The sequence below is a fragment of the Sphingopyxis sp. MWB1 genome (assembly GCF_000763945.1).
Taxonomy (GTDB): Bacteria; Pseudomonadota; Alphaproteobacteria; order Sphingomonadales; family Sphingomonadaceae; genus Sphingopyxis.
Map to the genome: position 1 here is coordinate 1,248,713 of NZ_JQFJ01000002.1, position 115,343 is coordinate 1,364,055.

Consider the following 115,343-nt stretch of genomic DNA (forward strand, 5'->3'; position numbering starts at 1 on the left):
GCTGGAAAACTTCGGCGCGTCCCTGAAATATTCGGCGAGCTTCGGATCGATGCCGCGCCCACGCAACATCTCGGCGTCGAAATCCACCTGGGCGTGAGCGTCGCCCTCCGCCGCACCGGCCTGCGCGGACACCGATATGCCACTGGTCAGCAGCATACCCGAGATTACATGGGCCGCAGCTATGCGACTGCCGGATGTAAGATGCAGACGCGCACGGCAAGGGCGGCGCTTGCGCGCGGGGACAGAGGATTGGTTCATGGCGGATCTATCTCTGTGAGGGTCCGGGAAAGCGCTGCTCGCGGTCAGCGGGCGGCGATTTCGAGCGGCGCGTCGTACGTGTCGACCGAGTAGCCATAGACGGTGGCGGGGCTGATCGTTATCGAAGTTGCTCCGCTCTCAGCGCTGCCCTCCGCGGTCAGCGTCTCGCCAGGCAATACATAGGTCCGCCCCAGATCAATTATCTTGTCGACAGGTCGAAGCGTCACTTCTTGCGCAAGGCGGACGACATAGGGGCTGTCGTTCGTCACGGAGAGCCGACCTCCTTCCACCTTCCACTGGAGCAGTTTCCAAGGCTCACGATTGCGCTCAAGACCCTTCGGATGAATGATTAGCGGCAGATTCTGGCGAACCGTTACGCCGATTTTGGCGCTGCCCTCACTCTTACGTTGGGGGATGCCTTCGAAAATTACGCGTTTCAGACGCTGTGTCTTGAGCGGCTCCTTGCTATTGAGCAGGAAGCGCACCAGTTGGGTCTCTCCCGGCTCCACGCGCGTGACCGGCGGCGTCAGCATAACCAGGGCATCCTGGTCCTCGGGGATGTCCACAACCTGCGTGTAGAGAAGCGACGGCTTTTCATCGGTATTCTTCACATTGAGGCTGGTCTCACCGTCCGCTTCGTTAAGAATCACGACCGAAGTTTCCGGCTGCATGCCGTCGGCATGCGCCAGCGGAGCTGCACCCGCCGTGACGGTCGCGCTGATCGCGAATGCGACTATTTTAGTCTTGAACGAGATATTCATAACTCATCTCCTTACGCATATTACACGAGATGGTGCGTGTTTCAGATGAGCGATTTATGGAGAAAGTCCGACAGGCGGTATCGGACTAGGACTAATTTTCAAACTTCTTGTTGTCGAAATCTTACCGAATATCGAAAATTAGAAATTTTCCAGATAATAGCTGGCCTATCCGCCAGAAACTCTCCAAATCAGTTTCAGGGCAGACAGAATATTTGAGATGCTACTGTTTTCGTTTGCCCAAAATATGTTTGACGCAATTGAGCATCCACCAACGGCGAGGCGGGACTCTGAGCCCCCCTGTCCAAACGCGCGCGTTATTTGCAGGGTCGCGCTTGTGGAGATGCTCCCTGCATTATTCTCATGTGAGCTTTGGCGCGTTCCAAAAGCGAAATGGCCTGCACCGAGGTGCAGGCCATCAGCCAAGGGAAGCTGACGTTCTCTTCGACGTTTAACTTCCTTTATTTCTCAGATGTAGAGCAGTTCGATCGTGGCGAGACCATCGAGCGGCACTTCGTCAGTGAGGGGCAAGGCGTCGCCCTTATTGAGCACCGCCTCGACCGAGAAGGTGCCAGCAAGGTTTGTGAACGCCGTCGGCGGAGAATCCTGGGTACGTGACCAAGAATTGCGGTGAGTCGATGCGTGGTACACCACACCTTCCCCGGACCCCTCCCAACTTGCGCCAACATCCTTACTTAGGACGGTAAAGCCAGGCGCTCCGTCCATGGTGAAAGTGCCCTGCTTCATCCGCATGACATAGCCCCCAACATCGGCACCGGATACCGTCCCGAGACCGAAGTTGCCGTCATTGGTGATGGCGGGGTTAATAACGTCGGTGATATTCGCGACACGACTGGCCGCCCGGTTATCGACCGCGCGAACCGCAACCTTCGTGGGCGCATCGCAGGTGATCGAAATTGGCACCTCCTGCTCGGGAAGCACGGTGAACGACGTCGGGCTAAGCGTCGCTGCCGGGATATTGCCATAGTCGATCACGCCGCCGCCGCTGATGTTGGGCGTGCAGGCTGCGGGAGTGATGGTGCCGATCACGCGCACGTCGATCGACTGAGCGCTTGCAGCCACACCCGTAAGGGAAGTAGCGACTGCAATCGCCGCAGCGGCCATTTTTGAAGTCAAAGCCATTGATGTCTCCTGTATAAAATAACGCATACTCTGGATTCCCAAGCATGGGCAGGCACTGGGCCTGTGCAAAGGCAATGGAGAAATCCGGGCACAAGCAACATAGGACTGGGACTAAAATTGCCTCATCGCCTCCGTTTCGGCGAAGAAAAGATCATGGCCGAGTGTGGCGAAACCGAAATGGGCGCCCCCCCTGACCCTTGCGGCATAGTAAGTGGCCCGCACCCTGGGGGAAGGAGTGCGGGCCACCCGGGCTGAAGCTCAGCTCGCCTCCGGTCTTACAGATAGACCACTTCGAGCGTCGCCAGACCGTCGAGCGGAACTTCGTCGGTGAGATCCAGATTCTCAGCCTTGTCAATTGCCGCCTGAACGCGGAGTTCACCCGCGAGCGTTGAGTAAGAACCGGGTGTGGTGGTGCCCGGCGCAGCCCAGCTCACCAGCCGGTCCCTGCGGAACGTCCCCGAGCTGTTGCCGTTCCAGCTAGCGCCGTCGTCATTGCTGTGAAGGCTGTCAACAGCATTGCCATCGCCCGTAAATGAGCCGCCGCGAAGCGCCACAACATAGATGCCGACGTTCTGGCCGCTCGAAGCACCAAGACCGAAATCATATCCGTATCCAGCTGCCATACCGCCACCAAGGATACCGGATTCGATTATGCCAGGAACGATCGTCGACGCACGATTATCGACCGCTCGCACTGCTACTTTGGTCGGCGCGTCGCAAGTGAGCGAGAATGGCACAAGACGCTCCGGAAGCGCGGTATAATCGGTCTGATTGAGAGAGCTTGCCGCAATATTGCCATAGTCGATCACGCCGCCGCCGCTCATGTTGGGCGCGCAGGCCGCGGGAGTGATGGTGCCGATCACGCGCACGTCGATCGACTGGGCGTGAGCGGCACCAGACGCCGCGACCGCCGCAACGGCAAGCGCAAGGCCCGAAATCTTTGAGTTAAAACGCATTGATGGTCTCCAAGAACAAATAGTCATGAGGCACATGGGACCAGATTGTCCGCACGCGCTCCACGGACGCGAAGTCCGCCGACACGCTTTGGAGATAATGGCAGGCGCCCGATATAGGACTGGGCCCAAAATTTGGTGGCCGACTGGAATCGAGATGGTTGTTTCTTGCCTTCCTACCTCCGTTTCCTCAACCTCGCCGACGCAAGGCTGTGACTAAAATATTTTGCCAACGCGCCCAGAACTAAAATTGCCCCATTCCCTATGAGAGACCAGCGACAAATTCTCCGGACTTTGAGATTGCAAGGCTTGGTATAGTCCGGGCGGTGAGGTTGAGGCCTGCTTATCTCGACGCGTTTGCACTGCTGCAACGCCCGTTTACAGATGCCGCTGCTTCGCTTTCAACGCCTTTACACACGCGTTGATCGCGCCCAGGTCAACGCTGGAGGCAAATAATATCTCCAGCGCGGCTGCCGCATCACCAATTTCCCTGTGGCCCATGATCCTGGCGGCGCCTTTGATCCGATGCGCCGCGTGTTGCGCACGATCCCATTTCTTTGAAGCGATCGCTTCTTCGAGCATTATGAGATCAACCTGAAACGCTTCCTTGAAACTCGCCTTGGAGATCGCTTCCGGCTCAAAAGTTTGCATGGAGGGATCGAGAGCAGGCGCCCCCCAGATTTCAAGCATCTTGCAAAGGCTCTCCATCCGCAAGGGTTTGGACAACACGCCATCCATCCCACTCGTAATGCAGCGGGCCTGATGGGAGTGATCAGTCGAAGCTGAGATAGCAATGATCGGCGTATGATGCTCGGCTTCGGCGTCGCGTATTCGCTCCGCAACGGTGTAACCATCAATATCAGGAAGGTCGCAGTCGAGTAATATTATGTCAAAACGCTCGTCCGCGACTCGCTGGAGCGCTTCGGCACCCGTTTCGGCGAAGACAACATCATGGCCAAGCGTGGCGAGCTGTTGCCCGATCGTGAAGCGGGCGAACTCATGATCGTCAACCACCAGGATTTTTCCTGTCCCAGTTGATGCGCCCTTCTCGGTAGCGGATGGAAGAGGCGTTTGTATCGAAGCTTGTCCAGCCTCGCTGGCATCAACTTCTCTTGCTGGTATGTCGACGGTAAAAACTGTAAAGACACCAGGTTCGCTGCGCACATCTATTTTGCCGCCCATCAGATTCACTAGCTCTCTGCAGATAGTCAAGCCTAGCCCGGTACCGCCGAAGCGCCGTGTCGTGCCGACTTCCTCCTGTTTGAAGGCATCGAAGATATGCGCTTGGTTCCGAGGTGCTATACCGATACCAGTATCGTACACCTCAATTACGAAATTCCCAGTTCCAGCGCCGAGCGTAGGGAGCCAAGACTGCCGCAGGCGCACAGACCCTTGCTCAGTAAATTTGATCGCGTTCGCCAGCAGGTTCAGAACAACCTGCCGCAAGCGCGTTGGGTCGATATCGAGCACAAGATTTTCGTCGCAATGATTCTCCAGCGTGAGCGCGAGCCCCTTTTCCTGAGCGCGGAACCGCATCATCTCTACTGTCTGATATGCCCAGTCGGTGATGGCGGTAGACACCTTCTCCAGCTCAACCTTGCGGGCCTCCAGCTTGGAAAATTCCAGCACATTATCAAGGAGCGCGATCAAGCTTTCCGAGGCGGTGATCGCAACATTTGAGAGGTTGGTTTGATGTTCATTGAGCGGCGTACGCTGCAGGAGCTCGACCGAAGACAGGATAGCGTGCATCGGCGTTCTGATTTCATGCCCCATGATTGCAAGAAAATTTGCTTTGTCGCGTTCGTTGCGCTGCGCGGCCTTTCTTGCGCGCATCGCAAAATAGGCGAGCGCTGCGAACAGGATCAAAATTCCAAAGACTAATATGATCTGCGGCGCGTAATAATATGCCACGGCTTCAGGCGTCGGTTCGCCATAATCCGTATCTTCCAGCCATTTTTTGACCATAGCCTCCGTTTCCGCGGCAGAGAGGCTGTTGAGTGATTTGCTGATGATCGATGCAAGCAATGGAAGTTCCTTGCGAACTCCAATGGCAATCTGCGCCGGCACCTCCGGCAGGTTCCCGGCCACATGTAATCGGCCGAAATATTTGCGCTGCATGACCGGCAATAAAGTGGTATCGATACCAATGGTAGCATCGGCAGAACCCTTCGCAACCAACCCTAATGCCTCCTCATTCGACCGTACGATAGTCAGCTCGATCTCGGGATAGTGCTTGCGAAATGCATATTCGAAGGCGCCCCCTCCTTTCATCGCTACGGTCTTGCCGGCAAGGCGATGGATACTGAAAATCACTGGTTCATTCTTACGCGTGACAACCGTGGTTATGGCCACAAAATATGGCGGGGTAATCAAGAGGCGATTTCGCAGGCTCCCCGCCGAGAATTGAGGGGACACCGCAGGAAGCAAATCGACCTCCGCCCGGTCGAGTGGATCTTTCACCTGCCCCCAACCGGTATTTGGAATCACCTCAAAACGTAATCCTGTAACGCGCTCCACTGCCTTCAGATATTCTGCGGAGAGACCGGCATGTCGTCCGTTCTCGATATACTCAACGGGTCGCCAATCAGGCTCCACGGCAACTTTTACGATGGGATGAGCTTTGATCCATGCCCGCTCGGCGGCCGTAAAGGTCGGTTGAGACTGCGCCCGGGCGGGCGCTGCCAGATTTGATCCGACCGCCCAGCCGATTATCCACACGCATAATATGACAAACACGCCGCGCCACACTGAGCGGAGAAGGCCTCGCAGTGCATGAAAGGTAAAAATAGCGCGAAAACAAGACACGATAATTGTCAGCCCGGAATGTTATTTTTGGCCATAAGCCATGGTGAAACACCATGCGCCCGGCATAGCAAGAGTTGAATCGTCAAGTAGCATTTTTAGTCTTAATCTTAGTCTTACTCTGGCGGAAGATTGATTCTGGCGATTCCCATTTTGGTTGATAGGTGATTCACAGGCAGCCAACGCTGGAATGATATTGGCGACTGAACCGCCTTGGGATTGCCGGAGGCCCTAACTTCTGAAAAGAAGGACCTGTGATGAGTAAGACAACGAACATATTCGCACGGGAGGCTCGCGCCCGAGCGGTACGGATGGTGCTGGATCACGAAGGCGACCATCCATCACGGTGGGCAGCCATTGTGTCGATTGCAGCGAAGATCGGCTGTGTTCCGCAGACGCCTCATGAGTGGGTGAAGAAGGTCGAGGTCGATAGCGGCAAGCGCGCCGGTGGCCGACCGAGATGGGTGATCGCCTCAAGTCTCTTGAGCGCTAGAACCGCGAGTTGTTGGCGACACTTAATATCCCGCCCTCCGAAGCTGAAGAACGACGTTATGGCTGCGTAACTTAAACCAAATGGCCTCCGGCGGTCCCGGAGCGGTTCACTATCCAGTAGCCAGCCGAATATTATCAGAAGCTTAGCAACAGGACGGCAGCGTCCTGCGACTGCACCCGCCATATGGGTCGCCGCCAAAACGGGAGAAGCCCTCTTCGATTCCCACAGGACATCGCGCGGGGTACTCGCGCGGGCCCATTGCTGCGCGGCGAGGCACAAGAAGGGCACCAAGGCGATCAACGAGACGCGAGCAAGCGCTGGCGCAGTCCGCGCATCTGGGGGAGAAAGTGGAGTCAGATATTTTACCCTTGAACAAGAGGGGTTCGTTCGTAAACAAAGGAAAGCCAGATCAATGCATGGCCCCGGTCCGCGACCATACGGAACAGCGGGCCGAAGCCTTGGTCGTCACGCGTCTTTGCCGGCATCAGCGCCAACCCGGGCGAACGGCATTTCGATCCGGGCAATGGTGCTTCGTGGTGAAGCAGCCGCGTGATCGCCCCAAGCGCCTCATTTTGCCATCGTCCGTCGGTATGGGACCTCCTCCGAAACCATACGATAACTCAGGAGCCATAACCGAATATGCTTCGCCTCACACAAAAACGCGGTTCGGATCTTGTCGACGAACAGGAGCCATTTCTCATTTTTGCCGATTCTGGCGCTCAGGGCGCCCCCGCGAGCCAAGGTTCGCGGCAAGCTTTCTGCAATGATATCAAAGGGCTTACGGAAGATAGCGGTTAGCTGACCATCGCTGTACGAGCAGTTCGATAGTAGATGGTGAAGGATATTTCTTTTGCCCGCGATATCGGCCTGCGCGAACATTCGGCGCGCATCCCTGGCAATGCCAAGCAGGGCAATGCCATCGTCGATATAGGCATGATCGGCTTCTGACAAACGCTCAAACTCCCGCGACAATCCCTTTAGGTCTTCCCGGTAGTCGGCCGAGATACGCGCAAAGAGACTTTCGTCCAGCTTGCCGTCGACATGGTCGAGATAGGCTTGCTTCATGCGCTCACGGATATCGTCCTGGTCGCGGCGCAGGCGATCAAGCACCCGCGCATGTTCGGTTTCGACGAGGTCGCTGTTCTCCTTGAGCGCCCGCCCAAGCCACTGGTACATTTGCGGCGTCATCGAGACCTGCGCGATAATGTCCGTGAACTGGTCGAGCAGCTTTTCCTGACGGACATAAGGTTCCTTGCAATTCCCTTTGTAGCGGCTGCAGCGGTAGTAAATATATTTCTGCTTCTTAATGTCGCCGACAAGCATCCCGCCCCAGTGGCCGCAGCGAATGAGGCCGGGGAAAATAAAGCCTTTTTCCTTGTGCTGATCGCGCGTGTGGTGCCTGCCATCCAGAACTTGCTGAACCTTCTCCCAGAGATCGAGACTGACAAGAGGCTGATGCGAGCCCTGGTAGCGGCGCCCCGCCCATTCAAACTCCCCGGTGTATATCCGCGAGCGGAGAATTTTGTGGACAGTGCTTGCGCCGAGAGGCCTGCCGCTTTTGCGATAGGCCATGCCCATTGCGCGCGCCTTTTTTCCGGCCTCTTTCACTGAGTAGAGACCGGTGGCGTACCATTCGAAGAGCCGGGTAACGCCAGGCGCCGTAACAGAATCGACCTCGATAATCTTCTTGCCGTTCGGCCCCATGACATTGCGATAACCAAGCGGCGCCATGCTCGGCCAAATTCCCTGTTCGGCCTTTTCGAGCATGCCCTTGCGCGATTCTTCGGAAAGATTGTCGATATAGTTTTTCGCCATCAGCACCTTGATGCCGTGCATGAACTTTTCAGACGATTTGGAATCGGGCGAGAGAATCACGCCTTCCTTGACCAGATGAACGTCGATATCGAATTCGTGGGGGGTCACCCCATCGCGCAAATTGCGATAAAGCCGATCCGTCTTCTCCACGAGGCCAGCCGGGCCGCACCCGCAACCTTGGCTGTACGTCGAGACCGCGGGCAACGGGCTGGTCGCCCGCGTGTGCATCAGCCTGCTGCGTCGCCTCGCGGATCGCGCGTATAAGTCGCTTTCGCGGCCCACCCCACCCGAGTTCGGCGCGCGTCTACGGTTTGAGCGACGCCTGGGTGCGGACGATCTTCATTTCGGGATAGGCGCGCATCGCCTGGTCGAGCTGGCTTTGGGCCGATGCGCGGTCGTTGCTGACCGAGCATAGTCCCACCCCGCCGAAGTCGGCACCGAAGCGGTTCGCCATGGACGTGTACGACCAGCCGCTCGGCACGTCGAGGCGCTGGACGGACGAGAAGGTCAGGGTCCCGGACTTCTGCGAGCGGCACCAGCCGTACATTTCGCGCGTGCTGGCCGCCGGCGCCGGCTGCGCTGCGGGTGCGGGGGTCGGGGTTGATATCACAAGACCCGCTCCGCCCCCGCCGCTTGACGCGCCGTTGGACACCGGTGCGGACGTTCGGCCGCGCGCGTCCCTGCGGTCCTGTTCCGCCTGCCGGCGCGCATATTCGGCGGTGCCGCGCGCTATGCCTTCGTTGGACGCGTTGCGCATCGATTGCTCCATCGCGTTGTTGCTCGCGGTGGCGTCGGCAAGCCCTTTCGCGAAGGCGCCCAGGACGTTGCCGGCGTTGTTGTTGGTAGTGGGCTCGGGCATGTTCTCGGCCCGCCACTCGGCGGCCTCGCGCTCGAGCCGCCGGTCTTCGGCCCGCGTGCGCGCCTCTTCGATGCGAAACTGGCGTTCGGCCTCGGCCTGCGCCCTTCTGCTCTTTTCGAAGGCATTGGGCGGTGAAGCCATGCGCCGCACCATCCGCCACACGGGGTTCCCAATCCGGGGAGCCGGGATGAAATCGAGGGTGTACCTGTCGACCAGCTGCACCTTGCCGTCGTACAATTCGGAATAGTAGAATCCGTCCGCCCCCCGGTGGTAGGTCTCGACGGATTCGCCCCATCCGATCACCAAGGTGTTGCCGACAAGCTCGACCGGTCCGCTTTGGTCGGCCCTGTCCGCCGGGCGCCCGAAGTTGCCCGCGTGGAGTTCGTCTTGCGGCCCGGCGCCATTGCGCCGCTTGTACAGGATGGGGGGTGCGCTCGCCTCCCCGACCTGTTCCAGTTCCACCGTCAGCGGATCGATGGTCCTGATGATCATTGTAGTGCGTCCCTCGGGATACATGGGCAGATGGAATTCGGCGTTTGGCTCGCGCTTAGCCTCGGCGTGCCCGATCGGCGACTTGTAGAACAGGGTGTCGCCCACCTGTTCGATGATGATCGTCCTCTCGTTCTCGCCGTTGTAAGTGCCGCCTACGATCTGCATCGCCATGGCCTTGGCCAGCTTGGCCTCATCATCGCTCAAGCGGACGTAGGCCCCGACCAGCGAACCGGTCGGATTCTTGCGCCTTGCGGAGACGACGTCGATCCGGTCGGGTCCGTTGGCGCGCAGGGTTGCCACATAATCGGCGCCTGAAATCTTGCGAATTCGTTCAAGCGAACCGTCAGGCATGAGGGCCCATTTGTCGCCCACATCCTTGCCGTTCACATCGACAAAGACCAGCTTGCCGTTGGGTTTGAGCACCCACCGGTTGACGTGGGCGCCCATGCGCTGTTCCAGCACCCGCCCCGGCTCTTTCCACTCGAATTCGAGGAGGTCTGATTTCGCCTGTCCCTCGAAGGACAGCTTCCAGGTGCTGCCCGCGAGCGATGCGAGGGCGCCCCACTTGGCGCGATGTTCGTCGGACAGGGCAGCTCTGTCGGCCTGCGCCTGCTGCGCGGCGGCCGACGACAGCGGCAGGACAAGCGAGCATGACAGCATGAATATGGCGAATTTCATGGAATAACCCCCGATTGACACAGCCCCGGCCGAGACGATTGCATTGTTTTTCTGATTCTCAAAGCGTCTTGAGCGGCCAGCATGGGTCGCATGCTATCATCCCTGGTCTGCGCATTTCGAACGTCTGCTTCTCCAGGTTCGCCGCTCGAAATTAGGCTGTCAGGCGCCGGCCACTTCAGGAAATCGTGGGGCCTTTCCGTCGAAAGGGGGCGCAAATCACTTTTCGATTTTTTCCCTGATCGAGCCGGTCCGAATGAGCAACTTGTAACCTACCCTCCCCTTTCCTCGCGCTCCCCCTCCTCAATTGAGATACTTAGTACTTGAAGTATTTTTTCGAAATGCTAAGTCCGATGCAGAAACGGGAGAATTGGGAGCCGAAGGCGCATACGGATTGCAAGCTTCGATGCCGATATGAAAGACTGACTAAAACAGCAGCAACTCCCGTTTCGAGACATAAAAGGCCGGATGCGAGCGCCGCATTTCCGACGCGATCAGGCGTGGGGAAAACGACGTCGCGTGGCCGCGAATGGGAGGATGGAATGAGGACAGTTTTGCTTTTGCTTTCGACCACAGCCGCTGCAATCGCGGCGGTGCCCGCGAAAGCACAGGTCGGCGACATAGCCGATAATGCCACCAATATCGCCCCTGTTGACGCGGACAATAGCTATGGCGAAATACTTGTCACCGCACAGCGCCGCTCGGAGAGCGTCCAGGACGTGCCCATCGCCATTTCCGCGTTCAACGGCGAAATGGTGGAAAGCAGCGGCAGCACCAATATCACGAGCCTGAACGGGCTTGCCCCGAACGTCGTACTCCAGACGCAGGGGCTCGTCGCCAACGTGCCCATGATTTCGATCCGCGGCATGAACACCTCGGACCCCGATCCGAACGCCGACCCCAAGGTCAGCACGATCATCGACGGCGTTTACATCCCCTTTGTCGCCAGCACGATGCTGGACCTGTTCGACGTTGAACGAATCGAAATATTGAAAGGACCGCAAGGCGTATTGTTTGGCAAGAACAACCTTGCCGGTACACTTAATGTCGTCAGCGCGCGGCCCACCGATGATTTCGGCGGCGAGGTGCGTGTGTCGCTTGGCTCCTACGGGCTCAAGCAATTTCGTGGCAAGATCAATTCAGGACGGTTTGCCGACGATGCGCTCGCCGCCAAAGTTGCCGTCAATTTCCGTGATTATGGTGGTTATAGCCGCAACGTGATCACCGGAAACCGGCTCAACGGCGCCAATGTGAAATCCGCCCGCGGGGCATTGGAATATGATCGCGGCGGCGCATTCGATTCCACATTGGTCGTCGACTGGTTGAAGCAAAAGACAACGGGCCCGGCGCCGCATGTGCTCGACAATGGCGATCCTAACTGGGATCTTTTGCCTGACGAGACAAAGACCGATGTACGAAAGGCCGCGGTGCCCTTCGATCCCTTCTCTAACACCGAAAGCTATGGCGGTTCGTGGAACACGAACCTCGATGTCGGCTGGGGCACAGTGTCGGCGGTGCTCGGTTATCGCCATCTAGACTATGTCACGCGGGGCGATTTCGACGGCTTGATCACCCCCGCGCCCCAGCTCGATGTGACCCGCGATTTCAGCGGTGAGTCAAAAAGCGCGGAATTGCGCTATGTATCGCCCACGGGCGAACCCGTCGATTTCGTCGTCGGCGTCTATTATCAGACGGATCAATGGCGGCAGTTTAACACCGTCCTGGCAACCCCCACGGTCACGACGCTGGCGCAGCTTAATCAGGACACTGAAAGCTATGCGGTGTTTGCGCTTGTCAACGCGCATCCGGCCGAAGGCCTGACCTTGTCACTCGGTGGACGCTACAGCCATGACAGCAAAGATTACGACATTGCGTCACAGGTTTTCGTCAACGGAACCCAGATATCGTCGTTTGCGACCAATCGCGAGGCAAAATGGGCCGAATTTACCCCGCGCCTGACGATCAACTATGAGATCGCTCCCGATGCCATGGTGTATGTCAATTATTCACAAGGCTATAAAGCCGGGGGCTTCAATTCGCGCGGAACCATCCCGGAAAATATTGGGCCCTATAATCCTGAGCGCGTCAATGCGTTGGAGATCGGCGCAAAGACCGACCTGTTCGACCGGCTGCTGCGGTTCAACATGGCAGGGTTCATCAACAAATATCGCGACCTGCAAGGTTCGGTGACAAAGATGGGTGCGGTGCGCCCCGAAAATATCACCACCAATATTGCCGCCGCAAAAATCTCAGGCTTTGAGATCGAAAGCTTGTTGCGCCCTGCAACCGGACTCAGCATTGGCATGAATGTCGCTTATCTCGATGCAAGATATACCGACTTCTGCGCCGACACCGATGGTGTTTTCACCAATGGCGCGCCTGAGCCTGGCCAGTGTGGCCCCGCAACGCCAATCCTGATCAATGGTGTACCGAACGGCACCTTCGCGGTGCCGACCGATTCCTCGGGACTGGATCTTGCCAACGCACCCGAATGGAGCGGCAGCCTGTCGCTCGACTATGCCTTTCCGGTCTCGTTCGGCGAGGTGAAACTGCACAGCGATGCGCGCTATTCGTCGCGCTTCAACACCTGGGGGCGTAGCAATCTGCCTGGCTATTACCGCGACGAGGTCGTGCTGCTCAACGCGAGCATCGCGGTGGCCGGCGAGGAGGAGCGCTGGAAGCTAACCCTCTATGGAACCAACCTGACAGATCAGGAGGTCATCTCGGGGGCGACCAATGCCGGTGCGACGCCAATCAACCAATTTTATCAGGCACCGCGCGAGTTCGGTGTCGATCTATCGCTCAAATTCTGACCTCTGCCGCCCGCGGCGCCGGGGTGCGGCGCCTGCGGTCGGCCTACGGATATCTGGGAGAGTAAGATGAACTGGCATGTGAATCGCCGCGCCTTTGTCGGCGGCATAGGGGCGATGGCCGCCACGGGGCTCGCGATGCCCGCGATCGCAAAGAATGGAAAAAAACTCAATATTCTGATGATTGTGACCGACCAGGAGCAGGGTATCGCCAGTTACCCGAAGGGCCTGCTGGAAAAGCTGCCGCATCACCGCGAGCTGCTGGAACGCGGCATGCTCGTCGAAAATTATCATGTCCATACGACCCCCTGCACCCCGTCACGCTCGACGATCTTTCAGGGTCGTCACACCCAACAAACGGGACTGTTCCTCAACAGCGACAACGCCCCGCACCCGGTTGCAGCGGAAACCATGCCCACGCTGGGCCATATGATGCAAACGGCGGGCTACTACACCAGCTACAAAGGCAAATGGCACCTCAGCCGGATCAACCACGAACGCAATTGGCCCCGTGTGCCCGGCGGGATCTATCCGAGCACCGAGCGCGTGATGGAGAAATACGGATTTCATGACTATGGCTTCGACGGTGAGGAGCTGGGGCTGACATGGGATGGCTATCGGGCCGACATGTATGTTGCCGGCGACGCGGCACGGAGCATTTTTGACTTCGTTCGCCGCGACAAGGCAGGGGGCAAGCCGTGGTTCATGGTCGTGGGGCTTATCAATCCGCACGATATCATGTTCTATGACGCAACGGGCGAGCAAGCAAAACACCGCATCCATCCCGACATTCTGGGACCGCTGCGCCGCGAACCGGGTGACCCGCTTTACGAGGTGGACAATAAGTTCGACTTGCCGGAGAGCTTTTACAAGGATGACCTGTCCACCAAACCGGAGGCCCATCGCGCTATTCAGCGTCTGAACGACATGTTCTATGGCCCAATGCCACTCAGCGACCTCGACAGCTGGCATCGCTTCAGCAATTATTATTATAACTGCCTGCGCGACGTTGACCGGCGGCTGGGGCAACTTCTCTGGGCGCTTAAGGAGAGCGGCCAGATCGACAATACGATTATTATCTATACCAGCGACCATGGCGAACGGGCAGGAGCCCACGGGCTGCGCCAGAAGGCGGGCACAATGTACCGCGAGGAAACCAACATCCCAATGATCATTGCCCATCCTGACGTGAAGGGGGGGCAGCGCACCAAGGGGCTGATGGGGGCAATTGATATCGCGCCGACCCTGATGACAATGGCGGGATTGCCAGCTGATGAAGCCAGAAATCGTTTTCCAGGCCTGCCGGGGGTCGACGTATCGACCCTATTGACTTCACCTGCGGGGAGGACCGAGCGAGACCGACGTGGACACTTCTTCAACTATGCCGTGGCCCATATGTGGGAACCCAATTCAGCGCGTACCATTGGCCCGCGTCCGCCGGGCGAAGCCATCCCTGACTATAGCAAAATCTACGATCTTTCAAAACGCCGTCTACATCGAGGCGTGCACGACGGACGATGGAAGTTCGCGCGCTATTTCGCTCCGGCCCATCACCATATGCCCAAGGACTGGACAACGCTCAACACGATGAACGACCTTGAGCTCTATGACACGCATGCCGATCCGCACGAACTCGTCAATCTTGCGAACGACGCCGGTCATCGCAAGACACTGATGCGGCTGAACGCTTTGGTGAATGCGCTGTCCGATTTGGAGATCGGCAAAGGCCTTGACGATGGGCGCGAATATCCCGGACCGACCGCGATGTATAATGAGAAGATGTGATCACCCATGGGCCGACACCCAAGACGATTTCGTCAGTTCACCCAACTCAGTATGCCCTTGGCCCCGATCCCTCCCCTTCAAGGGAAGGGCGCGTCGAGGGCCTGGGCAGGCTCGGTGAACCAGCGGGGCCATCCACCGTCATGTAAAAATGATCCTCCAGGCGGACGCCAAATTCACCATAGGTGTAGATCATCGGCTGGTTAGAAAAACACGTGCCGGGGGCGAGCGGCGTGCGATTTCTTTCAACCAGATAGGGATGCTCGTGAATATCGAGCCCCCGGCATTGAATCTTGAACGTTTCGCCTCACCCCGCCTCAAAAATTGTGGCGAGGCGGGGCAGCAGGGATTCGTTTGAACGATAAGTGTAACATAGCAGCTCTACTGGGCGCGCATGTCTGCGCTCTCCCCACAACGTATCGAATGGCTGGCACGCCGGATTCTCCCTCACGAAGGCGAACTTCGTAGCTGGCTGCTCCGCCGTCCCCTTGCCGGGCTGGATATCGACGATGTGGTACAGGAATCCTATATGATTCTCTCGGGCCTCGCCTCTGTCGATCATATTCGCAATCCGCGAACCTATTTGTTCGAAGTGGCAAAATCTGTTGTTTTGATGGCGCTTCGTCGCTCGCGCGTAATCCCGTTCAGCGCGCTCGCTGACATTGAAAGTCTTGAAATTCCCTGTGATGCGCCAGGACCGGAGGCTATCGCGGCGGGCCGACAAGAGCTCGCTCGCATCGCGGAACACATCGCCGCTCTGCCGCCCAAATGTCGCGAGGTCTTCACCCTTCGCAAGGTTCACGAGCTTTCACAGCGCGAGGTCGCGGTCCGGATGGGAATATCGGAGAATACCGTAGAAAAACATATGGGTAAGGCCCTCCGACTTCTATCAACTACATTAGGCTATGGCGGAAAGTCGCCGATCGCGGCATCTGATATTTATGACCGAAACTTCGCCCGATCCGAACCGCAGGGAAACCGCCTCGCAAATCGATGACGCGGCAGCCACGTGGGCTGCAAAGGTGGATCGCGGTCCGCTGAACGATAAAGAGCAGGCTCTGCTCGATACATGGCTGAGCGGTGACAGTCGCCGCCTCGGCGCATATGCGCGCGCGCTTGCTATCAATGCACATTACGATCGTGCCGCTGCGCTGGGCCCAGGTTACGCGCCCACCAACTTCGAAGAAGCCGAAAGGGCGCCCGCACTCGCGCGCCGAAAATTCCTGGTCGCGGGGGGCGGGGCAATCGCGGCATCGCTTGCGGCCTTCGTCGGCTATGGCGTGATCACCTCGCGCTCCGCGATTGCAACGGGCAAGGGAGACTTGCGCCGCGTTACGCTCGCCGAAGGATCGGCGGTGACGCTCAATACCGATAGCCGGATCCACCCTAGAATCGCAGAGGGGCTTCGCGAGGTCGAACTGGTCGAAGGCGAAGCCTTGTTCGACGTGACCCGCGACCCGAAGCGTCCTTTCATCGTCCACGCGGGCAATGCGCGCGTCCGCGTATTGGGGACGAGTTTCACCGTCCGGCGTTTCGACGACGATAGCGTCGAGATTACAGTATTCGAAGGGCTGGTCGAGGTGGGAGATGCCGGCAGCCTTCCGCATCAGTTGCTGCGCGCCGGGCAACGAACCCGCCTCTTCGCGCGAGGTGGATTTCGAACCGACAGATTGCCGAGTGAGGCGCTGGAGCGATCGGTAGAATGGCGGCGCGGACTCCTTGATCTCGACGGCATGACACTCGGTGAGGCAGCGGCCGAATACGCCCGTTATTCCGAACGGCGGATCGAAATCGCAGAACCGGCAATCGACCGGCTGAAAGTGACCGGCGTCTACTCCACAAGCGACCCGCTCGGTTTTGCCGAGGCGGCCGCACTCAGCCTGGGCCTTCGCGCCGTCCCGACTGCCGAAGGTGTCCAGCTGCGCCGCCCATAATCCATGAGCCGCATTTTTTTTGGCGCCGCGATGGCGGAACTCTGTCGCCGTAGCATCCAGACCCCGAAGCACGCTGACGTAAGAAAGCTCGGGGGCGCGAATATGAATATGAAATCGGTTTTAAGCAGCGGCGTTGCCTTCGCCGCAGTGGTCATGTCTTCGCCGGCAGCGGCACAGACCGTCAACTTCAAAATCCCGTCGCAAAGCCTTCCGGCTGCGATCTCGGCGTTCGGGCGCCAGGCTGGGCTTCAGATCGTCGCGCCGGCTTCCGGCTATGAACATATCAAGTCCGCGCCCGTGGCCGGAAAAATGATGGCTCGCGACGCACTTAAGAAACTGCTCACGGGCAGTGACCTCGAAATCGCCTCGGACCAGGGCGGCGTCGTCATTCTTCGTGCCCGCAACGCGGCGAGCGGATCGACCGCCCCTGCAGGATCGGGCGCGGGCCTGGAAGAGCGCGTGGCCGGCGAGGGAGTGGTTGCCGGGCGCGTGCTTGATCCCGCAACCGGCGAATATCTTCGCGGCGCTATCATCAACATCGAAACGGCGGACGGTCGCCGCCGTATGGCAAACTCGGGCGAGCGCGGTGAGTATCGAATTCTGGATGTACCGACGGGCCAGGCGAATATTCGGATCAGCTATACAGGCTATGGTGACGATGTCGGAAAGATTGACGTCACTGCCGGTTCCACCGTCCGGCACGACGTTGACCTTCTCCGTTCTGGCGCAACAAGCAATCAAGATATTGTCGTCGTGGCGGCGAGCGTACTCGAAGGAGACGCGCGTGCGATCATGAACCAGCGCGAATCGATGGATATCAAGAATATCCTTTCGTCTGAATCCTACGGTGATATTGCCGACGGCAATCCGGCGGAATTTTTGAAGTTCATGCCCGGCGTCGACACCGACGGCTCCAATGGCACAGCGATCAGTGTATCGCTGCGCGGTATGCCGTCCGATTATACGCAAGTGACGCTCAACGGCACCAACATGGCTTCCGCCGACGCGAATACAGGGGCGACTTCGGCGCGAGCCTTCAGTTTCGAAGGTGTGTCGCTTGCGGGCATTGACTCGATCGAGATTTCAAAGACGATCAGCGCCGACGTCGATGCCAATGCGCCGGCGGGCACGATCAATATCCGCACCAAGCGCGCCTTTGATCGCAAGCGCCGACTGTTCACCCTCCAGTTGAGCGGCGCAACAACCGCGGACCTTTGGGAAGGACGCAACACCGGGCCACAGGAGGGGGGCCTCGATGCTCCCTTGCTGCCCAATGGCGAGATCCAATTCTCCGACAGCTTTTTCGGTCGCCGCCTTGGCGTGATGGCAAGCTTTGGCTTCACCAACACCTATATTGAGCGAGAGGAAATCACCAACAGTCGCAATTATGTCCCGACGGCGATCAGCCCCGACCCGATGGCGACAACGGTCATCCAGGCGCAAAGCCAGTTTCGCAAGACATCGCGCATGGCGGGTTCGCTCAACCTCGATTTCAGGGCGAGCGATGACCTCATCCTCTCCTTTATGAGCAACCTCAACCGGGGCCGGGTCTATCAACAGGAACTGACCCCGAGTTTCACCACCGGCGCCCGGTCGGTCGGCGTGAGCGGCGACGCCGCTCTCGATTTCGTCACACAGCAGCGCCCCACGACGAATACGTACCGCGCGGCAAGTTCGGTTCAATACAAGGTCAACAAGGGCTTTTCGCTCACGCCGGGGTTCGAATGGACGCACGGCGGCCTGAGGCTCGATGGATATTTCTCCTGGTCGAACGCTGAAAGCTATTATGACAGCCCGTCGAAAGGCGCGGTCAATACCTTGCTGACTACGATCAACGCGGCGGGTAATTTCTCTGCGGAACGCAGCGATCTTACCGAAGCTGATTGGGACATAAGGCAGGTCAGCGGCCTCGATTGGAGTGATCCATCCTCCTTTACCTCGTCAGGGGCGCCGCGGATGCGGCTCAACAACGGCAGCCGGTCCGAAGTCGACTTCAAGACAGCGGCCATGAACCTTGTTTACAATACTTCGATCGGCGGGATCGAAGCCTCGTTCAAAACAGGTTTCAAGGCCCAGCGATCCGAATATGATTTTTCGAACCGGTCGGCCGAGAATGAATATTCCTATGTCGGCCCTCTCAGCAACGCCGATTTCCTCGCCTCCATCAACAGCTTCACCGATCTTTCTTCCTATTCAGACAGCGGTCTTAGCCTAAGCTCGCTGTCGGGAAGCGACCGGCTTTACATGCCGAGCATGTACAAGGTCTGGCAACTCTACGATGCGAACCCCGACCATTGGCAGCATCTTTTCACGGCAGCGAACTGGTATAGTGCCAATGTCGCCAGCGAAGCGCATTATCGCGAGATCAATACTGCCGCCTATGGCATGGCTACACTGTCGCCTTTCGAGAGCCTGCGGCTGCGCGCGGGCTTGCGCTGGGAACAGACCCGCACCGCGTCCCGCGAATTTGATGCCTTGACGGTCGACGAAGTCCGCGCGGCGGGCTTCGAAGTCTCGGACAGCACCGGCCGCGCCACGACGATTGAGGGACTCGAATATCAGTATCTTTCGCGCCCGAAAACCTACCGCAAGGGCAAATATGACCATTTCTTTCCCAGTGCGTCGCTGAAATATGCCCTCGGCCGCAACACTGATTTGCAGCTCGGTTACAGTAACACGATTCTGCGGCCGCCGGTCAGCGTGTTGGCGGGCGTCTGGTCGGTGAACGACCTTGACCGGATCGTCCGGGCGCCCAACCCAAATCTCGAACCCGCGATATCGGATAATTTTTCAGCGCGGCTTGCGCATTATTTCGAGCCCGTGGGGCTTGTGGCGATCAACCTCTTCATGAACCGCACCAAAGGGCTGTTTCAGGAACAGGAGCTGACCGCCGAAGAATTTGGTTACACCGGCAGCCAATATGCCGACTATACCTTCATCACCACGACGAAGGTCGACGGAGATGCGGTCAATATCAAGGGCGTGGAGTTCGAGTTCAACCATGCCATGACCTATCTTCCCGCCCCGTTCGATGGGCTGTCGATCCGCGGCTCCTATATGTACAACGACCCCGATATTCCGATCGTTCGCGTCGCGGACCATATCGGCAGCTTCTCCGTCTCCTACAAAAAGGGGCCGCTGAAACTCTATCTCAACAACGTCTGGACCGGCGATAAATATCGCAGCACGACGCCGACCTGGTTCGAGCAGCGGATCGACATGAATCTTTCCGGCAGCATCGCCTTTCATCGCGGTTGGGAGGCCTTTTTCTCGATCCGCAACCTGCTCAACGAGCCGGTAAACGTCATAGTCCCGGGCAGTCTGGCGTCGAGCGGAACATTGGGTGATCACAGCGCCATCTACGTTCACAATGGGCGTAGCGGTGTCATCGGTGTCCGGGCGCGCTTTTAAGCGCCCCCGGGGCTGGCTTCCAAGGAATAGGGGTTTACGCCCATGCCAATTGACCGCCGCGGCCTGATCAAAAGCGCCGGAACGCTTGCGATATTCGCCGGCCTGTCATCGCGCGCCGTACTTGCACGATCGCTTGGCGACTATCCTTTCACCCTCGGCGTCGCCTCGGGCGATCCGCATCCCGACGGCTTTGTGCTGTGGACGCGGCTCGCGCCCAAGCCGCTCGAACCCGGCAGCGGCATGCCGAGGGTGTCCGTCCCGGTGCAATGGCAGGTGGCGGAGGATGACCGGTTCGAGCATGTTGTCAGGTCCGGCGAGCAAATGGCCCGGCCCGAGCTGGGCCATTCGGTTCATGCCGAAGTTCAGGGTCTCGCTCCGGCAAGACGCTACTGGTACCGTTTTCTGGCGGGCGGTGAAGCCAGCCCCGTCGGCACGGTTCGCTCGGCGCCCGCAGCAGGCGCTGCGGTCGACCGGCTTCGAATTGGCGTAGCTGGCTGCCAACATTATGAAGCCGGCTATTTCACCGCCTATCGCTATCTCAGTGAAGAACCCGATCTCGACGCGATCTTTCACTATGGCGATTATATCTACGAGGGACGCGCCGGGCGCAGTTGCCCGAAAAATGGCACAGGCGAGCCAAATTGTTTCCGCACCCATGTCGGCGACGAACTATACTCGCTCGACGACTATCGCCGTCGCTATGCCCAGTACAAGATGGACGACGATTTGCAGGCGGCGCATGCCGCAGCAGCCTTTCTTTCGACATGGGACGATCACGAGGTCGACAATAATTGGGCGGGCGACTTCGATCAGGACGGGACCAGCCCCGAAATTTTCGCGCTGCGCCGCTTTGCCGCCATGCAGGCCTGGTATGAAAATATGCCGGTACGCCGCTCCCAGTTCCCGACTCCAGGCGGCCTGCGCATGCATCGGCGCCTGGACTTCGGCGGCTTGCTGCGTGTGCATCTGCTCGACACGCGGCAATATCGTACTGATCAGTATTGCGGCTCCGACGAAGTCGCACACTGCCGCCCCGCCATCGAGAATCAGCCATCCCACATGCTGGGGCAGCAGCAGGAAGCCTGGCTTGCCGAAGGGCTGACGAGTGAGACCGGATGGAATTTGATCGCACAGCAGGTGATGATGATGCCCTTCGTCTATCCCGAGAGCCGCGCGCAGGGGCGAATCAATGTTGATTCCTGGAGCGGATATCCCGACGCGCGCGGGCGCCTCGTGGAAATGATCACCGACAGGAAACTTTCAAACGTGATCGTGGCCGCGGGCGATGTTCACAAGCATCATGCTGGGACCGTGCCGATCCGCGCGGAGGATCTGGACGGCCCGGCCGCCGCGACCGAGTTTGTAACAAGTTCGATTTCGTCCGGTGGCGATGGTTCGGACATACCCGCAGGCTGGGAGCGAGTCCCTGCGGACAACCCGCACACTCAACTGATGAATGACCGGCGCGGATATCAGCTTTTCACGATCGAAAAAAATATCTGGCAGACCGATGTCGTCGGCCTGACGAAAGTGAGTGAGCGAAACGGCGCGAAGCGCAAGATCGCAACACTGGTTACGTTCCCGCATAAGCCGGGAATTCAGCCGGCGTAGCCCGGTCGTCCTGAAGAGGCGTTCAGCAACTCTGTTCAGATCAAATTTGCGGGAGCGATTGGCGGGCGAAGCCCCATGCTTTGAGATCGGGACGGGCAGCTGCGTCAATCAGCCTCTGTGCGTCGGTGATCGAATATATATTCGCGCCTTTTACGTCGGCGAGCGCATCCCAACTTATCGGCACCGCGACCGGCGCGCCTTCGCGAGCGCGCGCCGCATAGGGCAGGATCGCGGTGCTGCCGCGCTGGTTGCGCAGCCAGTCGATGAAAATCTTGCCCTTGCGCTTTGCCTTGCTCATCGTTGCGACATAGCGGTCGGGCTCGGCAAGGCTCAGCGCCGCGGCAAAGCGTTTCGCGAAATCCTTGTGCGCGTCCCAGTCGTGGCCGGGGTCGACCGGGACGACGATATGGACGCCCTTGCCCCCCGACAGCATCGCAAAGCTGACGAGCCCGATGTCGGCAAGCTGGCGCCGCATGTCGAGCGCCGCCTTCTTGACCTCGTCGAACCCCAGCCCCTCGTCGGGGTCGAGATCGAAGACCATCCGGTCAGGCCGTTCGACCGCGTCGGCATGGCTGCCCCAGCCGTGAAATTCGATCGTCCCCATCTGGACGCAGGCCAGGATGCCGTCGGCATCCTCGACGTAGAGATAATCCTCGACCCCGCCGTCCTTCTCCTTGATCGGGACGTGGCAGACATGCTCGCCGAACGAACCCGCGTCATGCTTCTGGAAAAAGCATTTCTTCGCGCGCCCCTGCGGACAGCGCACCAGGCTGACCGGGCGCCGCGCGAGGTGCGGCAGCATGATCGGGGCAACCGCCGCATAATAGTCGGCAAGGTCGCCCTTCGTTGCCTTTGCATCGGGAAAGATCACGCGCTCGCGGCTGCTGATCGTCACCTGGCTCCGCGCGGCGGGGGCCTTGGCCTTTGTTTCGGGGGTCACGTCCTTCGCCTCCTTGTCGGCGCGCAGCGCGATGAAGCTGGCGTGGCGCACCGAACCGCCGCCCGTGAACTCGGCAAATGCGATTTCGGCGACGAGGTCGGGGGTGAGCCAATGCACCTTGCGCGCCGCCGCAGGTTCGACCTCGACCGGCGGCGTCTTGCGCGCGCGGCTGCGGAACTTGTCCGCGAGCATCGCCATCGTGTCTGCGTCGAAGCCGGTGCCGACATTGCCCTTGTAGACGAGTTCGCCCTTCTCGCGCTGCGCGAGGAGGAGCGAGGCAAAGGGCCGCGCCTTTGCCGAGGATTCCTTCCAGCCGACGATGACGAACTCCTGCCGCCGGGTGCATTTGACCTTCACCCAGTTGCGGCTGCGGCGCCCCGAATAAGGGGCGTCGGCGCGCTTGGCGATGATGCCTTCCTGCCCCGCGCCGCACATCGCCGCGTAAAGCTTCTCGCCCGCACCGATCACATGATCGGCGACTGCGATCGGCGGCGCCGCGTCGCGCAGCAGCGCCTCGAGCCTTTCCTTACGCTCGAGATTGCCGAGCTTCGTCAGCGAGCGCCCGTCGACTTCGAGCAGGTCGAAGGCAAAGAAATGCAGCTCGGTCGCCGCGTCCTGCGCACCGTGCCCGCGCTTGAGCACCGCCTGCAACGACGAGAAATCGGGGTTTCCGTCCTTGCCATGGGCAATGATCTCGCCGTCGATCAGGCAGGGCGGGAGGTCCAGCGCGGCGATCTCGCGCGCGAGCGGCGCGAATTTGTCGGTCCAGTCGAGCCCGCTGCGCGTATAGACGACGATCTGCTCGCCCGCTGCGGCGACAAGCGCGCGATAGCCGTCAAATTTGATCTCGTGGAACCAGCCGTTTCCAGTGGGGACGCTATCGACGAGCGTGGCGAGTTGCAGCTTGCGGAACGCGGGCGGCTTTGCCTTTTTGGTCGATGTCTTTGCCACCTTGCGATTGTGCGCGGCGGCCTTTGCCATCTTGTCGGCAAAGGCCGCGCCTTTTGCGCCCTTCAGCGATTGCTCGCCGCCCGTATCGGCGGCAATCTCGGCCATCGTGCGGCCGGTAAGCGCGCTCGTCAAATGCCGCCCGACCAGATCGTCGCTGCCGCCCGCCGCGCCATCGTCGATCTTGCGCAGCAGCCAATTCTCGCGCTTCTCTCCCTTGCGCGGCTTCATGCGGACGAGCAGCCATTCGCCCTTCATCCGTTCGCCGTCGAGTGTGAAATGAAGATGCCCCTTGTCGATGTCCTTGGCGCTCTTGCCCTCGACGGGCGCCCAGGTGCCGCGATCCCACAGCATAACCGTGCCGCCGCCATATTCGCCCTTGGGAATGGTGCCCTCGAACTCGGCATAGGCCATCGGATGGTCTTCGGTCCGCACCGCGAGCCGCTTGTCGGCGGGGTCGGCGCTCGGCCCCTTTGTCACCGCCCAGCTTTTGAGCACACCGTCGACCTCGAGCCGGAAATCATAATGGAGCCGCGTCGCGTCGTGCTTTTGCACGATGAAGCGGTTGCCCTTCCCTTTTTCCACCTTGCCCGCAGGCTCGGGCGTCAGGGCGAAATCGCGCTTCTTGTTATATTGGGCGAGGGGGTCGTTGCGCGCCATCTCACGCCCGTTTGCGCGCCGGCGCCTTTTTTGCCGGCGCCTTGTCTGCGGCCTTTTTCGCCGGTGCCTTCTTCGCGCTCGTGGAGCTCTTCTTCCCTTCGACCGACGCCTTGAGCGCGGCCATCAGGTCGATCACATTCGATCCTTCGCGAATGTCCGCGGGTTCCTCGACATCTTCGAGCACGCGCTTGCCCTTGGCTTTCGCCTTTTTGGCGATCACGCGCTTGATCGCATCGACATAATTGTTGTGAAAATCGCTCGCGTCGAATTTCCCCGTTTTCTTTTCGATCAGCGTCTCGGCAAGGTCGAGCAGGTCGGCGTCGGGTTTCGACGCCGGAACCTCGCGGAAATAATTGGCGGCCTTGTTCACCTCGTCGGCGTAGCGCAGCATTTCGAGCACCAGCCCCTTGCCGCACGGGCGCAGCCCGACGAGCTGTTCCTGCCCGCGCAGCGCAAGCTGGCCAAGCCCGACCTTCTTCGTCCGCCGCAACGCCTCGCGCAGCACGATATAGGCTTCCTCGGCCAGCTCGTCGGCGGGCACGACATAATAGGGCTTTTCATAATAGAGGATGTCGATCTCGCTCGCGTCGACGAACTGGACAAGCTCGAGCGTGCGCTTGCTCTCAAGCTTCACCGCCTCGATCTCTTCCTCGTCGAGCAGGACATAATTGCCCTTCGACACTTCATAGCCCTTGACGATGTCGTCCTTGTCGATCGGACCGATGCCGGGGACGACCTTTTCATATTTGACCGGCTTGCCGCTCGGTTCGTGGATCTGGCGAAAACTGATGCTCGCGCCCGATTTGGTGGCGGGATAGATTTCGACGGGAATCGAGACCAGCGCGAGGCGGATCTGTCCCTTCCAATATGCGCGTGCGGCCATCTCGCTTCTCGCTTTCCGTGAAGGAAATGCGCGGCGCTCATCGCCGTTCCAATTTTGCTCGACTGACACGTGCTGGCTCATCACCGTGGCGGCGACCCATGGGATAAATTATCACGCGAAGCAAAACGTCATGGAAAGCCCGCCGTCCGGCTTAGCGCATCTCCGAAATTTCGGACCGCGTTTAGGCTATTGAGAAACCGTCCGCCCCTCGAAATTGTCCCTTATATGCGTTTCAAAAGCGCGCATGGCGGGGGTTCGCAGACCCGGGGGGCCGCTGATCAGGCTGATGCTGCGCGCGGGCGGAGCGGGGGAGAGGTCGCGGAAATGCAGGCCCAGCGCCTGCGGCCCCTTCAGCGACGCGGCGGGAAGGATGGTGAGACAGTCGCTGCCCGCAACCATGCCCAAAATGGCGGCAAAGCTATTGAATTCCAATATTTGCGCGGGCCGACTGTCGTGTTGTTCGAAAAACTGCTCGATCGCCGCGCGGGTTTCAAAAGCCTGGTCGAGCAGGGCAAAGCGCGCGCCATTCAATTGCTGCGGCGTCACCGGTCCTGCAGCCGCCAGCCCATGGGCCGCCGAACAAACCATCATTAACCGGTCGCGATAAAGCGGCCGCGCGTTCACCCCCGCCGCCCCGCTGGCCCGACGCGCGCCGCTGCCGACAAGCCCGATGCCCAGTTCCGCCTCGCCCACCGCCACGCGCGCGATAATCTCCGCATTGGGGAGCGCGGCGACCGCGATGTCGATATCGGGATAATCGTTCAGAAAGGATGTCAGCAATTCGGGCAGATACAGCGCGTTGAAGCTGAGCGTGGCGGCAATCCGCAGCCGCCCGCGCCGCACTCCGCGATAAGCCTCCATCACCTCACCCAGGTCGTGTGACGCACCCAGGATGCGCCTGGCATGATCGACGGCAAATTGTCCCGCCTCGGTCAGCCGCACCGCATGAGGCGTGCGGTCGAACAGGCGCACGCCCAGCTCGCTTTCCAGATCGCGGATCTGCTGCGACAGGGCGGGCTGCGACACATGCAGCGCGTCGGCGGCCCGGGTGAAGCTCGACCGTTCTGCAACGGCGAGAAAATAGCGCAAGTGCCGCAATTCCATGGCGACGCCCTATCATAAGAATAACTTATGTCAAAAATAGATAGCATGTCTTGGACTTATTATGCCTGCGCGCGCCATCATTGGCTCTCACACCGAAGGAGACAAATGATGGATCGCCATTTCCAGTCCGCCGATTTCGACAAGACGCCGCCCAATCTGTCCGCCATCCTGCCCGAGCGGCTGGCGCATCGCGGGGTCGAGCGCGAAGAAGTGCGCAACGCCTATTCCGAAGAGCGCAAGCATCCGGTATATTTCGTCGACCTGCCCTCGCACGCGATCAGCATGACGATCGGCGGGCTCAACCCCGGCGGCCGGTCAAACCGCCATCGCCACACCTATGAAACCATCCTCTATGTGCTCGAAGGCCGCGGTTATTCGATGATCGAGGACCAGCGCATCGAGTGGGAGGCGGGCGACGCCGTCTATATCCCCGTCTGGGCCTGGCATCACCATGTCAATGCTGACCAGGCTGAGCCCGCGCGCTATCTGGCCTGCGAAAATGCCCCGATGCTGCAGAATATGGGTCGCCTTGCGATCCGCGAAGAAGCCTGATCGAAAGCCTGAACCCATGACCCATTTGACCGGCATCATTGCCTATCCCATTACCCCTTTCACCCCCGACCAGCGCGGGATTGACGAGGATGCGCTGGCCCGCGTGACCGAGCGGCTGCTCGCTGCCAGCCCCGCCGCTATCGCTTTCCTCGGCAGCACCGGCGAAAGCGCCTATCTCTCCGACGCCGAATGGCGACAGGTGGCACAGCGCGGCGTCGAAATCGTCGATGGCCGCGTCCCCGTTATTCTGGGCATCAGCGAGTTGACCACCAGGGCCGCCATCGACAAGGCGCGCCATGCCAAGGCAATGGGCGTCGACATGCTGATGATCATCCCCATTTCCTATTGGAAATTGAGCGATGAGGAGATTTTCGCGCATTATCAGGCGATTGCCAGCGCGACCGATCTGCCGATCATGGTCTACAATAATCCCGGAACCAGCGGCGTCGATATGTCGCCCGAGCTGCTGGTGCGGCTGGTGCGCGAATTGCCCACTATACGCTCGATCAAGGAAAGCAGCGGCGATCTCAACCGCATGCACGCCATCCGCCAATTGGGCGAAGGGAAAATCCCCTTCTACAATGGCGCCAATCATCTGGCGCTGGAGGCGCTGGCTGCGGGCGCTGCCGGATGGTGCACCGCCGCGCCCAATTTGCTGGGCGATGCACCCGCACGCCTTTGCGCGCTGATGGAAAGCGGCGAGCTCGAAAAGGCGCGGGCGCATTTCTATCGGCTGCTTCCCGTCCTGCAATTCATCGTGCGCGGCGGCCTACCGGCAACGGTGAAGGACGGGCTCAAGCTGTTGGGGGTCGAGGCGGGCGCCCCGCGCCTGCCGCTCCATCCGCTGGCCGATGAGGCGGCGAGCCGCCTTGGCTCCTATCTCGAAGGCGCGGGCATCACGCTTCGCCAGCCCGAACCCCATCGCTGATACCCCCCAGCGATGGCCCGGCTCCCGAACACCCCTTCTCTCACCGCCGATGACAGGATCATGCTGCGGTGGCTTCGGGAGCCGGCAACGGGCGCGGCCCTCTACGCGCAGAGCGGATGGAGCGCCGCGCGCTTCGATCAATGCGCCGCCCGGCTGTGGGAACGCGCCTTGCTGCGCGGCGCCATCGGCGACGGCTGCTGCGACGATCCGTGCGGCGACGCCTGCGTCTCGGCCAATCGGCGCGAGCGCTGCTGGCACCTCACCCGCAAGGGCCAGTCGACCTTGCGCCGCCTCGATGCCCAGGCGGACGCAGCATCACCCCGCTAGTTCGGAGCGCGGCGCTTCGATACGCAGACGCAGACCAGTTGCGGCAAAATCGCGGCATATCTTGCTGCGCGAACCCAGCCCCCGGTCGATCAGGCGCGATCCGAAGCCCTCACCGGGCTGCGCGGGCGGGGGCGGCCCACCGCTTTCCTGCCAGTGCAGGATGAACATGTCCCCCTCGACCGCCCAATGCAGCTCGACCCGCCCTGTGCCGCAGGAAAGCGCACCATATTTCACGGCATTGGTCGCAAGTTCATGCAGCATCAGCGAGAGCGTGACCGCGCTTCGCGATCCGATCGACAGATCCGGCCCATCAAGCGTGAAACAATCGCCGCCGCCCTGCGCCCGCAAAGCCGCCGACGCCACTTCCCGCAGCGAGGCCGATGACCAATTCTGGCCCAACAGAACATCATGTGCGGCACCAAGCGCCGCCAGACGCTGGTTGAACTGGTCGAGAAGTCCCCGGTCCCCATGGCCAGCAAAGGTCTGGGTAGCGATGGACTGGATAATCGCCAGCGTATTTTTCAGCCGATGCCCCAATTCCTGGTTGATGAGGGACAATTCGGCCTGCGCCCGCATTTTCCCGCTGGTTTCCACCACCGTATCGAGCATTCCCGCCACCCGGCCATCGGCCAGCCGCAGTGGGCTGTAGCAAAAGGTGAACCAGCATTGTTCCTCATATCCCGCACGATTGATGACGAGCGGGAAGTCTTCGATATAGGTGGGCTCCCCATGATAGGCGCGTTCGACAAAGAGGCGTATCTCGCCCCACGCCTCTTTCCAAATGTCGGCAAAGGAACGGCCGAGCGCGACATGCTTGTCGCCCAGGATCGGAATGAAGCCGTCATTATAGATGGTGGTATATTCCGGCCCCCAGACGATCGCCTTGGGAAAGCGCGAATCGAGCATTTGTCCGACGGCCAGCCGCAGCTCCACCGGCCAATCGTCGGCCGCGCCCAGCGGGGTGGAGGCCCAGTCGAAATCACGCACCATTTGCCGCATCGTCAGCGGCGGGGATGCGACCGGCGGGGCGGGCGGGCTATCGGGAGCGAGCGGAAAAACATCCGCCAATGGGCGCTGGAGAGCGGCGTCATCATGGATCATCGGGGACTTTCCAAGGGCCGGGCGCACCCAAAATTCAGTCCCGGCTCCAAGCGAGGCGGAAATGCACCGTTGCGCAAGCATAGCATGATTTGGTGTCTTCGACAGATTAATCTCCGCACCGGCTTATCACGCCATGCAGCGCACCCGCTTGCAGGGCGGAGTCAGCTATCCGTCGAGCCCGGCTTCAACTGATCGCTTATCAGTTCCAGCGCTTCGGCAACCGCCTGCTCCAAGACTTTTTCACGGCCCACATCGCCGAAATGACATTCGCGCAGATCAACGGGACCGGTTTTGGGGACCAGCACCAGATAGACGAGGCCCACTTCTTCGTCCTGCTCCTGCGGCCCGCAAAATCCGGTTATCGCGACCCCATAATCGGCTTCGCTGCGTTCCAGCGCGCCCCGCGCCATCGCTTCGGCCACGGCAGGGCTGACACCCGCGCAGGGCTCGCTTTCTTCCCGCGGCACCCCCAGCATCGCCTCCTTGGCATCGAGCGAATAGGCAATGAAGCCGCGTTCAAGATGCGGTCCAAGCTCGCTGTCGGAAGCAAAGACCGCTCCCAAGGCGCCGCCGGTGCAGCTTTCGGCGGTCGCGAAGCGCGCCTCGCTGTCGCCCAGCGCCATTTTCAGCGCCTCTTTCTGGGCGTTTATGCCTGCATCCTTTGCCAAAACGCCTCTCCTGCTGCGTGCGCCAAGCCAAACGACTATCATGGGCCATCCGTTCCCGCGGCGTTTCAGCGCGCGGCCGATGCCCCGTCGGGCTCCGCCTGCCGCAAAGCCGCCTGCTCGCCGGAACCTCGCCCGGCGCTGAGGCGTCGATTTGCTGGGATGGGGGGCGCCTTTCCCCCTTTCGGCAGCCCCCCATCAATTCCTTTTCGCCTTTTTCCAATCCAGTATTGAGAATGGTTCTCAATACTGTTAAAGCCGCGCGTCCAGAACATTTCGGAAGGCTTTTATCGTGCGATTCTCCATGGCGGCGGCAGCGCTGGTAACGGCAACCCTGGTCGCGGGTTGCTCCGACAAGAAGGAGCAAAGCGGCGAAGGCGGCGAGGCGGTCGTCAACCTCTATACCGCCCGCCACTATGACAGCGATCAGGCGCTTTACGATCGCTTCACCCAGGAAACGGGAATTCGCATCAACCGCATCGAAGGCAAGGCCGACGAGCTGATCGCCCGGATGAAGAGCGAGGGAGCGAACAGCCCGGCCGATCTGTTCATCACCGCCGACGCCGGTGCCCTGTGGCGCGCGCAGCAGGCGGGATTGTTCCAGCCGATCGACTCGCCGCTGCTGAACGAACGCATCCCCGCGAACCTGCGCGAGCCCGATGGCAATTGGTATGGCTTTACACGCCGCGCACGCATCGTCGCCTATAACCCCGTCAAGGTGAAGGCCGAGGAAGTGGATGATTATGCCAAGCTCGCCACCCCGCGCTTCAAGGGCAAAATCTGCGTCCGCTCGTCCGACAGCATTTATAATCTGTCGCTCGTCGGCGCGCTGATCGAAGCCTGGGGCAAGGACAAGGCGGGCGAATGGACCAAGGGCATTGTCGCCAATATGGCGCGCCCGCCGCAGGGCGGCGACCGCGACCAGATCCGCGCTGTCGCCGCGGGCGTCTGCGACGTCGCCATCACCAACAGCTATTATTATATCCGCCTTGCCAGCGGCGATGATGCCAAGGACCGGCAGGTCACCCAGCAGGTGAAGCTCGCTTTCCCCAGCCTCGCGGGTAAAGGCGCGCATGTGAATATTTCCGGCGGCGGCATCGCCAAAAATGCGCCCAACAAGGATAATGCGGTCAAGCTGCTCGAATTTTTCGCCTCGGCGGATTCGCAAAAGCATATTTCGGCGCACAATAATGAATTTCCGGCCTCGCCCGATGTAGCCGCGCCGCCGCCGGTCGATGCCTATGCGAATTTCACGGCCAATCCGATGAATGTCGCCGCCTTTGCCGCGCGTCAGCCGGAGGCCCAGTCGCTGATGAGCGAAGCAGGCTGGCGCTGACCACCACTCTCGCCCGCCCCTCCATTCTGCCATCGCCCATCACCGGCCTCGCCCTTGTGGCGGGGCTGGCGGTGGCGTTGCCACTGGTCGGTGTCATCCTCGCCGCGATCGGCAGCGATACCGCCGACATCGCGACGCGCGACATTGCCCGCTATGCGCTGACCTCGGCGTGGCTCGCACTGCTCGTCGGCGCGATCACCGCGGTCATCGGCACCATCGCGGCATGGCTTGTCGTCATGTATCGCTTTCCCGGACAGCGCTTTTTCAGCTGGGCGCTCGCGCTGCCGCTCGCCGTCCCCGCCTTTGCGCTCGCCTATGGCTATGCCGACCTGTTCGATGTCGCGGGCGATGTGCGCATGGCGCTGCGCGCGGTAACGGGTCATGACCTGCCCTTTGAGATGCGCAGCATCGGCGGGGCGGCTTTTATATTGTCGGCGGCTTTTTATCCTTATGTTTATCTGGCGATGCGCGCGGCCTTTCTGAACCAGTCGGTCGGGGCGCTGGAGGCGGCGCAGATGCTGGGGTGCAGCGGATGGCGCGCGCTGTGGCGTGTTGCCTTGCCGATGGCGCGCCCGGCGCTTGCCGCCGGGGTGGCGCTCGCGGTCATGGAAACGCTCGCCGATTATGGCGCGGTTCAATTTTTGAGCGTCCAGACGCTGACCACCGGCGTGGTGCGCGCCTGGTCGGTCTATGGCTCGACGGTCAGCGCCGCGCGCTTTGCCCTGCCCCTGCTCGCCGCCGCGGCGCTTTTGCTGTGGATCGAGCGCGCGGGGCGGCGCGGCAGCGTGCATGAAAGCGGCCGCGCGCGCTGGCGCGACCTGTCGCCCCAGCCGCTGCGCGCTGCCCCCGCCGCTTTCGCCTTTGCCTTCTGCCTCGCGCTCCTCGCTGCGGGGCTGCTGATCCCGGTGGGCTGGCTGCTGTGGAAGCTGGGGCAGGCCAACCCCGACTGGCCCCGCCTGCTGCTTGCGATGCGCAACAGCCTGTTTCTTGGCATCGCGGGCGCCGCCGTCACCGTCGCACTCGCCACCATGCTCGCGCTCGGAACCCGGCGCCTGCCACTTGCGGCGCGGGTCGCGAGCCTGGGCTATGCGACCCCCGGCGCAGTAATGGCGATCGGCCTGCTCGCCCCCGCCGGGGTGATCTGGAACCTTGCGCCCGGTTCGGGAACAAGCATCGCCATCCTGCTGTTGATCCTCGCCTATGCCGCGCGGCTGATGGCGGCGGCGCTTGAGCCCATCGACGCTGGCCTTGCGCGCATCACCCCCGCGATGCGCCATGCTGCGCGCACGCTAGGGCGCGGCGAAGGCGGCGCCGCGCTGGCGGTCGAACTTCCCATGGCGCGCAGCGCGATGATGACCGCCGGGCTAATCGTCCTCATCGACATTTTGAAGGAATTGCCCGCGACACTGATCCTGCGCCCCTTCAACTTCGACACGCTGGCGGTGATCGCCAATCATTATGCGCTCGACGAGCGGCTGCCGCAGGCGGGGCTGCCCTCGATCCTGATCATCCTTTTGTCGCTGCCCGCGGTCATCTGGCTGACGCGGCGCATTGCAGAGGCGCGCCCCGGGGCCTAAGCGACGCGCGTGATAAAGAGTGACATTCTGGACCTGCGCGCGGTATCGCGGCGCTATCAGGGGCGTGCGGCGGTCGATGCCGCCAGCCTGTGCCTGCCCGCAGGGCGCATCGCCTGCCTGCTCGGCCCGTCGGGCTGCGGGAAAAGTACGCTGCTGCGCATGATCGCCGGGCTGGAGACGGTCGATGAGGGCGAAATCCATATTGGCGGCGCGCTAGTGTCGGCACCGGGCCGGGCGCTCCCCCCCGAACAGCGCGGCGTCGGGCTGGTGTTTCAGGATAATGCGCTGTTCCCGCACCTGAATGTTGCCCGCAATATCGGCTTTGGCCTCACCGATCTCGATTCTGCGACCCGCGCCGAGCGGGTCGAGCGCCTGCTCGCCCGTTTCCATATCGCGCATCTGGCGGGGGCGTGGCCGCACACGCTGTCGGGCGGCGAGCAACAGCGCGTCGCCATCGCCCGCGCGCTGGCGCGCGAGCCCGCGCTGCTGTTGCTCGACGAGCCTTTTTCGGGGCTCGACGGCACGCTGCGCGCGGCCATTCGCCAGTCGCTGCTCGATGATCTGCGCGCGGCAGGCGCGACGGTGCTGATCGTCACCCATGATCCCGAAGAAGCGATGCTGGTCGCCGATCATCTGATCCTGATGGCGGCGGGGCGCATCCTGCAAAGCGGCGAACCTGCGGCCTGTTACGACCACCCCGCCTCGCTCGCCGCAGCGCGGCTGCTGGGCGAGATGATCACCCTGCCCGCCACCGTGAAGCAGGGCGTGGCGCACAGCGCCTTGCCCCCCTGTCCCGCGCCCGGCCTGCCCGACGGCCCGGCGCAGATCGCCCTGCGCCCCGAGGCGCTGCGGATAGATGCCGGCGAGCAAGGCGCCCCCGCCCGCCTCCTGTCGGCGCGGCGTATCGGCGGCGGCTGGCATGTCGAGCTCGATCTTGCAGGTCACCGCCTCGCCCTGCGCTGCGCCGAAGCGCCGCCCGCCGGGGCGGACAAGCTGCACCTGACCGCCGCCCCCGCCGAGCTGCATATTTTTTCCACACAAGGCTGAGGCTCACCTCTCCCCCAGCCCCCCTCCAGCGTCTTCCCCAGCCTCTTCCCCGCCCCGCCGGACTACGTATGTAACCGATTGCATGGCGGACCAAGCGCGGCTAGACCCGCTCGACAATATAGATTTGGGGAAGGATTATCATGTCGACAGCGGGTCAGTCGCCACAGGCTGCAACGGGGCGTTCGACGGCAATGGCGGCCTTTGCCGCGGTGACCGTCCTGTTTTTCGCCTGGGGCTTCATCACCTCGATGATCGACCCGCTGGTCGCGGCGGTGAAGGGTATCTTCACCCTCAGCGATGCCGAAGCACAGCTTTCGGCCTTTGCCTTTTTCATCGCCTATGGCGTCATGTCCTTTCCCGCGGCGGCGCTGATCGCGCGCGTCCATTCGGTCCCCTCGATCCTCACCGCGCTTGGCACGATGGTCGCGGGCTGCCTCGTCATGCTCGCGGCGGCCAATATGGCGATTTATCCGCTGGTCCTTGCCGGATTGTTCATGCTCGCGGCGGGCATCACCATCCTGCAGGTGGCGGCCAATCCGCTCGCCGCCGCGCTGGGCGATCCCAAATGGTCGCATTTCCGCCTGACCTTCAGCCAGACCTTCAACAGCTTCGGCACCTTCCTCGGCCCGCTCGTCGGCGCGCACCTGTTTCTCGAAGGGGTGGAGGTCAAGGATGGCGAGACGATTTCCGAAAGCGTCCGCGCGCAGGCGCTCGCCGGGATCGACGTCGCCTATTTCTGGATCTGCGGCCTGATCATCGCGCTGCTGCTCTTTTTCTGGGTCAGCCGCCGCATCGTCGACAATGCCGTGCCGCCCGCACCGATCGGCAGCCGCGCGAGCATGGGCGAACTGATCCGGGAGGCTTTTTCCTCCAAATGGGCGCTGCTCGGCGGGCTTGCCATTTTCCTTTATGTCGGCGCCGAAGTCGCCATCGGCACGCAAATGGCGCTGTTCCTCAACAGCGATGCCGTCTGGGGCCAGTCGGACGCGCCCTTTGGCGTGCCGCTGCTGGGCTTTGCCATGGGCAGCGACGGGGTCACCGGCGTCTCGCTGCAGGAAGCGGGCAAGGCGGTCGCCTTTTACTGGGGCGGCGCCATGGTCGGCCGCGCCATCGGCTCGGCGGTCCTCGCGCTCGCGCCCGCCGCGCGCCTGCTCGCGATGGTAACCGCCATTGCCTGCATCCTCTGCCTCTATATTGTCTTTGCGGGCGGGGTCAGCGCGGGCTTCGTCGCGCTGTCGATCGGCCTCGTCAATTCGATCATGTTCCCGCTGATTTTCACCCTGACGCTCGAACGCTCGACGGCGCGGGCGGAGGCGACGTCGGGGCTGCTGTGCACCGCGATCATCGGCGGCGCGATCATTCCGGTCGCGGTCGGCGCGCTGTCGGACAGCATGGGCTATGCCATGGCCTTCATCCTGCCCGCGCTCTGCTATCTGCTGCTCTGCGGCTTTGCGATGATCGCCGGGCGCACGCCCCCGCGCGCGGCGGCTGCGGCCAGCACGGTGCATTGATGCGCGCGGCCCAGCTGATCCGCCGCGCGAGCCTGTCGCTTTCCGCCCTCGCCCTTGCCGCCGCCAGCGGCGCGGCGGCGCGCGACGATGTGACCCACCGCGTCTGTTCGCCCAATGAACGGCTCTGCTTTTCGCTGACCACGGTGAATGAAGTGCCGACCTATAAGGTCACGCGCGACGGCAAGGATGTGATCGCTCCCTCGCGCCTTGGCTTCATGCTGCGCGGCGCGGGCAAGTTTGAACATAGCATTGCGCTCGGCGAAGCAAGCTATGCGGCGCACGACGAACGCTGGGAACAGCCCTGGGGCGAAAATCGCTGGGTGCGCGATAATCACAAGGAAATGCGCGTGCCGATCATCGAGCTGATCGGCGGCAAGCGGCGCATCGACCTGATCGCGCGCGTGTTCGACAATGGCGTCGGCTTTCGCTTTGCCTTTCCCGACCAGCCGCAGCTTCGCGATGTGCGGATCGACGAGGAGCTGACCGAATTCAACATCGCCGCGCCCGCCGAGGCGTGGTGGATCCCGGCGGGCGAGTGGAACCGCTATGAATATCTGTACCACCGCACGCCTGCGAACCAGGTCGGCACCGCCCATTCGCCGATCAGCTTTCGCACCGAGGACGGGCTGCACATTGCCCTCCACGAAGCCGCGCTGATCGACTATGCGGGCTTTTGGCTGCAACGCATCGACGGCCAGCGTTTCCGCACCCGCCTCTCGCCCTCGTCAGAGCCGTGGAAAGTGCGGCGCGCCGCCCCCTTTGAAACGCCGTGGCGGACCATCCTGATCGCCGAGGATGCGCCGGGTCTTTACGCTGCCTCCGACATCATCCTGAACCTCAACGAACCCAACAAGCTGGGCGATGTCAGCTGGGTCAAGCCGCTCAAATATGTCGGCATCTGGTGGGCGATGCATCTCGACGTCGCAAGCTGGCACAGCGGGCCCAAACATGGCGCGACCACCGAAAATGCCCTGAAATATATCGACTTCGCCGCCAAACATGGTTTCGACTCGGTGCTGATCGAGGGGTGGAACATCGGCTGGGACGGCAACTGGATCGGCGACAAGGGACGCAACTTTGAATTTGCCCGCGCCTATCCCGATTTCGACATGGACAAGGTCGCCGCTTATGCCAGGGCAAAGAGCGTGACGATCATGGGCCATCATGAAACCGCCGGAAATGCCGGGCGCTATGCCGATCAGCTCGACGCCGCGCTCAACTATTATGCGCGCCATGGCGTGCCCGCGATCAAGACCGGCTATGTCGCCGATGCCGGGGGCGTGCTGCACCGGGACGCCGAGGGCAAGGATGTGTGGGAATGGCATGACGGCCAGTTTATGGCGCGCCACCATCTGGATGTTGCCAAGGCAGCAGCGAAACGCCGCATCGCGATCAACGCGCATGAGCCGATCAAGGATACGGGGCTGCGCCGCACCTGGCCCAATCTGGTCAGCCGCGAAGGGGCGCGGGGCATGGAATATGCCGCCTGGGGCGAGCCCGCGAACCCGCCCGAGCATGAGGCCAATCTGGTCTTCACCCGCATGCTGTCAGGGCCGATGGATTATACCCCCGGCATCGTCAGCCTGGAGGGGAAGAATGGCCGCCGCATCCCCTCGACGCTTGCCAAGCAGCTGGCCAATTATGTCGTCCTTTACAGCCCGGTGCAAATGGTCGCTGACCTGCCCGAACATTATGAGGCGCGCCCCCAAGCGCTGGCCTTCATCAAGGCGGTGCCCGCCGACTGGGAAACCTCGCACCTGCTCGCAGGCGCGATTGGCGATTATGCCGTTTTTGCGCGGCAGGAACGCGGCGGCGACAATTGGTATCTCGGCGGCGTCACCGACGAGGCGGCGCGCAGCGTGCCGCTCGATTTCGCCTTTCTGCCCAAGGGGCAGCGCTATAAGGCGAAAATCTGGCGCGACGGGCAAGGCGGCGGCATCGACGGCGACCCCTTTGCGACGATCGTCGAGGAGAAGATGGTGACGGCAGCGAGCAAATGGCCGATCGACATGGCCGCAGGCGGCGGCTTCGCCATGACACTGACCCCGGTGAAATAGGATATGGCCGCGCTCTCGATCGACGGCGCAACCAAGCATTTCGGCGCGACCGAAGTGCTCAAAAATCTGTCGGTCGAGGTCGCGCCCGGCGAGTTTGCCGTCATCGTCGGCCCGTCAGGCTGCGGCAAATCGACGCTGCTGCGCTGCGTCGCGGGGCTGGAACAGCTGGACAGCGGGCGCATCCATATCGCGGACCGCGACGTCACCCACCTTGCCCCGTCGGAGCGCGGTGTGGCGATGGTGTTCCAAAGCTATGCTCTTTATCCGCATCTGAGGGTGCGCGAAAATATGGGCTTTGCGCTGCGCATTGCGAAGATGGACAAGGCGCGCATCGACGAAGCCGTCAACCGCGCCGCCGCCATTTTGGGGATTGAGCCGCTGCTCGATCGCAAGCCCGCCGCGCTGTCGGGCGGCCAGCGCCAGCGCGTCGCCATCGGCCGCGCCATCGTCCGCCAGCCGCAGCTTTTCCTGTTCGACGAGCCGCTGTCGAACCTCGACGCCGATCTGCGCGTGCGGATGCGCCGCGAATTTGCCGAACTTCACCGAACGCTGCGTACCACCACCCTTTATGTGACGCATGATCAGGTAGAGGCGATGACGCTGGCCGACCGGATCATCATCCTGCGCGATGGCCGTATCGAACAGGTCGGCGCCCCGCGCGACCTTTACGCGCGCCCCGCCAACCGCTTTGTCGCAGGCTTTCTGGGCACGCCGCGGATGAATTTCCTCGCCGCGACGGTCAGCGATGCGGGCCGCGCGACGCTGGCGAACGGGCACAGCATCGCGCTGCCCGCCACCGCCGCGCCGCTGGCGCCGGGCACGCCCCTCACCCTCGGCATTCGCCCCGAACATCTGGCGCTGGGTGAAGGGGCAGAGGCGCTGTCCCTCAAAATCACCTTCGTCGAGCGGCTGGGCAGCGCCGCCATCGCCCATTTCGAAAGTCCGGGCGACGGCGAAGCGCTCACCTGCCAGACCCGCGATGATGGCGCCTTGCGCGAAGGCGCGCGCGCGGCGGTGCGCTTTGCCCCAGACCATTTGCACCTGTTTGGCAGCGATGGGCAAAGGCTCGCGCGAAAGGACGAGCTATGAGCGCGGCTTTGCCGTTCGCGGCCATGAAAAGGGAGAGACAGCGATGGCGACATTAAGGGATGTGGCCCGCGAAGCCGGGGTATCGGTCGCCACCGCCTCGCGCGCGATCAACGGGCTTGGCAATGTCACCGCCCCCACCCGCGCGGCGGTGATGGCCGCGGTCAAAAAGCTGAACTTCGTTCCTCACAGCGGCGCGCGCAGCCTGACCCGGCGCAAGACCGATACGATCGGCGTCATCCTGCCCGATCTGTTCGGCGAATTTTTCTCCGAGATCATTCGTGGCATCGACCTTGTCGCCCATGAATCGGGCTTTCACCTTCTGCTCGGCAATATGCATGGCAGCGCGCATGAGACCGCCGCCGCCATTGCCGCGATGCGCGGGCGCGTCGACGGACTGCTGTTGATGCCGCCCGAGGTAAAGCCCGAGCTGCTGTCCGACAATCTCGACCCCGCGCTGCCCACGGTCCTCCTCAACTATGATGCAAGCAGCCTTGGCCTGCCCTTTGTCGCGGTCGACAATTATCATGGCGCCTATGCCATGACCGAGGCGCTGCTGGCGCGCGGCGCGCGGCGGATCGTGCATATCGCTGGCCCCAAACATAATGGCGACGCGCGCGACCGCCAGCGCGGCTTTGCCGATGCCATGGCCAAGATCGCGGGTGAGCGCAGCCCGGTCATCCTGCCCGGCGATTTTTCTGAAGAAGCGGGGGAAGAGGCGGCGCGGCTGCTGGTGCAGGGGCAACTCCCCGCCGACGCGATTTTCGCCGCCAACGACCTGATGGCGCTCGGCTGTATTCACCAGCTTGGCGAAGCGGGGCTGTCGGTGCCGGGCGACATGATGGTCGCGGGCTTCGACGATATTCCGCTCGCGCGCCATGTCACGCCGTCGCTCTCCACCATGCAGGTCAAGATCGACCGGCTGGGATCGACCGCCATGATGCTGCTGTTGCGCCTGCTGCGCGGCGATGAGCTTGGCAGCGCGAGCGCCAATATCCTCACCCCCGATCTCGTCCTGCGCGGCACCACTGGCGGCCCCGCCAAGCCCGTCCCGGACGAGGCGCCCGCCCCCGCCACGGCCAAGGTCGCGGCGGAGGGAGCCAGGCGCCGGTGATCCCCCGGTGCGGCCCTGCCCCATGTATCTGACGCGCCGCCATATGGTCGGCGCGCTCGGCGCGCTGCCGCTCGCATCGCTGCTCGGCGGATGCGGTGCGCGCGGCGCCGACGGGCTAAGCATCTGGGCGATGGGCAATGAAGCCGCCAGCCTGCCGCAGTTATTGGCGCAAATCCCCCTGCCCCCGGCCTTCCCGCCGGTGCGGGTGCAGGCGCTGCCATGGAGCGCGGCGCATGAAAAATTGCTCACCGGCTTTGCGGGCGACGCCCTCCCCACCATGGGACAGGTTGGCAATAGCTGGCTTGCCGAAATGGCCGCGATCGGCGCGATCGCCCCGGTGCCCGCTGCGGCGCAATCCTTGCTCGATGACCAGTACGCCGCCGTCGTCGATACCAACCGGATCGACGGCCATGCCTGGGCCATCCCCTGGTATGTTGACACGCGGCTGCAATTTTATCGCAAGGATATGTTCGCGCGCGCGGGCTATGCCGCGCCCCCGCTGCGCTGGGCCGAATGGAAGGCGGCGCTGCACAAGGTGAAGGCGCTGGCGGGCGACGGCAATTATGCGCTGCTTTTGCCGCTCAACGAATTTGAACAATTGCTCACCCTCGCCCTGTCGGCGGGCGCGCGACTGCTGCGCGACAATGGCGCGCGCGGCGCCTTTTCGGACCCCGAATTCAAGGAAGCGCTCGGCTTTTACAAAAGCCTGTTCGACGAAGGGCTGGCCCCCATCGCTTCGGCAACGCAGATTTCGAACATATGGAATGAATTTGCGCGCGGCTTTTTCAGCATCTTCACCTCGGGTCCTTGGACGATCGGCGACCTCAAGACGCGGCTCGCGCCCGATATGCAGGATAAATGGGGCACCGCGCCCAACCCCGGCCCTGACGGCATCGGCGCCGCCGCCCCCGGCGGGTCGAGCCTGGTCGTCTTTGCCGGGCAGGATCAGGGCGAGGCGGCGTGGCGCCTGATCGCACAATTGCTCGCGCCGTCGGCGCAGCTTCAATTTCACCATCTCACCGGCAATCTGCCCGCGCGCCGCTCGGTATGGGATGCGGCAGGCCTTGCCGCCGATCCGATCGTCGCGCCCTTTGCGGCACAGCTCGACCATGCCCGCGCGCTGCCCAAGGTCCCCGAATGGGAACGGATCGTCACCGAAATGCAGGTCGTCGCCGAACGCATGGTGCGCGGCCAATATAGCGTCGATGAAGCTGCGCGCGAAATTGACGCGCGCGCCGACCGCCTGCTCGAAAAGCGCCGCTGGATGCTGGACAAGGGGCAGGCGCTGGGGGCCGGGGCATGAGCATCGCGCGCCTCCGCGAAGCCCGCGCGGGCTGGGCGATGACCGCGCCAGCGCTCGCCGCCATCTTCCTTTTCTTCGCGCTGCCCGCCGCCGCCTCGCTGCTGCTCAGCTTTACCGATTTCGACATTTATGCGCTCGCCGATCTCGGCAATTTGCGCTTCATCGGCTTCGACAATTATGCCCGGCTGCTCGATAATCCGCTGTTCTGGAAAGCGATGGGCAATACCTTGCTCTTCGTCGCCTTCGGCACGCCCTTCATCGTCATCCTCTCGTTGTTCGCGGCGATGCTCGTTCATTCGCGCTGGCTCCATTGGCGGCCCGTCTGGCGCGTCGCGCTCTTCGCGCCCTATGTCACCACGCTCGTCGCCACCGCGGTCGTCTGGCGCTATCTGCTCCACACCCGCTACGGCCTCGTCAATTACGTCCTCTCGCTGTTCGGCGCGGGGCCGATCGACTGGCTCGGCAGCCCCACCGCCTCGCTTCCCGCCATATTGATCTTCGTCGGCTGGAAAAGCTTTGGCTATAATATGATCATCTTCCTCGCCGCGCTGCAGACCGTCCCGCGCGAGCTGGACGAGGCGGCGCGGCTCGACGGCGCGGGCTGGTTCATGCGGCTGCGCCACGTCACCCTGCCCGCCATTTCGCCGACCTTCCTGCTCGTCTCGGTGCTCACCGTCGCCGCAATGTTCCAGCTTTTCACCGAACCCTATGTGATGACGCAGGGCGGCCCCGCCCAATCGACCGTCACCGTCCTTTATTTCATGTATGAAGAAGGCTTCAAATGGTGGAATCTGGGGTCGGGCGCGGCGGTCGCCTTCCTCCTCTTCCTCTGCATTCTCGCCATCACCCTCGTCCAGCTGCGCCTTGCGCGGCGGGCAGGCGCGCTATGAGCGCGCGGCGCATTCTTGTCACCGCGCTCGCCGCGCTGGTGGCGCTGATCACCGTTGCGCCGCTGCTGTGGATGGTCTCGGTCAGCTTCATGGCGCCGGGGGAGGCCGCGCAATTCCCGCCGCCGCTGCTGCCGCAAAGCCCCAGCCTTGAAAATTACCGCCAGCTTTTCGAAACCTATGGCGTCGGGCGCTTCCTTGCCAACAGCCTGCTCGTCTCGACGCTCGCGACCCTGCTCGCCCTGCTCTTCACCATTCCGGCGGGCTATGCCTTTGCCAAGCTGCGGTTCCATGGCCGCGATGCGACCTTCCGCCTGCTCGTCGCCGCGCTGGTGGTGCCGGGGCAGATCGGGATGCTGCCCCTGTTCCTCGAACTCAAGGCAATGGGGCTCGTCAACAGCTATGCGGGCGCGCTCATCCCCTGGCTCGCGGGGATTTTCGGCATTTTCCTCGTGCGCCAATATTGCCTCGCCATCCCCGATGAAATGCTGGAGGCGGCACGGATCGACGGCGCAAGCGAGGCGCAGATTTTGCGCCACATCGTCCTGCCGATCCTGACCCCGATCATCGTCACCCTGGCGCTGTTCGTCTTTCTGGGAAGCTGGAATGATTTCATGTGGCCGCTGATCATATTGGCGGATCAGGAGCTTTATACACTGCCCGTCGCGCTCGCGGCGCTCAGCCGCGAACATGTGCAGGATAATGAATTGATGATGGCGGGCGCGGTGGTCACCACCCTGCCCGTCCTCATTCTCTTCCTGGCGCTTCAGCGCTTCTACCTCGACGGCCTTCTGACCGGGAGTGTGAAGGGATGAGGCGATTTTTCTCTCCAGCCAATAAGGACAGTTGATGCGACCCATTCAAGGCGCCCTTGCCGCGCTCGCCCTTTCCCTTGCCCCCGCGCTTCCGGCTTTGGCCATGGCGGCGCCCACGACCGCCCCGGCAACAACCGACGGCCAGTCGCCGCAACCGGCGATAGAGGCAGGCAATTATCCCTATCAGCTGTTCTTGCCGCGCGGATATTCGGCGGACAGCAAGGCCGATTGGCCGCTCCTCATCTTCCTCCATGGTTCGGGGGAGCGGGGCAACGATCTCGCGCGGGTCAAGGTCCATGGCCCGCCCAAGATCGCCGACCGCAATCCCCATTTCCCCTTTGTCACCGTCTCGCCGCTGCTCGGCGCCGATCAGGATTGGGACGTGGCAAAGCTCGACCGGCTGCTCGATCATATTGTCGCCACCCACCGCATCGACCGCACCCGCATTTATCTGACCGGCCTCAGCCGCGGCGGTCATGCGAGCTGGCGCTGGGCCATCGCCCAGCCGCACCGTTTCGCTGCGGTCGCCCCGGTGGCGGGGCGCGGCGATCCCGCGGGTGCCTGCGCGCTCAAGGACACCCCCGTCTGGGCCTTTCACGGCGACCGCGACGATGTGGTAACGCCAGAGGGCAGCTTTGCCATGGCGCGCGCGATCCGCGCCTGCGGCGGGCAACGCTCGCGCCTCACCATCTATCCTGACCTGGGCCACAATGCGTGGGATCCCGCCTATGACGATCCCGCGCTCTATTACTGGCTGCTTTCGCACCGCCTGCCGACGCCCGCCGCCGTCCCGGCCACCAAGACGCGCAAGGACCGCAAATGACCCGCTCGCCCTTTCCCGACAATTTCCTGTGGGGCGCGGCGACCGCGGCCTATCAGATCGAAGGGTCACCGCTCGCCGATGGCGCAGGGCCGAGCATCTGGCAGCGTTTCTGCCACGACCCCCGGCTGATGGCGGCGCCCGGCGACACAGGCGATATCGCCTGCGACCATTATAACCGGATGGAAAGCGACGTCGCGCTGATGAAGCAATTGGGGCTGCAGGCCTATCGCTTCAGCACCGGTTGGGGCCGCATCCTTCCCGAAGGTGTCGGGCGGGTGAATCAGAAGGGGCTCGATTTCTATGACCGGCTCGTCGACACTTTGCTCGCGCATGACATTGAACCCTTGCTCACCCTTCATCATTGGGACCTGCCCGCCGCGCTTGACGATCGCGGCGGCTGGCTCAACCGCGACAGCGCCGACTGGTTCGCCGAATATGCCGATATTCTCTATCGCGCGCTCGACGGGCGGGTGAAAAAATGGGTGACGCTCAACGAACCCTGGGTGATCACCGATGGCGGCTATCTCCATGGCGCGCTCGCCCCCGGCCATCGCAACATGTTCGAAGCGCCCATCGCCACCCATAATCTGATGCGCGCCCATGGTCGCGCGGTGCAGGCCTATCGCGCGACCGGCGCGCATGAAATCGGACTGGTTGTCAACATCGAACCCAAATATCCGGCGAGCGACAGCATCGAAGATATCGCCGCAACCGCGCGCGCCCACGCCTATATGAACCGCCAATATCTCGAACCCGCCCTCCTCGGCCGCTATCCCGACAAGGAGCTGAAGGAGATTTTCGGGCCGGCATGGCCGCAGTGGCCTGCCGAAGATATGGCGGAAATCTGTCAGAAACTCGACTTTATCGGTATCAACTATTATACCCGCGCCGTCGTCCGCGCCGACCCCGCCCAATGGCCCCAGCGCGCCTCCCCCGTCCCCCAAAATGCCACCCACACCACCACCGGCTGGGAAGTCTATCCTCCTGCCATGACCGACATGCTTGTTTGGTTCCGTGACAGCTTTGGCAACATCCCCCTCTATATCACGGAAAATGGCGCGGCATTCTATGACCCGCCGCAGGCCGGCCCTGACGGCATCGACGATCCGCTGCGCTGCGATTATCTGCGCAGCCACATCAGCGCCGTCGGCGAAGCGATCCGCCAGGGGGTCGATGTGCGCGGCTATATGGCCTGGTCGCTGCTCGACAATCTGGAATGGTCGCTCGGCTATTCCAAGCGTTTCGGCATCGTCCACGTCGATTATGAAAGCCAGCAGCGCACCCCCAAGCGCAGCGCGCATCTTTACAGCGAGATCATCCGCACCAACGGCGCCAATCTCGCATGAGACGCTGGTTCGGCCTTTTGCTCGCGCCCCTGCTCGCGCTTCCAGCGGTCGCGAAAGAGGCACCCGCGCGCCTCAGCGCGATGAGCTATAATATCCGCCTCGACCTTGCCTCCGACGGCGTCAATGCCTGGCCGCACCGCCGCGCGGCGGTGACAGCGCTGATTGGCTATTATGCCCCCGACATCATCGGGATGCAGGAGGTGCTGCTGCACCAGAAGCAGGCGGTCGAGGCCGATTTGCCGGCCTATATATTCATCGGCGTGGCGCGCGACGATGGCCGGGACGTGGGTGAATTTTCACCGCTCGGCTTTCGCGCCGACCGCTTTGCCTTGCAGGACAGCGGCACCTATTGGCTCTCCCCCACCCCCGCTACGCCGGGCAAGGGCTGGGACGCCGCCTATCCGCGTATCGCGACCTGGGCGCGGCTTACGGACCGCAATAGCGGGCAGAGGCTGCTGGTTCTCAACACCCATTTCGACCATGTCGGCGCGATCGCAAAACTCGAAAGCGCACGCCAGATCCGCCGCTGGCTCGCCGCCGAAAGGCGCCAGGGCGAAAGCCTGATCGTCCTGGGCGATTTCAACAGCCCCACGAACAGCCCGCCCTATGCCGCAATGGTCGCGGGCGGCGCGCTGCGCGATGCACGCGCCATCAGCCGCACGCCGCCTTTTGGCCCGCGCGGCAGCTTCACCGGCTTTCGCATCGACGCCGATGAGGTTGATCCGATCGACCATATTTTCGTGAGCGACACTGTCGTGGTCGACCGCCATGCAACCTTGACCCACCAGCAAGCGGGCAAGCTGCCGTCGGATCATTATCCGATATTGGCTGATCTTTGCGTCGGCGAGGGTTGCTGAGGCCCCCCTCGCCTTTCGCTCATTCTTCCCCGGCCGTGTCGAGCCAGCCGCCGGTAAAGCCGATCCGCTTCAGCCCGCGAATGATGTGCGGATTCTTCCGCATCACCTTCCACACCAGCCCGCTACGGTGATTTTCCATCATGGCGAGGATCGGCCCCTGGTCGATGCCCAGATAGTCATTGGCGACCCAGCCTTTTTGGGGATCGACCGCGCCCGAATGCGATCCCGCATCCGCAAAGGTGAAGCTGGGGTTGATCGCATCCTTGAAGCCATAGCGGGTATAAAGGCGCGATCCATATCGGGCGCGCATCGTCATCAGCGCGGGGATAGTGATTTCGGGCGCAAAGGGGACCGAGCCCCCCGCCGCGGTCGGCACGACGGTGCCATCATCGACCACGCGGATCGCGCTCACCCCGCGCGCCATATAGCCGTTAAAGGCGCGCGGCTGGCCGCCCACCTGATATTTGCCATCGGAATAACCCGGCCCGTCCGATGCCGTCCAACCCCAGATATTGGCGCTATAGTCGCGCCAGCCATTGGGATTGTCCGCGCCATAGCCGCGCTGGGCATAGGCCGCGCGGCGGCTGTTCTCGAAATAATCGATCCCCTTGCCGCGCATGAAATCATCCTGAATGCCGCGGAAATCGACCCATACATGGCTATATTGGTGACCGAACATCGGTTCGAACTGCAGATGTTCCTGCCCGTAAAAACTGCCCCAATCCTTTTCCAGATCGGCGGCCCAGCCCTTGTCCCACGCGTCCTTGCCCACCGGATGCGTCGGCGAACCGAGCGCGAGGATATAGACGAGCATCCCTTCATTATAGCCGACCCAGTCATGGGTTTCCCAGCCATTCTCGGGCTTCCACCCCATGGTGATGCCATGCGAATTGGCAAGGTTATGCGCTTCGGTCCCTGTATGGTTGCGCTGCGCCCAGGGCCATTCGACGCGGCGATAGATTTTCTCGGCCAGATCGCGGATCTCGGCCTCGACCGGGTCTTGGCGGTCATAATAGCTTTGCGCGAACAAGGCGCCGGCAAGAAACAGGCTGCTGTCTACGGTCGACAGTTCATTTTCCTTGAAGCGCGTACCGTCGTCATTGCGCAGGAAATGATAGAAAAAGCCCTTGTAGCCGCTCGTGCCGCTGGCGGCCGGTCCCTGGGGGGCTTCCCAGTAAAAGCGCAGGCAATCGCGTGTGCGTTCGGCCGCTTCGCTGCGCGGGACATAGCCGCGCTCGGCGCCAATGCCATAGGCGGTCAGCGCAAAGCCCGTTGCGGCGATGGAAGAAAAAGGATTGCTCGGCCAGCGATCGGGCGCGAGGCAACGCTGCGTGTCAGTCGTATCCCAGAAATAGCGGAAAGTGCGCTGGGTCAGCTCTTCGGAAAATTGCGCCTCGCTGATCGGCGGCAAATCGCCCTGGGCTGTTTCCTTGACCGGCGCCGCGGGCGGAGCCGAAGAAAGCGGAGCGGCACAAGCGGCTGTCAAAGCCACCAGTGGCAAGGCGAACAACCCAAGCCGAAAAGACATTTCATACTCCAATAAGGGGCGGCGCCCGATCCCGGGAGAGGAAGGGACCGGGCGCCTGGCGTTGGCTGGCCGCCTTTAGAAGGAGAAGCCAGCCGAAACCTTTACCGTGCGGGGCGGATTACCGCCAACACCCAGACCCGAAATCTCGCGATAGATGCTTGGGCTGTTCGGTGTCCGCGTGTCGTCCGCCGGATTATTATTATAATCGACATAGTTGCGGTCATTAAACAGGTTCAGAATATCGACCCGCAGCCTCAGGCGCGATTCATCGCTGATGAAGCGGAACGGAATATATTTGATGACCGCAAGATCAAACTGGCGCAAGCCCCAGCGATCACCATTTCCGAACGCTTCATTGGCAACCACCGTCCGGCTGGGATTGGGACCCGCCGTATTGACGATAGCCTTCAGATAAGGCGGCGAGGCCAGGGTGAATTTGCCGGAGAAAGTCACGCCGATCGGCAGATCAACCGACCCTGCAGCGACCAAGCGGTGTTTGCGAACGCCGCTCGACCGGACGATCGGATAATCCTCGAGCGACGGGAAGTCGAGGCTGAACACTTCGCCAAAATTCCGGTTCTCCTCGGCTTCGGTATAGGTATAGGTCGCCGCCAGGCTCCACGGCGAGGATGCCGAATAGCTTTTCGAGAATTTAAGATAAGCTGAATCGGCGCTGGTTTCGAGACCATTGGTCCCAATGATGATCGAGCCAAATCCCGCCGGTGCAAATCCCCACGGCGATTCCGGCGCCGAAGGCGCAGGCGGGAAGAAGCTGCCATCAGGACGGCGGTTGCCGAGCAGATAGGCAAAACCATCCTTGCTTTCGATATGGCTAAAGCCCACCTCGGTTTCGAGCAGCGGCTGGAGCCGTGCCCGCAGCCCGATGCTGAACTGGTCCGAATAAGGAACCTTCAGATCATTATCGATGAAGCGCAGCTCGCGGCCTCCGCCGGGCGAACCGGCGAGAAGCTGCTGCCGCCCCTCGGGCGTCAGATAAATGGGGTCCCAAGCGACGCAGTTCGGCCCCGGCGCACAGGTGTTATAAGGGTCGCCCGTGTTGAAGTTGAAAGTGCGGGTCGAGAATGAGCCGACGCTGATTTCCTGTTGCAGGAAATCAAACTGATTGCGGTCATAAGACCGGCCATAACCGCCGAATACTACGAAACGGGCGTCTTCATCGAGCTCATAGCTGAACCCGATCCGCGGCTGCCATGCGCCGGTGAAGGCCTTGCGCTCGGTGCCCGTCGAGATGAAATCGTTGATGTCATAATTGGCGTTGATCAAATTGGGATAATTGGCGGGCGAGACCGCGTTCACCGCGTCGTCGGGATGGACGAAGTCGAGATAGGATGGGGTCCGCTCATAATCCCATCGCACACCGAGGTTCAGCGTCAGCCGGTCAGTGACTTCCCAATCATCCTGAACATAGACGCCAAACTGCCAATTCTTCGAATTGATAATCGGGCTGCCATTGCCGGTCGAAGCGCCGAACTGGACGCGATAGGGAATTTCCTCGTTGAAGCTGCCGCCATTGGGATTGAAGGCGGTGTTATAGGTATAGACGGGATTGAAATTGTTGAGTTGCAAGCTGTTCAGCTCGACCCATTTCGACTTCACCCCGAATTTGATGGTGTGGCCTTCAAAACCGATCCAGGTGAAATCATTCTGGAAGCCCCAGCCTTTCTGCCCCTTGTCCTGATAATTACCGCCCCCGCCGATGCGCAGGATATCCGCTCGGTCGACCTTGGTCGGGTCGCTTTCATTCTGTGCGGCATAGGCAAAAAGGCTGGCGTTGCCGAACACCGTTGGCGTGGGCGCCCAGCCCACATCCTCATAGGTAAGCTTGAGATCGTTGATCCAATTGTCGGTCGTATGCTCCCAGCGCGCGGTGCCGCGATATTCGATCACCTTTTGCGCGCTGATCGTTTCGCGCGAGTTGATACCGCTACTCAGAAACTCGCCGCTTTCGCGGCGATGGCGCCCCGATAGCTCGATCAGATCGTTCGCCGTCGGCTGAAAGCTGAGCTTTCCAAAGTAGAGATCTTCGTTGAAGGTCGCATTGGTCGGCCCGAACAGCCCCTGATACTTCTCCGGGAAATAGGAAAGGGGCAGATTGAAACCGGGGCGGATTTCCCGCGGGTTTTCCTGTCGCTTCCCTTCGTATGTTACGAAGAAGTGCAGCATGTCCTTGATGATCGGACCGCCCAGCGCCCCGCCAAATTGGAAATCCTTGGTTTCGACCTTGCCGCTGCGCAATTCATTGGGACGCGCATCGCGCAGCCCTTGGTCGGTATAATCAATAAAGGCTTCGCCGTGGAATTCATTGGTGCCCGAACGGGTGACCGCCGTGATCGCGACCGAACTCACCTGATCGAATTCGGCCTTATAGTTGGACGAAATGACACGATACTCGCCCACCGCCAATTGCGGGAAGGGATTGCCTTGCGTCGAATCCTGTCCGGCAACGCCATTCTTCAGGACATAATCCTTTTGCCCGACGCCATCGATGAAGACATTAACCGTACTGCTGTTCTGCGCGCCGCCTTGCAGGCGCGACTGCTCACCGCTTCCCGTCACAAACTGGACGCCCGGCGCGAGGTCGGCAAAAGCCAGGAAATTGCGGTTGTTCTGCGGCAGCACTTCGATCTGGCGCTGCGAAATGCTGGTACCCACTTCGCCGCCTTCCATCGAACGCAGGCGGCTGCCGGTAACGATGATGGCATCATCGCCGGCCGAGACAATGTCAGCCGAGGAGAAATCGAAATCGAGCACCGCATTCTGCGCCACATTGAGCGCAAATTCGTCGGTATGCCGCACGCCATTCGCCGTCGTCAGTTCCAGCCGGTAGGTGCCGACCGGAAGCGAGGGGAAATTATAGGTTCCGCCAGCGCCCACAGCGACAGTGCGCGAAAATCCGGTTCCGACATTGATCGCCGTTACCTGCGATACGCCGCCATCGGCCTTGACCGTACCGCGCAGCGAGGCGTTTGAAACCTGCGCCTGCGCAGGCGTTGCAATAGCGCAAGCAAGCGCGCCTGCCGCGCTGCTCCATGCAAGGGCGGCCGCAAGAGCGCGCCCGCGCGAAACGCGCGCAGCTTTATTCTGATACATACGCAATGACATCACGGCATCCTCCCTAGTTGGCCCCGCCTTTCCGTGTACCGGCCGCAAAACGGCGATGTTTCGCCGCTCCACGTCCCATCGAATCACCGAAAGGCCCTTATTTGCGTTTTTGGGTTTGTAACCGGTTTCACAATCACTGTATAGAGGGGTTCAACACAGGCGGGGAATATGCAGAATCAACCAAAGAGCGGTTTTTTTTCGCGGATTTTCGCGCATCACAGCCAAAATCTAATCACAAATCTGATCATGGAGATGGATATATTATGCCGCCGATATCGCGCAATTTTGCAACAATCACGCTGGCCAGCCTGATGCTCACCGGAGCCTTTTCAGCCATTCCCGCGCAGGCAAAAAGCGCGCAGCGCGGCGACACCCAGGTCACGGTCGATGCAAGCCGGTGGGAAGCCGCCGATCCGGCCATGGACCGCTTTATCACCGACCTGATGTCCAAAATGACATTGGAAGAAAAAATCGGCCAAATGTCGCTGCTTACCAGTGACTGGGATTCGACCGGCCCGACAATGCGCGAAGGATATCAGGACGATATTCGCAAGGGTCGCATCGGCTCTATCTTCAATGCGTTTTCGGCCAATTACACCCGCGAATTGCAGCGGATGGCGGTTGAGGAAACACGGCTGAAAATCCCGCTCCTTTTTGGCTATGACGTGATCCACGGCCACCGCACCATCTTCCCCATTTCGCTGGGCGAATCGGCAAGCTGGGACCTGAAAGCCATTGAAAAGGCTGCACGAATTTCCGCAACCGAGGCATCGGCGGAGGGCATTCACTGGACCTTCTCGCCCATGGTCGACATCTCGCGCGATCCGCGCTGGGGCCGCGTATCCGAAGGCGCAGGCGAGGATGTCTATCTCGGCAGCCGCATCGCCGAAGCGCGCGTGCGCGGCTATCAGGGCGACGACCTCGGCCGCGTCGATACGGTGCTCGCGACCGCGAAGCATTTCGCCGCCTATGGCGCCGCCCAGGCTGGGCGCGATTATCACACCGTGGACATTTCGGAACGCACGCTGCGCGACGTCTATCTGCCGCCCTTCAAGGCTGCCGCCGATGCCGGCGCGGCCACCTTCATGACCGCCTTCAACGAATATGATGGCGTGCCAGCCTCGGGCAGCCGCTATTTGCTGACCGATGTGCTGCGGCACAAATGGGGCTTCAAGGGCTTTGTCGTAACCGATTACACGTCGATCAATGAAATGGTCGCCCATGGCTATTCCCGCAATCTGAAGGAAGCGGGCGAGCAGGCGATCAACGCCGGGGTCGATATGGACCTTCAAGGCGCTGTTTTCATGGAAAATCTCGCCCAGTCGGTCGCCGAGGGCAAGGTCGACATGCAGCGCGTCGATGCTGCGGTAAAGACGATATTGGAAATGAAATATCGCCTCGGCCTGTTCGAGGACCCCTATCGCTATTCGGATGAAGCGCGCGAAAAGGCGACCGTCTACCGCGCCGACTTCCTCGAAGCCGCGCGCGACGTGGCGCGCAAATCAATGGTGTTGCTGAAAAATGAAGGCAATGCGCTTCCGCTTGCCGCCAACGCGCGTTCCATCGCGGTGATCGGCCCGCTTGCCGACAGCAAGGAGGACATGATCGGAAGCTGGGCCGCCGCGGGCGACCGCAAGACGCGTCCGGTCACCTTGCTCGAAGGAATGAAGGCGCGCGCGCCCAAGGGGACGACAGTCGGCTATGCCAAGGGCGCCAGCTATGATTTTGCGGACGCTGACAAGAACGACGGTTTCGCCGAGGCGCTGGCGCTGGCGGAAAAGTCGGACGTCATCATTGCCGCCATGGGCGAACATTGGAACATGACCGGCGAAGCCGCGAGCCGCACCTCGCTCGACCTGCCGGGCAATCAGCAGGCGCTGCTCGAAGCGCTCGAGAAAACGGGCAAGCCCGTCATTCTGGTGCTGTTGAGCGGACGTCCCAATACGATTGAATGGGCGGACCAGCATATCGATGCCATTTTGCACGCCTGGTATCCGGGCACGATGGGCGGCCACGCCATCGCCGATGTGCTGTTCGGCGACTATAACCCCTCGGGCAAGCTGCCGATGACCTTCCCGCGCAATGTCGGACAGGTGCCCATTCATTATGACATGAAGAATACGGGTCGGCCGATCAATCCGAACGATCCCAATGCCAAATATGTCTCGCGCTATCTCAACACGCCGAACAGCCCGCTTTATCCCTTTGGCTATGGGCTCAGCTACACCAGCTTCGGCTATTCGCCGGTGACGCTCGACAAGCCGCGCATTGCGCCCGGCGAGACGCTGACGGCCAGCGTGACCGTTACCAACAAGGGGCCGCGCGATGGCGAAGAAGTGGTCCAGCTTTATGTCCGCGATCTGGTCGGGTCGGTCACCCGTCCGGTGAAGGAACTGAAAGGCTTTCAGAAAATCCACCTCAAAAAAGGCGAATCGCGCACGGTCCGCTTTCAGCTGAGCGATGCCGACCTCGCCTTCACCCGCGCCGACATGAGCTGGGGTAGCGAGCCGGGCGCATTCAAACTGTGGGTTGGCCCCTCTTCCGCCGCAGGGGTCGAAGCCGAATTTGAACTGACCGAATGACGAACAAGCTGCGTCCGCCGCCACGACATTGGCGGCGGGACCGCGGGTAAAAAGAGAGGCGCGCCTTGATCGGGCGCGCCTCTCTTTTTATTGAGCTTGCGAGGAAAAGCCGGTTCGGAAGGAAGGCCTTACTTCGCCGCGCCGGGGTCCATCCCCAATTCGGCGGCCGCCACCTGCTGCAACGCGGCCGCGACGCGCGGATCGAGGCCGATTTCATGGGCTGCCTTCTCCCCTGCCCCCAGCCGGACGGGGTTGAAGCCGGTCACCTGGCCGAACACCACCAGCGCTTCGAGATAGGAGCCCGCCGCGCTCGCATGATATTGGTCATAGCTCCAAAGATCGACCTGTCCAAAGCTGAGGCCATCATAAGGGTTGGGATCGGCAATCGCCGTCGCCATGGCGCGGTTCCACGCCTCCCCTACCGGGATCACCCCGTCGATGTCGGAAAGCTCCGCATCGATCCGGTCGAGCGCCGCGCGCAAATCCTGCGCCATTTTTTCGACCGGCTGGCCGTGCCAGGCACCCGTCGCGCCATAGACCTGATCGGCGCGCGACCAGGTCGCCATCAGATAGATGGCTACCTTTTCGTTCGCCTGCGTCAAAAGCCGCCCCAATTCCGCAGCGCTGCGCGCGGTCCTTTCTCCGTCGCCGGGGCGGTCGGGATTGAGAATACTATATTCCTGCAGCACCACCACATCCCAAGGCGCGTCGATCATGCCCCGATGGTCACGCAGATGATCGGCCAGCGTGGCGCCGCCGCGCGTCATATGCGTGACGGTCCATTGCTGCCCCGCCTGCTCGGCGAAGCGCGCAAATAGCGCGGGAATCCCGCCCACACCGTCGCCGCGCAGATCGCGCACCGAATCGGGGCGATACCGCAGCACCGCCGAATTGGCGCCTTGGGTGAAGCTATTGCCGACAAAAAGGATCGAACGCGGCGTTTCAGCCTTTTTGGCCTGCGCGAGCGCCGGGGATTGCGCGCCAAAGCCAACCAGGGCGATCAGCAGGATCAAGGCACGGCGCAAGAGCCTCCAGAAAGAGGCGGTTTTCATCGAAAACGCATGATCTGGCATGAAGCAATATCCATTTTTGAGTTCAATTGGCGCGGGTCAGCAGGCCGCGCGCGATAATCTGGGCCTGAATTTCGGCGGCCCCTTCAAAGATCGACAGAATGCGCGCGTCGCACAGCAGGCGGCTGACCGGAAATTCGAGCGCAAAGCCATTGCCGCCGTGGATCTGCACCGCATTATCGGCATTGCTCCACGCGACACGCGCGGCAAGCAGCTTGGCCATTCCCGCCTCTATGTCGCAGCGGCGCCCCTCATCCTTGGCCCGGGCGGCGGCATAGCTCAGCTGGCGCGCGATCATCGTTTCGGCGGCCATCCACCCCAGCTTGTTGGCAACGCGGGGAAAGGCGATCAGCGGCTGGGCGAACTGCATACGCTGGCAGGCATAGCCCAGCCCCAGTTCCAGCGCATTTTGCGCCACGCCGACAGCCCGCGCAGCGGTCTGGATGCGCGCGCTTTCAAAAGTTTCCATGAGCTGCTTGAAGCCCGCCCCCTCGACCCCGCCGAGCAGCGCGCTTTCGGGCAGCACGAAGCCGTCAAAGGCGATTTCATATTCCTTCATGCCGCGATAGCCGAGCACCTCTATCTCGCTGCCCGACATGCCGGGCGCGGGAAACGGGTTGTCATCATCGCCGCGCGGCTTGTCGGCGAGCAGCATGGAGAGGCCGCGATAACCCGGCGCATCGCTGGTCCGTACCAGCAGCGTCATCAGGTCGCTGCGCGCCCCATGGGTGATCCAAGTCTTATTGCCCTCGACCACCCATTTACCCCCCTGCCTGCGCGCCCGCGTCCGCAGCGAGGCCAGGTCGGAGCCAGTATCGGGCTCGGTAAAAACCGCGGTCGGCAGAATCGCGCCGCTGGCGATGCGCGGCAGATAATAAGCGCGCTGTTCATCGGTGCCCCCCAGCCGGATCAGCTCGGCGGCAATTTCGGAGCGCGTGCCCAGCGAGCCCACGCCAATATAGCCGCGCGACAATTCCTCCGACACGAGGCACATGGCAAGCTTTCCAAGCCCCGCGCCGCCAAATTCCTCGGGCACGGTGAGGCCAAAGACCCCGAGCGCCGCCATCTCCTCCACCAGTTCCATCGGAATATAGGCATTGGCGAGATGCCAGCCATGGGCATGGGGCGCGACGCGGTCATCGACGAAGCGGCGGAACTGGTCGGCCATCATCACAAGCATTTCGTCGCCCAGCGCCCGGTCCGCCTCGGCGCCCTCGGCAATCAGCCTTGCGATGTCCCCCGGCGCGGGACGCAGCGGACGCGCCGCCTTGGCAAGCACCAACGCTTCTTCTTCCAGCCCCAGATCGGCGGGACGGAAAATCTCCGCCTGACTCATCGGCAGCCCGCCGCCAAGCTGCGCCATATATTCGGCAAAGCCGGTATGGAGCATATGCTGTTCAAGCTGGCTCAGCGGGCGAGCAGCCGCGATGGCTTCGGCCCAGTCCAGCAGCGCGCGCAGCGCCGCACCATAGGTCGCGGCCCACGCAAGGCCGTGGGCGATATGCTGATGCCGCTGAATATCATCGGCGGAAGGAGCGCCGCCGGGCGCAAGCAGCTCGGCGGTCCGGCGGCGGGCATGGGCGACATAGGCGTCCACCGCTTCGAGCGCCACGCGGCAGAGAGCAAGTCCATCGTCTGCATCATCGCTTTGGCATCCCGCCGCCTGCAGACCCATGACCATCGCATCTCTCCCGATTACATTTTCCCTGCCATAGTCACGCGGCGGCGCCCGCGTCCAGTTGCTCGGCGCCGGTGGAACGCCGCCGTTCGGCGCGCGCCTCGGCATGGGTGAGCAGCATCGCGAGATCCTCGCGGCCGATATCGAATGTTTCGCCCAGATCGGCGAGGGCGCCGTCAATATCCTCGATCAGCAGGCCGGATGGCGAAATGTGCGTGCGAGCCGATGCGTCCGCCTCGCCCTGTCCCGCGGGGACGGCGCGATGCGGATAGCTATGGCCCGACAAGCGATGGAAGAGCCAGCCACTGGCAACGAGCAGCGCCGAGTTGATCGCCACCAGCACCAGAAAGCGCGCACCCCCGTCGGCAAGGATAAGCGACGGGGCGAGAATAGCGCTCAGCGCCGCCGCGCCGCCCGGCGGATGAAGACAGCGGCAGAGCGACATGAGCAGGATTGCCGCCGCCACCGCGACCGGCGCGGCATAGAGCGGATCGGGCAGGAGGAACAAGGTCGCAACGCCGACCATCGCGGAAAGGCTGTTGCCGCCAATAATCGCCCAAGGCTGCGCCAGCGGACTGGCGGGAACGGCAAACAGCAGCACCGTCGATGCGCCAATAGGCGCGACGATCCATGGCATGGATGCGGGCAGCAACAGCCAGCAGCTCGCCCCCACAAAGGCCACCCCCAACAGCGCGCCAGCACAGGCGAGCAGCCGGTCGCGCAGGCTGGCACCCGCCAGCACGGGAATGAAAATCGCCTTTAACCGCGTCAAAACTCAGCCTCTTTCATCGAAGCTGCCCATGCGGTTTCGGTCCAGCCAAAGCCAGAGAGGATAAATTGCCCCCGCTCAATCTGCCTTATCGGCGGATGCCCCGGCTTTTCGTTCCCAGTGCGATTCAACGAGGCGCAAAAGGGTCAGCATCACGACGCTGATCGCCCCGCCGATCAGCACCAGCGGCCACTGCGCCGCGCCGCAGGCAATGCCGACGACCGCCGCGAGCCAGAGATGCGCGGCGGTGGTAAGATTTTTAACCTCGCCCTTGCTGAACACGATCAGCCCCGCGCCGATGATGCCGATAAAGGCCCCTGTGGCTTCAAAGATACGCAGCACATCGCCGCGCTCGCCGCCGATCTGCGTATAAAGGGCTATCATTGAAACCGTCATCACTGCGGCAGAAAAGCAGATCAGCCCGTGGGTCCGCAGCCCCGCTTCATGTCCGCGATATTCCCGGTCGAGGCCGAGCAGGAGACCAAGCAACGCCGCACCGCCAAGACGCGACAAGAGGTCGAGGTCGATCGAATGGATGAAAACCGGGGCGTTGAGTTCCATTGAGGCTTATAAAGCCGAAAGGCGGCAAGGGTTCCCTCGCCGCCGCCCAGGTGCATCCGTCAGCTTTCGCCGCGCGCAATATCGGCCAGTTCGCGCCCCCGGTCGCGCGCTGCGCGCAGCACATTGGTCAGCAAGGCGGCCAATTGCCCATCGCCATCGAGCACATCAAGGCCCGCCTGCGTGGTGCCTCCCTTGCTTGCGACCTGCGCGATCAGCGCCGCGGGGCGCTCGCCGCTTTCGGCGAGCAGTGCAGAGGCGCCGCCAAAGGTCGCATTGGCCAGCGCGAGCGAATCCTCCGGGCTCAACCCCAGCCGTTCGCCCGCGGCCGCATAAGCCTCGATCATACGGAAAACATAGGCGGGGCCGCTGCCCGTAAAGGCCGTGACGAGATCCATCGTCGAATCCTCGGCCAGCGGCACGACATCGCCCAACGTCGCGAGCAGCGGAGTCACCACCGACGCATCGGCATCGCCCAAGCTCGCTACCGCCGAAACCCCTGCGCCGATCCGCGCGGCAAGATTGGGCAGAATGCGAATATGCCCCTTGGCCTCGGGGAAACGCGCCGCCAAATCGGCGAGCGAAACGCCCGCCAGAATCGAAAGCAAGCGCACCTCATTGGTAATATGGGGGCCCAGTTGTTCTGCGACTTCCCCCAATTGCTGGGGCTTCATGCCCAGCATGATCCAATCCGCCGAACGGCCCGCTGCCTGCCATTCAGCGATGGAGGTGAATTGCGCGATTTTTTCGCGTGGCGCGGCTTGGGGGTCGATAATCGCGACCTGTGCCGGGTTGAGGCCCCATTCGAGCCAGCGCTCCAGCATGGCGCCCGCCATATTGCCGCAGCCAACAAGAAGCAGCTGCCCCGCGAAATCCTGCAAATTCTTTTTCATGGTCCCTGTCTTTTCAACTTTTCTATCGGCAACTGCTGCCCGGTCCGGAAACCAGGTCGAGGCAGCGACCATCAACTTTGGCCTCGTCGACCGGCAAATCGATCAACGCGGCCAGGGTGGGGAGGATGTCGACGGTCATGACCGCATTGGGCTGTTCAAAAGCTGCCAGCCCCTTGCGCCAGAAGAGGATCGGCACGCGGCGGTCATAGTCCCAGACCGACCCATGGGTCGCGACATAGCCGACGCCGGGTTCGGCGATCGGGGTGATGCGCGGTTTCAGTGCAATGATGAAGTCGCCCGAACGGTCGGGGTGCCAGGAGGCACGCAGCTTGTCCATCAGCGTCCATGTGTCGGGTGCGCGCTTTGAAATCGCATGCGCCGCCAATTCTTCCTTGGTAACGACCGCTTCCACCTGCGGATGCGCGCGCAGGCGAGGCAATATTTCGGCGAGCGCCGCCTTGCGCTGCTGGGCCGTCAGCGCTTTCGACAGATAATAGTCCCCGCTCACGCCATAGAGCAGCGGCTGGGGCAGGTTGAGCTTTTCCGCGACCTGCTTGCCCAGCACGTCGGGATCGAGCGCGCGGTCCACGCGCTGGGCGTCGGGCCACGCATTCTGGCGGTTGCGTTCGGGCAGGTCATGGCCGCCATGATCGGCGGTGAGCGCGACCAGATAGTCGATGCCCGTCGCGTCGAGCTGTTTGAAGAAATCATCGAGTTCGCGGTCGAGCCCCGCCATTTGCAGGCACATTTCGGTGCCTTCGGTCCCGGTGCCATGGCCGACATAATCGGTCGCCGACAGGCCGACGATCAGCAGATCGGTCGTATCGCCCTCGCCCATCTTGCGCGCAGCGCGCAGCGCTGCAGCGGTGGCGAGCACGGCGCCATCGGCTTCGGGAGACGCACGGAAGCGATTATAGTCGCCCGCCTCGCGCGCCATGCGTCCGGTGCCGACCGTGGCGCCATTGCCCAGCGGAATGGCGATGTCATGGGACAGGCAATCGAGCGGCAACGGCATGGCTTCGCGCGGCTGCGCCAGCGCGGCGGCAATCGCCGCGCTCGCCTTTTGCGCCGTGGGCGACAGGGCCGTTCCGCGATAGCTGGTCAGCCCCTTGGGCGAGAGCCACATCAACTCATCAGCCTTGCGCCCGCCCATCATGATGGCGGCGCGGTCCTTCCCCGCGACCGAGACGACCTGCGCGCGCGGATTGCGCGCCTTCATCAGGTCGCCAAGCGTCGGCACCAGCAGATGTTCGACCGAAGGGGCATAGCCATCGCCCTTCGACGTCGTGCCGGGGACCCGCTCATCTTCGGCGCAATAAATGCGCTTGTCGGCGCGCGCCGCTGACAGGTCATAATATTGATTGGCGATGATGCCGGTATGCGCGGGATGATTTCCCGTCAAAATGGTCGAATGCCCCGGACAGGTTTCGGTCGCGCCATGCGCCTGATAGCCGGCAGGAAAGACGACGCCCGAGGCAAGCCGCGCAAGGCCGCCCGTAAAGCGCCCGCGATATTCGGCGAACAGATCGGCCGAAAACTGGTCGACGGCAATCACCACCAGCAATTTGGGAGCCGGCGTGGCGGCTGTTACCGCGGGCGCAATCGGCGCGGCGGCCTCCTGACCCATGGCGCCCCCCGCTGAAAAAATCGAAAGCGCGGCGGCGCAAGCGGTGGCGAGCGATTTGAACGTCACGGGGGCTTCTCCATTGCCGATGGTCAACGCGGGCTGTCCTCTCGACCAAAGCCGCCTATATGGCAAGCCTTGAACGCTCGGCTTTGAAGGAGACTATGGTGGAGCGGAAATGAGCGGCGACGGAGCAAAGCTTTTGATATTCCCTCCCTATCCGGGGCTGCGTGCGGCAGCGATGCTCTTTTTGCTTTGGCTGGTCGCGGCCATGCCGGTGAGCGCGAAGCCAACGCATATCACCGCAAAGCTGATTGCCGAATCGGCCACGCCCGTTCCGGGGGACGGCACGACCCTGGCGCTCACCATGACGCCGGAGCAGGGATGGCACGGCTATTGGGTCAATGGCGGCGATGCCGGATTCGGGCTTTCGGTCAAATGGAATGCCCCCGAGGGCGTGCGGATCGCGCCCTTTCGCTACCCCGTGCCCGAACCGCTGATCCTCTTTGGCATGATGAATTATGTCTATGAGCAGCCCTATGCCTTGCTCGCCAATGTGGAGATCGACCGGAATATCGCGCCGGGCACCGACCTCACCCTGTCCGGCATGGCCAATTGGCTCGCGTGCACCGACAAGGTCTGCGTTCCTGAAAAAGCCGTGATTTCGGTCAAGCTTGTCGCCGGAAATGGCAACATCGATCCCGGCACACGCGCGCAGTTCGACGCGTGGCGCGCGCAGCTTCCGCAACCGCTCGATCGCCCCGGCCGCTGGGAAAGGCAGGGTGACAGGCTGCGCTTTTCCATTCCCCTGCCACGCAGTGTCGCGCTTCCCCAGCCCTATCTCTTTGTCGAGACGCCAAAGCTGGTCGATTATCCCGCGCCGCAAAATTTCAGCCGAAATGGCGATGACATCATCGTTGAAACGCGCGCCAAGGGGGATGCGTCCGGCCCTGTCGCCGCGCTGCTCAAGCTGGATGAGGGGCGCGGCCTTTCCATCGCCTTGGAACCCGGCGCTGTCCCCGCTGCGGGGGATCACGTCGCCACCGTTTCGGGCGGCGCCAAGGGCAAGGCGGGCGGCACATTGGGCGTGTTTGACGGCACATTATTCTGGACCGCGCTGGCGGGCGCGATCCTCGGCGGCCTTATCCTGAACCTCATGCCCTGCGTCTTTCCGATTCTCAGCCTCAAGGCGCTCAGCCTCGCCCGCTCGGGCGGAACCGCTGCCACCGCAAAAACCGAAGGGATGGCCTATACAGGGGGCGCAGTGCTGACCGCGCTCCTGCTCGGCGGAATCTTGCTCGGCCTGCGCGCGGCGGGCGAACAGGTGGGCTGGGCCTTTCAGCTTCAACATCCGCTCAGCGTCTTCATCCTGCTGCTCCTAGCCGTGGCGATCACCCTCAATCTGGCGGGGAGCTATGTGCTCCCTTCGTTCGGCGGCGGCCACCGCCTCACCGAACAAGGCGGCGCGGTCGGCGGCTTCTGGACCGGCGCGCTCGCCGCCTTTGTCGCAACACCGTGCAGCGGGCCGCTGCTCGGCGCAGCGCTCGGCGCCACACTCGTCCTCCCCGCCTGGGCGGCGCTGCCAATTTTTGGCGGCTTGGGCCTTGGGCTCGCGCTGCCCTTCCTCGCCCTCGCCTTTCTGCCCGCGCTGCGGACGCGGCTGCCGAAACCGGGGCCGTGGATGGACGCGTTTCGCAAATGGATGGCGGTGCCAATGGGGCTGACCGCGCTCGCGCTGATATGGCTTTTGTGGCGGCAGGCGGAGTCGATCGGGCTGATCGCAGCGCTGGCGGCCACCTTGCTTCTGGGCGCGGTGCTGCTCGCAACGGGCCGGTTCCAGCGGCAGGGGCGCCGCCCCGCGCCCTTGATGGCGCTATTGCTATTGCTCATCCCTGTCGCGCTGTGGGTGGCGACAGCCGACCGCGAGGGTGGCGTAGCGGCCCCGACAGGCACGTCCTTTTCGGTCGAGGCTTTGACCAACGCGCGGGCATCGGGTAAGCCCGTTTTCGTCTATTTCACCGCCGACTGGTGCGTGTCGTGCAAGGCCAATGAGGCAGCCGCGATCAACCGCGAAGCCGTGCAGCAAGCGTTTGACAAGGCGGGCGTGGTCACATTGGTCGGCGACTGGACCAATGGCGATCCCGCCATCACCCGCACCCTCGCCGAGCATGGGCGCAACAGCGTGCCGCTCTACCTCTGGTATGCACCGGGGGCCGCGCAACCCGAAATCCTGCCGCAAATCCTGACGCCGGGGATGCTTGCCGAAAAGGCGAAACAATGACCCCCCGTCCTGTCATTGCGAGGAGCGGAGCGACGAAGCAATCTCCAGCCCGCACCCCGGCATCGCCGATGGCGGGAGCCTGCACCCCGCTCCGCGCCACGACAGGAACGCTCTGATGACCAAGCAGCGCGCCGACCAATTGCTCGTCGATCGCGGCCTTGCCGAAAGCCGGACGCGCGCGCAGGCGCTGATCCTCGCGGGCCTTGCCTTTGTCGGCGACCGCAAGATCGACAAGGCGGGGCAACAAATTGCCGACGACGCCGAAATCCATATCAAGGGCCGCGACCATCCCTGGGTGTCGCGCGGCGGGATCAAGCTTGACCATGCGCTCGGCCATCTCGGCTGGGACGTGACCGGGGCGGTGGCCATCGACGTCGGCTCCTCCACCGGGGGTTTCACCGACGTCCTGCTCAGCCGCGGCGCAGCGCGCGTCTATGCCGTTGATTCAGGCACCAACCAGCTTGCGTGGAAGCTGCGACAGGACGAGCGCGTCATCGTCCACGAACAGACCAGCGCGCGCATTCTCACCGCCGACCATATTCCCGAAGCGGTCGACCTCATCGTCTGCGATGCCAGCTTCATTTCTCTCGCCAAAGTGCTGCCAAAGCCGATGAGCTTTGCGAGAAAGGGCGCGCGGCTGATCGCGCTGATCAAGCCCCAGTTCGAGGCCGAACGCCATGAAGTGGGCAAGAAAGGCGTGGTGCGCGACGCGGCGGTCCATGCCCGGGTGTGCGATGCGGTGCGCGACTGGCTGGAGGCCGAAGGCTGGCGCGTGGCCGACCTGGTCCAAAGCCCCATCACTGGCCCTGAAGGCAATGTCGAATTTCTGATCGCCGCCGAACGGGCATGAAAGCAGAGCCTTCCGTTCCCTCCTTTTTTCAGCGCTTCGCCATTCAATTTACACAAAATCTTCCCAACAGGCCGTAATGCACGGTGCAGCGCTTGACGCCTGCCCGCGCACCCGCGACACAAATGCAACGGAATCGCAAGTGGGGGATTGAACGGGAATGACGGAAATCGCGACACCGGGTCAATTGCGTATGTCCTATTGGCGCTGGGCCATGGTGACGGTGCCAGCCATTGTGCTGATCGGCAGCCTGATGGGGCGATTGTCGAACAGCGGCTTTAATAATCGCTGGTTTGCCTCGCTGGACCTTCCAGCGATCATGCCGCCGGGATGGCTCTTCGGAGTTGCTTGGACCCTGCTTTATATCTGCCTTGGCCTCGCGCTGGCGATGGTGCTTCATGCCCGCGGCTCGAAAGGGCGCGGCTTTGCGCTGTTGCTCTTCTTCATCCAGCTTGTCGCCAATTTCGCCTGGTCGCCGCTGTTTTTCGGCGCGCATCAGGTAACGAGCGCCCTTTATCTGATCATCTTCATCCTGATGGTCAGCGTCGCGACCGCCTTTGCCTTTGCGCCGATCCGCAAGGCGGCGGCGTGGTTGATGCTGCCCTATATCGGCTGGCTCTGCTTTGCGACGCTGCTCAATTTCCAGATTGATCAGCGCAATCCCGACGCCGAAACCCTTGTGCCAAAGGCCGCGAGCACCCAAATAGGGTGACGGCAAGGGGCATCAGCCCGAAGGGAATATTGGAAATGCAAAGCGAAAACCGTATCTTCGACGATCTGGCCAAGATGATGAACGGCATTGCCGGAACCGTCGCGGGCGCGGGCCGCGAGGCCGAAGCCGCGATGCGTGAACGCGCGCGCGAATTTATCGGCAGCATGGATTTTGTCAGCCGCGAGGAATTTGAAGCGGTGAAGCAGATGGCCGCCACCGCGCGCGCCGAAGCCGATGCGCTGAAAGCCCGTCTCGACAAGCTCGAAGGCGTGGCAAAGCCTGCCGTCCGAAAAAGCCCGGCAGCCAAAACGGCGCCGAAAGCCGCCCCCAAGGGCGGTGCAGCGCCCAAGGGCGAATAAAAGAAGCGACCGAATGCGGGGCCGCCGCGCGCAAGCCGCCTCCAGGGCAAGCCGTCCGAGCGGCCCCGATCACATGACTCGCGTCCCCAGCCAATAACCGCTAGAGCGCGCGCATGAGTGACGATATTTACGACGACGAAGACGGTCAGGACGCCGCGCCGATGGACATGCTGACCGCCTATTTCGCGGCGCATGGCTGGCCGCATGAAATGGTCGGCGAGGATGAAATCGTCGCCACCGCGCAGGGCAGCTGGACCAGCTATGAACTGCGCGCCGTCTGGCGCCCCGAAGATGGCGTCGTCCAGCTTCTCGCCTTCCCCGACATAAGAGTTGTCGAGGACAAGCGCGCCGCCGCGCATGAAGCGCTGGCGATGATCAACGAACAGCTTTGGCTTGGCCATTTCGAACTATGGTCGAACAGCGGCACCATCTTGTTCCGCCACGGCATGTTGGTGGGCAGCGATTCCACCCTGTCGCTCGAACTCGCTGAAACGCTGATCGAAAGCGCCATCGACGAATGCGAGCGCTTTTATCCCGTGTTCCAGTTCGTGCTGTGGGGCGGCAAATCGCCTGCAGAGGCGCTCGCCGCCTCGCTCATCGAAACGCGCGGCGAAGCCTGAGAGGAAGGAGCGGGCGCTTTCGCCCGCGCCCCCTTATCGCTTCTCGAAGCGGGTCAGCCCCGGCCCCAGTTCATTGTCGCCAATTGCCAGCGCCTCGCCTGTCCAGTCGGCGACGAACACCGATTTGCGGCCAATATCCTGCGGCAGGCTGGCGCGATTGGCCTTGATGATCAGGCCGCGTGAAGGATTTTCAATATCCTCCGCCCCCACCGCGATGAAGGCCGAATAATTTTCCTTGTCGCGCCCCTGGACGAACAGATTATTTTCGATCCGGCCCGTCGAACCGGCGGGCAGGTCGATCATATAATTGGTCGCGCTGCCCTGGCTATCGTCGAAACTATTGTCGCGAATATCGACCTGCGCCGCGCGCGTCTTGAGATAATGGCCGCCGCTGCCCTTTTCGAACCGGGTGCGGGTGACGGTGACGCGGCCATAGACACCGGTATAAATGCTATGCGCGCAGCTCAGCCCGCGATCACAGCGCCCCAGCCGCGAAAAGGTCGACCGGTCGATCAGGATTGACCCGCCGGGATCATTGGCGGTCAAAATCCCTTCCTCGCTGCCGCGAAACAGGCTGTTCACCACTTCCAGATCATTTTGCTCCAGCCGGATGCCCGCGCCATTGCCGTCGGGCACGCGCATATTCTGGAACACCAGCCCGTCGATACGCGCGCCGCGTCCACGCAGCACCAGCGCCGCCTTTTCCTCGCACGCCACGCCGTCGAAAATCGCCCGTCCCGGCTCGGCGGCGACAAAGGCGATGCGTCCCGTTTCCTGCACGGCGCATTGGCGATGATAGCCCGGCGCAATCCGGATCGTCCCTTCGCCATCGCCGATGGCATCGACGGCATCCTGAAGCCGCGCAAAGCCGCGGTTCGTTTCGGCAACTACATAGGGCGCGCTGCCCGACTGGGCGGGCACCGCTGCGGGCAAAAGAAGCAGCGCGAGCGCGGCGGCGGGCAACAGGTGCCGGCGGATGGAAAGACGGATCATGCGCGCATTATAGCGCAGGACAAGCGCGCCGTCTTGCGCGAAGCTGGTTAACCGCCCGCCTGTCCCGCCGCGAAACATTGCGCGCGCAAATCTTAACATAGCTATTCGCGCTTGCTGTGGCGCTTCGCGGCCCATACGCCTGTAACAGGGCAGAAAATCGCGCCGATAGTGCGCGCGCCCGAATAGGCAATCGGGGGTGGATGTGGCGTCTGTTGAAATTTTCCTGATCGCGCTGCTGATCATTTTTGCCGTGCCATGGGCCATTTGGCGCATGTTCCGCACCGATTATTGGGCGCCGCTGGTGGTGGTGCAGATCATTGGCGGGGTGCTGCTCGGCCCCGGCATATTGGGGGCGGCCTTTCCGGCCTATTATGAGGCGATCTTCCGGCCCGATGTCATCGCGTCGCTGAACGGCATCGCCTGGTGGGCGGTGATGATGTTCGTGTGGGTCGCCGGGATTGAGCTCGACATCGACGCGGCGTGGACGCACCGGCGCGAAACCAGCATTACCGCCGGACTGGCGCTGGGCGTGCCCTTCGCCTTTGGCGCGCTCGCGGCGCTGGCCCTTCTGCAGTTTCCGGGATGGAGCGGCCCGACGGGTGCGCCGTGGCAGGTCGTCGCCGGGCTGGGCATGGCCTGCGCCGTCACCGCCCTGCCCATCCTCGTCCTCTTCATGGAAAAGCTCGCGATCCTGCGCCAGCCCATCGGCCAGCGCATTTTGCGCTATGCCAGCCTCGACGATATCGCCATCTGGGCCGTGCTCGCGCTGATCCTGCTCGATTGGGAGCGGGTCGGACGCCAGCTCGCCTTTCTGATCGGCTTTGCGCTTGCCGCCTGGGCGATCAGGCGGCTGATGCCCCGCCTTTCGGTCGCCGACCGGTGGGCAGTGGGCCTCATCTGGCTGATCGCCTGCGGTTTTGCGGGCGACTGGTCGGGGCTTCACTATATGGTCGGCGCCTTTCTGGCGGGCGCCGTGCTCGACGCCAAATGGTTCGGCCATGAGGCGATGGACCGGTTCCGCAACATCATCCTGCTCAGCGTCATGCCGGTCTTCTTCCTCTCGACCGGGCTTCGCACCCAATGGGATATGGGGGGCGCGGCGGTCTTTGCCGCCGCCGGGCTGCTCTTGCTGGCGTCGGTCGCGGGCAAGCTCGCCGGGGTGAGCCTGGCCGGGCGCATCCTCGGCTGGCGGCGCGACGAAGCGCGGCTGATCGGCTGGCTGCTTCAGACCAAGGCGCTGATCATGATCATCTTCGCCAACATCCTGCTCGACAAGGGGGTGATCAGCAGCGCCGCCTTCACCGCGCTGCTGCTCATGGCGGTGGCGAGCACCATGCTTTCGATCCCCATGGCGACACCGCTGCTGAAACGACTGGAAGCCGCGGCCCCCGAACATGCGGGGCGCTGATATCTGTTCCGTTGCACGGAAACGCCTCGGCACCGGCCCGCTCCCCCTCCCGGCCTCCCATAGCTTACTATCGTCGGGGAGGCCGGGAGGGGGAGCGGGCCGGTGCCGCCTCAGGGGTGTGCCCCTTAATCCAGATTAGGCCGCAGCCAGCGGGTCGCCGTTTCGATATCGACCCCGCGCCGTTCGGCATAATCGGCGAGCTGGTCCTCGCCCACGCGCGCGACGCCGAAATAGCTGGCATCGGGATGGCCAAAGTAAAAGCCCGACACCGCCGCCGTCGGCAGCATGGCAAAGCTTTCGGTAAGGCTCGCCCCCGAAGTCCGCCCGGCATCGAGCAGGTCGAACAGTATCGGTTTCAGGCTGTGGTCGGGACAAGCGGGATAGCCGGGCGCCGGACGAATACCGCGATATTCCTCCTTGATGATCGCCTCGGGCGTCAATTGCTCGCCGGGGGCATAGCCCCATAAATCGGTGCGGACATGCGCGTGCAGCCGCTCGGCAAAGGCTTCGGCAAAACGGTCCGCCAAAGCTTTCAGCAATATGTCGTTATAATCGTCATGCGCCGCCTTGAAGCGCGCAAGATGCGGTTCGATGCCGTGAATGGCGACCGAAAAGCCGCCAATCCAGTCGCCATCATGGCTGACGAAATCGGCCAGGCACATATTCGCGCGCCCTTCGCGCTTCGAAATCTGCTGGCGCAGGAAGGGAATGCGGACATGCTCCTCTTCCTCCTCCAGATGGATGATCACATCATCGCCCTCGCGGCGGCAGGGCCATAGCGCAGCGACGCCGCGCGCCTTCAGCCAGCCTTCGCCGACAATCTTCTCCAGCATCGCCCGCGCGTCGAAATAAAGGCTGCGCGCGCTCTCGCCCACCACCTCATCGTCCAATATGGCGGGGTAATTGCCCGCCAATTCCCAGGCGCGGAAAAAGGGCGTCCAGTCGAACCATTCGACCAGCTCGGCCAGATCCCACTCGTCGAAAACATGCAGGCCCGGCTGCTTCGGCGCTGGCGGGCGCGCGCCCTCGTCGATGGCAAAGCCATTGGTGCGCGCATCGGCAATGGGGATCAGCGCGCTTTGCCCCCTGTTCGCGCGCACATCGCGGACATGGGCATAATCATCCTTGTAACTTTTGACATAGGCATCGCGTCCGGTGTCGCTGACCAGCGCAGTCGCGACCCCCACTGCGCGGCTGGCGTCGAGCACATGCAGCACCGGCCCCTCATACGCCGGATCAATCCGCAGCGCCGTATGCACTTTCGATGTCGTCGCCCCGCCGATGAGCAGCGGCATGGTCATACCCGCGCGCTGCATTTCCTCGGCGACCGTCACCATCTCGTCGAGCGAGGGGGTGATCAGCCCCGACAGGCCGATCATATCGGCGTCATTTTCATTCGCCGCTTCGAGGATCCTGGACCAGGGCACCATCACGCCAAGATCGACAATCTCGAACCCGTTGCACTGGAGGACGACCCCGACGATATTCTTGCCAATGTCATGGACGTCGCCCTTGACGGTCGCCATGACGATCTTGCCCTTGCCCTTTGCGCCGGGCTCCTTTGCCGCCTCGATAAAGGGGAGCAGATGCGCGACCGCCTTTTTCATCACGCGCGCCGATTTGACGACTTGCGGCAGGAACATCTTGCCCGATCCGAACAGGTCGCCAACGACGTTCATCCCGTCCATCAACGGCCCTTCGATCACCTCGATCGGGCGATCCATGGCAAGGCGCATTTCCTCGGTATCGGCGACAATATGCGCGTCGATCCCCTTGACCAGCGCATGTTCGAGGCGCTTGCGCACTTCCCAGCCGCGCCATTCCTCGGCGGCCTTTTCCTGCGCGGCATCCTTGCCCTTATAACGCTCGGCAAGCGCGATCAGCCGTTCGGTCGGGCTTAGCTCCTCGCCCGCGACCTTGCGGTTGAGGATGACATCCTCACACGCCGCGCGCAGTTCAGGGTCGATCGTGTCATAGACGTCAAGCTGCCCGGCATTGACGATTGCCATGTCGAGCCCCGCCGGAATGGCGTGATAGAGAAAGACGCTGTGCATCGCGCGGCGCACCGTCTCATTGCCGCGAAAGCTGAACGACAGGTTCGAAAGCCCGCCCGAATAATGGGCATGCGGGCAGAGCCGGCGGAGCTTCTTCACCGCCTCGATAAAATCGACAGCATAATTGTCATGCTCTTCAATCCCCGTCGCCACCGCGAAAATATTGGGATCGAAGATAATGTCCTCGGGCGGGAAACCGATGCCGGTCAGCAGCTTGTAGGCGCGCTCGCAAATCTCGACCTTGCGCGCTTCGGTATCGGCCTGCCCGACCTCGTCGAACGCCATGACGACGACGGCGGCGCCATAGGCCATGCATTTGCGCGCATGGTCCAGAAACGGCTCTTCGCCCTCCTTCATGCTGATCGAATTGACGATCGGCTTGCCGGGAACGCATTTCAGCCCCGCCTCGATCACCTCCCATTTGGAGCTGTCGATCATCACCGGGACGCGCGCAATATCGGGCTCGGCGGCGATCAGCTTCAGGAACGTCGTCATTGCATGGACGGCGTCGAGCAGTCCTTCGTCCATATTGACGTCGATGACCTGCGCGCCATTTTCGACCTGCTGCCGCGCAACTTCGACCGCGGCTGTATAATCATCGGTCAGGATCAGGCGCTTGAAGGCTGCCGATCCGGTAACGTTGGTCCGCTCCCCGATATTGACAAAGGTGGAGGAGGATAAGGTCTCGGTCATGCTGTAATCGACTCTGCAAGCGGGCGCGCCAGCACCAGATCATCATATAATTTACCGCCGACATCGAACTGGCGCTCGGCGATGGGTTCAAAACCCTGTTTGCGATAAAAGGCGATGGCGCGCGCATTGCGGGCATAAACGCCCAGCAACAGTCGCTGGTAAGGCGCCGCCGCCGCGACCGCCGCCTGCATCAGCGCTGCGCCCAGCCCGCTGCCGTGAAAACGTGACAGCGCGTAAATGCGCTTCAATTCCCAATCGCCCGGACGCGCGGCCGCCAGATCAGGCGTGCTCGCCAGCGCAAAGCCGATGGGCGCATGCCCCGGTTCAATCTCCGCCAGCCAGGCCTGCGCCCCGGCGTCGAGATAGGCTTCATAGGCCGCGCGGCTGTGCGCGCGCTCGCAATGGGCGATGATGGCGTCACCATCGAGGATGCCCGAAAAGGTTTCGAGGAAGGTCGCCGCGCCGATCAGGGCCAGCGCAGCCGCATCCTCGCGCGTCGCCGGGCGGACGCGCCACTGTGCCTGTTTGTCCATCGTTCAAGCCGCCATGATAAAAGGTTCAAGGCCCGCCAACCGCGTGCGGACCGGAAGCTTGGGGAGGCGGCGCGGAGGCAATCCCTCCACCGCCCTTGCCATGGCGGCGATATGCGCAGGCGTCGACCCGCAGCAGCCGCCCAAAATATTGACCTGGCCCTGTTCGGCCCATTCGCGCACCAGCCCGGCGGTCGTATCGGGCAGCTCGTCATATTCGCCCAGTTCATTGGGCAGGCCCGCATTGGGATAAGCCATGATCAGCGTATCGGCGAGGTCGGAGAGGACGCGGATATGCGGGCGAAGCTGCTGCGCGCCGAACGAACAGTTGAGCCCGATGGTCAGCGGCCTTGCATGGCGCACCGCATACCAGAAAGCCTCGACCGTATGGCCCGACAGATTGCGGCCCGACAAATCGGTCAGCGTCATCGAAATCATCAGCGGCAGCTCGCGCCCGACCTTCGCCTCGGCCTCCAACGTCGCGGCAATGCCTGCCTTGGCATTCAACGTATCGAAGACGGTTTCGATCAGGATGAAATCCGCGCCCCCTTGTGCCAGCGCGATCACCTGTTCGCGGTAGACATCTTTGAGCTCGTCAAAGTCGATTTCGCGAAAGCCGGGATTATTGACGTCGGGCGAAAGCGACAGTGTCTTGTTCGTCGGGCCGACAGCGCCCGCAATGAAACGGCGACGCCCATCGCGCGCCTGATATTTATCGGCGGCCTCCCGCCCTAGCCGGGCGCTTTCATGGTTGATATCGGCCACCAGCGCTTCGGCCCCATAATCGGCCTGGCTGATCCGGTTCGCGCTGAAAGTGTTGGTGGAAACAATATCCGAACCGGCCTCCAGATAGGCCTCGCCAATCGCCGTCACCACATCCTGCCGCGTCAGCGCCAGAATATCATTATTGCCCTTTTGGTCGTGCGACAGGCCCAGATTGCCCGCATAGTCGGCTTCGACCAGCTTGCGATCCTGAATCTGCGTTCCCCAGCCGCCATCGGTCAACAGGACGCGCTCACCAGCGGCAGCCTGCAGGGCGATGCGCGCGTTGCTCGGCTCGATCATGCCGCTTTCTCCTTCACGCTGCCGGCCTGCGGCCGCAGCCCCAGCAAATGGCAGATGGCATAGCTGAGCTCGGCCCGGTTGAGCGTATAGAAGTGAAAGTCGCGCACCCCGCCCGCATAAAGGCGGCGGCACATTTCGGCGGCGATGGTCGCGGCGACCAGCTGGCGCGCGCCGGGGTGATCGTCCAGCCCGTCGAACAGCGAGGCCATCCAAGCCGGTATCTGCGTGCCGCACATATCGGCCATCCGCCGCGTCTGCGACACATTGGATACGGGCAAAATGCCCGGGATGATCGGCGCGTCGATCCCCGCTGCCGCCGCTGCATCGCGAAAGCGCAAAAAGGCATCGGGCGAGAAGAAAAATTGCGTGATCGCGCGAGTCGCGCCCGCATCCATCTTGCGCTTCAGATTGTCGAGATCGGCCTGCGGGCAATCGGCATCGGGATGCACCTCGGGATAGGCTGCCACCGAAATGTCAAAGGGCGCGACCGCCTTCAGTCCGGCGACCAGCTCGATGGCATTGGCATAGCCTTCGGGATGCGCACGGTAAGGCGCGCCGCCGGGGACATCGCCGCGCAGCGCAACGATATGGCGCACCCCGGCCTCCCAATAAGCGCGCGCCACCGCGTCAATCTCTTCGCGCGACGCCTCGACACAGGTCAGATGCGCGGCGGGCGGCACGGCGCTTTCCGCTGCAATGCGCGCAACCGTCGCATGGGTGCGCTCGCGCGTCGATCCGCCCGCGCCATAGGTGACCGAGACGAAACGCGGCGCCAGCGGCTCGAGCATGCGGAACGTGTCCCACAGCTGCGCCTCCATTTTTTCCGATTTGGGCGGAAAAAATTCGAAACTGACGCCAATGTCGCCTTCCAGATTGGCGAACAGCGGAGATGCCGCCGCCCGGCGCGCCTCCGCCAGCGAGTTGAGCCCATTTGTCATGCCGCAAGCCTTTTGCGTTGCCCCTCGCCATCATGGGCCTGGGGAGATTGATCCTCATCGCTGCGGCGGCGGCCAAGCCAAAGCTTTACGGCCAATTCCCCGCCCTCCAGCGTTTGCGTATTTTCAAGCAAGATTCCATTGGATGCGAACCAGCCGCGGATCTGGGCATCCGAAAAGCCCAGGCGCGCGTGCGCTGCGCGCGTGCGCAACTCCTCATCCTCATGCGGCGCGAAATCTACGACCAGCAAATGTCCGCCGCCGCGGAGCACCCGGGCGGATTCGGCGACGACCCGGTCGGGTTCATGCGCGAAATGCAGCGCCTGGTGGATGATGATGCTGTCGATGCTGGCGCTCTCCATCGGCAGGGCGAGGAAATCGCCCTGCACCAGGTCGATCGGCACAGGCTGTTCCACCAGCTTGGCGCGGGCGATACGCAGCATTTCCGGGCTGCGGTCGAGCGCCGTAATCCGGCGCGCCGTGGGCGCGAAAATTTCCGCCATCCGGCCCGTTCCAGTCCCAATATCAAGCAAATGGCCCAGACGCCGGTTATGCATCATCGCCAGCATCGCCGCTTCCACCTCGCTCTCCGCGACATGGCGCGAACGGATCGCATCCCATTCCTCGGCATGTTCGGCAAAATAGCGCTCGGCGACGGCCATACGTTCGGTGCGGATGGCCTGAAGGCGGCGTGCGTCATGCGCGATGATACGCGCTTCCTGCGGCGAAAAGGGCCAGTCCTTCGCCTGATCGATCAGCCCACCGACCGCTCCCTCGCGCGCAATGCGCAGGAACACCCAGCTTCCTTCCCGCCGACGCTCGACAAGACCCGCCTCGGCCAATATGCGAACATGACGGGACACGCGCGGCTGGCTTTGGTCGAGCACGATCGCCAATTCGCCGATCGCCAGCTCCATTTCGCGCAAAAGCGCGACGACTCGCAGGCGGGTCGGGTCGGCCAGGGCACGAAAGATATCGAGAAGCTCGCTCACGGGAGTGGGATATAAAGCTTTCTTTATATCTGGTCAACCAAACATAATCCGGCTTTTCCCGCCGTTTTCCTTTGACTAGCGCCGCCTTTCACTCCGCGATTGACGTAAATCATACGCATTCAACCGAAAAAGTGCGTTGCACCCTTTTTGGCGACAAGGTAACTCTGCAAGCGATTGGCAATTCGCCGGATCGAATTGTTCGCATCCGAGTGCCGGTCGATCAGTTTAATCGAGAGGGGTATTCCCATATGAAGAAGTCGATCACTCTGTCGCTCGTCCTTGCCACGTCGCTGGGTCTTGCTGCTTGCGCCGAACAGGCTTCGGACGACGCTGCTGCTACCGCTGACACTGCTGAAACGGTTGAAGGTGCTGCCGACGGTGCGATGGAAGCGGCTGAAGGCGCTGCTGACGCCGCTGCTGCTGCTGGCAACGCTGCCGAAGGCGCTGCTGACGCCGCTGCCGCTGGTGACGCTTCGACGGCCGTCGACAAGGCTGCTGAAGCTGCCGACGCTGCCAAGGAAGCCACCCAGGCGGCTCAGGGCGCGATGGAAGCTGCCACCAACTAAGCTTTCTGCCGTTACGGCAAAAAAGAGGGGGCTGCCGGTTCGCCGGCGGCCCCTTTTTGATCCGCCCGCCCCCTGATGTTTCCAGCCTGAGAGGCCATGGTTGCAATGGGGTGGTTCCGCGGTTAACTCTCCCCTCAGCGTGACCTGTTTGGGTTACGGGGGAATTCGAAAGGACTTTATTATGCGTAAGATGATCATTGCCTCGATGGCCGCTGCTGCTTTCAGCCTCGCCGCTTGCTCGGAACAGGCTCAGAATGAAGCTGCCGAAGCCGGTTCGGCCATGGCCGACGACGCTGCTGCTGCTGGCGACGCTGTTGCCGAAGGCGCTGCTGACGCCGCCGACGCCACTGCTGACGCGGCTGCCGACGCTGGCAACGCCGTCGAAGGTGCTGCTGCTGCTGCTGGCGACGCCGTCGCTGCTGCGGGCGACAAGGTCGAAGCGGAAACCGCCAAGGCCGAAGCCAACGACGCTCACTAAGTCGCTGGCGCAGCTTTGCTGTGTTAAAGGGAGGCTCCGTTCGATCATGAACGGAGCCTCTTTTCTTTGGGAATTTTAGTCATGCGCCCTATCCCGCGTGCATCTCTCGCAATCGCCCCCCTGCTTCTGCTCGCCGCAGGATGCAGCCGCACCGACAACGAGCCCGGCCCCGGCGGCGTCACCGTCAGCGAGGCCAAGGCTCTCGACGATGCGGCAGAAATGCTGGAAAGCCGGTCAGACGGTATCGAAACGCCTGGCGCCGCCCCGGCAGAACAGAGCCAATAGTCCTTTTCAGCAATCCTCCAGCGCGACCTGATAGAGTTTGGGCCAGTTTTTGCCCGTGACGAACAGTCGGCGCGCCTGTGCATCCCACGCGATGCCATTGAGCACGCTGTCAGTGCCGCGCGCGCCCGCATCCTCGCGCAGCCCGGACAGGTCGACATAGGATGTCACCGCACCCGTCGCCGGATCAATCCGCGCCACCGCGTCGCTCATCCAGATATTCGCCCAGATTTCGCCCTCAATCGCTTCCAGCTCGTTGAGCCGCCCCAGCGCGCGCCCGGCAAAGGTGACGGTGACGCGCCTTTGTTCGGCCATGGTGGCTGGATCAAGAAAGCGCAGGGTGGGCGTTCCATCGCTCAACACCAGCTCCGCACCCAACAGGGCAAGCCCCCACCCCTCGCCTTCATAGCGAAAATTGCCCAGTGGCTTGAAATCGCTAAGCCGCCAACGATGGCCGATCCCGCTGCGCCACGTCAGACCGATAATCTGGTCGCGCCACAAGGCAATGCCTTCACCGAACTGATCGGCTGGAAAAGCGGCGGTGCGGAGCGCTTTCCCGCTCTCCAGATCGACCCGCATCAACCGCGAACGGCCATATTGGCCCGTGCTCTCGTAAAGATGGCCGTCATGCCAGAGCAGCCCCTGAGTGAAAGACGCCGGATCATGCGGATAGCTTTGCACGATGCGATAGCCGCAGCGCACAGGGGCAGCATCAGGCGGCGTCATTTCGGCAGGCTGTGCGGCCAGCACCAACGCAGGCAAGGCAAAAAACAGACTCATCTGGCCTAGCTATGACGCAGCGGATGAACTGGCAATGTCGGACATTCCACAGCGCCCCCCTCCCCGTCGTTGCGAGACGCCCGACCGGTCCGGGCAACGAAGCAATCCCAGTTATCGGCAATGCAATGACGCCCGCGGGGGATTGCTTCCCCCGGCTCAACCGGGCTCGCAATGACGGCGCGCGAATAGAGAAAAGGGATGCCCCATCTCTTCCATGAAAAAGGGCCGGAAGGATTGCTCCTCCCGGCCCTCTTTTCATTCGACTGAGCGCCGAACGGTCGTGGACTATCAGAAGTCCATGCCGCCCATGCCGCCCATGCCGCCGCCGCCCATTGCGGGCATGGCGGCCTTGTCGTCGGGCAGTTCGCAAACCGCCGCTTCGGTGGTGATCAGCAGACCGGCAACCGAGGCCGCATCCTGCAACGCGGTGCGGACAACCTTGGTCGGGTCGATCACGCCAGCCTTGACCAGATCTTCATAGACGTCGGTTGCGGCGTTGAAGCCATAGTTGACATCCGACTGGTCGAACAGCTTGCCCGCGACGACGGCGCCGTCGAAGCCGGCGTTTTCGGCGATCTGGCGAACCGGAGCCTGCAGTGCGCGACGGATGATGTCGACACCGCGGGTCTGGTCTTCATTCTCGCCCTGCAGCCCTTCGAGCGCCTTGGTGGCATAAAGAAGCGCGGTGCCGCCACCGGGGACGATACCTTCTTCGACCGCAGCACGGGTCGCGTGCAGCGCGTCGTCGACGCGGTCCTTGCGTTCCTTCACTTCGACTTCCGAAGCGCCGCCGACCTTGATCACGGCCACACCGCCCGCGAGCTTGGCAAGACGTTCCTGCAGCTTTTCGCGGTCATAGTCGCTGGTCGTGGTTTCGATCTGCGCACGGATCTGTTCAACGCGGCCCTTGATCGCTTCGGCTTCACCCGCACCGTCGACGATGGTGGTGTTGTCCTTGTCGATGGTGATGCGCTTCGCCTGACCGAGCATGTTCAGCGTAACCGATTCAAGCTTGATGCCCAGATCTTCGCTGATCATTTCGCCGTTGGTCAGGATCGCGATGTCCTGCAGCATCGCCTTGCGGCGATCGCCAAAGCCGGGGGCCTTGACCGCAGCAACCTTCAGGCCGCCGCGCAGACGGTTGACGACGAGCGTTGCGAGCGCTTCGCCTTCGATGTCCTCGGCGATGATCAGGAGCGGACGGCCCGACTGTACCACAGCCTCGAGGATCGGAAGCATCGACTGGAGGTTCGACAGCTTCTTTTCGAAGATGAGAATATAGGGGTCCGAAAGCTCGACGAGCATCTTTTCGGGGTTGGTGATGAAGTAAGGCGACAGGTAACCGCGGTCGAACTGCATGCCTTCGACGACATCGAGTTCGAAATCGAGGCCCTTGGCTTCCTCGACGGTGATCACGCCTTCCTTGCCGACCTTTTCCATGGCTTCGGCGATCTTTTCGCCGACTTCCTTGTCGCCATTGGCCGAGATGACACCGACCTGCGCGATTTCCGAATTGCCCGAAACGACCTTCGACTGGCCCTTGATCGTTTCAACGACCTTGTTGACCGCAAGGTCAATGCCGCGCTTCAGGTCCATCGGGTTCATGCCAGCGGCAACCGACTTCATGCCTTCGCGAACGATCGCCTGAGCGAGCACGGTGGCGGTGGTGGTGCCGTCGCCGGCCTTGTCATTCGCCTTGCTGGCGACTTCGCGCAGCATTTGCGCGCCCATATTTTCGAACTTGTCCTTCAGTTCGATTTCCTTGGCGACCGACACACCGTCCTTGGTGATGCGGGGCGCGCCGAAGCTTTTGTCGATGACGACGTTGCGGCCCTTGGGGCCGAGCGTGACCTTCACCGCGTCGGCGAGCGTGTCGACACCCTTGAGGATGCGTTCGCGCGCGTCGCGCGAAAATTTAACGTCCTTGGCAGCCATGTGGATGCTCCTTCAAATTTGGAATGGTTGGAAAGATCAAACTCAGGCGATAACGCCGAGGATGTCCGATTCCTTCATGATCAGCAGCTCTTCGCCGTCGACCTTGACTTCGGTGCCCGACCATTTGCCGAACAGGATGCGGTCGCCCGCCTTGACGTCGAGCGGGGTAACCTTGCCGTCATCGGCGCGGGCGCCGGTGCCGACCGAGACCACTTCGCCTTCCTGGGGCTTTTCCTTGGCGGTGTCGGGGATGATGATGCCGCCAGCCGTTTTTTCTTCGGCTTCGATACGGCGGACGAGCACGCGATCGTGCAGCGGACGAAATTGCATGGATGTCCCTCCAATAATGCAATGGATGTCACTTTAGCACTCACTGCTTAAGAGTGCTAACAGCGGGGATATGGGCGGGGCATGGGACAGCGTCAAGGCGCGCGAGAAAATTTTTTGCGCGACTTTCGCTGTCCGCAAAATGGGAGCGAAAAGCGTCGCTTCAACCCCCGGCCGATCAGGCGCCGTCGGGTAAAAGCCCCAGCGGCTCGCGCCGCATCCAGCGGATGATCATCAGCACCGCAACAATGCTGAGCCCGGTTGCCAGCCCGGTCCATATACCGACGCCGCCCCAGCCAAGTTCAAAGGCAAGCCAGGCGCCAACCCCGATACCGATCACCCAATAGCCGAAAAGGGCGAAAAGCATCGGGATGAAAGTGTCATGAAGCCCCCGCAACATGCCCTGCGCCACCACCTGCGCCCCGTCCCCGACCTGAAACAGCGCGGCGATGATCAGGAAGCTGACCGCCAACCGCGCCACTTCGGCATTGGCGGGGTCGCTGCGGTCGATGAACAATCCGGCCAGCGTTTCAGGTATGGAAAGCATGATCAGCGCCATCACCGCCATAAAACCCGTGCCCAGGATGAAGCTGGTCCAGCCCGCGCGGTGGATATGGCCCGCATCGCGGCGGCCATAGCCGATGCCGACGCGCACCGTCGCCGCCTGCCCCACCCCCATCGGCACCATGAAGGTCAGCGCCGCGAGCTGCAGCGCCACCGCATGCGCGGCAACGGCGGCGGTGGAAATCCATCCCATGAGCATGACGGCGGCCGAAAAGACGCCCGCTTCAAAGGCAAGGCTGACCGCGATGGGGGTTCCGATCCGCGTCATTTCGACAAAGCGCGGCCAGTCGCTGCGCCACCAGCGGCCCAGCAGATGATAGCGGCGAAACTGGCGGTCGCGATACAGGACGAGGATCATCAATATCAGCATCAGCGCATTGGTGAGCACGCTGCCCACCCCGGCGCCGACGATACCCAGCGCAGGCATGCCGAACTTGCCGAAGATGAGCGAATAGTTGAAAATTATATTGCCCAGCACGCCGACGACGCCAACGATCAGCGACCACATGGGCCGCTCCAGCGCGGCCAGGAAATTTCGAAAGGCAAGCGTCGCCAGGAATAGCGGGATCGACCACATATAGGCGCGAACATATGCCTGGGCCATTTCGGCAAGGCGCGGATTTTGCCCCAACAAAAGCAATATCGCTTCGGTGTGCCACAAAATGGCAAGCGTGGGCACTGACAGGCACGCGACCAGCCAGAGCGCCTGACGACAGGTGCGGCGAATATCGCGCACCGAATTGGCGCGCCGCCCGATCTCGCTCGCCATCAGGGGCGAGGCGCCCATCACCAGCCCCATGCCGAAAATGGCGAACAACATCGCCAGATTGAAACCGATCGACACGGCGGCGAGCTCGGTCGCGCCCAGTCGCCCCACCATCAGCACATCGGTCGCCCCGATGAACGACATGGTCAAATTGGTCAGCACCAGCGGCCAGGCAAGCGCCAGCGTCGCGCGAAATTCGGCGGCAAAGCCTTTGGCGGGAACGGCGGCCGGGGAGGCAAGGGAGGGCTGCATGGGCAGCCCGGATAGCCGGGGCGCGCCGCCACAGCAATGATGCACTTCCCCCGCCCCCATCATCGGCAAAATACTGCCCGATTACCGCCGCAATCGCTTGCCAAGGCCAGAAGCTCGCGGCATGCCCGCAGCCAGATTCATTCAGGACAGGACAATCCCATGACCACCGCGCTCAAGGAACAGATTTACGCGCTCATCGCGCCTTTCAATAAAAAGGGCGTCGAACTGACCGACGAAACCACCTTTGCCGGGGACCTGGAGTGGGACAGCCTGACGGTAATGGACTTTGTCGCCGAGGTCGAAGACAGTTTCGATATCATCATCAGCATGAACCAACAGGCCGAAATTGAAAATGTCGGCCAGCTTGTGGCCGCAGTGGAAAAGCTGCAGGGCTAAATCTTTCTCCCCGTTCGTGTCGAGCGAAGTCGAGACACCCGTCGGGACAGCGCAAGTTCGAGGGGTGTCTCGACTTCGCTCGATGCGAACGGTCCTTGGATATGTGATATGACCGACCTATTCACCAAATTCGACCCCCTGATCGCGCAGCGCGAGGCGCTGCTTGCGACCGGCGTCACCGATCCGTTCAGCCTGGTGATGGAAAAAGTGCTCTCGCCCACCGTCGCGATCTGCAACGGACGCGAGACGATCCTGCTCGGCACCTATAATTATATGGGCATGACCTTCGACGCGGATGTCGTCGCCGCGGGCAAGGAAGCGCTCGACAAATTCGGCAGCGGGACGACCGGCAGCCGTGTGCTCAACGGCACCTACCAGGGGCACAAGGAGTGCGAAGAGGCGCTCAAGGAATTTTACGCCATGGATCATGCCATGGTGTTTTCAACCGGATATCAGGCGAACCTCGGCATCATCAGCACCATCGCTGGCAAGGGCGACTATGTCATCCTCGACATCGACAGCCATGCGTCCATCTATGACGGGTGCAAGATGGGCGACGCCGAAATCGTCGCCTTCCGCCACAATGATGTCGAAGCGCTCGAAAAGCGGCTGAAGCGCCTGCCCGCCGATGCGGGCAAGCTCGTCGTGCTCGAAGGCGTCTATTCGATGCTGGGCGATGTCGCGCCGCTCAAGGAAATGGTTCGCATCTCCAAGGAAAATGGCGCGATGGTGCTCGTCGACGAAGCGCATTCGATGGGCTTCATCGGCGAGAATGGCCGCGGCGTCGTCGAGGCGCAGGGCGTCATCGACGATGTCGATTTCATCATCGGCACCTTCAGCAAGAGCGTCGGCACCGTCGGCGGTTTCTGCGTGTCGAACCATCCCAAGTTCGAGATATTGCGGCTCGTCTGCCGCCCCTATGTGTTCACCGCATCGCTCCCCCCCAGCGTCGTCGCCACGGCAGCGACCAGCATCCGCAAGCTGATGCACGGGTCGAACAAGCGCGCGCATCTGTGGGAAAATTCAAAGACGCTGCACAAGGGGCTCAAGGATCTGGGCTTCACGCTCGGCACCGACGAGCCGCAGTCGGCGATCATCGCCGTCATCATGCCCGACCTCGAAAAGGGCGCGATGATGTGGGAAGCGCTGCTGGCCGAAGGGCTTTATGTCAATCTCGCCCGCCCGCCCGCGACCCCCGCGGGCATGACCCTGCTGCGCTGCTCGCTGTGCGCTGAACATTCGTCCGATCAGGTCGGCGAAATATTGGCGCGCTTTGAACGCGCCGGAAAGCGCGTCGGCATCATCGCCTGACCCTGCGCGCCGATCAGCCCCCTGCTTTTCGCGACAAAGCGACATGGCGCGCCCCTCTCGCCCTGTTTCGCGGCTTTTCGTCGCGGGGAGCCTCCGGTAAGGAATGACGGTGTTCGAGCGTGATCTGAACCCGGAAAGCGAAAGTCGGCAAGAGCGATGGCGCTTTTGGCTGACGATCGGGCTCGCCACCATATTGGCGGGCGTCATCGCCGCCCTGCTGCTGCTGCTCGCGCGCGCCAACGGAAATTATGAACGCTCGCTCGGCTGGCAGACGCAAAGCCTCGAAGTCATCGCCCAGGCGCGCTCGCTGGATGCAACGCTGGGCCGCGCCGAAGCCGCGCTCGGACGCTTCGCTGTAGGGCTGCAAAAGGAAGATGGGCGCATTTACGAACAGCAATGGGGCCGCGCCCGGCAGTTTTTGACCCAGCTTGACCGTCATGTCCGCGACAATGAAGCGCAAAGCGCGCTGGTGGCCGAACTGACCGATGAAATCGACCGGCGCGGCGCCCTGCTCGGCGATGCCGCGCTCAGCGCCAATTATAATCAGACGGTCGCGGCCATTTCCAAATTTCACGCGGCGGGACGCGATAATGGGCTGCTGCGGATCGACCGTTTGATCAACGAGATTATCGCCAACGAACGCGCCCTGCTGCGCGATCGCAATCGCGTCGCCATATCCGACCGCGAGAGTCTGAACCGCGCGATGTGGCTCTTTTCGCTGCTGGGCGCCGCTGCTGCGCTGATTGCCATTGGCGCCACTTTCTCGCTGATCCGCGCGCAAGGGGAACGCCGCCTCGCGCTGCGCGAACAAATGGCAGAGAGCAACCGCGCGACGCTGCTGCAAGCCGCGGTCGAGGAACGCACTGCTGAACTCGCCCGTGCCAATGACGCGCTGCGCAGTGAGATGAACGAACGCGAATCGGCCGAAGCGCGCTTGCGTCAGGCTCAAAAGATGGAGGCCGTGGGCCAGCTCACCGGCGGCATCGCGCATGATTTCAACAATATGCTCGCGGTCGTCGTCGGGGGCCTCGAACTGGCGCAGCGCTGGCTTCCGGGCGAGCCTGAAAAGGCACAGCGCCACATCGGCAACGCGCTCGACGGCGCCAATCGTGCCGCCGACCTCACACGCCGCCTCTTGACCTTTTCCCGCGCCGAGCCCGCGCGGCCCGAAACGGGCGCGATCGACGATATGATCGCCGGCTTTGCCGACCTGATCGAACGCACCATCGGCGACCGGATTGAACTGGCGCTCGACCTCCAAGCATCCGGTGCACTCTGTCGCCTGGATCGTCAGCAGTTTGAAAATGCCCTGCTCAACCTTGCGGTCAATGCGCGCGACGCGATGCAGGGGCATGGCGCTCTGACCATCCGCACCCGCCGACAGGACGGCGAAGCGTCCGGCGTGGCGGTGGAAGTCGCCGATAATGGCTGCGGCATGTCGCCCGCGATATTGGAGCGCGTTTTCGATCCCTTTTACACCACAAAGCCGGTGGGTCAGGGAACCGGGCTGGGCATGAGCCAGGTTTTCGCCTTTTGCCGCCAATCGGGCGGCGAGGTGCAGGTGGAATCGACCGAAGGCGAGGGCACGGTGGTCGCGATGCTCCTTCCCCTGGCGGATGCAGCCGATCATGTCGCGGAGCGAAAGGTGGCAAGCGATGCCCCCATGCCCCTATCCGGCGGCGGCCTTTCCATTCTGGTGGTCGAGGATGATCCCCGAGTGCTGGCGGCCACGGTCGAGGCAGTCAATGAACTGGGTCACCACGCGGTTGCCTGCGCCGACCCGCTCGAAGCCGAAGCCTTGGTCGAAAGCGAAAGGGAACAGGCCGGTTTCGACCTGATCCTGACCGACGTGCTGATGCCGGGACTGACCGGCCCCGAACTCGTCGCCCAGCTCAAGCAGCGCTGGCCCGACCTGTCGGTCCTGTTCGTCACCGGCTATGCGGGCGACGCCGGGGAGGTCGCAGCTTTCGGCGACCATGATGTGCTTCGCAAACCCTTCACCCTCGCCATGCTCGATCAAGCCATCGCGCGGGCCGCCAGCGCGGGCAAATCGGCGGGTGCCCGCCTTTCGGCCTGAGGCCCTTGATCCAACGGATATTCTAGCGGATCGCCCCCCCGCGCAGCAGGCGCGGCACCAGCACCAGCGCGGCGAGAAGGGGCCAGCGCCGCTGCCAAGGCTTGATCTCGATCGCGGTGCCGGCGTGACGGTTGATCTTCCACGCCAGATAATCAATGCCCCCGGCATAGGTCAGGCTGGCCTTGGCGAGCCGGGCGATGCTGAGCAACTTGCCCTCGATACGCCGCCGCGCCCAACCGCCGCTGCGCGCGCCCTTCTCCATCGCGGCTGCCGCAGGAGCCGCAAAATGCGCGTAACGTGCGGGATCGGCATCGACCACCGATTGGGCGCGGTTTGTGCGCTCGGCCCGCAATTCGACTGAATAGGTGAGCGCGAAGGCGCGGCGCCACCAGTCGAGCGCCGCCTCGCCCGCCCGGCGCCCCGCAGCGGCGAGCAGGGTCGGCGCGGCGCGGGCAACGGCGGCAACTGCACGATCGGCTGCCGTATCATCGACCGCCCATACGAGCCGCGAAGGCTGGGAAAAGCGCGCCCACACCGAAACATTGCGCGTTTCCGGGCCATTCAGCCGGTAGAAATCGGCTTCGCTCAGCACCGCATATTTGGCGATCAGCCCGTCATATTGAAAGGGAAAGACATTGGGGGGGATCAACCGGTTGGCGAGCGCCAGCCACCTCTTGTCATAGGCATCATCATAGTCCGAGACGATGAGATAAAAATCGAGCATCAACCCATCAAGCGCACTCTCGCGCAAACAGCTTCCATAGAAAAGCACGGCGCGCGCGCTGCCCGGATGTTGGGCCGCGAGCGCCAAGGCCATGGCGCGCACACGTGGGTCGACGGGCGTCGCCAATTCGGTTCGCACCAATGCGATCAATTCGCCGGATTCGGATTCGCCGGAAGCCATGGCCACCCCCGCTTAAACTTATGCGGCAAGGCGCAGAAAGGGCACCGGCGCGGTCGACGTCAGGATGATCGGCTTGCCACTGGTCGATTCGAAAATTTCGCCGTCCAGAATGACGTTTGACCGTTCGCTCTCGATCCGAATTTCATCGCCCTGCTGGAAATGCACGCCTTCCAACGGCTTTTGCCCCAGCGTACCGCGCCAGGTTGCGCCCAGCATGCGGAACAGCGCCCCCACACTGCTGTCGGTGGCGAGCAGCTTCATATGCCCGTTGCTGCCATGGCTCTCGCTGGTGCGAATAGACAGCAACAGCTTTTCCAGCGTGGTCACGATCAACAGCGAAAATTTGCCCTTCAGCTCGCCCTGGCGAACGAGCGAGACCGTCATCGGCTGCGGCTTGGGCGGCAGGCGCCCCCCGCCCACGCCGAAAAGAATGGCGAAAAATCCCAGAATCGCGGCCAGAAAATGCGACAATCCATTGGGCAGACCCAGCGGATAGATGCGGTGCCGGCAATAAAGCATGACATCGGCGAGATAGGCGCCGCCCAGGAACATGCCGAGCACGGGCCGCGCGCCTTCGCGGTCGAGCGCGATCAGCTGCCGCTCGATGACATGATCTTCCAGACGGCCTTCGCCCACCAGTTCGACCACGCGGGCCAGCGCCTTGATCGGATCGCCCTCCGCGCCCAGATCAAGCGCGATAAGATTGGTTTTCCCATTGGGCAGCACCGCCACCGGCGGCGGCGTGCCGCCGAAATGGCCACCCGAATAAAGCTCGGTCAGCGCCGCCTGCACCGTACCGTCGCCGCCATTGATGGCGACGACGCGCGGGCTGACCATGGCGATGGTGCGGATCGCTTCGCCGATCTGATCGACATCCTCCACTTCATAGTGGAAAATATCGGGATGCGCCGCGCAATATTCGCGCACCCGCGGCAACAGGGCGCGGTTGCCCGTTGATCGTGGGTTGGAAAGAAGCGCGACGCTGGCCATGGATCCTTACATATATTTCATGGTGATGGAGATGCTTGCGGGGGTGTTGCCAACGGCAAAGGCGGTTTTCTTGTAGCTCGGTTTGCCCAGGTTGAAGATGTTGATGCTGGGGTTGTTCGACATGCCCCCGCCATCCTTGCTGAGATCGGTCTTGCCATTGCCATTGGTGTCGTGACGCACGGCAATTCCATAGCTTCCCGCTGCGGGCAGCGGCACGCAAACCGTCATCGACCCGGCCCGTGCCGGCACCTCGATGCGGGAAAGCCAGCGGCCTTTGGCCAGCCATTCCGATTCGGTCGCGCGATAGCTTTGCACACGCAACTTGCCCGATCCCGACTTGATGCCGTCGATCTTGACCAGCACCGAAGAGCCGCGCTGACATTGAGACAAGTCGTTGGACAGCACCCGTCCGCTGGCATTAACTGCCACGGGAAGGCTCAGAAGTGCGACGCCAATGATAGCAGGCACAATTTTCGACATGACCTCAATACCTCCAGAGGTTATAGCCACGCCAACCGCGCGAAAGCGCATGCTGACATGGGTCCCTGTCGCCCTGGAACGGCATATCGGAACCATTTGCGGCCAAATCATGGTGATGGGGCGACAAAAGATTGAATAAGATACCCGCCATCGACCGTTATATCGCGCGGCTCATCTTCTTTCCGATGATCGGCACGCTGATCCTGTCGGCGATGCTGCTCGTCCTTGAAAAAATGCTGCGACTCTTCGATTTTGTCGCCACCGAAGGCGGGCCGGTCAGCGTCGTGTGGCGCATGCTCGCCAATCTGATTCCCGAATATCTCTCGCTCGGCATTCCTATCGGGCTGATGCTGGGCATTTTGCTCGCCTTCCGGCGCCTTGCGACATCGAGCGAGCTGGATGTGCTGAAGGGCGTCGGCATGAGCTTTGGGCGGCTGATGCGCATGCCCTATGCCTATGCCATTGCGCTGGCCGCGCTCAATCTCGCCATCGTCGGCTTCATTCAGCCCTATGCGCGCTATGCCTATGAAGGCTTGCAGTTCGAGCTGCGATCAGGCGCGCTGGGCGCATCTATCAAGGTCGGCGAATTTACAAAGCTCGGCGACCGCATGACCATGCGGATCGAGGAAAGCCATGATGAGGGGCGCAGCCTGCGCGGCATTTTCGTGCGCGGGGAAAATAAGGATGGCCAGGCGGTGTCCGCGACCGCGGCGGGCGGGCAGTTTCTGGCAACCGACGATCCCGACACGATCATCCTGCGACTGACCCGCGGCGTGCTGATCCACGAATCGCCTAAATTCCCGGTCCCCCGCGTCCTGACCTTTGACAATCACGACCTCCCCATCCCGCTTCCGCAGATCGAATCCTTTCGTTTAAGGGGCGGTGCCGACCGCGAATTGACGATTCCGGAGCTGTTTGTCGTGGGCAAGGATGAAAATGAACCGCTTCAGACCCGGCTCGAATCGCGCGCCAATTTCCATTTCCGCATTGTCGAAGTCGCGACGATGCTGCTCATTCCGCTCATCGCGATTGCGCTTGCCATTCCGCCCAAGCGTTCCACCTCCTCGCTTGGCGTCTTCCTCTCGATCGTGATGCTGGTGACCCAGCACAAGATCAATCAATATGCCGAAGATATGGGCGCGCGCGGTGCGGTCGATCCGCTCCTTGCCCTGTGGGTGCCCTTCCTCCTCTTCGCCGCGCTCGCCATCTGGATGTATTATACCGTCGCCCATGTGCCGGGCGGCCAGCCCATCGGCGCGCTCGAACGGGTCGCGGCCAAGGCGGCCCAGAAAATTCGCGCCGCGCTTTCCTTCTTTCAGCGCAAGCAGCCGGTTTCCTGATGCAACAATTTCATTTCTTCCCCTCGCGCACCATGGCGCTTTACGTCGGGCGGATGTTCTTCATCCGCACCTTTGCGATATTGTTCGCGCTGGTGCTGATCCTCCAGACGCTCGACCTTCTGGGCGAAAGCGGCAAGATATTGGCGGTTGCGGGCAATAGCGACAGCGATGTCTGGCGTTATGTCGGGCTGCGCCTGCCCCAGATCATCGAAACCTTCCTGCCTTTTTCGGTGCTTCTCGGCACGATCCTGACCCTGATCACCCTCAACCAGAACAGCGAGGTGATCGCGATGAAGGCGTCGGGCATGTCGGCGCATCAAGTGCTCGCGCCGCTATTCCTCGCCGCGCTGCTGGTTGCGGGCGTCAGCTTTGCCTTTAACGAGCGCATCGTTACCCGCGCCACCGCCTCGCTCAGCGCCTGGCAAAAGGTCGACTACGCCCAGGTTCCGACCGACAATGGCATTCGCAGCAATATATGGGTGCGCGCAGGCCAGGACCTGATCCACGCCGGCCGGGTCGAAACCGGTGGCCCCGAACTCCGGCTGGCCGACGTCAAAATCTATGAGCGCACGGGCGGCGTCCTGTCGGGCATATTGTCCGCCGATACCGCCCGCCCCGTCGCAGGCGGATGGGAAATGACCGACGCCAAGCGCTTCATCCGCCGTTCGGGCACGGTCGAGGAATTGGGCACGATCATCGCCGCCAAGGGCGTGCGCCCCGACCAGTTCACGCTGGCACAGGTCAAGGGCGATGAACTGCCCTTCCCCCAGCTCAAATCGGCCATTGCCGATCTGGAGGCGGCCGGACGCCCCGTTGATTCGCTGAAAGGCGTGCTGTGGCACAAGATTTCGGGGCCGCTCTCGGCGATATTGATGCCGCTGCTCGGCGCGGTCGCCGCCTTTGGCCTGGCCCGCTCGGGCAAGCTGTTCGTGCGCGCCATCCTCGGCATGGGGCTGGGCTTTGCCTATTTCGTGGCCGACAATTTCGCCCTCGCCATGGGCGACCTCGGCGCCTATTCGCCCTTCCTCGCGGCGTGGGGCCCCTTCATCCTCTTTGCACTGATCGGCGAAATGATCCTGATCCGCACCGAGGAATAAGCGTTTCGGACGGTGACGACCCGATTGCGGACATTCTCATTGTTAGTGCATGACCGAATATAAGTAATATCTCAGCCGATGAAGATGCATTCCCCAGTGGGACTGATAGCCGAAACGAAACTCCCAAATGGCGTCGTTGATTGCGCCGCGCCTGATCAGGCAAAGAACGTCAGATAGGTCGCTTGCTATGTCGGCAAGGTCGTCGATGGCATCGCCCAGGGTGAGTTGCTGATCCAAACCCTCCATCGGTTCAGCATGGGCGTAAAGGCCGAGCTCAGGGAATGAGGCCGCAGCACGCGCCGCCCACGGTTCGTAGGGAACCGACGGAATTTCATCTTCGGTATCTGGGTCAACATCCGGGGAGCGGTGATATTCGATCACGAGTCGATCTAAAGCCTCGCACAGGCGCGCAAGCCTAACGCCCTCCTCGTCAGGCTTGTCCTTGAGCAAAGCAAGATAGTCTTGGATGGCAGCTTCTATCGAAGCTGGAGAATGGCTGGACATAGGCATCTATTCCGACATTGGCGAAGTAAGTGCAATGTCAGCGTCGTACCCAAAACCCGACGCCATCTGCCGAGAAAAACGCTGTCCTACATCATCCAGCCCTGCCAGCCTTTGTTCCGGCTCTTTCAACAGATGGACATAATAACGCCTACCCGCTTGGCCGGGACGGAGCAGCAACGCACGCGGCCTATCCGCCGGGCACGACCACAAGGGCGCGCACAGGGCTGAACTTTCCTGAACTTTGGAGAGATAGCGGAAGCGTAAAGGGCCTTTTTCTGCCGATTTCCGCTACGCCGCCGCGCCCTTGGCCGAACCCGCGAGCAATTTCGCGACCAGCCCCGGCAGACCTTTGTAATTCGCCTTATGATATTGCGAATCGGCGGGCAGCGTCGCCTTTAACCGGCGGTGCGCCTCGGGCAGTGCATGATAGGGTACACCGGGCAGCAGATGGTGCAGCGCGTGATAGCGCAGCCCCACCGGCGCCCATAATTCGGGCAGCAACCCCGGCGGCGGCACATTGACGCTGTCGAGAAACTGGCCGGTCACGGTCAGCACTTCGCCATCATTTTCCCACAGATGCGCGACCAAAGTGCGAATCTGGTTGAGCACCACCGTCGCCGAGGCGATGGCGCCAAAGATAATCAGCGCGCGCAGCGGCACCCAGCCAAACACCCCGGCGGCGATCAGCAGCGTCGACCAGGCCCAGGCCCCGCCTTCCTGCCACGCCCATTGGCGGCGAAATTCGCCTTCGGGCGGCTTGCGGCGGAACATCGGGTTGATGATCAGCCCCGAATAACGCTCGACCACCAGCTTGCGGAGCGGCGGAATGACGAAGGACAGCGGGGTCAGCACCGCATAGCGGAACAGAAGCGCAAGCGGCGCAAAGGCCGCCGCGACCACGAACAAGGGCACCGTCCACGGCTTCATCAGCGCCAGCGGCAGATATTCAGGGTCCTCGACCGTCCCATATTTGGTCCGATTATGGTGCAGGCTGTGGATGCCTTCATACATGAAGGAAGGGATAAGCAGCGGAATGCCGAGGATCAGATTCCACGCGAGGCGAAAGCCCGGCAGCGCCTGCTTGCGAATATGGGTCAGCTCATGAATGAAGCTGCCCGCACGGTAAAGCGCCAGCACCGCCACCAGCGCCGCGACGAGCATCCATCCGGTCGAGGGCGCCAAAATCGCGGCCGCCACCCCGGCATAGCCAATGGCGGCCGAGGCAAGAAAATCGGTCCAGTAAATGCTCGCGCTCGGCGTCACCAGCTCGCGCGTCAATTCCGCGACGGCGCGCAGCATCGCCTTGTCGTCGGCAATCGCCACTTTCGGCGCCTTCGCCAGCGGGGCCGCAGCGGGCGGCACGGCGCGGTCGGCAGGGGGAGTGATGGTCGTCATAGCGGCGTGCTTTCACCATGATTTCGTGGCAGCAACATGGCCAAAGCGGGTCGCCAGAGCCATATCCATGCCCTAATGGGTGGTCCGTAAATATAGGTGATAATATTCAGGAAACCAGCATGACCGCGCATCAGGACGCTCCTCTCCGCATTCATCCCGTCGCGACCAAGGACGATTTGCGCGAATTTGTCGAGCTTGCCTATCGCCTCAACCGCGGCGACCCCGCCTGGGTTCCGCCCCTGAAAAGCGAGGTTTATGCCCTGCTGACGCCAGGGAAAAATCCCTGGTTCGACCATGGCACGGCGCAGCTTTTCCTCGCCCGGCGCGGGACACGCACGGTCGGGCGCATTTCGGCGCATATCGACCGGCTGGCGCTCGAACAGCCGGCCGAACAGGGCATGGGCCCCGGCACCGGCAATTGGGGCCTGCTCGAAGCCGAAGAGGAAGAAACGGCGCAGGCGCTGCTTGCTGCCGCCGAAAACTGGCTGCGCGAACAGGGGATGACCCGCGCGCTGGGGCCGTTATCCATTTCGATCTGGGACGAACCCGGCCTCCTCGTCGAAGGCTTTGAAACCCCGCCGACGATCATGCTCGGCCATAACAGCCCGCTCTATGCGCCGTGGATCGAGGCGGCGGGCTACGGCCAAGCGAAGGATCTGTTCAACTATGTCGTCGATATCGCCGACGGCTTTCCCCCCATCGTCAACCGCATCGTCGCGGCAGGGGAGAAAAATGCCCGCATCCGCATCCGCCGCGTCGACAAGAGCCGCTTCGAGGACGAAGCGCGGCTGATCATGACGATCCTCAACGATGCCTGGTCGGACAATTGGGGCTTTGTCCCGCTCACCGATGGCGAAATCGCCCATGTCGGCAAAAAGCTCAAAACATTGGTGTTCGAGGATCTGATCCGCGTCGCCGAGCTCGATGGCGAGCCGGTCGCCTTCATGATCGTGCTCCCCAATATCAATGAATTGCTCATCGACATGCACGGCTCGCTCCTCCCTTTCCACTGGGCGAAATTGCTCTGGTGGCTTCGCAAGCCCAAGAGCCGCCGGCTGCGTGTCCCGCTGATGGGCGTCGTCAAAAAGCTCCAGCACAGCCGCATGGCGAGCACCCTCGCCTTCATGATGATCGAATATATCCGCCGCGACGGGGTCACCAAATATCGCGCCAAGCAAGGCGATATCGGCTGGGTGCTGGAGGATAATCAGGGCATGCGCGCGGTCGCCGACGCCATCGAGGCCAAGGTGAACCGCATCTACCGGCTTTACGACAAGCCGCTTGGCTGATGCGATAAGCTGCTGCGCTCCTGCGACAGCTTTGCGACAAAGGCGGGGCATAAGAGACCTTCGATAAAGAAGGACGGCCATGGTTTCGCAATATCTCGCCGCGCATCGCTTTGGCCTGGGGCCGCGCGCGGACGCGCCCGCCCCTGCCAATCCCGCGACGTGGCTGGCGCATCAGATCGACGCCTTCGACCCCAAGCCCCCGGCGCTCTCCGTCCAGCCCGGTCGCCCAGCCATAGCCGCTGCCTATACCGCCTATCGCGAAGAGAGGCAGGCGGTGCGCCGCACGCGCCGCGATGACGCCCCCGCCGCCGCGCCCATGGAAGACGCGGCTTCGGCGGACGCCGCGCCCGAGCGCGCCGCACGCATCGCCATTCGCGGTTTTTACCGCGACGCGGTCGAAGCCCGGCTTGCCCAAGCCGTCGCCACCCCCACTCCCTTTGCCGAGCGGCTGGTGCATTTCTGGTCCAACCATTTCGCCATTTCCGCCGACAAGCAGCTCGTCGTCGGCTTTGCCGGCAATTATGAGTTTGAGGCAATCCGCCCGCATATCATGGGCAAATTCGCCGATCTGCTGATCGCGGCGGTGCGCCATCCCGCGATGCTCCTCTATCTCGATCAGGCGCAAAGCATCGGTCCTGACAGCCCGATGGCGGCGCGCATCAAGGCGCGGCGGCCCGATCGCGCCAATCTTGGTCTCAATGAAAATCTCGCGCGCGAGATCATGGAGCTGCACACGCTCGGCGTGCGGTCAGGCTATAGTCAGGCCGATGTCACCGCCTTTGCCAAGGCGCTGACCGGCTGGACGGTCGCGGGAGTGGGGCGCGGCGCGAGCGCGCGCCTGAAACCCGCGGATGCGCCCGATGGCGACGCCATTTTCATTCCCCGTCTGCACCAGCCGGGCCGCCAGAGCATTTTGGGCAAAGCCTATGATCAGCCCGGCGCCGCACAGGCCGAGGCGGTGCTCCGCGACCTCGCCGTTCATCCCGCCACGGCAGGCCATATTGCGACCAAGCTCGCGCGCCATTTCGCGGGCGACACGCCCCCCACCCCGCTGGTCGAGCGGCTCAAGGCCAATTTCCTCGAAAGCGGCGGCGACCTGCCCGCGCTCTATCGCACGCTCATCGCCTCGCCCGAAGTGTGGGCGGCGCAGCCTGCGATGTTCAAATCGCCCTGGGACTGGATGGCGGCGATGCTGCGTGCGCTTCCCGCCTCGGCGCGCGAAAGCCAGCGTAATATCGCAGGCATGTTCGTGCAGCTTGGCCAGCCGATCTGGCGGCCCGGCTCCCCGGCAGGCTATGACGACCGGGTCGCGACTTGGGCGGGATCGGCTGCGCTGATGCAGCGCGTCGAACTGGCGAGCCGCATTGCAGGCCGCATCGGCGACCGCGTCGATGCGCGGCAACTTGCCCCCCTTGTCCTCGCCGATGGCCTCGCCCCCGTCACCGCGCAGGCCATCGCCCGCGCCGACAGCCCCGGACAGGGGCTCGCGCTGCTTTTCGCCAGCCCGGCCTTTTTGCGGAGATAAATAATGCTCCTCCCCCGCCGCCACCTGTTGATCACCAGCTTGGGCCTGATCGGCGCCGTCTCGCTGCCGCGCCTCGCCTGGGCCGCCGCTGCCACCTCAAAGCGCCTGTTGTTCGTCATCCAGCGCGGCGCCGCCGACGGACTCGCCATCCTTGCGCCCACCAGTGACCCCGCGCTCGCCGCCGCGCGCGGCGCGCTCGCCGATGAAAGCGCGGGCGGGGCAAAGCTTGATGCGATGTTCACCCTCCACCCCGCGCTCGGCGAAACCGCAAAGCTGTTCGCGGCGCGCGAGGCCGCCCTCGCCCATGCCGTCGCGACTTCCTATCGGGACCGTTCGCATTTCGACGGGCAGAATATGCTCGAAGGCGGCGGCGCGCGTCCCTATGGCCGCGCCGATGGCTGGCTGGGCCGCCTGCTGCCCCTCCTCCCGCAAGGCGAGCGCGAGGCGCTGGCCATCGCCCCGGCGGTGCCCCTCGCGCTGCGCGGCGCGCTTCCGGTCGCCACCTATGCCCCCAGCCGCCTGCCGCAGGCCGACGCCGATCTGATCGAACGCCTGTCGGCGCTTTATGCTGAGGATGCGTTGCTCGCTCCCCTGTGGGACAGCGCGGTCAAGACGCAGGAACTCGCCAGCGACATCGGCGGCAATAATGGCCGCAACGGCGCCGATCTGGGCGCGCTCGCCGCCTCGCTGATGGCGCCTGCCGACGGGGCGCGGGTGATGATGGTCGAAACCGGCGGGTGGGACACCCACAGCGGCCAGCGCGGACGGCTCGCGGCGCAGCTTCGCGGGCTCGACCAACTGCTCTTTGCCGTCCGGACGGGTCTGGGGCCCGCGTGGAAAGACACGCTGGTCATCGTCGCCACCGAATTTGGCCGCACGGTCGAGGTCAATGGCACTGGCGGCACCGATCATGGCACCGGATCAGCGGCGATGCTGCTCGGCGGCGCGCTGGAACAGGGCGGAAAGGTGGTGGCGGACTGGCCGGGCCTCGCCCCCGCCGCGCGCCTCGATGGCCGCGACCTGCGGCCCACCGCTGCGCTCGAAGACGTGATCACCGCCGCCGTCGCGCATCATTATGCGCTCGATCCGGCGCGGGTAAAGAAGACGCTCTACCCAGACGGCTGATATCCACCAGCCCTTGCGCGCCCGGCCTTAAGTCACCCGAAACGCGCCCAGGTCGGCGCATGGTCGCTCGCCTTTTCGCGTCCGCGATATTCGCGGTCGACCTGCGCATCGATCAGCCGGTCCGCCATGGCGGGGCTCAAGAGCAGATGATCGATGCGAAAGCCATGGTCCCGCGGCCAGCCGCCCGCTTGATAATCCCAGAATGTCCACACTCCGCCCCCCGGATGGCGGCTCCGCAGCGCGTCGGTCCAGCCATCGCCGAGCAGGCGGAAATATGCATCGCGCGATTCGGGCTGCATCAGCGCGTCATTCGCCATGGCGCGCGGGTCCCACACATCGTCATCGTGCGGGATGACATTATAATCGCCCGCCAGCACAACCGGCAATTCGCTCGCCAGCAGCGCCTGCGCCCGTTCGCGCAGCCGCTTCATCCAGCGCAGCTTATAGTCGAATTTCGGTCCCGGCTGCGGATTGCCATTGGGCAGATAGATGGACGCGACGCGCACGCCATGGACATCGGCCTCCAGATAGCGCGACTGCTCATCCTCTTCCTCGCCCGCCAGCCCGCGCTGCACTTCAACGGGTTCGGCCCCGCGCGCAAGGATGGCAACGCCGTTGAAACCCTTTTGCCCATGATAAAGCGCGCCATAGCCCGCCGCCTCTATCTCCTTGGTCGGGATGGTTTCGTCGCTCGACTTTAGTTCCTGCAAACAGGCGATATCGGGCTGCGTTTCCTCCAGCCATTCGACAAGCCGCGGCAGCCGCGCCTTGACGCCATTGATGTTGAATGTCGCGATTTTCATGCCGCAGCTATGGCAGGAAGCGGCAGCCGATCCCAGCCCCTTCCTCGCATCTCTCCGTCATTGCGAGGAGTCCGGACTTGCTCCGGGCGACCGAAGCAATCTCCAGCGCGAGCAAATCCAATAACGTGGTTGGCGCGTGCCCGCGGCCTCAGATCGAAAAACTCGACCCACAGCCACAGCCCGCTGCAGCATTGGGATTTTCGACCTTGAACGACGATCCGCCCAGCGAATCGACGAAATCAACGACGCAGCCGCGCACCAAGTCAATGCTCACCGAATCGACGACCAGCTTCACGCCGTCGGTTTCGGTGACGATATCATCCTCCTCGACGCTCTCGGCGAAGCCAAAGCGATAGGTAAAGCCCGAACAGCCGCCGCCATCGACCGCCAGTCGCAAGGCCGGTTCAGCGCCGCCCTTACGCTCGGCAATCCAGCGAACGCGCGCGGCAGCGGCGGGAGAAAGGCTGATTTCGGAAATTTGCGTGGCCATAGCGCCAAGATAGGCATTGGCGTCCAAAAGAAAAGGGCGCCGCGAACAGCTCCGCAGCGCCCGTTTCTTTTTCAAGGCGAAAAAATCAGTCCTCGGGGCCGCCCATCGCGAGCTTGTCACCGGTGATGGCGGCAATCGCCATCTGGTCGGCCTGCACGAAAGGCATCGGATTGACCGGCGCGCCTTCGATGCGGACTTCATAATGAAGATGGTTGCCGGTCGAACGGCCCGTCGAACCGACATAGCCGATCACATCGCCCTTCTTCACCCGCTGACCCGATTCCACAATATAGGAGGACATATGGCCATAGCGCGTCTGGATCATGTTGCCATGTTCGATCTCGACATATTTGCCATAGCCGCCCAGCCACTGCGCGCGGCCGACGATGCCGTCGGCGGTCGCATAAATGGGCGTTCCGCGCGCCGCAGGGATGTCGATACCATTGTGGCGCGCAACGCGGCCCGTCACCGGGTGAACGCGCATGCCATAGGAAGAGGAGAGCGACATTTGCTCGATCGGACGGCGCGAGGGAACGGCCACGCCCAGCGAAGCCGTCAGCCCGGTGTCGAGGCGCTTCCACGCCTGAAACGCCGCATGGGCGCGATCGTCATGACCGGGCGTCGCCACGCCCGCAGTGAAGCTTTCGTCATCGGGCTCGTCGGGAACGACGATTCCGGCAGCGGCACCTGCTTCGGCGGCCTGAGCGGTGGGAGTGGAAACCCCCATCAACGCGGCCATGCAAAAAAACAGACCCGAATGAAACTTCTGCGACAGAAGAGTGTTCAGCACTTGTAAGACCCCGCATTAATCCGGTTCCGGTTGGTAATTGGTCCCCAGCCGGTCCGGTTATATGTCGTGGATGGGATTATTCCCTGCCCGCGATCCTTTGTGGGTCTCGTTCCCTTATGAAGCAATAACAGCGTAGTATTCTTGCGTTAAACCGGCGTCGCGGCGCGCTGAGTCGTTGAACGGAGGCTTCAGCTCCCCGCGAAACCGTGTCTTTACGAGACATTGCCACGTCTCGGCGGCGGGGAATCCCCGTTCGTCGCACAGCCAGCCGAACCAGCGCGTCCCCGCGCCAACATGGCGGATTTCGTCCTTGTAAATACGCTCTAAAATCCGCGCCGACGCCTCATCGCCGCCCCCGCGAAAGCGGGTGACGGTGGCCGGTGTCACGTCCAATCCGCGCGCTTCGAGCACCATTGGCACGATGGCAAGCCGCGCGAGCGCATCGTCCGCGGTTGCCTCGGCGGCTTCCCACAATCCGGCATGGGCGGGCAGGGCGCCATAATGGCTTCCCAGGGCGCGCAGCCGCCGGTCGAGCAGCGCAAAATGCATCGCTTCATCGGCGGCAACGCCGATCCAGTCGTCGACAAAGCCGCGCGGGAACAAATGTCCGAAACGCCCCACCAGATCGACCGCAAGGTCGATGGCAACAAATTCGATATGGGCGAGGGCATGCAGCATCGCGATCCGCCCCCGGTCGGACCCGCCCTTGCGGCGGCGCGGCATTTGCGCGGGCGCCAGCAGTTCGGGGCGGTCGGGCCACGCCGGGCGGTCGGGCATGGGCACATCGCAGCGATGCGCCAGTTCGTTCCGACGCCATGCGCGGGCCAAAGCGCGGGCCGCGCGCCGTTTGCCCTGCGGATCAGCGGTCTGCAACACCGCACGCGCCGCCTCGCCCAGCGTCGTTACCGGCATTGCGCGCCGCCTCCCCAGCCGTTCTCGTCGAGCGAAGTCGAGACGCCGGGCTGAGAGAATGACCGCCGCGACGCCACGCAATCCCAACGGAAAAGCAGATGAAGGCGCATCGCCATCACAGCGCCTTCGCCGCCTCCAACACCGCATCGGCATGGCCTTTCACGCGCACCTTGCGCCATTCCTTGGCCAGCTTGCCCTCGCGGTCGAACAAGAAGGTCGACCGTTCGATCCCCATATAGGTGCGCCCGTAATTCTTCTTCTCGACCCAGGTGCCAAAGGCTTCGCACACCGCGCCATCCTCGTCCGACACCAGCCGCACGGTCAGCCCATATTTGTCGCGAAACTTGCAAAGCTTTGCCGGCTTGTCGCGCGACACCGCCAGCACATGCGCGCCCAGATGGGCAAATTCGGGTGCAAGGCGGGTGAAATCCTGCGCCTCGGTCGTGCATCCCGGCGTATCGGCCTTGGGATAGAAATATATGACCAGCGGCGCGCCCGCCATGGCCGCCAGGTCGATCACCGCTTCATCGGCGTCGATCAGCTTCACCGGCGGAATGGCATCGCCAATTTGGGGTGCGCTCATGTCTCCATCTCCTGCTCTTGGCTGTCATGCGGGCGAATCGAGGCCCACCAGTCGGCCACCTCCTGCCGCGCCGCATCATGGGCGGCAAGCAGTTGCGGCCAGCCCGGCTCGCCGCACGCGCTCGCCATCATGTCGCGCGCCGCCGGCGTCGCCGGTTCGCCATCGGGAGCCGTCAGGCGCAGCATGACCAGCATGCGCGCGAGCAATTCATAGGCCTCGGGGATCCCTGCCGGCGCCAGATCCACGCCGCGCATACAGGCCAGCGCCGCGTCAATCTGCGGATCGTGGCATTGCCCGGTCGAAAGCTGGGTCACCTGCATCGCAAATTCCAGATCGACGAGCCCGCCGGGCCCGCCCTTGATATCCAGCGGCCCCTTGGGCGGCTTGTGGGTCAGCATCTTGTCGCGCATGGACGCCGCATCGCGCCGCACCTCGCCCGCATCGCGCGGGCGCGCCAGCAGCTCGCGGATCAACCGCTCAAGCTGGCCCCGCGCGGCGTCGGACCCATAAACGGGCCGCGCGCGGAGCAACGCCATATGCTCCCATGTCCACGCTTCCTCGCGCTGATAGCGTTCGAAACTGTCGAGCGTGACGACCAGTGGCCCCTGCGCCCCCTGCGGACGCAGGCGTGTATCGACATCATACAGCTTTCCCGCCGCGGTCGGCACCGACATCGCCGCCGTCACTCGCTGGGCAAGGCGATTATAATAGCTGGTCGCCCCCAAGGGCCGCGGACCGTCGGATTCGGCCAGATGGTCGCCGGTAAACAGATAAATGAGATCCAGGTCCGACGCATGCGTAAGCGAGCGTCCGCCAAGCCGCCCCAGCGCCAATATCACCAATTCGCTGTCCGGCACCCGGCCATGCGCCTCGACAAATTCGGCGACCGTCGCATCGGCCAGCACGCGCAGCGCCGCCTCGGCCAGCTCCGAATAGCCGCGCGCAATGTCGAGCGGGTCGCTCGCACTTGACACAAGCTGCGCCCCATAGGCGAAGCGCCTTTCGCCCACCCGGTCGCGCACCCGGTCGAGCAACCGTTCGTAATCGAGCCCCGCCAGCCCCGGTGCCCATTCGACCAGCAACTCCTCGCAGGTCGCGGGCGCTTCAAAGGCGCGGCGGTCGATCAACCCCTCGATCAGTTCGACCCGCGCCGCCAGCGCATCGGCCAGCGCGGGCGCGAGCGACAATATGCGCGTCGCAATCCGCGCCAACGCGGGCTGCGCGGCGAGCAGGTGGAAAAAATTGATCGCGCTCGGCAGCCCGGCGACCAGCTTGTCAAAGCGCAGCAGGGTCTGGGCCGGGTCGGGGGCCGCGCCCAGCGCCGTCACCAGTTCGGGCAAAACCGCTTCCAGCGCCTCCTGCGCGGCGGGGCTTCGCAGCGCGCGTTCCTTGCCCGCACGCCAGTCGCCAATGATACGCAGCGCCGCATCGGGCGGGTCGAAACCGGCGGCGACCAGGCGCGCGGCCAGCTCCGCCTCGTCGCGGGGCAGCCCTTCGCGCTCCGCCCGTTCGGCGACCAGCCGGTCGTAAATGGCCCCGACGTCCTTCACCACGGGTTCCAGCCGCGCCAGCAGCGCCGCGCCATCCGCCTCGCCATCAAGCCGCGCCACGCCGTCCAGCGCCTCGGCCTGCGTCGGCAGGCAGTGCGTCTGCTGATCCTCGATCATCTGCAGCCGGTGCTCGATCCGCCGCATAAAGGCATAATGACCGGTCAGCCGCGCCGCGACATCGGCGTCGATCCGCCCCGCCGCCGCCAGCGCCGCCAGCGCATCCATGGTCGCGGGCACGCGCAGCGCAGGCTCGCGTCCGCCATAGATAAGCTGATGCACCTGCGCGAAAAATTCGATCTCGCGAATCCCGCCGCGCCCGCGCTTCAGATCATAGCCGGGGGCAAAGGCCTGCCCCTGTGCATAATGGTCGCGGATGCGGTCGCTCATCGCGCCGATTTCCTTGAGTTGCCGGAAATCGAGGCTGCGCCGCCAGATGAAGGGCTGGATCGCGTCCAGAAAGGCCTCGCCCAGCGCCTTGTCCCCTGCCGAAGCACGGCTGCGAATAAAGGCCGCCTGTTCCCATGCCAGCGCCTGCGATTCATAATAGGATATGGCAGCATTCACCGGCAGGACGATCGGCGTCACTTCAGGATGCGGACGCAGGCGCAGGTCGACGCGCAGCACATGGCCCTCGCCCGTCCGCGTCGACAATATTTCGACCATCCGCCGCGCGATCCGCACCGCCGCCTCATCGGGATCGTCGCGCTCCCGGCGCGGCAAGGTTTCGGGGTCAAAGATCAGGATCGGGTCGATGTCCGAGGAATAATTCAGCTCATGGCTGCCCAGCTTGCCGAGCGCGATCACCGCCAGCCCGCGCGGCGCGGCATCGGGCACCCGCTCGGCAAAGGCGGCGGCAAGCGCAAGGTCGCACGCCTGATCGGCAAAATCGGAGAGCAGGCGCGTCGTCGTCGCCACATCATGCTCGCCCGACAAATCGCCGAGCGCGAGCAGCAGCGCCGCGCGCCCGCGCCACTGGCGCAGCGCGACCATGATATGGTCATCGACCGACGGCGGCGTCAGCCCCGCGAGCGCGGCATCGACACCATCGGTCAGAAAGGCCTCAACATCCGCCGGGTAAAGTTCGGCCAGCCGCGCGAGGAAAGGCGCATGGGCCTTGAGCCGGTCGAGCGCCGATTGGCGGGCAGAATTTCGGGCCGGGGCCGTGGCGGGAGGGAGGGTGGCAGTCATGGCTCCCCGGCTATCGCCCGAGCGCCCATCCCCCGCAACCCCCAGAAAGACAGGTCACGCTCCCCGCGCTCGCGCCCTCACCCCGCCTCCGCAGGCATGTGCCCCGGCGAAAGCCGGGGCCAGGGAGGCCGCGCACCACCGCAAGACCCCCCAGCATTCGCCGGGGGGACTCACTTATCCAGCCCCAAACCGTTCAGGCGGGAACCGTGCTTTCATCAAAGAAGAGTACCTGCGAAATTGCCGCACGCAAGGTCGCGGGCTGATAAGGCTTGGTCAGCAAAAAGGCCGGCTCGGGCCGGTCGCCCGTCAGCAAGCGTTCGGGGAAAGCGGTGATAAAGATCACCGGCACACTCATGCTGCCCAAAATTTCCTGCACCGCCTCGATCCCCGAACTATTGTCGGCAAGCTGAATATCGGCGAGCACCAGGCCAGGCTGATGCTTTTGGGCTTCGGCCACCGCCTCGGCATGGGTGGTCGCGACGGCCACCACATCATGACCCAGTTCGCGCACGATCATTTCGATGTCCATCGCAATGATCGGCTCATCCTCGATGATCAGGATGCGGGCGTGGGTCTGACGGTCGATTTCGGCGGTTGCTTCCCGGATCAGCGCCTCGACCGCTTCGGTCTCGCGCTCCACGATCCGGGCGACCTCGTCGATGCTGAACCCTTCCACCGCCGTCAGCAGCAAGGCCTGCCGTGCCAGCGACGGAATACGTTGCAACCGGGCATCGGCAATCGCCGCATCGGGGACAGCCGCTTCGTCGCTCGCCTCGACATCGGCAGCAAAAGTGCCGAAATTCTGATGGATCATGCGATAAAGCTGCAGCCGAAGGTCGCCATTGGTATCAATATGCGAAGGGTCGGCGACCAGCTGTTCCAATATTTGCGCGACCAACGCATCGCCATGTTTCTGACTGCCCGAAATCGACCGTCCATAACGCCGCAAATAAGGAAGGTGCGGCGCAATGGCCTGACCCAATGACATATAATTCCTCCTGCACAGGCACGGACCTGTCGTGGGTCCGCCGCCTTCAAATCTTCTTGGACGACGGCAGTCAGCCCCCGGCGCCCCCACTTATTTCATTCGTCGGGAACGATCTAATCGCAAAATGGTTTCATGGGAAAGGAACAAAGCGCCATTGCGCTTTGGTTTACACGCGTTTAGCACGAGGACCCATGATTCAGCGGATCCAGCCATAATGTCGCCTGAACAGGGTCGACCCAAAGACGCCAGCCAAACCGCCGCCAACCGCGGCCGAAAGCCGTCCGCAAAAGAGCGGGACGTGAATGTCGTCTTGCGCCGCGCCTATGAAAGCGCGGTCGATGAGGAAATTCCGCAGTCGATGCTCGACCTGCTCGACAAGCTGGACTGACCCCCTGGGACCGACCCCGGCAAGTCCCGCGCGCTCCGGTCATTCCCGGAAACTTGCATTTTTACCATAACTAGCTGATATCACCATGTTACGCTGCGTGGCACCTTTGCACACTTCCACGCCCCGGCACCCGCCGACCGCGCGCTATTTGCGGTATCGCTCCGCAAAACCCGCCTGAAAGCCCGCAAAACGCCCCGCCGCAATCGCCTCGCGCATCGTCTGCATCAACGCCTGATAGAAATGCAGATTATGCTGCGTCATCAGCATCGCCCCCAGCATTTCGCCCGAACGGACCAAATGGTGCAGATAGGCGCGCGACCAGCCCGTACACACCGGACAATCGCAATCCGCGTCCAGCGGCCCCTGATCTTCGGCAAATTTGGCGTTGCGGATATTGATGGGCCCGTTCCAAGTAAAGGCCTGCCCGTTGCGGCCCGAGCGCGTCGGCAGCACGCAATCGAACATATCGACCCCGCGCGCCACCGCCCCGACCAGATCGTCGGGCTTTCCGACCCCCATCAGATAGCGCGGCTTGTCCGCGGGAAGCTGCTCGGGCGCATAGTCGAGCACGCCGAACATCGCCTCCTGCCCCTCGCCCACTGCCAGCCCGCCAATGGCATAGCCGTCAAAGCCGATCTCTATCAGCGCCTCGGCTGACCGTGCCCGCAGCTTTTCATCAAGCGACCCCTGCTGAATACCGAACAGCGCGGCGCGCGCGGCATGGTCCTCGCCCGCATCAAAACCCGCACGGCTCCGCGCCGCCCAGCGCATCGAACGCTCCATGCTCGCCTCGGCGCGCTTGGCATCGACGCCGTTCGGCGGGCATTCGTCGAACGCCATCACAATATCGCTGCCCAGCAACCGCTGGATTTCCATCGAGCGTTCGGGGGTCAACAAATGCCGCGAGCCATCCAGATGGCTTTTGAACGCCACCCCATCCTCGCTCTGCTTGGTCAGCGCCGAGAGGCTCATCACCTGATAGCCGCCGCTGTCGGTCAATATGGGGCGGTCCCAGCCCATGAAATCATGCAGCCCGCCCAGCCGCGCCATGCGCTCGGCGCCGGGACGCAGCATCAGATGATAGGTATTGCCCAAAATGATATCGGCGCCCGTCGCGCGCACCTCGGCCGGGCGCATCGCCTTGACCGTCGCCGCGGTCCCCACGGGCATAAAAGCGGGGGTGCGGATTTCGCCGCGCTGCATCCGGATCGTGCCCGTGCGCGCGGCGCCGTCGGTCGCGGCGATGGAAAAGGCGAATCTGTCGGTCATGGCGCGCGGCTATGGCGCGGGTGCGTGTGAAAGTCGAGCCGCGGCGCGCGCCGCCCTGACGCTCTTTGCCGCTACTCGCGCTCGTCGTCGCTCGAGGGCTCCTCTTCAGCCGCCTTGGCCTTTTCCTTCGGCTTTTCCTTCTCGAAAATCGCGATCAGCTCTTTCTTGCGTTCCTCCGACAGTCCCTTCTCGGCTTCGGGGAACATCTCCTCCTCTTCCTCGTCGATATGGTGGAGATAGCGCTCCTTCATCGTGCGAAAGCGGGTGAGCCAGCCGGTCGAGCCGAAATCCATTTCATAAAGCTCGGTCAGCATATCCTCGACTTCCTTATGTTCGGATACGCTATGCTGCGCCTCGTCGCGCAAATCGGGCTTGCCGAGCATCGTCGCATAGAGCGACATCTCCTCAGCCGCGGCATGCGCCGTCACCTCGACGCGAAAGGTCTCGAACAGCTCCGCCCGTTCCGGGCTGTCACCCTGAGTCGCATCAATGCGATCCAAAAGATCGCGGTGCCGGTCATGGTCGGCCTTCAACCTGGCAAAAATTCGCGTCTCGCTCATGTCGGTATCCCTTTCATCCAGTCGCCTCTCCAACGGCTGATGAAAAAGAGGGTTCCGCACCGATGAGCCGCGTCAGTCCTTCTTCCAGTCATTGACCGTGCTGAAGGCCGGCAGTTCCAGCGTCGTCGCGATCCGTTTCGTCGCCTCGGCGATCAGATAGGGCGACACACGGTGCCGGGTGCACAGGCCGCCATTGCCGTCGCTGACGAGCGATTGTTCAAATTCGACGCCCTGCTGATGCTTGACCGAGCGGCGCACCGTCGCGGTCGCAAGCTGGCCTTCGCCAAAGTCTATGACAAATTGCGTGCCCAGCGGCACATCGAGCAAGCCTTCGATCAGCGCGCCGGTCGCCGACAAATTGCGGATCACCACTTCATAGCGGTGATTGCCATGGATGGCGCCGACCTTGCGATACATATGGAAACGATCGTTGCGCTGCCGCGCTGGTCCCGAGGGCTTGATCGTCCACGCGCCCGTTTCGGTCTGTTCGAGCAGATTCGCGTTAGGCACCGGCTTGCTGTAAACATAGCCCTGCACATGGCTGACGTTGAGCTTGCGGATCAGGTCGAGCTGATCGAGCGATTCAATTCCCTCGGCCGTCGTTTCCATATCGAGCGCCTCGGCCAGCGCCACGATGGCGGCGATGATCGCGGCGTTGCGCGATCCCGCAACCGTCGCATCGCGCACAAAGCTCTGGTCGATCTTGATCTTGTCGAAGGGCGCAGTCTGCAAATAGCTGAGCGAGGAATAGCCCGTGCCAAAATCGTCGAGCGCCAGACGTACGCCTACACCTTTCAGCGCCTCGAACATGCGGTTGGTTTCGCTGCTGTCGCCCAGGAATACGCTTTCGGTAATCTCCAGCTCCAGCCGTTCGGGGGGAAGTCCGCTCGAAGCCAACGCGTGCATGACCAGCTTGGGCAGGCCTTCATTGGCGAACTGGATCGGCGAGACATTGACCGCGACGCGCATGTCGCCCGGCCAGGTAGCGGCATCAGCGCAGGCGGTGCGCAACACCCATTCGCCAATCGACAGAATGAGGTTCGATTCCTCCGCAATGGGAATGAACACAGCAGGCGATATTGGTCCGCGTTCCGGATGGTTCCAACGCAGCAGCGCCTCGACCCCCGTGACGACATTGGACTTCGCATTGACCACCGGCTGATAGGCCAGATGCATTTCATTGCGAACCAGCGCGTCACGCAAATCCTCCTCCAGCACGCGCCGATCCTCGGCGGCCTGATGCAGATCCTGCGAATAAAAGCGGAAACGTCCGCGCCCATTGCCCTTTGCGGCATAAAGGGCGAGATCGGCGTTGCGGATCAGATCGCCGCTCTTCGTCCCGTCAAAGGGGCTGATCGCGACCCCCACCGAAGCCCCGATGATGCAGCGACTGCCATCGACCGAATAAGGCTGCGACAGGCTGGCAATGATTTCGCCCGCCAGATCGCCCAATTCGCCGCGGTCATCCTTGTCGGGCAATATGATCTGAAATTCATCGCCGCCCAGACGGCTAACCATTTCCTTGTCGCCGACAATTTTGAGCAGGCGTTGCGCCACCTGCTTGAGCAATTCATCGCCCGCCGGATGACCCAGCGTGTCATTGACCTGCTTGAAACGATCGAGGTCGAGCAGCATCACCGCGCAGCTTCGGTCCTGCTGCGAAAAGGCAGCCAGCGTCGTTTCCAGCTTTTTTGAAATATGATGGCGATTGGCAAGCCCGGTCAGCGAGTCATACAGCGCCAGGCGCGAGGCATCCTCCGCCGAACGGCGCTGGGCGGTAATATCGGTTCCGCTACCGCGATAGCCCTGAAACTGACCGCCCTCGCTATAGAAAGGCCGCCCGGAAACGGCCCACCAGCATTCCTCTTCCTCCAGCGCGGCGCGCAGGGGCAGTTCGTCGATCTTCGACTGGCGCGTCAGCAAAAAGGGCAAGCTGCGTTGGCGCTCGCTTTCACCAGCCGACCCGTCAAAAAGCTCCACGAGCGGCGTCCCGGCCAGCCCGTCGCCGCTTTTTCCCAAACGCGCTGCAACGGTTTCGGAAATATAGGTCAGCCGTCCTTCGGCATTGGTGGCCCAGAACCAGCCGCGACCGCTTTCTTCATAATTTTGAAGAAGGCGCAGCGCTTCATTCATCTGCAGACCGGGCGGAGCCATGTCCGAAGACTTCGCCCCTCGCCCAACAAATTTGCCCAGCAATCCGCCGCGTGAGCGCATATTTTCGGTGCTCTCGTCTGCCGCATCACGCGCGCTGCGTGCCATCCTGCTCATTCCGAAAACTCTTGCTGGCCCATATTCCCTCCGAAATGGCAGCAAAGCCTTGCGATTGCGTAAATGGTCGATTGACCCTTATCCTTTGGCGCGTCGAATAACGCTTGACCCTCACGCAACGTGATAGCCGAAAAGCCCGGTCCATGATGAGGAGACGATAGGTGCGAACCGTTCGACAAGTCGCCAAGGCAGCGGACATCAGCGTGCGGACACTGCATCATTATGATGCGATCGGCCTGCTGAAACCCGGTCATGTCGGCGGCAATGGCTATCGCTATTATGGCCGGGAAGAGATGCTGCGCCTCCAGCAGATCCTCTTCTATCGCGAACTGGGCCTGCCGCTCGCCGACATTGCCGCGATCCTTGACGATCCTAGTTTTGATCCCTTGGCTGCCTTGCACGAGCATCGTGCCGCGCTGAAGGGGCGTATCGGTCATTATCGCAACCTCATCCACACCATCGATCGCACGATCGAAGCATTGGAAAAGGATGAAGAGATGGATGACAAAGATCTATATGCGGGGATTTCACCCGAAACCCGCGCACGCTGGGAAAAGGAAGCGGTCGACTTTTGGGGCAAGGATGCCGTCGAAGCCGCACAGGCCAAGGCGCGCAGCCTCTCACCCGAGGATATCGCTGACCTCAAACGGGAGATGGAAGCGATACGCGATGACTTCATCCGCCTGTTTCAGTCAGGCGACGCCCCGGATTCCACGCCGGTGCAGGAGGTGACGCACCGACATTATCTGTGGGTTTCGCGAAGCTGGACGCCCGATGCCGCTGCCTTTGCAGGGCTTGGGCGCCATTATGTCGAGAATCCCGAATTTCGGGATACCTACAAGGGCAGCGACTTGCCCGGGTGCCCCGAATTTATCGCCGAGGCGATGGCCATTTATGCCGACCGCTCGCTCTGAGCGGGAAGCAGCAGGCTGGCATCCCCATAGCTGTAGAAACGATATCCCGTCTCTATGGCATGGGAATAGGCGGCCTGCATCACCTCCAGCCCCATCAGCGCGCTCACCAGCATGAACAGGGTGGAGCGCGGCAGGTGAAAATTGGTCATCAGCCCGTCAATCGCGCGAAAGCGATAGCCGGGGGTGATGAAAATCGACGTGTCGCCCGCAAAGGGACGGATCACGCCACCAGCCTGCGCCGCGCTTTCGAGCAGGCGCAGGCTGGTGGTGCCCACCGCAATCACCCGCCCGCCGCGCGCGCGAACCGCGTTGAGCCGGTCGGCGGTCTCGGCATCGATCCGCCCCCATTCGGCGTGCATCTGATGATCTTCGGTATCCTCGGCCTTCACCGGCAGAAAAGTCCCCGCCCCCACATGCAGCGTCAGCGTCTCGCTGGTAATTCCAGCCGCCGCGAGCGCATCCAGCAGCGCCGGGGTAAAGTGAAGCGCGGCGGTGGGCGCGGCGACCGCGCCATCTTCACGCGCAAACATGGTCTGGTAATCGTCGCGGTCCGCGTCGTCGATGTCGCGCTTGCCCGCGATATAAGGCGGCAAGGGGACGGTGCCTGCGCGTTCGAGCAATATTTCGACCGGCTCATCCCCGCCAAAAGCGAGGATGAAGCTTCCGTCGGACAGCCGCTCCTCAGCCAGCGCCGCAACGCCTTCGCCGAAATCGACCGTCTCCCCCACGCGCAGACGCTTGGCGTTGCGAATGAAGGCTTGCCAGCGGCGCAGGTCGATCCGCTTGTGCAAGGTCGCGCCGATCCGCGCCTCTCCACGCCGCCCTTCGAGCTGGGCGGGGATCACGCGCGTGTCGTTGAAGACGAGGCAATCGCCCGCGCGCAGACAGGCGGGCAGGTCGCGCACCCCAGCGTCGGTCATGCGATTCCCGTCCACCACCAGCATGCGCGCGGCATCGCGCGGCCGCGCGGGCCGCAACGCTATGCGCTCATTGGGCAAGTCGAAATCGAACGCATCGACGCGCATTGCGCGCCCTCTCCCTTTTAGCGGATCGGCGCGTTACGCGGCGCCGCACCGATATTCGCGTCGGCTGCGGGCGGCGGGGCGTCTTCGGTCAAAGCCGATGCGGGGGGCATGGGCTTGTTATCGGCAGCCACCGACACCTGCACCATGCGCGACATCACCGGCGGTGGCTCGCCGCGCTTGATCGCATCGACATATTCCATCCCCGACACGACGCGCCCGAATACCGTATAGTTGCGGTCAAGGGCAAAGCGCGGCTGCAACATGATGAAAAACTGGCTGTTGGCACTGTCCGGGCTTTGCGCGCGCGCCATCGAAACGGTGCCGCGCAAATGCGGCACCGCGTTGAATTCGGCCTTGAGGTCCGGAAGCGCCGATCCGCCCTGCCCCGTCGCGCTGGGGTCGCCCGTCTGCGCCATGAAGCCGTCGATCACCCGGTGAAACTTCACCCCATTGTAAAAGCCGTCGCGCGCCAGCTCTTTGACACGCGCGACATGATTGGGCGCCACATTGGGATAAAGCTGGATCACCACGCGCCCACCCGTCGACAGGTCGAGGTTGAGCATATATTCGGGGTTACCAATATATTGGTCGGGGGTCATCGCAGGTGCAGCGGGCGCTTCCGTCGCCGGTGCGGCATCGGGCGCAACGGCGGGTGCATCCTGCGCAGCAGCGGACAAGGCGAGGCCCAGTGCCAGGCCAGTCAGCGCCAGCGGTCGGAAAATCAATTTCATTCTGGATCGGCCCTTGCTCTTGATGTTTCTTGGTCAGAAATATGCCCCAGGCAGCGCGGCCTAGCGGGAAAAAGCTGAACGCTCAATGATTGAGCATCACGGATCGCCGCGACGCAGCCCCCGCTCGGCAATTCGCGCCTCGACGGCATCGCGCACCGCCGGGGTGACGAATTTATGGATCTCGCCGCCATAAATGGCGATTTCCTTGACCAAGCGCGAGGCGATGGGCTGCAGGCTGACGTCTGCCATCAAAAAGGCAGTCTCGACGCGGTTGTTCAGCTGCTGGTTCATGCCCGCCATCTGATATTCATATTCGAAATCGGCAACCGCGCGCAGCCCGCGCACAATGACGGTGGCGCCTTCGCGGGTCGCGAAATCCATGAGGAGGGAATTGAAGCCGACAACGCGAATATCACCCTCGATGCCCTGCACCTCGCGCTCCACCATGGCGATGCGCTCATCGTCCTCGAACATCGGCGTTTTGGAGATATTGGTCGTCACGCCGATAACCAGCCGATCGACCAGCTTCGCCCCGCGCCGGATGATGTCCATATGCCCCAGCGTGATCGGGTCGAATGTCCCGGGGTAAACTCCAATCCGCATCAACGATCCCTTTCCACCACAAAGCGCGCAATAGCGCGCAGCAGCGCCGCCTCTTCACCAAAGCCCGCCAAATGCCCCACCGCCTGTTCGACCAGCGCATGCGCCTGGTCGCGCGCCCGTTCCAGCCCCATCAAAGTGACAAAGGTCGCCTTGCCTGCCGCGTCATCCTTTTGGAGCGCCTTGCCCGCCAGCGCCTCATCCCCTTCCACATCCATGATGTCGTCGGCGATCTGGAAAGCGAGGCCGATATCCCGTGCATAACCGCGCAAGGGCGCGCGTGCATCGGGAGGCAGCCGCCCGAGAATGGCTCCGGCCTCGACCGAAAAACCGATCAGCGCGCCCGTCTTGAGTTGTTGCAGGCGCGTCACCGTATGCAGGTCGAAATTGGATTTTTCAGCGGCCAGATCCATCATCTGCCCCCCGGCCATTCCGGCCGGACCGGCAGCATGGGCGAGTTCCTTCATCAGTTCGGCCCGCACAAAGGGGTCCGAATGGGTCGCGGGGTCGACAAGCCATTCGAAAGCGAGCGCGTGGAGCGAATCCCCCGCCAGAATCGCCGTCGCTTCATCATAAGCCCGATGAACCGTCGGCTTTCCGCGCCGCATATCGTCATCATCCATGCACGGAAGATCATCGTGGATCAGCGAATAGACATGCATCGCCTCCACTGCCGCGCCAACGCGCAAGCTCAGCGCCCGGTCGATATGAAAAAGATCCGCCGCCGCGCGCACCAGCAGCGGGCGCAGCCTTTTCCCGCCACCGATGGCCGCATGACGCATCGCCCGATAAAGCGGCTCGCGCGGGTCGGCGGGTATCGTCAGCAACTGCTCGAACAGCCGGTCGATCCCTTCCGCCACCTCTGCCTGCGCGGCGGACAGAAGGGCAGCATAGTCCCCAGACCCCTCTCCGATATGCGCCGCCATGCGCGGTTCAGCTTTCGCCAAAGGGCTTGGTTCCGGTCGGCTGTCCATCGCTGCCCAGGCTGACCTGTTCGATCCGCGCCTGCGCCGCTGCCAGACGCGCTTCGCAATGCGCGCGCAGCGCATGGCCGCGCTCATAAAGATTAACCGATTCCTCCAGGCTGACATCGCCATTTTCCAGGCGCCGGACGATCATTTCCAATTCGCCCATCGCCGCCTCGAACGACAGGGAGTCAATGGCCACGGGGGCCGTGTTTTCGGGGGTATCGGTCATGGGTCCTGCTTTGGCCCTTTCTGCCCCTTTTGGTCAAGCGCGACGTCGGGCAGGGCCCATTATCGCTTACCCGCAGTGCAATGACAATTTCATCCTTTGCAATTGCTGCCCGCCCAAAAGCGAGTCATGTTGCAATGCACAAAATACGGAGGGGCTGAAAGGCAAGTTTTGTTCAACCAGACAAGGACTTGCATCATGAAAAAGCTGTTTCTTCCCATCCTTGCCGTCGGCCTGATGGCGCCCGCATTCGCTCCCATCGCCGCTACGGCCGGGGAAAAAGCCGAACGGCGCTTCGAACATGACGGACATGTTTACAGCTACACGGTCACCCACAAGGGCGATTATCGCGTGATCAGCGGCGTCGAAGAGCGCAGCGGCAAGGCGTTTCACCTTCGCGTCGGCGACAAGCGCGTGCGCGGCACCGTAGGGTCGCAGCAGGTGAATTTCACGCTGCGCGATGTCGAACCGCTCGGCAAGCCCGCCACGACACTCGCCTCGCGCTGAGCCTTTTCCCCACCTTTTCCCTTTCGCAGCCCCTTTATGGCGGAATTTGGCCATAGAGGGGCTGTTCCTATCGCGCGCGCGGGGCTAAAGGCGCGCCATGACTCAGCCAGCCACTGCCATCACCGCCGAGATCGTCGCCGAGCACGGTCTGTCCCCCGAAGAATATGAGCGCATTCTGTCTGCGCTTGGCCGCGAGCCCAATCTCGTCGAGCTTGGGATTTTCTCGGTCATGTGGTCAGAGCATTGCAGCTATAAAAGCTCGCGCATCCACCTCAAAAAATTGCCGACCGAAGCCCCCTGGGTAATCTGCGGCCCCGGCGAAAATGCGGGCGTGATCGACATTGGCGAAGGCCCGGACGGAAAGAAACTCGCTGCCATCTTCAAGATGGAGAGCCACAACCACCCCTCCTACATCGAGCCCTATCAGGGCGCGGCAACCGGCGTCGGCGGCATTTTGCGCGACGTCTTCACCATGGGCGCGCGGCCCGTGGCCAACCTCAACGCGCTGCGTTTCGGCCGCCCCGACCATCCGAAGATGCGCCACCTGATCTCGGGCGTGGTTCATGGCATCGGCGGTTATGGCAATTGCGTCGGCGTTCCGACCGTCGGCGGCGAGGTCAATTTCCACAAGGCCTATGATGGCAATATCCTCGTCAATGCGATGACCGTCGGCGTCGCCGAACAGGACAAGATCTTCTATTCGGCGGCAAGCGGCGTCGGCAATCCGATCGTCTATGTCGGGTCGAAAACCGGCCGCGACGGCATCCATGGCGCGACCATGGCCAGCGCCGACTTCGGCGAAGATGCGGAGGAAAAGCGCCCGACCGTCCAGGTCGGCGATCCCTTCACCGAAAAATTGCTGATCGAAGCCTGCCTTGAACTGATGGCATCGGACGCCATCGTCGCCATTCAGGATATGGGCGCTGCCGGGCTTACGTCATCCTCGGTCGAAATGGCATCTAAGGGCGGCGTCGGCATCCATTTGAAGATGGACGATGTGCCCCAACGCGAGTCGGGCATGACCGCCTATGAGATGATGCTGTCGGAAAGCCAGGAGCGGATGCTCATGGTGCTGAAGCCCGGCAAGGAAGATTTCGCCAAGGCGATCTTTGAAAAATGGGAACTGGATTTCGCGGTCATCGGCACCGTCACCGACACGGGCCGCATGGTGCTGGAGCATCGGGGCGAGATTGTCTGCGACATCCCCCTTGCCCCGCTGGCCGATGATGCGCCGCTGTATGACCGCCCGCACGTCCCGACGCCCCCTCAGGCGGAATTGACCAATGTTCCCGAAACCACGGACGTGGCCGCCGACCTCCGGACGCTGATGGGCACCCCCGACATCGCCAGCCGCCGCTGGATCTGGGAGCAATATGACAGCCAGGTCGGCGCCGATACGGTGCAGACGGGCGGCGATGCCGCGATCGTCCGCATTCATGGCACCAATCGCGGGCTGGCGATGAGCACCGATTGCACCCCGCGCTATTGCTATGCCGATCCGTTCGAGGGCGGCAAACAGGCGGTGGCCGAAACCTGGCGCAACATCAGCGCGGTCGGCGCCAAGCCGCTCGCGATCACCAATTGCCTCAATTTCGCCAATCCGCAGCGCCCCGAAATCATGGGCCAGATTGTCGGGTGCCTCGACGGCATGGCCGAGGCGTGCCGCGCGCTCGACTATCCGATCGTGTCGGGCAATGTGAGCCTTTACAATGAGTCAAAGGCCACGGGCGGGGGCAGCGCGATTCTGCCTACCCCCGCGATCGGCGGCGTCGGCGTGATCGAAGATCTGGCCAAAACGGTCGGCATCGGCTTCAAGCGCACCGGCGATATCGTGCTCGCCGTGGGTGAACGTATGGGTCATCTCGGCCAGTCGGCGTGGCTGCGCGAAATCCACGGGCGCGAGGAAGGTCCGCCGCCGCCCGTCGATTTGAAGGCTGAAAAGCGCACTGGCGATTTCATCCGCAAGAGCATCGAGGCCGGCTGGATCACCGCCTGCCACGATGTGTCCGATGGCGGCGTCGCCGTTGCGCTCGCTGAAATGGCGCTCAAGTCGAACATCGGCGTGATGGTCAGCGAGGAACAACCCTTTGGTATCGCCGAAAGCTTCTTCGGCGAGGATCAGGGCCTCTATCTCGTCACCGTCTGCGACACCTGCCTTGCCGATTTCCTCGATGCAGCGAACCGCGCCGATGTGCCGGTCGATCCGCTCGGCCGCACGATCAAGGACCGGATCGTTTTCGAACTGCCCGAAAGCGATCATCAGGTGACGCTCGCCGAACTGCGCGAGGCGCATGAAGGCTTTTTCCCCAAGCTGATGGGGGCGGACGCCGCGCTCGCCTAATATCCCCGCCTCGTCATCCCGGCGAAAGCGGGGATCTCCCGGCGCGGCAAAAAGCGACCATGAGATCCCGGGCTTCGCCCGGACGACGGAGGTGATGAAGTCATGAGCATCCATATCGGCATTGGCGGCTGGACCTATGAACCCTGGCGCGGGACCTTCTACCCGCCCAAGCATCCGCAGAAACGCGAGCTGGAATATGCCGGCCAACATCTGACGGGGATCGAGATCAACGGCACCTATTATGGAAGCCAGAAACCCGAAAGCTTTGCCAACTGGGCAACGTCGGTCCCCGATGGCTTCCGGTTCAGCGTCAAGGCCTCACGCTTTTGCACCAACCGCAAGCAGTTGGGCGAAGGCGCCGCCTCGGTCGAAAAATTTCTGACGCAGGGGCTGACCCGGCTCGGCGACCGGTTGGGTCCGATATTGTGGCAGTTCATGGCGACCAAGAAATTCGAGCGCGACGATTTCGCGCGCTTCCTCGACCTCCTTCCCGAGGCCCAGGACGGGCTGCCGTTGCGCCATGCGCTGGAGGTGCGGCACGAAAGCTTTTGCGATGCCGCCTTTGTCGATCTCGCGCGCGAACGGAATATGGCGATCGTGCTCGCCGACAGCGACGAATTTCCGCGCATCGACGAGGCGACCGCCGATTTCCGCTATGCGCGTCTGCAACGCAGTGTGGAGACAGTGGAAACCGGCTATACCGACGCCGACCTGGCCCAGTGGGCCACGCGCCTCGGTGATTGGGAAAAAGAGGGCAGCGACACCTATCTTTTCTTCATCGCGGGCGCAAAGCTGCGTAATCCGGCGGCGGCACAGGCACTCATCGCCCGCCTCGCCGCCTGATTACATCGGCAGGGCTCAAGCCGCCTGGGCCAGCGGCCCTTCATCCTTTGCCGCAGCCGCCTGTGTGCCAAGCAGGTCATAGGGATCAATCCCGTCCGCGCGCATGGCGGCATGAACCTGCTTGTATACCACCGGCTCGGCAATCCCCAGCCGCTTGCGGGCGGCTTCCAGGGGCTCGGCGAGCAGCGCTTCGATATTCTGATGCGCGATCTGCTGCGCGGCGCGGCCATGGCGCTGCCCTTCGCGCACCGCGGCATAAACGGCGTAGCGGCCGCCCAGCCCCTTGTGTATTTCGCGCGCGCCCGCCCAGGCGATGAACAGCGTGCCCCAGCTTGGTGTCTGGCTATAGGAGAAGGCGAGCACACATTGTTCGCCCAGCGCGTCGCGGCCATAGCCGGTCAGAATGTGGAACAGGTCATGCGTATCGCGCAGCCGGTTGCCATAAAGTTCGAGCATATCGTCATAGCGCGGCTGACCCCGGCGGAATTTGTCAAACTCGTCGACAAGCCCCTGTGCCGTCAGCCCCTCGCGCTCCATGAAATCGACATAGATGCGCCCCACACTGCCTTCGGGCAGCTTGCGCAGCCGGTCATGGTCATCGAGCATGGCGGGCAGATAGGCGCGTTCCGCCAGCAGCTTCTTCCCTTCGGCAGTCTGGAAAAAGGCCGCAGCGGATTTGGCGAAACGGCTGTCGCGCAGCGCTTCGATAATATGGAAGACCTGTTCGGTATCTTCCTTGTCGGCGATCAGATTGCGAAAATGCCGCCACGCCTTCAGCGGACGCAGGCCAGTCTCGGTTCGGTCGGGATGCGAAAGGGGAATGGCGTTCATGACGACTCTCTGTTCCTGTCCTCGATGATGAGGAAATAGCATTACTAACATAAATGTCAATACTTCATGAAAAGCCGCTGGTTTTTTGGGGAAGGCGCGATAGGATTTCGCGATGCAGCCACATCCCATGATCCCCTACACCGCCCTGCCCGCGCTGACCGATGCCCAGCGTATTGCCGCTGCGGCGGCCTTTCGCGACCATATGGCCGCGCGGCGCACCTGCCGCATGTTCACCGACACGCCCGTGCCGCGCGCGGTGATCGAAGCCGCCATCGCCGTCGCGGGAACCGCGCCCAGCGGCGCCAACCATCAGCCCTGGCATTTTGCCGCCATCGAATCGGCGGGCCTCAAACATCGCATTCGCGAAGCGGCGGAAGCCGAAGAGCGCGCTTTTTACGAAAGCCGCGCCGGGCAGGAATGGCTAGAGGCGCTCGCGCCGCTCGGCACCGATGCCGACAAGGATTTTCTCGACACTGCCCCCTGGCTGATCGTCGTTTTCGGCCAGCGGCGCGGCGGGATCGAACCCGGCGAAGCGCGGCAAAATTATTATGTCACCGAAAGCGTTGGCATTGCCTGCGGATTGTTGCTGGCCGCGCTGCACAGCGCGGGATTGGCCACCCTCACCCATACCCCCTCGCCCATGGGCTTTCTGCGCGAGATTTGCGGGCGCCCCGCGGACGAGAAGCCGATGATGCTGATCGTTGCCGGCCACCCCGCCGCCGATGCCACCATTCCGCTCCACGCAACGCGCAAGAAATCGCTCGACCAGATTGCGACCTGGCTGTAATAGCGCGTTAACACAGCAGGGGCGGACTATGGCTAGCGGCAGCGGGGCGTCCCGTATCATCGCGCTCGACGCGCTGCGCGGCTTCGCGGTCATGGGCATATTGGCGATGAACATCATCGCCTTTTCCATGCCCGAAATGGCGTATATCTCGCCGCGCATCTATGGCGGCGAGAATTTGGCGGACCTCATCGCCTGGTCATTGAGCTTCCTGTTGATCGACGGGAAGATGCGCGGCCTCTTCTCGCTGCTCTTCGGTGCCAGCATGATCCTGATCGCCGACCGCGCCGCCGCCAGCGGGCAAAGCGCGGTATCGGTCCATTATCGGCGCATGGCATGGCTCGCACTCTTTGGGCTGTGCCATTTCCTTTTTCTGTGGTGGGGCGATATTCTGTTTCTCTATGCAGCCGTGGGTTCCGTCGCC

98 protein-coding genes and 2 pseudogenes (2 of these 100 running past the window's edge) are annotated in these 115,343 nt (G+C 62.5%); 48 read left to right on the top strand and 52 right to left on the bottom strand.

Annotated elements, in window-relative coordinates:
• The 5 genes from JV18_RS0106555 to JV18_RS0106575 all read right to left on the bottom strand — a co-directional run.
• Window positions 1-156: the 5' end (the start) of a fimbria/pilus outer membrane usher protein gene (locus JV18_RS0106555; RefSeq protein WP_052071788.1), read on the bottom strand. The gene continues 2,247 nt to the left of window position 1, outside the view; only the first 156 of its 2,403 coding nucleotides appear in the window; its start codon is at window positions 154-156; the stop codon falls past the left edge of the window.
• Between the two features lie 146 nt (window positions 157-302).
• A complete protein-coding gene (locus JV18_RS0106560) occupies window positions 303-1,019 on the bottom strand; it encodes a fimbria/pilus chaperone family protein (RefSeq protein ID WP_081944719.1) in 717 nt (238 codons plus the stop codon).
• A 465-nt stretch (window positions 1,020-1,484) separates the two neighbouring features.
• Entirely contained in the window at window positions 1,485-2,159 is a 675-nt protein-coding gene (locus JV18_RS0106565; RefSeq protein ID WP_160174175.1) for a DUF1120 domain-containing protein, read from the bottom strand.
• A gap of 275 nt (window positions 2,160-2,434) precedes the next feature.
• On the bottom strand, window positions 2,435-3,115 hold the full coding sequence (locus JV18_RS0106570) for a DUF1120 domain-containing protein (RefSeq protein WP_033073886.1): 681 nt from the start codon (window positions 3,113-3,115) through the stop codon (window positions 2,435-2,437).
• A gap of 375 nt (window positions 3,116-3,490) precedes the next feature.
• Window positions 3,491-5,848, bottom strand: coding sequence for an ATP-binding protein (locus JV18_RS0106575; protein ID WP_144243883.1), 2,358 nt, complete (start codon window positions 5,846-5,848; stop codon window positions 3,491-3,493).
• A gap of 323 nt (window positions 5,849-6,171) precedes the next feature.
• Here JV18_RS0106575 and JV18_RS15495 point away from each other — a divergent pair.
• Window positions 6,172-6,404 (top strand): annotated as a pseudogene (locus tag JV18_RS15495) (IS3 family transposase); the annotation flags it as partial.
• A gap of 570 nt (window positions 6,405-6,974) precedes the next feature.
• Here the strand turns inward: JV18_RS15495 and JV18_RS0106580 are convergent.
• Together JV18_RS0106580 and JV18_RS0106585 are read right to left on the bottom strand one after the other, a co-directional pair.
• Entirely contained in the window at window positions 6,975-8,330 is a 1,356-nt protein-coding gene (locus JV18_RS0106580; RefSeq protein WP_235302929.1) for a recombinase family protein, read from the bottom strand.
• Window positions 8,331-8,526: 196 nt separating this feature from the next.
• The gene (locus JV18_RS0106585) at window positions 8,527-10,251 is read right to left on the bottom strand and encodes a hypothetical protein (RefSeq protein WP_144243884.1); all 1,725 of its coding nucleotides are present in this window, start codon (window positions 10,249-10,251) and stop codon (window positions 8,527-8,529) included.
• 539 nt (window positions 10,252-10,790) lie between these two features.
• Here JV18_RS0106585 and JV18_RS0106590 point away from each other — a divergent pair.
• The gene (locus tag JV18_RS0106590; protein ID WP_160174176.1) at window positions 10,791-13,061 is read left to right on the top strand and encodes a TonB-dependent receptor; all 2,271 of its coding nucleotides are present in this window, start codon (window positions 10,791-10,793) and stop codon (window positions 13,059-13,061) included.
• Between the two features lie 66 nt (window positions 13,062-13,127).
• Window positions 13,128-14,843 carry a sulfatase-like hydrolase/transferase gene (locus JV18_RS0106595; RefSeq protein WP_033073889.1) on the top strand — a complete coding sequence of 572 codons (1,716 nt, stop codon included), beginning with the start codon at window positions 13,128-13,130 and terminating at the stop codon, window positions 14,841-14,843.
• A gap of 77 nt (window positions 14,844-14,920) precedes the next feature.
• Here JV18_RS0106595 and JV18_RS14920 read toward each other — a convergent pair.
• Window positions 14,921-15,120 (bottom strand): annotated as a pseudogene (locus JV18_RS14920) (M24 family metallopeptidase); the annotation flags it as partial.
• A gap of 114 nt (window positions 15,121-15,234) precedes the next feature.
• On the opposite strand from JV18_RS14920, the gene JV18_RS14925 reads away from it, so the two are divergent.
• From JV18_RS14925 to JV18_RS0106615, 4 genes are all read left to right on the top strand, one after another.
• Window positions 15,235-15,837, top strand: coding sequence for an RNA polymerase sigma factor (locus JV18_RS14925; RefSeq protein ID WP_081944725.1), 603 nt, complete (start codon window positions 15,235-15,237; stop codon window positions 15,835-15,837).
• Window positions 15,782-16,774: a FecR family protein gene (locus JV18_RS0106605; RefSeq protein WP_033075044.1), complete on the top strand. Its 993-nt coding sequence runs from the start codon at window positions 15,782-15,784 to the stop codon at window positions 16,772-16,774. Before JV18_RS14925 ends, JV18_RS0106605 begins: the two co-directional genes overlap by 56 nt.
• A 309-nt stretch (window positions 16,775-17,083) precedes the next feature.
• The gene (locus JV18_RS0106610; protein WP_160174177.1) at window positions 17,084-20,185 is read left to right on the top strand and encodes a TonB-dependent receptor; all 3,102 of its coding nucleotides are present in this window, start codon (window positions 17,084-17,086) and stop codon (window positions 20,183-20,185) included.
• Window positions 20,186-20,227: 42 nt separating this feature from the next.
• On the top strand, window positions 20,228-21,796 hold the full coding sequence (locus tag JV18_RS0106615) for an alkaline phosphatase D family protein (RefSeq protein ID WP_052071791.1): 1,569 nt from the start codon (window positions 20,228-20,230) through the stop codon (window positions 21,794-21,796).
• A 40-nt stretch (window positions 21,797-21,836) separates the two neighbouring features.
• On the opposite strand, the gene ligD is transcribed toward JV18_RS0106615, so the two are convergent.
• From ligD to JV18_RS0106630, 3 genes are all read right to left on the bottom strand, one after another.
• Window positions 21,837-24,344: a DNA ligase D gene (ligD, locus tag JV18_RS0106620; protein ID WP_033073892.1), complete on the bottom strand. Its 2,508-nt coding sequence runs from the start codon at window positions 24,342-24,344 to the stop codon at window positions 21,837-21,839.
• Between the two features lies 1 nt (window position 24,345).
• A complete protein-coding gene (gene ku, locus JV18_RS0106625) occupies window positions 24,346-25,227 on the bottom strand; it encodes a non-homologous end joining protein Ku (protein ID WP_033073893.1) in 882 nt (293 codons plus the stop codon).
• Window positions 25,228-25,413: 186 nt separating this feature from the next.
• Complete coding sequence (locus JV18_RS0106630) at window positions 25,414-26,331, bottom strand: LysR substrate-binding domain-containing protein (protein WP_033073894.1); 918 nt, start codon at window positions 26,329-26,331, stop codon at window positions 25,414-25,416.
• A gap of 105 nt (window positions 26,332-26,436) precedes the next feature.
• On the opposite strand from JV18_RS0106630, the gene JV18_RS0106635 reads away from it, so the two are divergent.
• Genes JV18_RS0106635 through JV18_RS0106645 form a run of 3 tightly spaced genes read left to right on the top strand, consistent with a single transcriptional unit; the run spans window position 26,437 to window position 28,138 of the window.
• Window positions 26,437-26,883: a cupin domain-containing protein gene (locus tag JV18_RS0106635; RefSeq protein ID WP_033073895.1), complete on the top strand. Its 447-nt coding sequence runs from the start codon at window positions 26,437-26,439 to the stop codon at window positions 26,881-26,883.
• 16 nt (window positions 26,884-26,899) lie between these two features.
• Window positions 26,900-27,811 carry a dihydrodipicolinate synthase family protein gene (locus JV18_RS0106640; RefSeq protein WP_052071792.1) on the top strand — a complete coding sequence of 304 codons (912 nt, stop codon included), beginning with the start codon at window positions 26,900-26,902 and terminating at the stop codon, window positions 27,809-27,811.
• A 12-nt stretch (window positions 27,812-27,823) separates the two neighbouring features.
• Window positions 27,824-28,138, top strand: a complete 315-nt coding sequence (locus tag JV18_RS0106645; protein WP_144243886.1) for a hypothetical protein — start codon at window positions 27,824-27,826, stop codon at window positions 28,136-28,138.
• Here the strand turns inward: JV18_RS0106645 and JV18_RS0106650 are convergent.
• Together JV18_RS0106650 and JV18_RS0106655 are read right to left on the bottom strand one after the other, a co-directional pair.
• On the bottom strand, window positions 28,127-29,239 hold the full coding sequence (locus JV18_RS0106650; RefSeq protein ID WP_160174178.1) for a sensor histidine kinase: 1,113 nt from the start codon (window positions 29,237-29,239) through the stop codon (window positions 28,127-28,129). The genes JV18_RS0106645 and JV18_RS0106650 overlap by 12 nt on opposite strands.
• A 161-nt stretch (window positions 29,240-29,400) precedes the next feature.
• Window positions 29,401-29,907 (bottom strand): CinA family protein, encoded by a 507-nt coding sequence (locus tag JV18_RS0106655; RefSeq protein ID WP_033073897.1) that lies wholly within the window; start codon window positions 29,905-29,907, stop codon window positions 29,401-29,403.
• A 289-nt stretch (window positions 29,908-30,196) separates the two neighbouring features.
• Between JV18_RS0106655 and JV18_RS0106660 the strand changes: the two genes are divergently transcribed.
• From JV18_RS0106660 to JV18_RS0106720, 13 genes are all read left to right on the top strand, one after another.
• A complete protein-coding gene (locus tag JV18_RS0106660; RefSeq protein WP_033073898.1) occupies window positions 30,197-31,240 on the top strand; it encodes a Fe(3+) ABC transporter substrate-binding protein in 1,044 nt (347 codons plus the stop codon).
• Between the two features lie 56 nt (window positions 31,241-31,296).
• On the top strand, window positions 31,297-32,817 hold the full coding sequence (locus JV18_RS0106665; protein WP_052071795.1) for an ABC transporter permease: 1,521 nt from the start codon (window positions 31,297-31,299) through the stop codon (window positions 32,815-32,817).
• Between the two features lie 9 nt (window positions 32,818-32,826).
• Complete coding sequence (locus tag JV18_RS0106670) at window positions 32,827-33,864, top strand: ABC transporter ATP-binding protein (protein WP_052071796.1); 1,038 nt, start codon at window positions 32,827-32,829, stop codon at window positions 33,862-33,864.
• Between the two features lie 140 nt (window positions 33,865-34,004).
• Window positions 34,005-35,375 (top strand): MFS transporter, encoded by a 1,371-nt coding sequence (locus JV18_RS0106675; RefSeq protein ID WP_052071797.1) that lies wholly within the window; start codon window positions 34,005-34,007, stop codon window positions 35,373-35,375.
• A complete protein-coding gene (locus JV18_RS0106680) occupies window positions 35,375-37,432 on the top strand; it encodes a glycoside hydrolase family 97 protein (RefSeq protein WP_052071798.1) in 2,058 nt (685 codons plus the stop codon). The genes JV18_RS0106675 and JV18_RS0106680 overlap by 1 nt, the downstream gene beginning before the upstream one ends.
• Before the next feature lie 3 nt (window positions 37,433-37,435).
• A complete protein-coding gene (locus JV18_RS0106685) occupies window positions 37,436-38,521 on the top strand; it encodes an ABC transporter ATP-binding protein (RefSeq protein ID WP_033073901.1) in 1,086 nt (361 codons plus the stop codon).
• Window positions 38,487-39,632: a LacI family DNA-binding transcriptional regulator gene (locus JV18_RS0106690; protein WP_200879073.1), complete on the top strand. Its 1,146-nt coding sequence runs from the start codon at window positions 38,487-38,489 to the stop codon at window positions 39,630-39,632. Before JV18_RS0106685 ends, JV18_RS0106690 begins: the two co-directional genes overlap by 35 nt.
• A gap of 22 nt (window positions 39,633-39,654) precedes the next feature.
• Complete coding sequence (locus tag JV18_RS0106695; protein WP_033073902.1) at window positions 39,655-40,935, top strand: extracellular solute-binding protein; 1,281 nt, start codon at window positions 39,655-39,657, stop codon at window positions 40,933-40,935.
• A complete protein-coding gene (locus JV18_RS0106700) occupies window positions 40,932-41,825 on the top strand; it encodes a carbohydrate ABC transporter permease (protein WP_033073903.1) in 894 nt (297 codons plus the stop codon). Before JV18_RS0106695 ends, JV18_RS0106700 begins: the two co-directional genes overlap by 4 nt.
• Entirely contained in the window at window positions 41,822-42,637 is an 816-nt protein-coding gene (locus tag JV18_RS0106705; RefSeq protein WP_033073904.1) for a carbohydrate ABC transporter permease, read from the top strand. The genes JV18_RS0106700 and JV18_RS0106705 overlap by 4 nt, the downstream gene beginning before the upstream one ends.
• 34 nt (window positions 42,638-42,671) lie before the next feature.
• Window positions 42,672-43,460, top strand: coding sequence for a PHB depolymerase family esterase (locus tag JV18_RS14485; RefSeq protein WP_144243888.1), 789 nt, complete (start codon window positions 42,672-42,674; stop codon window positions 43,458-43,460).
• Window positions 43,457-44,806, top strand: a complete 1,350-nt coding sequence (locus JV18_RS0106715; protein ID WP_033073905.1) for a GH1 family beta-glucosidase — start codon at window positions 43,457-43,459, stop codon at window positions 44,804-44,806. The genes JV18_RS14485 and JV18_RS0106715 overlap by 4 nt, the downstream gene beginning before the upstream one ends.
• Entirely contained in the window at window positions 44,803-45,663 is an 861-nt protein-coding gene (locus JV18_RS0106720) for an endonuclease/exonuclease/phosphatase family protein (protein WP_033073906.1), read from the top strand. Before JV18_RS0106715 ends, JV18_RS0106720 begins: the two co-directional genes overlap by 4 nt.
• A gap of 19 nt (window positions 45,664-45,682) precedes the next feature.
• Here the strand turns inward: JV18_RS0106720 and JV18_RS0106725 are convergent, their stop codons facing one another.
• Together JV18_RS0106725 and JV18_RS0106730 are read right to left on the bottom strand one after the other, a co-directional pair.
• Entirely contained in the window at window positions 45,683-47,191 is a 1,509-nt protein-coding gene (locus JV18_RS0106725) for a glucoamylase family protein (RefSeq protein ID WP_033073907.1), read from the bottom strand.
• Between the two features lie 75 nt (window positions 47,192-47,266).
• Complete coding sequence (locus JV18_RS0106730; protein WP_033073908.1) at window positions 47,267-50,314, bottom strand: TonB-dependent receptor; 3,048 nt, start codon at window positions 50,312-50,314, stop codon at window positions 47,267-47,269.
• Between the two features lie 263 nt (window positions 50,315-50,577).
• Here JV18_RS0106730 and bglX point away from each other — a divergent pair, with 263 nt between their 5' ends.
• On the top strand, window positions 50,578-52,896 hold the full coding sequence (gene bglX, locus JV18_RS0106735; RefSeq protein ID WP_033073909.1) for a beta-glucosidase BglX: 2,319 nt from the start codon (window positions 50,578-50,580) through the stop codon (window positions 52,894-52,896).
• Between the two features lie 128 nt (window positions 52,897-53,024).
• On the opposite strand, the gene JV18_RS0106740 is transcribed toward bglX, so the two are convergent.
• The 6 genes from JV18_RS0106740 to JV18_RS0106765 all read right to left on the bottom strand — a co-directional run bounded on the left by JV18_RS0106740 (window position 53,025) and on the right by JV18_RS0106765 (window position 59,491).
• Entirely contained in the window at window positions 53,025-53,969 is a 945-nt protein-coding gene (locus JV18_RS0106740) for a DUF4886 domain-containing protein (protein WP_235302931.1), read from the bottom strand.
• A 22-nt stretch (window positions 53,970-53,991) separates the two neighbouring features.
• Entirely contained in the window at window positions 53,992-55,641 is a 1,650-nt protein-coding gene (locus JV18_RS0106745; RefSeq protein ID WP_052072118.1) for an acyl-CoA dehydrogenase family protein, read from the bottom strand.
• 40 nt (window positions 55,642-55,681) lie between these two features.
• Window positions 55,682-56,416, bottom strand: coding sequence for an HPP family protein (locus JV18_RS0106750; protein ID WP_235302933.1), 735 nt, complete (start codon window positions 56,414-56,416; stop codon window positions 55,682-55,684).
• Between the two features lie 75 nt (window positions 56,417-56,491).
• Window positions 56,492-56,974, bottom strand: a complete 483-nt coding sequence (locus JV18_RS0106755) for an MgtC/SapB family protein (RefSeq protein ID WP_033073910.1) — start codon at window positions 56,972-56,974, stop codon at window positions 56,492-56,494.
• Window positions 56,975-57,033: 59 nt separating this feature from the next.
• The gene (gene proC, locus JV18_RS0106760; protein WP_033073911.1) at window positions 57,034-57,864 is read right to left on the bottom strand and encodes a pyrroline-5-carboxylate reductase; all 831 of its coding nucleotides are present in this window, start codon (window positions 57,862-57,864) and stop codon (window positions 57,034-57,036) included.
• Between the two features lie 22 nt (window positions 57,865-57,886).
• The gene (locus tag JV18_RS0106765) at window positions 57,887-59,491 is read right to left on the bottom strand and encodes an alkaline phosphatase family protein (protein WP_052072122.1); all 1,605 of its coding nucleotides are present in this window, start codon (window positions 59,489-59,491) and stop codon (window positions 57,887-57,889) included.
• A 175-nt stretch (window positions 59,492-59,666) separates the two neighbouring features.
• On the opposite strand from JV18_RS0106765, the gene JV18_RS0106770 reads away from it, so the two are divergent.
• The 5 genes from JV18_RS0106770 to JV18_RS0106790 all read left to right on the top strand — a co-directional run bounded on the left by JV18_RS0106770 (window position 59,667) and on the right by JV18_RS0106790 (window position 64,307).
• Window positions 59,667-61,769 (top strand): protein-disulfide reductase DsbD family protein, encoded by a 2,103-nt coding sequence (locus tag JV18_RS0106770; protein WP_081944729.1) that lies wholly within the window; start codon window positions 59,667-59,669, stop codon window positions 61,767-61,769.
• Window positions 61,770-61,884: 115 nt separating this feature from the next.
• Window positions 61,885-62,619, top strand: a complete 735-nt coding sequence (locus tag JV18_RS0106775) for a TlyA family RNA methyltransferase (RefSeq protein WP_033073912.1) — start codon at window positions 61,885-61,887, stop codon at window positions 62,617-62,619.
• A gap of 157 nt (window positions 62,620-62,776) precedes the next feature.
• Entirely contained in the window at window positions 62,777-63,328 is a 552-nt protein-coding gene (locus tag JV18_RS0106780; protein ID WP_033073913.1) for a TspO/MBR family protein, read from the top strand.
• Window positions 63,329-63,363: 35 nt separating this feature from the next.
• Entirely contained in the window at window positions 63,364-63,687 is a 324-nt protein-coding gene (locus JV18_RS0106785) for an accessory factor UbiK family protein (RefSeq protein WP_033073914.1), read from the top strand.
• Window positions 63,688-63,800: 113 nt separating this feature from the next.
• Window positions 63,801-64,307, top strand: a complete 507-nt coding sequence (locus JV18_RS0106790; RefSeq protein ID WP_033073915.1) for a YbjN domain-containing protein — start codon at window positions 63,801-63,803, stop codon at window positions 64,305-64,307.
• A gap of 33 nt (window positions 64,308-64,340) precedes the next feature.
• On the opposite strand, the gene JV18_RS0106795 is transcribed toward JV18_RS0106790, so the two are convergent.
• Window positions 64,341-65,300 (bottom strand): right-handed parallel beta-helix repeat-containing protein, encoded by a 960-nt coding sequence (locus tag JV18_RS0106795; protein WP_052072126.1) that lies wholly within the window; start codon window positions 65,298-65,300, stop codon window positions 64,341-64,343.
• A 202-nt stretch (window positions 65,301-65,502) separates the two neighbouring features.
• Here JV18_RS0106795 and JV18_RS0106800 point away from each other — a divergent pair, with 202 nt between their 5' ends.
• The gene (locus tag JV18_RS0106800; protein ID WP_033075057.1) at window positions 65,503-66,708 is read left to right on the top strand and encodes a cation:proton antiporter; all 1,206 of its coding nucleotides are present in this window, start codon (window positions 65,503-65,505) and stop codon (window positions 66,706-66,708) included.
• Between the two features lie 125 nt (window positions 66,709-66,833).
• Here the strand turns inward: JV18_RS0106800 and metH are convergent, their stop codons facing one another.
• From metH to JV18_RS0106825, 5 genes are read right to left on the bottom strand one after another with little or no spacing between them, the layout of a single operon-like run.
• Window positions 66,834-69,455: a methionine synthase gene (metH, locus tag JV18_RS0106805; protein ID WP_033073916.1), complete on the bottom strand. Its 2,622-nt coding sequence runs from the start codon at window positions 69,453-69,455 to the stop codon at window positions 66,834-66,836.
• A complete protein-coding gene (locus JV18_RS0106810; protein WP_033073917.1) occupies window positions 69,452-69,988 on the bottom strand; it encodes a GNAT family N-acetyltransferase in 537 nt (178 codons plus the stop codon). The genes metH and JV18_RS0106810 overlap by 4 nt, the downstream gene beginning before the upstream one ends.
• A 3-nt stretch (window positions 69,989-69,991) precedes the next feature.
• Complete coding sequence (locus JV18_RS0106815) at window positions 69,992-71,050, bottom strand: homocysteine S-methyltransferase family protein (RefSeq protein WP_033073918.1); 1,059 nt, start codon at window positions 71,048-71,050, stop codon at window positions 69,992-69,994.
• The gene (gene metF, locus JV18_RS0106820; protein WP_033073919.1) at window positions 71,047-71,988 is read right to left on the bottom strand and encodes a methylenetetrahydrofolate reductase; all 942 of its coding nucleotides are present in this window, start codon (window positions 71,986-71,988) and stop codon (window positions 71,047-71,049) included. The genes JV18_RS0106815 and metF overlap by 4 nt, the downstream gene beginning before the upstream one ends.
• A complete protein-coding gene (locus JV18_RS0106825; protein WP_033073920.1) occupies window positions 71,985-72,977 on the bottom strand; it encodes an ArsR/SmtB family transcription factor in 993 nt (330 codons plus the stop codon). Before JV18_RS0106825 ends, metF begins: the two co-directional genes overlap by 4 nt.
• Window positions 72,978-73,225: 248 nt before the next feature.
• On the opposite strand from JV18_RS0106825, the gene JV18_RS0106830 reads away from it, so the two are divergent.
• The 3 genes from JV18_RS0106830 (at window position 73,226) to JV18_RS0106840 (ending at window position 74,306) form a co-directional block, all read left to right on the top strand.
• On the top strand, window positions 73,226-73,543 hold the full coding sequence (locus JV18_RS0106830; RefSeq protein WP_033075058.1) for a hypothetical protein: 318 nt from the start codon (window positions 73,226-73,228) through the stop codon (window positions 73,541-73,543).
• 181 nt (window positions 73,544-73,724) lie between these two features.
• On the top strand, window positions 73,725-74,021 hold the full coding sequence (locus tag JV18_RS0106835) for a hypothetical protein (RefSeq protein WP_033073921.1): 297 nt from the start codon (window positions 73,725-73,727) through the stop codon (window positions 74,019-74,021).
• A gap of 81 nt (window positions 74,022-74,102) precedes the next feature.
• Window positions 74,103-74,306: a hypothetical protein gene (locus JV18_RS0106840; protein WP_033073922.1), complete on the top strand. Its 204-nt coding sequence runs from the start codon at window positions 74,103-74,105 to the stop codon at window positions 74,304-74,306.
• A gap of 6 nt (window positions 74,307-74,312) precedes the next feature.
• Here the strand turns inward: JV18_RS0106840 and JV18_RS0106845 are convergent, their stop codons facing one another.
• From JV18_RS0106845 to JV18_RS0106860, 4 genes are all read right to left on the bottom strand, one after another.
• On the bottom strand, window positions 74,313-75,083 hold the full coding sequence (locus tag JV18_RS0106845) for a glutaminyl-peptide cyclotransferase (RefSeq protein WP_033073923.1): 771 nt from the start codon (window positions 75,081-75,083) through the stop codon (window positions 74,313-74,315).
• A gap of 288 nt (window positions 75,084-75,371) precedes the next feature.
• Window positions 75,372-77,018: a chaperonin GroEL gene (gene groL / locus JV18_RS0106850; RefSeq protein ID WP_033073924.1), complete on the bottom strand. Its 1,647-nt coding sequence runs from the start codon at window positions 77,016-77,018 to the stop codon at window positions 75,372-75,374.
• Between the two features lie 42 nt (window positions 77,019-77,060).
• Window positions 77,061-77,348, bottom strand: coding sequence for a co-chaperone GroES (gene groES / locus JV18_RS0106855; RefSeq protein ID WP_011540765.1), 288 nt, complete (start codon window positions 77,346-77,348; stop codon window positions 77,061-77,063).
• 175 nt (window positions 77,349-77,523) lie between these two features.
• Window positions 77,524-78,927, bottom strand: a complete 1,404-nt coding sequence (locus JV18_RS0106860) for an MATE family efflux transporter (protein WP_033075059.1) — start codon at window positions 78,925-78,927, stop codon at window positions 77,524-77,526.
• A 159-nt stretch (window positions 78,928-79,086) separates the two neighbouring features.
• On the opposite strand from JV18_RS0106860, the gene JV18_RS0106865 reads away from it, so the two are divergent.
• From JV18_RS0106865 to JV18_RS0106875, 3 genes are all read left to right on the top strand, one after another.
• A complete protein-coding gene (locus JV18_RS0106865; protein ID WP_033073925.1) occupies window positions 79,087-79,323 on the top strand; it encodes an acyl carrier protein in 237 nt (78 codons plus the stop codon).
• A gap of 108 nt (window positions 79,324-79,431) precedes the next feature.
• On the top strand, window positions 79,432-80,634 hold the full coding sequence (spt, locus tag JV18_RS0106870) for a serine palmitoyltransferase (protein ID WP_033073926.1): 1,203 nt from the start codon (window positions 79,432-79,434) through the stop codon (window positions 80,632-80,634).
• 109 nt (window positions 80,635-80,743) lie between these two features.
• Window positions 80,744-82,711: an ATP-binding protein gene (locus JV18_RS0106875; protein WP_033075060.1), complete on the top strand. Its 1,968-nt coding sequence runs from the start codon at window positions 80,744-80,746 to the stop codon at window positions 82,709-82,711.
• A 22-nt stretch (window positions 82,712-82,733) separates the two neighbouring features.
• Here JV18_RS0106875 and JV18_RS0106880 read toward each other — a convergent pair whose 3' ends face one another.
• Genes JV18_RS0106880 through JV18_RS0106890 form a run of 3 tightly spaced genes read right to left on the bottom strand, consistent with a single transcriptional unit; the run spans window position 82,734 to window position 85,085 of the window.
• Window positions 82,734-83,615, bottom strand: a complete 882-nt coding sequence (locus JV18_RS0106880) for a hypothetical protein (RefSeq protein ID WP_033073927.1) — start codon at window positions 83,613-83,615, stop codon at window positions 82,734-82,736.
• 18 nt (window positions 83,616-83,633) lie between these two features.
• The gene (locus tag JV18_RS0106885) at window positions 83,634-84,605 is read right to left on the bottom strand and encodes a diacylglycerol/lipid kinase family protein (protein ID WP_033073928.1); all 972 of its coding nucleotides are present in this window, start codon (window positions 84,603-84,605) and stop codon (window positions 83,634-83,636) included.
• Between the two features lie 6 nt (window positions 84,606-84,611).
• Window positions 84,612-85,085 carry a DUF2141 domain-containing protein gene (locus JV18_RS0106890; RefSeq protein WP_033075061.1) on the bottom strand — a complete coding sequence of 158 codons (474 nt, stop codon included), beginning with the start codon at window positions 85,083-85,085 and terminating at the stop codon, window positions 84,612-84,614.
• Between the two features lie 131 nt (window positions 85,086-85,216).
• Between JV18_RS0106890 and lptF the strand changes: the two genes are divergently transcribed.
• Entirely contained in the window at window positions 85,217-86,425 is a 1,209-nt protein-coding gene (gene lptF / locus JV18_RS0106895; RefSeq protein WP_081944730.1) for an LPS export ABC transporter permease LptF, read from the top strand.
• Window positions 86,425-87,522: an LPS export ABC transporter permease LptG gene (gene lptG, locus JV18_RS0106900; RefSeq protein ID WP_033073929.1), complete on the top strand. Its 1,098-nt coding sequence runs from the start codon at window positions 86,425-86,427 to the stop codon at window positions 87,520-87,522. The genes lptF and lptG overlap by 1 nt, the downstream gene beginning before the upstream one ends.
• A gap of 42 nt (window positions 87,523-87,564) precedes the next feature.
• Here lptG and JV18_RS0106905 read toward each other — a convergent pair whose 3' ends face one another.
• Together JV18_RS0106905 and JV18_RS0106910 are read right to left on the bottom strand one after the other, a co-directional pair.
• Window positions 87,565-88,026: a DUF5063 domain-containing protein gene (locus tag JV18_RS0106905; protein WP_160174179.1), complete on the bottom strand. Its 462-nt coding sequence runs from the start codon at window positions 88,024-88,026 to the stop codon at window positions 87,565-87,567.
• Window positions 88,027-88,314: 288 nt separating this feature from the next.
• Window positions 88,315-89,421, bottom strand: a complete 1,107-nt coding sequence (locus JV18_RS0106910) for a fatty acid desaturase family protein (RefSeq protein ID WP_033073931.1) — start codon at window positions 89,419-89,421, stop codon at window positions 88,315-88,317.
• Between the two features lie 119 nt (window positions 89,422-89,540).
• Here JV18_RS0106910 and JV18_RS0106915 point away from each other — a divergent pair, with 119 nt between their 5' ends.
• The 3 genes from JV18_RS0106915 to JV18_RS0106925 all read left to right on the top strand — a co-directional run bounded on the left by JV18_RS0106915 (window position 89,541) and on the right by JV18_RS0106925 (window position 93,360).
• A complete protein-coding gene (locus JV18_RS0106915) occupies window positions 89,541-90,710 on the top strand; it encodes a hypothetical protein (RefSeq protein WP_033073932.1) in 1,170 nt (389 codons plus the stop codon).
• Between the two features lie 79 nt (window positions 90,711-90,789).
• Window positions 90,790-92,235, top strand: a complete 1,446-nt coding sequence (locus tag JV18_RS0106920) for a DUF1800 domain-containing protein (RefSeq protein WP_033073933.1) — start codon at window positions 90,790-90,792, stop codon at window positions 92,233-92,235.
• Between the two features lie 3 nt (window positions 92,236-92,238).
• Complete coding sequence (locus JV18_RS0106925) at window positions 92,239-93,360, top strand: DUF1501 domain-containing protein (RefSeq protein WP_052071799.1); 1,122 nt, start codon at window positions 92,239-92,241, stop codon at window positions 93,358-93,360.
• Between the two features lie 32 nt (window positions 93,361-93,392).
• Here JV18_RS0106925 and xth read toward each other — a convergent pair whose 3' ends face one another.
• From xth to JV18_RS0106960, 7 genes are all read right to left on the bottom strand, one after another.
• On the bottom strand, window positions 93,393-94,163 hold the full coding sequence (xth, locus tag JV18_RS0106930; RefSeq protein WP_033073934.1) for an exodeoxyribonuclease III: 771 nt from the start codon (window positions 94,161-94,163) through the stop codon (window positions 93,393-93,395).
• 148 nt (window positions 94,164-94,311) lie between these two features.
• A complete protein-coding gene (erpA, locus tag JV18_RS0106935) occupies window positions 94,312-94,653 on the bottom strand; it encodes an iron-sulfur cluster insertion protein ErpA (RefSeq protein ID WP_033075064.1) in 342 nt (113 codons plus the stop codon).
• Between the two features lie 85 nt (window positions 94,654-94,738).
• Window positions 94,739-95,392 (bottom strand): M23 family metallopeptidase, encoded by a 654-nt coding sequence (locus JV18_RS0106940; RefSeq protein ID WP_052072133.1) that lies wholly within the window; start codon window positions 95,390-95,392, stop codon window positions 94,739-94,741.
• A gap of 165 nt (window positions 95,393-95,557) precedes the next feature.
• Window positions 95,558-96,355 carry a ferritin-like domain-containing protein gene (locus JV18_RS0106945; RefSeq protein ID WP_033073936.1) on the bottom strand — a complete coding sequence of 266 codons (798 nt, stop codon included), beginning with the start codon at window positions 96,353-96,355 and terminating at the stop codon, window positions 95,558-95,560.
• A 115-nt stretch (window positions 96,356-96,470) separates the two neighbouring features.
• Entirely contained in the window at window positions 96,471-96,938 is a 468-nt protein-coding gene (locus JV18_RS0106950) for a peroxiredoxin (protein ID WP_033073937.1), read from the bottom strand.
• Window positions 96,935-99,676: a bifunctional [glutamine synthetase] adenylyltransferase/[glutamine synthetase]-adenylyl-L-tyrosine phosphorylase gene (locus JV18_RS0106955; protein ID WP_052071800.1), complete on the bottom strand. Its 2,742-nt coding sequence runs from the start codon at window positions 99,674-99,676 to the stop codon at window positions 96,935-96,937. Before JV18_RS0106955 ends, JV18_RS0106950 begins: the two co-directional genes overlap by 4 nt.
• A 193-nt stretch (window positions 99,677-99,869) precedes the next feature.
• Window positions 99,870-100,664 (bottom strand): response regulator, encoded by a 795-nt coding sequence (locus JV18_RS0106960; RefSeq protein WP_033073938.1) that lies wholly within the window; start codon window positions 100,662-100,664, stop codon window positions 99,870-99,872.
• 298 nt (window positions 100,665-100,962) lie between these two features.
• Here JV18_RS0106960 and JV18_RS15615 point away from each other — a divergent pair, with 298 nt between their 5' ends.
• Window positions 100,963-101,052: a NepR family anti-sigma factor gene (locus JV18_RS15615; RefSeq protein WP_235302935.1), complete on the top strand. Its 90-nt coding sequence runs from the start codon at window positions 100,963-100,965 to the stop codon at window positions 101,050-101,052.
• Window positions 101,053-101,196: 144 nt separating this feature from the next.
• Here the strand turns inward: JV18_RS15615 and tgt are convergent, their stop codons facing one another.
• From tgt to JV18_RS0106975, 3 genes are all read right to left on the bottom strand, one after another.
• On the bottom strand, window positions 101,197-102,321 hold the full coding sequence (gene tgt / locus JV18_RS0106965) for a tRNA guanosine(34) transglycosylase Tgt (RefSeq protein ID WP_033073939.1): 1,125 nt from the start codon (window positions 102,319-102,321) through the stop codon (window positions 101,197-101,199).
• A gap of 71 nt (window positions 102,322-102,392) precedes the next feature.
• Entirely contained in the window at window positions 102,393-102,881 is a 489-nt protein-coding gene (locus tag JV18_RS0106970) for a hemerythrin domain-containing protein (protein ID WP_033073940.1), read from the bottom strand.
• 72 nt (window positions 102,882-102,953) lie between these two features.
• Complete coding sequence (locus tag JV18_RS0106975; RefSeq protein WP_235302937.1) at window positions 102,954-105,035, bottom strand: EAL domain-containing protein; 2,082 nt, start codon at window positions 105,033-105,035, stop codon at window positions 102,954-102,956.
• Window positions 105,036-105,310: 275 nt separating this feature from the next.
• Between JV18_RS0106975 and JV18_RS0106980 the strand changes: the two genes are divergently transcribed.
• On the top strand, window positions 105,311-106,063 hold the full coding sequence (locus JV18_RS0106980) for a MerR family transcriptional regulator (RefSeq protein WP_033073941.1): 753 nt from the start codon (window positions 105,311-105,313) through the stop codon (window positions 106,061-106,063).
• Here the strand turns inward: JV18_RS0106980 and queA are convergent.
• From queA to JV18_RS0107005, 5 genes are all read right to left on the bottom strand, one after another.
• Window positions 106,042-107,088 carry a tRNA preQ1(34) S-adenosylmethionine ribosyltransferase-isomerase QueA gene (gene queA, locus JV18_RS0106985; RefSeq protein WP_033073942.1) on the bottom strand — a complete coding sequence of 349 codons (1,047 nt, stop codon included), beginning with the start codon at window positions 107,086-107,088 and terminating at the stop codon, window positions 106,042-106,044. The genes JV18_RS0106980 and queA overlap by 22 nt on opposite strands.
• Before the next feature lie 17 nt (window positions 107,089-107,105).
• Window positions 107,106-107,819 (bottom strand): peptidylprolyl isomerase, encoded by a 714-nt coding sequence (locus JV18_RS0106990; RefSeq protein WP_033073943.1) that lies wholly within the window; start codon window positions 107,817-107,819, stop codon window positions 107,106-107,108.
• 96 nt (window positions 107,820-107,915) lie between these two features.
• Window positions 107,916-108,422, bottom strand: a complete 507-nt coding sequence (gene coaD / locus JV18_RS0106995; protein ID WP_033073944.1) for a pantetheine-phosphate adenylyltransferase — start codon at window positions 108,420-108,422, stop codon at window positions 107,916-107,918.
• Complete coding sequence (locus JV18_RS0107000; RefSeq protein ID WP_033073945.1) at window positions 108,422-109,345, bottom strand: polyprenyl synthetase family protein; 924 nt, start codon at window positions 109,343-109,345, stop codon at window positions 108,422-108,424. Before JV18_RS0107000 ends, coaD begins: the two co-directional genes overlap by 1 nt.
• A gap of 7 nt (window positions 109,346-109,352) precedes the next feature.
• A complete protein-coding gene (locus tag JV18_RS0107005; protein WP_052071801.1) occupies window positions 109,353-109,616 on the bottom strand; it encodes an exodeoxyribonuclease VII small subunit in 264 nt (87 codons plus the stop codon).
• 195 nt (window positions 109,617-109,811) lie between these two features.
• On the opposite strand from JV18_RS0107005, the gene JV18_RS0107010 reads away from it, so the two are divergent.
• From JV18_RS0107010 to JV18_RS0107020, 3 genes are all read left to right on the top strand, one after another.
• Complete coding sequence (locus JV18_RS0107010) at window positions 109,812-110,120, top strand: hypothetical protein (RefSeq protein ID WP_033073946.1); 309 nt, start codon at window positions 109,812-109,814, stop codon at window positions 110,118-110,120.
• A gap of 97 nt (window positions 110,121-110,217) precedes the next feature.
• Window positions 110,218-112,461: a phosphoribosylformylglycinamidine synthase subunit PurL gene (gene purL, locus JV18_RS0107015; RefSeq protein WP_033073947.1), complete on the top strand. Its 2,244-nt coding sequence runs from the start codon at window positions 110,218-110,220 to the stop codon at window positions 112,459-112,461.
• A 102-nt stretch (window positions 112,462-112,563) separates the two neighbouring features.
• Complete coding sequence (locus JV18_RS0107020) at window positions 112,564-113,304, top strand: DUF72 domain-containing protein (RefSeq protein ID WP_033073948.1); 741 nt, start codon at window positions 112,564-112,566, stop codon at window positions 113,302-113,304.
• A gap of 15 nt (window positions 113,305-113,319) precedes the next feature.
• On the opposite strand, the gene JV18_RS0107025 is transcribed toward JV18_RS0107020, so the two are convergent.
• Entirely contained in the window at window positions 113,320-114,135 is an 816-nt protein-coding gene (locus JV18_RS0107025) for a Coq4 family protein (protein WP_033073949.1), read from the bottom strand.
• Window positions 114,136-114,247: 112 nt separating this feature from the next.
• Here JV18_RS0107025 and JV18_RS0107030 point away from each other — a divergent pair, with 112 nt between their 5' ends.
• Both JV18_RS0107030 and JV18_RS0107035 read left to right on the top strand, forming a co-directional pair.
• Window positions 114,248-114,922, top strand: a complete 675-nt coding sequence (locus JV18_RS0107030) for a nitroreductase family protein (protein ID WP_033073950.1) — start codon at window positions 114,248-114,250, stop codon at window positions 114,920-114,922.
• A 28-nt stretch (window positions 114,923-114,950) separates the two neighbouring features.
• Window positions 114,951-115,343: the 5' portion of a DUF418 domain-containing protein gene (locus tag JV18_RS0107035; RefSeq protein ID WP_033073951.1), read on the top strand. It continues 855 nt past the right edge of the window; only the first 393 of its 1,248 coding nucleotides appear in the window; it begins with the start codon at window positions 114,951-114,953; its stop codon lies beyond the right edge, outside the window.

Bases quoted from the DNA above. Each gene is read 5' to 3' on its own strand.
- JV18_RS0106560 (WP_081944719.1), bottom strand. From the start codon at position 1,019: ATGAATATCTCGTTCAAGACTAAAATAGTCGCATTCGCGATCAGCGCG.
- JV18_RS0106565 (WP_160174175.1), bottom strand. From the start codon at position 2,159: ATGGCTTTGACTTCAAAAATGGCCGCTGCGGCGATTGCAGTCGCTACT.
- JV18_RS0106570 (WP_033073886.1), bottom strand. From the start codon at position 3,115: ATGCGTTTTAACTCAAAGATTTCGGGCCTTGCGCTTGCCGTTGCGGCG.
- JV18_RS0106585 (WP_144243884.1), bottom strand. From the start codon at position 10,251: ATGAAATTCGCCATATTCATGCTGTCATGCTCGCTTGTCCTGCCGCTG.
- JV18_RS0106590 (WP_160174176.1), top strand. From the start codon at position 10,791: ATGAGGACAGTTTTGCTTTTGCTTTCGACCACAGCCGCTGCAATCGCG.
- JV18_RS0106595 (WP_033073889.1), top strand. From the start codon at position 13,128: ATGAACTGGCATGTGAATCGCCGCGCCTTTGTCGGCGGCATAGGGGCG.
- JV18_RS14925 (WP_081944725.1), top strand. From the start codon at position 15,235: ATGTCTGCGCTCTCCCCACAACGTATCGAATGGCTGGCACGCCGGATT.
- JV18_RS0106605 (WP_033075044.1), top strand. From the start codon at position 15,782: ATGACCGAAACTTCGCCCGATCCGAACCGCAGGGAAACCGCCTCGCAA.
- JV18_RS0106610 (WP_160174177.1), top strand. From the start codon at position 17,084: ATGATGGCTCGCGACGCACTTAAGAAACTGCTCACGGGCAGTGACCTC.
- JV18_RS0106615 (WP_052071791.1), top strand. From the start codon at position 20,228: ATGCCAATTGACCGCCGCGGCCTGATCAAAAGCGCCGGAACGCTTGCG.
- ligD (WP_033073892.1), bottom strand. From the start codon at position 24,344: ATGGCGCGCAACGACCCCCTCGCCCAATATAACAAGAAGCGCGATTTC.
- ku (WP_033073893.1), bottom strand. From the start codon at position 25,227: ATGGCCGCACGCGCATATTGGAAGGGACAGATCCGCCTCGCGCTGGTC.
- JV18_RS0106630 (WP_033073894.1), bottom strand. From the start codon at position 26,331: ATGGAATTGCGGCACTTGCGCTATTTTCTCGCCGTTGCAGAACGGTCG.
- JV18_RS0106635 (WP_033073895.1), top strand. From the start codon at position 26,437: ATGATGGATCGCCATTTCCAGTCCGCCGATTTCGACAAGACGCCGCCC.
- JV18_RS0106640 (WP_052071792.1), top strand. From the start codon at position 26,900: ATGACCCATTTGACCGGCATCATTGCCTATCCCATTACCCCTTTCACC.
- JV18_RS0106645 (WP_144243886.1), top strand. From the start codon at position 27,824: ATGGCCCGGCTCCCGAACACCCCTTCTCTCACCGCCGATGACAGGATC.
- JV18_RS0106650 (WP_160174178.1), bottom strand. From the start codon at position 29,239: ATGATCCATGATGACGCCGCTCTCCAGCGCCCATTGGCGGATGTTTTT.
- JV18_RS0106675 (WP_052071797.1), top strand. From the start codon at position 34,005: ATGTCGACAGCGGGTCAGTCGCCACAGGCTGCAACGGGGCGTTCGACG.
- JV18_RS0106680 (WP_052071798.1), top strand. From the start codon at position 35,375: ATGCGCGCGGCCCAGCTGATCCGCCGCGCGAGCCTGTCGCTTTCCGCC.
- JV18_RS0106685 (WP_033073901.1), top strand. From the start codon at position 37,436: ATGGCCGCGCTCTCGATCGACGGCGCAACCAAGCATTTCGGCGCGACC.
- JV18_RS0106690 (WP_200879073.1), top strand. From the start codon at position 38,487: ATGGGCAAAGGCTCGCGCGAAAGGACGAGCTATGAGCGCGGCTTTGCC.
- JV18_RS0106695 (WP_033073902.1), top strand. From the start codon at position 39,655: ATGTATCTGACGCGCCGCCATATGGTCGGCGCGCTCGGCGCGCTGCCG.
- JV18_RS0106700 (WP_033073903.1), top strand. From the start codon at position 40,932: ATGAGCATCGCGCGCCTCCGCGAAGCCCGCGCGGGCTGGGCGATGACC.
- JV18_RS0106705 (WP_033073904.1), top strand. From the start codon at position 41,822: ATGAGCGCGCGGCGCATTCTTGTCACCGCGCTCGCCGCGCTGGTGGCG.
- JV18_RS14485 (WP_144243888.1), top strand. From the start codon at position 42,672: ATGCGACCCATTCAAGGCGCCCTTGCCGCGCTCGCCCTTTCCCTTGCC.
- JV18_RS0106715 (WP_033073905.1), top strand. From the start codon at position 43,457: ATGACCCGCTCGCCCTTTCCCGACAATTTCCTGTGGGGCGCGGCGACC.
- JV18_RS0106720 (WP_033073906.1), top strand. From the start codon at position 44,803: ATGAGACGCTGGTTCGGCCTTTTGCTCGCGCCCCTGCTCGCGCTTCCA.
- JV18_RS0106725 (WP_033073907.1), bottom strand. From the start codon at position 47,191: ATGTCTTTTCGGCTTGGGTTGTTCGCCTTGCCACTGGTGGCTTTGACA.
- JV18_RS0106730 (WP_033073908.1), bottom strand. From the start codon at position 50,314: ATGTCATTGCGTATGTATCAGAATAAAGCTGCGCGCGTTTCGCGCGGG.
- bglX (WP_033073909.1), top strand. From the start codon at position 50,578: ATGCCGCCGATATCGCGCAATTTTGCAACAATCACGCTGGCCAGCCTG.
- JV18_RS0106740 (WP_235302931.1), bottom strand. From the start codon at position 53,969: ATGCCAGATCATGCGTTTTCGATGAAAACCGCCTCTTTCTGGAGGCTC.
- JV18_RS0106745 (WP_052072118.1), bottom strand. From the start codon at position 55,641: ATGGGTCTGCAGGCGGCGGGATGCCAAAGCGATGATGCAGACGATGGA.
- JV18_RS0106755 (WP_033073910.1), bottom strand. From the start codon at position 56,974: ATGGAACTCAACGCCCCGGTTTTCATCCATTCGATCGACCTCGACCTC.
- proC (WP_033073911.1), bottom strand. From the start codon at position 57,864: ATGAAAAAGAATTTGCAGGATTTCGCGGGGCAGCTGCTTCTTGTTGGC.
- JV18_RS0106765 (WP_052072122.1), bottom strand. From the start codon at position 59,491: ATGGGTCAGGAGGCCGCCGCGCCGATTGCGCCCGCGGTAACAGCCGCC.
- JV18_RS0106770 (WP_081944729.1), top strand. From the start codon at position 59,667: ATGAGCGGCGACGGAGCAAAGCTTTTGATATTCCCTCCCTATCCGGGG.
- JV18_RS0106775 (WP_033073912.1), top strand. From the start codon at position 61,885: ATGACCAAGCAGCGCGCCGACCAATTGCTCGTCGATCGCGGCCTTGCC.
- JV18_RS0106780 (WP_033073913.1), top strand. From the start codon at position 62,777: ATGACGGAAATCGCGACACCGGGTCAATTGCGTATGTCCTATTGGCGC.
- JV18_RS0106785 (WP_033073914.1), top strand. From the start codon at position 63,364: ATGCAAAGCGAAAACCGTATCTTCGACGATCTGGCCAAGATGATGAAC.
- JV18_RS0106790 (WP_033073915.1), top strand. From the start codon at position 63,801: ATGAGTGACGATATTTACGACGACGAAGACGGTCAGGACGCCGCGCCG.
- JV18_RS0106795 (WP_052072126.1), bottom strand. From the start codon at position 65,300: ATGATCCGTCTTTCCATCCGCCGGCACCTGTTGCCCGCCGCCGCGCTC.
- metH (WP_033073916.1), bottom strand. From the start codon at position 69,455: ATGACCGAGACCTTATCCTCCTCCACCTTTGTCAATATCGGGGAGCGG.
- JV18_RS0106810 (WP_033073917.1), bottom strand. From the start codon at position 69,988: ATGGACAAACAGGCACAGTGGCGCGTCCGCCCGGCGACGCGCGAGGAT.
- JV18_RS0106815 (WP_033073918.1), bottom strand. From the start codon at position 71,050: ATGATCGAGCCGAGCAACGCGCGCATCGCCCTGCAGGCTGCCGCTGGT.
- metF (WP_033073919.1), bottom strand. From the start codon at position 71,988: ATGACAAATGGGCTCAACTCGCTGGCGGAGGCGCGCCGGGCGGCGGCA.
- JV18_RS0106830 (WP_033075058.1), top strand. From the start codon at position 73,226: ATGAAGAAGTCGATCACTCTGTCGCTCGTCCTTGCCACGTCGCTGGGT.
- JV18_RS0106835 (WP_033073921.1), top strand. From the start codon at position 73,725: ATGCGTAAGATGATCATTGCCTCGATGGCCGCTGCTGCTTTCAGCCTC.
- JV18_RS0106840 (WP_033073922.1), top strand. From the start codon at position 74,103: ATGCGCCCTATCCCGCGTGCATCTCTCGCAATCGCCCCCCTGCTTCTG.
- JV18_RS0106845 (WP_033073923.1), bottom strand. From the start codon at position 75,083: ATGAGTCTGTTTTTTGCCTTGCCTGCGTTGGTGCTGGCCGCACAGCCT.
- groL (WP_033073924.1), bottom strand. From the start codon at position 77,018: ATGGCTGCCAAGGACGTTAAATTTTCGCGCGACGCGCGCGAACGCATC.
- groES (WP_011540765.1), bottom strand. From the start codon at position 77,348: ATGCAATTTCGTCCGCTGCACGATCGCGTGCTCGTCCGCCGTATCGAA.
- JV18_RS0106860 (WP_033075059.1), bottom strand. From the start codon at position 78,927: ATGCAGCCCTCCCTTGCCTCCCCGGCCGCCGTTCCCGCCAAAGGCTTT.
- JV18_RS0106865 (WP_033073925.1), top strand. From the start codon at position 79,087: ATGACCACCGCGCTCAAGGAACAGATTTACGCGCTCATCGCGCCTTTC.
- spt (WP_033073926.1), top strand. From the start codon at position 79,432: ATGACCGACCTATTCACCAAATTCGACCCCCTGATCGCGCAGCGCGAG.
- JV18_RS0106880 (WP_033073927.1), bottom strand. From the start codon at position 83,615: ATGGCTTCCGGCGAATCCGAATCCGGCGAATTGATCGCATTGGTGCGA.
- JV18_RS0106885 (WP_033073928.1), bottom strand. From the start codon at position 84,605: ATGGCCAGCGTCGCGCTTCTTTCCAACCCACGATCAACGGGCAACCGC.
- JV18_RS0106890 (WP_033075061.1), bottom strand. From the start codon at position 85,085: ATGTCGAAAATTGTGCCTGCTATCATTGGCGTCGCACTTCTGAGCCTT.
- lptG (WP_033073929.1), top strand. From the start codon at position 86,425: ATGCAACAATTTCATTTCTTCCCCTCGCGCACCATGGCGCTTTACGTC.
- JV18_RS0106905 (WP_160174179.1), bottom strand. From the start codon at position 88,026: ATGTCCAGCCATTCTCCAGCTTCGATAGAAGCTGCCATCCAAGACTAT.
- JV18_RS0106910 (WP_033073931.1), bottom strand. From the start codon at position 89,421: ATGACGACCATCACTCCCCCTGCCGACCGCGCCGTGCCGCCCGCTGCG.
- JV18_RS0106915 (WP_033073932.1), top strand. From the start codon at position 89,541: ATGACCGCGCATCAGGACGCTCCTCTCCGCATTCATCCCGTCGCGACC.
- JV18_RS0106920 (WP_033073933.1), top strand. From the start codon at position 90,790: ATGGTTTCGCAATATCTCGCCGCGCATCGCTTTGGCCTGGGGCCGCGC.
- JV18_RS0106925 (WP_052071799.1), top strand. From the start codon at position 92,239: ATGCTCCTCCCCCGCCGCCACCTGTTGATCACCAGCTTGGGCCTGATC.
- xth (WP_033073934.1), bottom strand. From the start codon at position 94,163: ATGAAAATCGCGACATTCAACATCAATGGCGTCAAGGCGCGGCTGCCG.
- erpA (WP_033075064.1), bottom strand. From the start codon at position 94,653: ATGGCCACGCAAATTTCCGAAATCAGCCTTTCTCCCGCCGCTGCCGCG.
- JV18_RS0106940 (WP_052072133.1), bottom strand. From the start codon at position 95,392: ATGGCCGCGTTGATGGGGGTTTCCACTCCCACCGCTCAGGCCGCCGAA.
- JV18_RS0106945 (WP_033073936.1), bottom strand. From the start codon at position 96,355: ATGCCGGTAACGACGCTGGGCGAGGCGGCGCGTGCGGTGTTGCAGACC.
- JV18_RS0106950 (WP_033073937.1), bottom strand. From the start codon at position 96,938: ATGAGCGCACCCCAAATTGGCGATGCCATTCCGCCGGTGAAGCTGATC.
- JV18_RS0106955 (WP_052071800.1), bottom strand. From the start codon at position 99,676: ATGACTGCCACCCTCCCTCCCGCCACGGCCCCGGCCCGAAATTCTGCC.
- JV18_RS0106960 (WP_033073938.1), bottom strand. From the start codon at position 100,664: ATGTCATTGGGTCAGGCCATTGCGCCGCACCTTCCTTATTTGCGGCGT.
- tgt (WP_033073939.1), bottom strand. From the start codon at position 102,321: ATGACCGACAGATTCGCCTTTTCCATCGCCGCGACCGACGGCGCCGCG.
- JV18_RS0106970 (WP_033073940.1), bottom strand. From the start codon at position 102,881: ATGAGCGAGACGCGAATTTTTGCCAGGTTGAAGGCCGACCATGACCGG.
- JV18_RS0106975 (WP_235302937.1), bottom strand. From the start codon at position 105,035: ATGGCTCCGCCCGGTCTGCAGATGAATGAAGCGCTGCGCCTTCTTCAA.
- queA (WP_033073942.1), bottom strand. From the start codon at position 107,088: ATGCGCGTCGATGCGTTCGATTTCGACTTGCCCAATGAGCGCATAGCG.
- JV18_RS0106990 (WP_033073943.1), bottom strand. From the start codon at position 107,819: ATGAAATTGATTTTCCGACCGCTGGCGCTGACTGGCCTGGCACTGGGC.
- coaD (WP_033073944.1), bottom strand. From the start codon at position 108,422: ATGCGGATTGGAGTTTACCCCGGGACATTCGACCCGATCACGCTGGGG.
- JV18_RS0107000 (WP_033073945.1), bottom strand. From the start codon at position 109,345: ATGGCGGCGCATATCGGAGAGGGGTCTGGGGACTATGCTGCCCTTCTG.
- JV18_RS0107005 (WP_052071801.1), bottom strand. From the start codon at position 109,616: ATGACCGATACCCCCGAAAACACGGCCCCCGTGGCCATTGACTCCCTG.
- JV18_RS0107010 (WP_033073946.1), top strand. From the start codon at position 109,812: ATGAAAAAGCTGTTTCTTCCCATCCTTGCCGTCGGCCTGATGGCGCCC.
- purL (WP_033073947.1), top strand. From the start codon at position 110,218: ATGACTCAGCCAGCCACTGCCATCACCGCCGAGATCGTCGCCGAGCAC.
- JV18_RS0107020 (WP_033073948.1), top strand. From the start codon at position 112,564: ATGAGCATCCATATCGGCATTGGCGGCTGGACCTATGAACCCTGGCGC.
- JV18_RS0107025 (WP_033073949.1), bottom strand. From the start codon at position 114,135: ATGAACGCCATTCCCCTTTCGCATCCCGACCGAACCGAGACTGGCCTG.
- JV18_RS0107030 (WP_033073950.1), top strand. From the start codon at position 114,248: ATGCAGCCACATCCCATGATCCCCTACACCGCCCTGCCCGCGCTGACC.